We start from the raw sequence: 115,005 nt of genomic DNA on the forward strand, positions 1-115,005 counted from the left end.
TGATTGTTGATGACCGTATAGGCATATTTCGGATTGTCAGGTACCGGTGTCACGACGACATCCGCCGGAAGCGGCTTGCCGACGACAATCGGTTCCTGAACGACCACGGAAGCGGTCGGGGCCGGCTGCTGCTGGACATAGGTGACGACCTCGCGCGGCGGCGGATCCACAACGGCACCGGCGACACCGCCGGCCACGCCGCCAATGGCAGCACCCACGGGGCCGCCGACGATTGCGCCGGTGATGGCGCCACCGGCTGCACCGGTCACGGCTCCATCAGCGAGCGCATTGGTTGCAAGTGACGACAGCGCAAGGGCGCTGGAGACAAGTAGGACCTTGTACATTTTGCTTCTCCTCTGCTGGGGTTGCGTTTGGGTAACGACCACGCCAATCCGAGGTTCCAGCAGGAGAGAGTCACGCTTTGGAAGGCCGGTTCACATTATGTGAGGCGGCTGAAGCCTGAGTCGGGAGGCATTATTCCAGCCGCCGGCGGAAGAGCCAGGCGGCGGCGCTGAGCGTAACAGTGGCGATCAGCGCCAGCGGGATCGTCTGGTTCACCACCTCGCTCAGCGGAATATCCTTCAGGAAGACGCCTTTGACGATCACCAGGAAATAGCGCAGCGGATTGATCAGGGTCACCGGCTGCAACCATCCCGGCATGTTCTCGATCGGCGTCGCAAAGCCTGAGAGCAGCATGGCCGGAACCATGAAAAGGAAGGCGCCGAGGATCGCCTGCTGTTGTGTCATCGACAGCGCCGAGATGAAGAGGCCAAGGCCGGCGACCGAGCCGAGATAGAAGATCGCGCTGCCGTAAAGCAGGAAGAGCGAGCCGCGCAGCGGCACCTCGAAGAGGAAGACGGCGGCCAGGATATAGACGGTAATGTGGAAGAGGCCGATCATCATCGGCGGGATCAGTTTGCCGATCAGGATCTCGTGGATGCGCAGCGGCGAGACCATCAACTGGTCGAAGGTGCCGAGTTCGCGCTCGCGGGCGATCGACAGCGCCGTGACGATGAGACCGATCAGCAGCGCGATGCTGGCGATCAGGTTCGGCACCATGAACCATTGATAGGTCAGGTTCGGGTTGAACCAGTTGCGCGGCACTGTCGAGACGATGTCGGCGCCGGCACGTTTGCCGGCCGGCGTCTCGGCGGCAAGCGCCGCCCCGATCTGCGAGAGATAGCCCGCGACGATCTGCGAGGCGTTGGAGCGGCGGCCGTCGAGCACCACCTGCAGGTCGGCCGGCGCTCCCGCCTCAATATTGCGGGAAAAGTCCGGGCCGATCTCAACGGCCGCAATGGCCGTCTGGTTGTCGATCGCCACCCGGACCTCCGCCTGGCTTCCTGCAATCTCGATTTTCCGGAAGGTTGGCGAGCCATCGATGCGCTCGATCAGTTCCTGGCCCCAGTGACCGTTGTCGCGGTTGAGGATCATCACGTCGACATTGTGGACTTCGAGCGTCGCCGCATAGGAGAAGACGAGAAGCTGGACGATCGGCGGGCCGATCAGGATGGCGCGGCCCTTGGGATCACGCAGGACGGCGAGCAGTTCCTTGACGATCAGGGCGTAGAGCCTTGTCCACATCTCAACCGATCCTCTTTCTGGTGCTGCGGGCTGCAAGCACGAACATGATGGCGCCGATCGTCAGCATCACGCCGATCGCCTGCAGAAACATCGGCCAGATATCGCCGGCCAGGAACACCGTCTGCAGGCTGGGGATCAGGTAGCGCGCCGGCACGATGAAGGTGATCCACTGGATCACGGTCGGCATGGAATTGATCTCGAAGAGGAAGCCAGACAGCAGGAAAGCAGGGAGAAAGGCCGAGATCAGCGCCAGCTGCGAGGCAAGGAACTGGTTCTTCGTGGCCGTCGATATCAACAGGCCCTGGCCAAGCGCCGGGATCAGGAAAGCGGCCGACAGCGCATAAAGAGCAGCGACGGAGCCGCGGAACGGCACGCCGAAGAGAAAGACCGCAAGCAGCACGCAGAGCGTCATCGAGGTGAGGCCGAGCAGAAAATAGGGCAGGATCTTGCCGGCGAGCAGTTCGACCGCTGTCACCGGTGTCGCCATCATCGCTTCCATCGTACCCCGCTCCCATTCGCGGGCGACGACGAGCGAGGTCAAAAGCGTGCCGACCAGCGTCATGACGATGGCGATCGAGCCGGGCACGAGGAAATTGCGGCTGGTCAGTTCAGGATTGAACCAGAAGCGCTGTTCGACCGAAATGGCGGGACTGTGGGAGGCGACGTCCGCCTGCCTCTGCCGCTCCCAGTTGGCAACGGTGCCTTGGGCATAGTTCTGCACGAAATTCGCCGTGTTCGGTTCGGAGCCATCGACGATCACCTGGATATCGGGGCGGTTGCCGGCGGTGTAGCGCGTGGTGAAGTCGGCGGGGATGACGACGATGCCGCGCAGCTTGCCGAGCACGAGGTCTTCCTCGAACAGACGCCGGTCGCGGCCGATGGCCACATCGAAATAGCGCGAGGCCTGGAAACTGGCCGAGAGATCCTGCGTCAGCGGCGTCATCTCCTCGGTCACGAGGCCGATGCGGGTGCGGGTGGTATCGAGCGAGACGCCGTAGCCGAAGAGAAAGAGCAGGATCAGCGGCAGCACGAAGGCGATGAGGATGCTGCTCGGATCGCGGATCGCCTGGAAGCTTTCCTTGCGCACGAGGGCCAAGAGACGTCGCATCCGGCCGGAAGAGGTGCTCATGCTGCATCCTCCTTCTCGGATTGCTGCACCAGGGCGATGAAGGCATCCTCCATTGTCGGGTCAGGCAGCTCCTTGGTCGCGACGCGGGCCTTCAATTCATCGGGCGAACCAAGCGCGATCGAGCGGCCGCGATAGATCAGCGAGATGCGGTCGCAATATTCCGCCTCGTCCATGAAATGGGTGGTGACGAGCACGGTAACGCCCTTTTCGACCAGCGCGTTGATATGCGTCCAGAATTCGCGCCGGGTGATCGGATCGACGCCGGAGGTCGGTTCGTCGAGGAAGAGGGCGCGTGGCTCGTGCATGACGGCGCAGGCAAGCGCCAGGCGCTGCTTCAGGCCAAGCGGCAGGTCCTTGGCCGGCTGGCTGATATGGCGGCCGAAATCGAAGATGCCGGCCATCAGGTCAATGCGCTCGCGCCGGTGTCTTCCGCGAAGGCCATAGACGCCGGAGAAGAATTCGAGGTTCTGCATGACGGTCAGATCGCCATAGAGCGAGAATTTCTGCGCCATATAGCCAAGCTGGTTGCGGGCTTCGGCGGCATCGCGACGAAGGTCGAAACCGGCGACGCGGCCTTCGCCACCGGTCGGCTTCAGCAGGCCGCAGAGCATCTTGAAGGTGGTGGATTTGCCGGCGCCGTTCGGGCCGAGCAGGCCGAAGATTTCGCCGCGACGGATATCGAAGCTGATATTGTCGGCAGCGGTGAAATCGCCGAAGCGCTTGGTCAGCCCCTTGGCCTCGATCACCGGCCTGATGTCGTCGCCTTTCGTCGGCCCTTGCGCCTCGGCCAGTCTCGATCGGCCGCCAGGACCACCACCCAGCATGTCGATAAAGGCATCCTCGAAGCGCGGCGGGGCAGGGGTGAGCGTCGCGCCATCGCCGGCCGCGCCGATATCCGGTTTCTTGTCCCTGGCGGCGACGAGGCGGATCGCTTCGCCCTGGATCACGCCGTCGATGACGCCATCGGCCTGCAGAAGCCCGGCGAGCACCTGCCGGCGGCGCCCTGTCATGCCCGAGACGCGGAAAACCCGGTCGCTAACACGGCCGGTCATGTCATCAGGTTTTCCCGAAAACAGCAGCTTTCCCTGGTTCAAGAGCAGCACATGGTCGCAGGCTTCAGCCTCGTCGAGATAGGCGGTCGACCAAAGCACGCCGATGCCTTCCTTCGTCAGGTTCTCGACCATCTTCCAGAGGTCGCGGCGCGAGATCGGATCGACGCCGACGCCCGGCTCGTCGAGCAGCAGCAGGCGCGGCTTCTTCAGAAGCGCGCAGGCAAGACCAAGCTTTTGCTTCATGCCGCCGGAGAGCTTTCCGGCGAGCCTGCCGGTGAAACGCTTGAGGTCGGTAAAAGTGAGCAGTTCGTCGAAGGCGCTTGCGCGTTCGCTTTTCGGCAGGCCCCGCAGATCGGCATAGAGATCGAGGTTTTCCTGCACCGAAAGGTCCTCATAGAGACCGAAGCGCTGCGGCATGTAGCCGATCGCCGCCTGGATGCCGGCGGGGTTCTTGCGCGTGTCGAAGCCGAGAACCTCCATCGTTCCCGTGTCGGGCAGCATCAGGCCGGTCATCAGGCGGATCAGCGTCGTCTTGCCGGCGCCGTCAGGGCCGACGAGACCGGTGATTGCGCCGCTGCCAATCGTGCCGGAGACGGCGTCAAGGGCGGCTGGCGCATCGCCGAAGCGCTTGGTGACACCGTCGATCCGGACGAGCGGCTTGTCGCCCCGGCCGGTCTCGGCGGCGGTCATTGTCCGCCCGCCGTCGGCGTGGGAAAACGCACGGTAACCGGCATGCCCTGGCGCAGATCCGGGCCGGGCTTGTCGATGACGATCCTGAGGCGATAGACGAGGTCTGTCCTCAGTTCCGGCGTTTCCACCGATTTCGGAGTGAATTCGGCAACCGGCGAGATGAAGCCGATCGTGCCTTCATAGGGTTTGTCGGGCGCCGTATCGGAGGTGACCGCAACCTTCATGCCGGGATGGATGCGGCCGAGATCGGGTTCGGCAACATAAGTGCGCACCCAGACGGGTTCCGTCAGCGACAACACGAAGACGGTGTCGGCGGGGGAAACGATAGCGCCGTTCTCCCGCACACGGGAGAGCATGACGCCGTCGTTTGGCGCGCGCAGTTCGGTATCATCAAGCGAGGTGCGGGCCGAAGCGAGCGTTGCCTCCGCCGCCTTCAGCTGGGCGTCGGCAGCGGCGATATCCTCGACGCGGGAGCCTTCCAGCAGTAGTTTCAACGCCTCGTTGGCGGAGTCGGAGCGTGCGGCGGCCATCGCCCTTGCAGCGGTCGCCTGATCAAGGCTCGCCTCGGAAATCGTGCCCTGCGGGCGCAACTGGCGGGCGCGGTCATAGGCGAGGTTGGCATTGCGGAGATCGGCAATACTTTCGTCATAGGCGGCGCGCGCCTGGGCGATCTCGGTCGGCCGCGGACCGGCCTTCAGCTTGTCGAGCGTTGCCTGAAGGGCTGCGACATTGGCTTCGCCCGAGCGGACCGCGAATTCATAGGGTGCTGCATCGAGCTTTGCCAGAACCGTTCCAGTTTTGACGAGGTCGCCTTCGTCGGCATGGAGTTCGGCGAGGCGGCCGCTGACGCGGAAGCCGAGCGAGACCTGGCGGATATCGACATTGCCGTAAAGGACGAATTCGCGGCTGGCCTCAGGCAACCAGCCGAGCTTTTGGGGCAGCGCGTACCACCAGGCGGCGGCACCCGCAGCAACGAGAAGAAGGATGACGAGGGGAAGGACGCGTTTCATGCTGCACTTCCTTTCGGCGGGCCGATGGCATCGACCAGCTCTGCGGCAAGGCCCCGCACGGTTTCCACCTGTTCCGGGCCGACGCCGTCCCATTCCATCTGGGCGAGCACGGCTGCATGGGCGACACGAAAGACGAGGATGCTGCCGAGAAGGGTAAAGGTGCGCAGGCGCACATGTTCCGAGGCGGGATCCTCATGAAGGATGGCGCCGATCAGCCGCCGGCCCATCTCGATCATCGGCCGCATGAGGCCCTGATAGACCCGTGTGAAGGCTTCGGTCGGTTCCATCTGCTCGCGGATCAGGAAGCGCGCCCAGGATTCGGATTCCTTGCCGACGAACAGCGTCACCATGGTCTGCAAAATCTCGGTCAGGAAATGGCGAGCCTCCGCTTCACCGAGCGATTTTCCCGCCGCGTCGAGCGCCAGCAAATGCGCGCCGACGCGCGCCCTCATGTCACCGACATGCGTATTGATCCGCATCATCAGATATTCGGCGGTGGCGATGTAGAGACCTTCCTTGCTGCCGAAATAATAAGGGATTGCCTGCAGGTTGACGCCGGCCGTTTCTGTGAGCTGGCGTGTCGAGGCGCCGTCGAAACCATAGCGGCCGAAGACGTCGAGGGCGGCGGACAGCATCTTCTGGCGCGCGATATCGGCACGGGCGGACGCCGGTGACTGGCTGTCGTGTTCTTTGATCATGACAGTTTTATAACATTGACGACAAAGTAAGTCAATCGATTGATATATTTCGAGAGCAAGTGTTGTCGACCGATGCCTTTGCTGATGCGAAGGTGACATCGCTCATGGCTGGATGCTTTGCCTGATTGGGGATCGAGATGTGCCGTTCAGCGGTTCAGCGTCAATTCGGACCAGGCGGTCTCAGCTGTTCTGCAATGTCCGGAAAGAAGGCAAAGAGGCCCGTGGGAACGGGCCTCTCAGGGTTCTAGGGGTAGGGAAGATGAACCAAGCCTCGGGGTCGGCTGCTAAACAGGTAGCGATACAGTATCGCTAATTTTCACGACACTAATGTGTCTGGCGCCAACCGACTGCGAAACAAAAAGCCCGCCACTTTTTCGTGATTCCTGTGACCATGTTTTGACACAAAACTGCCTTGCTCGTTCCGTATCGCCGGTTCGATGCGTATTCAGATTTATATCATCGCGCTACTGCTCAGCGCCATCATGTGGTCGATCTCGTTCGATGCGGCCCGCGAATCCTATCATGCCGCGCAAAGCGCGGGAGTGATGCCGAACCTTCATATAAACAAGAAGCTGGATCGCATTTTGTAGACTGCGATACAGCGTCCAGGTCATTGCCGATGTTGCATTCCCGGCTCGCGGCCGGGATCTATTTCCTTATGCGTTCCGAGCCCTTCCGGACAGAAAATCAAATTTCGTAAAATTTGACCGATCCGCTTAAAAGCCCTGAAAATACTGATGTGTAGAGTGGTCTCATGAAAGCGACCGAAGCGTGGACAGACGCGTCGATCGTTTGGAGCCGGGCAAACCGAACGCCCGCCGATCCGCAAACGGGGACTTCGACATGCACAGAACTTTTGCCGCCATCGCCTTGAGCCTGACCATCACTGCCGCTGCCGAGCCGGCATTCGCCATCGGCCCAGCCAGCCTTGCCCGCGACCTGATGTACACCTCCGCCATCGGCCATTCGCCCGAGGTTCCGTTGACGACCCGCGCCGGTTTCGTGCGCCCCGGCGTTCCGTTCGTCCTGCGCAGCCCGGCCGAGATCGAAGGCGAGGGTTACCGGCTCAAGACCTATTCGCAGAGCCTGACCGTTGTTGTCGACTACGTGTTTTCGACGGCGGTCGAGGCCGTACAAGCGGTTGCGTTTCTGCGCTGACACCTGACTAGATTCTAGGTCGATCCGGCCTAGAATCATCCTGATCTAGGCGTCGAGTTCGCTGCGTACGTCGAGATACCAGTCGACGAAGGCCTTGACGCCGACATCCAAGGTCGTATCCGGCTTGTATCCGGTCAGCGCGACCAGCAGATCCGGGGCTGCGAAGGTGCGCGGCACGTCACCCTTCTGCATTGCCAGCATCTTGCGAATGGCAGGACGGCCGAGCGCCTTTTCCACCGTTTCGACGAAATCCATCAGGCTGACCGGCTGGCCTCCGCCAATATTGACGACACGGAAGGGCGCCTGGCGCGAGAGCGTTTCGACAGCCGTGTTTTCGAGGCGATTTTCCTCGGACGGGACGACCGCCGATAGCCTGACGATCGCCTCGATGAGATCGTCTATATAGGTGAAGTCACGGCTCATGTTGCCTTCGCCGTAGATCTCGATCGGCTGGCCTTCAAGCATGTTCTTGGTGAATTTGAACAGCGCCATGTCGGGCCGGCCCCATGGGCCATAAACGGTGAAAAAGCGAAAAGCCGTGGTCGGAATCTTGTGAAGATGGGCATAACTGTGCGCCATCAGTTCCATCGATTTCTTCGTCGCCGCATAGATGGTCAGCGGCTCGTCGGCGCGATCGGTCTCGTGAAAGGGGACGGTCGCATTGGCGCCATAGATCGATGATGTCGAGGCCAGCATCAGATGGCGGATTTCGACGCGCCGCGCAATTTCCATGATGTTCCACGAGCCTTCGACATTCGAGCGAAGATAGGCCTCTGGATTTTCCAGGCTGTAGCGCACGCCGGCCTGCGCGGCGAGATGAATCAGGATATCGGGCTTGGCCGCCAGAACCGCCGCTTCCAGCGCTGGCCGGTCCTCAAGCATTGATATGACGGGTCTGAAGGCCGGAAACTGGGAGAGTGCGGCATGGCGCATCTCCTTGAGCTTGACGTTGTAATAGGGAGTGAGTCCATCAAAGCCTGTGACGTCATGCCCTTCCTGCAGCAGGCGCCTGGCCAGATGAAAACCGATAAAGCCGGCAGTCCCTGTAATGAAGTAGCGCATTCCCACCTTTTCTCGGCTCCCTGCCGACGGCAAAGAGCCGATTCCGTATCAAGTGACCCCACTTACAAGATAAAAAGAGGCCGAGTCGATAGGCCTTTGAAAGAGAAGGCCACAGCACTGTCCCTACTGCCGGCCGCCTGTCCGCCGCTGCCTTGCCGGATGAGGACGAGACTATCGATATCGTCTGCCGGTCAGCCGCAACTCTCTGCCGTTATGCTGCGTTGCAACATGATTGCTGGCATGTTATGGCCGGCCGGTCGTCTGCAAGCAGGTCAGGATCGATGAGAGATATAGTTTATTGGATTCTCTGCGCCTTTCTGACCGTTGCCATCGCCATCGTGTCGTTACGCTATGTCACGAACTTCTGGCTTCTGTCCTTCGTCTACAGCTTTCAGGTTCACCTCGGCGTCGTGTTCGTCGCCGCCAGCCTCGTCATTCTGGCCATCAAGAGACAGATTTACGGCTTCATCCTTCTGCTTGCCTCGCTTCTTCTCGTCGCTCACGGCGTCATCATGCTGCGCGAGTTCTCGGAGGGCGACAGAGGCACCGACAGGCCGCCGCTTTTTCGTCTGATGTCGTTCAACATCGCGATCGACAACTGGAAAAACTCGACTGAAATCACCGATATGGTGATCGCGTCGAATGCCGACGTCGTCAATCTGCTCGAAGCCAAGCCGCTGACGTTCCACCTGCAGCAATTGTTCAAGGCCTACCCCTACCATATCGGTTGCGATGCCGGGAAGGATACATGCGATACGCTGGTGCTCTCCAAACGCCCGTTCGTCAGCCGTCAGGTCGCAAGTATGGGTAGTCTTCGAAAAAGCAGGCTTGTTATAGCAAGCGTCGACTTCGGCGGCGAAACTATCAATCTGGTTTCGGCGCACCTGACCAAACCATATTTCGACGATTTCCAGATGGCTGAATTGGAAGATCTCGGCAAAGCGCTTGGCTCGATCGACGGCCCTCTGGTGCTGTCAGGTGATTTCAACTCCTCGGCGATCGCCCCGAGCATCCAGGTTTTCCTGCGCGAGCAAAAGCTGAAAACGATCACGCCAGAACCAGCAACATGGCCGATCGGCGCCGGCGCGCTCGGGATCGCCATCGACCACATATTTGCGCGCGCGCCGCTTCAGCTGACATCGCTGAAACGTCTCGATGATAATCTCGGCTCGAACCATTCGGGCCTGGTCGCCGACTTCGTTCTCGACAAGGACCGCGAAACTTCACCGGCAAAATGATTTTGCCTGGGCACGGAAATCTTGCCGGGGCCACAAATCAGAATCTGGTTCGGCCGCCTTTTTTGTCGATCATCTGAAACCTCTTGCCGTCGGTCTTCACGTTGACGCAATCGGTCTTCTTGCTGGGGAACAGGACGCACACCTGGCCATTGGTTATCTTGTAGCCATTCTTATTGCCGTCGCGATATTCGTAGCCGTTCTTGGCTTCTTTCAGTTCGGACGTACCGGGCAGGTGCTGGCGAATTTCCGACTCGTTTGCGGTTCGCATGCTTGCCATTTCGGCAAACGCCATTCCCGGCACCATGATTGCAAGGAATCCGGCGAGGACGGGCAAGGTACGCATCAGGGGGATATCTCCGGTCATGTCTGTCGGTACATCCATTCTACGAGAACCCCAAGAGGAAATTCAACAGTGAGGAAGGTCGCGCCGGAAAAGGCCCGACCATCGCTCCGGCTGCGATTTACGTTCTTCCAAACTCATCGACGATACGGATGATGTCGTCCTCGCCGAGATAGGAGCCCGTCTGAACCTCGATGAGCTCGAGAAGAATCTTGCCGGGGTTGGCGAGGCGGTGGACTTCGCCGAGCGGGATGTAGACGCTTTCGTTCTCGCGCAGCATCCGCACGTTCTCGCCGACCGTCACCTCAGCCGTTCCCTTGACGACGATCCAGTGTTCGGAACGATGGTGGTGTTTTTGCAGCGAGAGCTTCTTGCCCGGCGTGACGAAGATACGCTTCACCTGGAAGCGGTCGCCGTTGAAGATCGAGGTATAGCCGCCCCAGGGTCGATAGGATGTCGGATGGGTTTCGGTGAATTTCGCGGTAATGGAAGAAGACGCCAGCATCTTGACCAATTGTCCGACATTCTGGCTGTCTTTGAGCGGTCCGACATAGACGGCGTCCTCGCTGGCGATAACGGCGACATCCTCCATGCCCTGGACGGCAAGATGCACACCACGGGTCATGACGAGCGAATTGCGGGTATTGACGACGGTGGTGTTTGCGGCGGCGACATTGCCGTTGTCGTCGCGGGCGCCTGATTTCCAGACAGAATCCCAGCTGCCCATGTCCGACCATTTGAACGGCGAGGGGACGACGGCTGCCTTGGAGGTCTTTTCCATGATCGCATAATCGATGGAGATATCGGGGCTCTTGGCGAAATGGTCGGCGTCGAGACGGGTGAAATCAAGGTCGCGGCTCGCCTTCGAAACGGCCTTGCTGGCCGCCTTCAGCACATCGGGTGCATATTCCTGCAGTTCGGCGATAAGTTCCGTCACCGGGAACATGAAGATGCCCGAGTTCCAGTAGAAGCCGCCGTCGGCGAGCATCTGCTCGGCCTTCTCAAGTGCCGGCTTTTCGACAAAGCGCTTGACCTTGTGCGCACCGTTTTTGAGGGCATCGCCGATCTCGATATAGCCGTAGCCTGTCGCCGGCTCAGTCGGGTTGATGCCGAAAGTGACGAGGCTGCCGTCGGCAGCGGCATCGCGGGCGATGCGGATGCAATCGAAATAGCTCTTGTCGGCGAGAATTTCGTGATCAGAGGCGAGCATCTGGATGATGGTGCCCTTGCCGAACAGCTCGCCAGCGAGCGTTGCAGCGGCGGCCACTGCTGCGGCTGTGTTGCGGGCGACCGGTTCGAGCAGTACGGCAGCGAGCGGGATGGCAAGCTCGCGTGCCTGCTCGGCGACCAGGAAGCGGAATTCCTCATTGGTGACGACGATCGGGGCTTCATAGAGTTCGGGATCGGAAACGCGTTCAAGAGTTTCCTGAAACAACGTCTTGTCGCCGACGAACTGGATGAATTGTTTCGGTGCGGTGGCACGGGAAAGCGGCCAGAGCCGCGTGCCTTTGCCGCCGGCCATGATCACGGGAACGATTTTCTGCGTCATAGGCGGGTTCCTTGAAGTAAACGGCTTGTTGGTCGCATGTTACCGGGCGCCTGCCCAGTCTGTTATTCGATTGAGCCCTGTATTCAGCAGCTCCAGGGCTGCAGCTTCGCTGCCGGCCTCCGTGTAGCAGCGCATTTCCGGGGCATTGCCGGACGGGCGGAAATGAATGATGCCGCCATCTCTCAGCGTCACCCGAAGTCCGTCGATGTCGGATTTCGTCGCTACCTCGCCGATCGGCTGCAGGAAAGCCGAGAGATTTTCGTCCGAAGCACGCAGATGTTCCATCAGTGCGGCACTCGTCTCCAGCGGAAAATTCTCCAGGCGGTCGGCGGCGGCAAAGGGCAGCTGATAGGAGGCGGCAACGGCCGAAAGCGGCTGCTTGCGGATGGCTGCGAGCGACAGGATCGCGAGCATCGGGATAAAACAATCGCGTGTCGGCAAGGCACGCACGTTCCGGCCGTTGATATCAAAGGCGGTTGCGGTCAGCAGCCCGCCATTGGCTTCAAAGCCCATGACATGATCCTTGCCAGCCGCCACGGCCTCTTCCATGCCTGAAATGACGAAGGGTGAGCCGACGCGGGTGCGCCGCACGGCGAAAGAGCCCGCGGCCTCGATGCCGGAATTGGAGGTAACCGGTGTCACCACCGTGCCGGCGTCGAGGAAATTGGCTGCCACAAGGCCGAGAAGGTCACCGCGCAACGGCGTGCCGGTTTCGTCTGCGACCAGCGGACGGTCGCCGTCGCCATCGGTCGAGACGATCGCATCGAACTTGTGCTCGGACACCCAGCGCTTCATCAGCGTGATCGTCTCGTCTGAAACGGCTTCGGTGTCGACGGGAATGAAACTCTCCGAACGTCCAAGAGCGGTGATCTCGGCGCCGTAATGGGCGAGAACATCAACCAGCAGGTCGCGGGCGACGCTGCTGTGCTGGTAGACACCGATCTTCATGTCGGACAGCGCGCCCTGCGGAAGCAGGGCTGCATTGCGTTCGAAAAAGAGCTGCCGGCAGATCGCTTCATGCTCCTCCGTCTCGGCTGGCGCCTGCGCCACCGTTTCACCGGTTCGCTCGATCTCGGCCGCCAATGCGGTGATAGCAGCCTCGTCCGATTTGTCGATCTCACCATCCGGGCGATAAAACTTGATGCCGTTGCGGTCCGCCGGAATATGCGAGCCCGTCACCATCAGGCATGCGGCCTTGCTCTCGAGACCATAGAGGGCAAGGGCGGGTGTGGGGACGGTGCCACAGTCGAAGATCCGGAAGCCGAGGGCGGCAAGCGCACCGGCACAATTTCCCGAGATTTCAGGGCTTGAATCGCGAAAATCGCGGCCGATCAGAATGACGTCGCCGGCCCGCGCCTTGCCGGTCTGCAGCAGATATTTGCCGAACGCGGTGGCGTAGAGGGCAGAGGCGCGTCCCTTGAGGTCGACGGAAAGTCCGCGAAGGCCGCTCGTGCCGAATTTCATGGGAAGACATGGCTCCGATTTCACCATCAAAGTTCTACTCAGGCCGCCTGCCGGCGTAAATACCAAAGCCATCATATAGTTAAATACGGACGACGATGCCTCGGACAGCCGCGCAATCTTCTCTCACCGAATTCTGAGGGTGTAGACCATTGCCGAGCCGGCAGGCATTGCAGCGTAGATCGATTTTGTTAGAACCGTGTGTCCGTTGTTTCGTCATATGCGAAGGATTTTCCTAGATGAGCGATACATCCATCAGTCTCGAGGGGAGCTGGAAGGCCGCGCTGGAGGGGGAGTTTTCGAGCCCCTACATGCAACAGCTCAAATCCTTCCTCGTCACGCAGAAAGAGGTCGGCAAGCGGATTTTCCCCAAGGGCAGCGAATATTTCCGCGCCCTCGATCTGACGCCGATCTCCAACGTCAAGGCCGTCATCCTCGGCCAGGATCCCTATCATGGACTTGGGCAGGCCCATGGGCTGTGTTTCAGTGTCCGGCCGGGCGTGCGCATACCGCCCTCCCTGGTCAATATCTACAAGGAGATGGAGACGGATCTTGGCATAGCGCCGGCACGTCACGGTTTTCTCGAACATTGGGCAAAGCAGGGCGTACTCCTGCTGAACAGCGTGCTGACCGTCGAGGAAGGGCAGGCGGCTGCTCATCAGGGCAAGGGGTGGGAACGCTTCACCGACGCCGTCATCCGCAAGGTCAACGATGAATGCGAATCCGTCGTCTTCATGCTCTGGGGTTCCTATGCCCAACGCAAGGCCGCCTTCGTCGACACGACGCGGCATCTCGTGCTCAGAGCGCCGCATCCCTCGCCACTTTCGGCCCATAACGGGTTTTTCGGCTGTGGGCATTTTTCGAAGGCGAATGCCTTCCTGCAGTCGCGCGGCCGTGCGCCGATCGACTGGCAATTGCCGGCCGATCCCCATGGGGCCTAAGCGGGACGCAATCTTTCAGATTCGCTGCTGCACACTTTTGCGCGACATGCTTTAGTGTGAACACAAGTCGATGTTCGTTCACTAAAAGAAGACAATGCGTTTTGCTCTGCGGGTCTGTTATACGGGCGCTTCAGCGCGCATCTTAGCCTCATCGAAAGCCCGCAACGGCGGGCATGAAAGGGGTTTGACATGCTCGATCAGATCAAGGGTCTGCACCACGTCACGTCGATGGCGCAGGACGCCCGCACCAACAACCAGTTTTTCACCCATGCGCTCGGCCTGCGCCGCGTCAAGAAGACTGTCAATTTCGACGCGCCTGATGTCTATCACCTCTATTATGGTGACGAGACCGGTGCGCCCGGCACGGTCATGACCTATTTCCCGTTCCCGAAGATGGCGCAGGGCCGTCCCGGCACCGGAGAGGTCGGCACGACGGTGTTTTCCGTTCCCAAGGGTTCGCTCGGCTTCTGGAGCGATCGCCTTGCCGCGCTTGGTGTCGGCGGCCTGAAGGCCGAGGAAAGTTTCGGCGAAATGCGGCTGAATTTTTCCGGCCCCGATGGCGATGGCTTCGCCCTCGTCGAGGTCGAGGATGATACCCGCCAGTCCTGGACACATGGCGGCATCAGCGAGGACCATGCCATTCGTGGCTTCCACTCCGTCGCCATGCGGCTGAGGGACGAGGGCGCAACGGCCGAACTCCTGAAGTTCATGGGCTATGAGGTCGCCGAGGAAAGGGACGGCGTCAGGCGGCTGATCATGCCCTCCGGCAATGGCGCGCATCTCATCGATCTCGAGACCATGCCGAACATTGCCCGCGCGCTTCCCGGCGCCGGCTCCGTCCACCATGTCGCCTTCGCCGTCGAAAACCGCGAGAAGCAGCTCGAAGTGCGCAAGGCACTGATGGACACCGGCTATCAGGTCACGCCGGTGATCGACCGCGATTATTTCTGGGCGATCTATTTCCGCACGCCGGGCGGCGTGCTGTTCGAGGTCGCGACCAATGAACCTGGCTTCGACCGCGACGAGGATACGGCTCATCTCGGCGAAGCCCTGAAACTGCCGCAGCAGCACGCCCATCTTCGCGCGCTGCTCGAGCAGCACCTGCAGCCGCTCGAAGCGTAAGGAGAGGCGATATGACCGAAACCGGATATGTGCACCGGCTGCATGCCGGTGCACCTGATAAACCCATCCTGCTGGTGCTGCACGGCACGGGTGGCGACGAGAACCAGTTTTTCGACTTCGCTCGGCACCTGCTGCCCGAAGCGACGATTCTCTCGCCGCGCGGCGATGTTTCCGAACACGGCGCGGCGCGGTTCTTTCGCCGCACCGGGGAGGGGGTCTACGACATGCCCGACCTTTCCCGGGCGACGGAGAAGATGGCCGCCTACGTCAAGGCATTCGCGGACGAGTACCAGGCTTCCAATATTCTCGGCCTGGGTTTTTCGAATGGCGCAAATATTCTTGCCAATGTCCTGATCGAGAAGGGTATCTTCGATGCCGCGGTTCTGATGCACCCGCTCATTCCGTTTCAACCCGAAGCCCAGTCGCCGCTGGCGGGAAGAAAGGTGCTGATGACGGCCGGGCAGCGAGACCCGATTGCGCCTGTCTCCATGACCGAGGCGCTGTCCGAACATCTGAAAAACCGAGGGGCGGAGGTCAGGACGGTCTGGCATCCCGGCGGTCACGAGATTGCGCCGCTCGAGATCGATGCGGTCCGCGATTTTCTCGGCCTTTATTGACGTGTGCACCGCCGCTCGGCGGGAAAATGATTGCGGGACCGGGAATGCCGGTCCCGCATCTTTGCTGGAACAATGATCCTATCGTCGTGATCGATAGGACATTAGGGGCGAGGAGGATATTTGCCCCTGATTGCCTTCATGTAGAAATTTCCCGGTGATTCCGCCATCGTCAACCCGACGACGACGCCCTTGGGAACGCCTTCATATTCTCGCCTCTGACCGTTGGTCAGATAGACCCGTAGATGCCGGCTGTCTTCGTCGTAGGTGATCGCCTCGATAAGTTTCGAATCAACCGCAGTTTCCACTTTGCACCCCGCAGTTTTGGATCTGAGATTCCTGATCAAGAAATGTCATTCACACTCGCAACGCGCCATCATCATGCTGCGCCGCGGGGGCGTCAAGCATCATCTTCTTTAACGTTTATTTTTTCCTGATGGCTCTCGTTATGGTTGATTTTTGCAGCTTTTCCGAAGGTCTCGCCTGTGGATATCCGATACCCGTGGCTCCTCCATTTGGCGAATATTAGCCGATAACGTCGCGAGAAACGCAATAATCGCCGGTTTAACGTCGGATTAACCATCATATAGCAAACTATAGCGTAATATTAACCGCAGCACCCTCCCAAGTATGAATGATTACATCCGCAAGACCTCGCCGCTGCAACGACCAATATCGGTGTTGCCGAGTCGCAGGCGCTGCGCGCTCAGATGAAGACCACGCAGGAGACTCTTGCGCTTTCAATCGGGAGCCACAAGGATGGACGATCATCCTTGCTTGATGTGCTGGATGCGCAGCGTTCGGCCGCGACCAGTCAGACCAACCTGGCGCAGGCGGTGCAGCAAATGGCGAAGGACTATGTCACTCTGAATGTGGCAATTGGTTCCGGTTACAACTTCGGTGGGCCGCGATCAGGCCAAATTCTTATGAACACTGAGCCTCATGCCGTTGCAGCGATGGATAAGAGATGGATTATTTCCGACAACCCGCCATTCGGTCGGGTCTCATAAATGGGTTCCATGTTTAACTATCTAGGGCCATGGCGACAACAGATACAGATACTGGCTGGCAACCGTAAAAAACGCGCTCGGCTGACGTTTGCCGAAGGCGAATTCGCTGCGGTCTACGCGATGAGCGATGTTCACGGCTGTTATAATGAACTCGTTGAGGCACATCGCCGCATCGAGCAGGATGCCGCGCGCATTCCGGGACCGAAACTCATCGTCATGCTCGGCGATTATGTCGATCGCGGGCCCGATTCGAGCGCGGTGCTGGAGTTCCTGAGCAAGACCTCGCCGCCGGGGTTTCAACGTCTCGTCCTGTGCGGCAATCATGACGCGGAGCTGGTGAAGCTCTATCGCAAACCGGCGAGCATTCTCGAATGGCTCGGCTTTGCCGGAACGGAGACGCTGCACTCATACGGTATCGATATCGAGCATCTGCTGCAGTCGGCGGCTGGAAGCGAAACAATCGCCCGCGTCATTCGCAACATGATACCCGAACGGCATATCCAATTCCTTGAATCATTGCCGATCATGGTGCGGATGGGAAGGGTCGTCTTTGTTCATGCGGGCATCAAGCCGGGCATCGACCTCAAGAAGCAGAAGGACAGTGACCTCATGTGGATCCGTCAGCCCTTCCTGAATGAAGGGCCGCAGCTTCCGGTCCTGGTGATCCATGGGCACACCCCGGCGCGAATCCCGACATTCGGCCCGCAACGCATCGGCATCGACACTGCGGTTTCGGCGACGGGCCGGCTGACCGTGCTGACGATAAAGGGAACGCGGGTCGGAATTCTTTAAGTCGGCGAGCATGGTGTCGTCCGAAACGCTTGCACTTTCGGCATCATGCTCAAAACCAAACGCCGCGGTTTATGCTCCGCGGCGTCAGGACGATCAGATATTCAGCAGGCTATCTCAGGCGCCGGTCACGTCCTGATAAAGGTTGGTGCCGATGCCGGTATAGGTAAAGCCGTGTTTGCGGACCTCGTCGCTGCGGTAGATATTGCGCAGATCGACCAGGATCGGAGCGCGCATCGACTGCTTCAAGCGATTGAAATCGAGCGCGCGGAACTGGTTCCATTCGGTGACGATGACAAGCGCATCCGCACCAGCGGCTGCTTCATAAGGGCCGCTCGCATATTCGATGTTCTCGATCACCTTACGGGCGTTTTCCATGCCCTCGGGATCGTAGCCAACCACTTCGGCTCCGTTGTCCTGCAGGGTCTGGATGACTGCGATCGCCGGGCTGTCGCGCATATCGTCGGTGTTCGGCTTGAAGGTCAGGCCGAGGATCGCGATCTTCTTGCCGCGAATGTCTCCGCCGACGGCCGAAATGACTTTGCGTCCCATTGCCCGCTTGCGGTTGTCATTGATCGAGATCGTCGTCTCGATGAGACGCATCGGCGCGTCGTAATCCTGCGCCGTCTTGGCAAGGGCAAGCGTATCCTTGGGGAAGCACGAACCGCCGTAACCCGGGCCGGCATGCAGGAACTTGGAGCCGATACGGCCGTCGAGACCGATTCCGCGCGAAACGTCCTGGACGTTTGCGTCGACCCGTTCGCAGAGATCGGCGATCTCGTTGATGAAGGTGATCTTCATTGCGAGGAAGGCATTGGCCGCATATTTGATCAGTTCCGAGGTGCGGCGGGTGGTGAAGACCAAGGGGGCCTGGTTGAGATAGAGCGGGCGGTAGACCTCGGTCATGGTTTCGCGCGCCCGGTCGTCGTTCAGCCCGATGACGATACGGTCGGGCCGCTTGAAGTCTTCGATCGCCGCACCTTCACGCAGGAATTCCGGATTGGAAACGACGGCGACATCCGCCGCAGGATTGGTTTCGCGCATGATGCGCTCGACCTCGTCTCCCGTGCCGACCGGCACCGTCGACTTGGTGACGATGACCGTGAAGCCTTCCACATAGGTGGCAATCTCGCGTGCAGCGGCATAGACATAGGAAAGGTCTGCGTGGCCGTCGCCGCGCCGGGACGGCGTGCCGACTGCGATGAACACGACATCGGCGCTGCGGACACTTTCGCCGACATCCGTCGAAAACGACAGTCGGCCGGTGCTGGTATTTTCGGCGACCAATTGTTCCAGACCCGGCTCGTAGATCGGAATGCGGCCTTCGCGAAGGGCTTCGATCTTACTCAGATCCTTGTCGACGCAGATGACGTCGTGGCCGAAATCCGCAAAGCAAACGCCTGAAACGAGGCCGACATAGCCTGATCCAATCATCGTGATGCGCATATTTCCCTCAAATCATTAGAGTAGAACGTCATGCTGCGTCGCAGCATGAGTTCGTCATAGTTAATCTGGACGAAAAGACAATACCGAAGATCGCCTGGTACCCATATCGGAAATCGAACTCCGGGCACCGCAGCTTACCGCGCGCTGCCCCGTCGATAGCCAAAACATAGGTTTGTGTGGGCGATATGACAAGTCGAGCGGCTCGTCAGAGCAGGCTCGACTTCAATCCGGAAACTGGATCAATCAGTCTATGTCGCTGCCTCGGCTGTTATAGCCGATACCAGACGTAGGGGTCTGTTCCCGATTGAATCTTGTCCCAGCGCAGATCGGTATCGCGCCAGTTCTTGATGCTACTTTTCCGGTTGTCGAGGACGAGATCGCCCCTGTCGGTTCTGACGACGAGGACCGCATGTCCTTCACCGGAGGGCGTATATGCCGTCGCGATCCGCAAAGCGCGCGACGACCAGCCCATCGCGATTAGCCGGCTGCGCTTGGTCAACGCGAAATCTTCGCAGTCGCCGCTGCGTACATTTACCTTCCAGACGTCGCCATTCAGTTCGTTGCGGGAGTCGTTCCGGCCGACCATCGTGCGATTGACGGCGGTGTTGACGTCATTCAGTTGCAGCATTTGCTTGTCGGTCATCGCAACGACCGCCAAACCGTTGTTGTCGCGGCATTCGGTCGGGTTCTGGGCGCAGAACAGCACCTGGGCGAAAGGCGGAATGATCTTGCCTTTTTCAGAGATATAACTGACCGCCGAATTACCGGTCAGACCGCGGGCAAAACCTGCGGGACCGGCGGCAAATGCCGAGCACGCATTGCCTGCTGTAAGGGCCAGTGCCAGAAGTGTAACGAATGTTTTCTTCATCTCTTAAATCCCTGTCAGGACAACCGATTGAGATCAGGCTTGCCTTTTTTCTCGGTCAATGGCATGGCGATCTGATGATCTGCCAAGTATTGGGCGCAGAATATCTGTCCCGTTTCTGCTGCTTGGAAGGAGCATAGCCGGGCCTTGTCTCGATTGGCTTAAACCTTTCGCGACAATTTTAAACGATGTGGAATTCTGTTACACTTTAGCACGCAAGTGCTTGATGTTCAACTTATGTTAGTACGAGTAAATTAATCTCTTTGGTTGCAATGGCTTTGGTCGCTGCCTACTCTGGTAAACGAATTCACATGTTCTCCAACCTCATCAATAAGCGGGTCTTGCGAGAGGTTTTGCTTTTTGCCTTCATCGGCCTCGTTATATTGACGCTCATACCGTTCGGGAGCGTTACACCCTTTCCCTTCGCCTTCGCCGCGATCGGGATGTTTGTCCTCGCCATCATTTCGGGATTGCTGTTTAGAGAGCCGAGACAAAGCAGATGGGTTTTCAGTATCGCTTTGTTTCTACTCGTCGTCCTGGCGGGCTGGGCGTTCATCCAAACCACCGAACTGCCCGCCAATTGGTTGGCGAATCCCGCCTGGAATGCTGCGCGTGACCTTGCAGGTGCCCAGTCCGCGGCGATCTCGGTCGAACCGGCCGACACGCTCGCGTCGATCCTCTGGGTCGCGCTGCCTTTCGTCACGTTCCTGACCGGGCTTCTCTTATGCGATACCGATCAGCGCGCGAGGAAAGTGCTCACCGGGCTCGGGCTTACGGCGGGTATCATCGCTGTTTTCGGCCTGATGCAGTTTTTGCTGTTTCCCAAAATTTTGATCGTCGTCGAAAAACACGCCTACCTCGACAGCCTGACTGCGGTCTTCGTCAACCGTAATACTGCTGCGACCTTCCTCGGGCTTGGAACGCTGCTGATGCTGACCTTGGTCAGGGATATTACCCGAGCCTATTCGAAGTATCCGCCCGGCGAGCCGGGCCGAAACGCTCTCCTCTTGAGATCGTGGATCTATATCCTGTTCTTATGCGCATGCTTCACCGCGCTGATGCTGAGCCGCTCGCGCGCCGGGATATTTGCGACCTTTGTTGCCGCTCTCGTCTATTTTCCATGGCTTGTCATTAATTGGAACGGCTCGAGGCGTCATCTGAGACCGGCGCCAAGATGGCGTTCGCTGCTGAAGCTCCTCTCGGCGATTGCTTTCGTCGTACTGTTGCTGACCGTGTTTGCGGGCCAGGCGATTTTGCGTGCGCAAGAGCGGCGACTCGAGGATGACGATCGGTTTTGCATTCTGCCGGGCATATGGCGTGCCGTCTCGGATCATTGGTTGACGGGAACGGGGCTCGGAACCTTCCGGACCGTGTTTTCCGCCTACCGCGATCCGGCTTGCGGTATTTTTGGAGTCTTCGACCGTGCGCATAATTTCTATCTCGAAGGATTTCTGGGCCTCGGAATATTGTTCCCGATTGCGACAGTCCTTGCCTTGTCGGTGCTTGCCAGAGTGTTCTGGCACGGGCTCGCCCAAAGACGGCGTCTCAGGCACTATGTTCTTCTTGGCCTAGCGGCGACCGTTTTGGTCGCCCTTCATGCGGCGGTCGATTTTTCGCTGCAGATACCGGGTTTTGCTGTGTTTTACTCCGCCTTCCTGAGTGCGGTTGTCGCGATATGTCTCGGGCGTAGCAACGGAGAGGCGGACATGGCATATGAGCGGCCGTTAACCACGTAAAGTTTAAATGGATGGATTTTAATAAGATTTTCGGAAAAGATCGATTGTGCAGGTGCGAACGGTTGACTCTGAAACCCAAGAAATTTTATAGCGGGTGCAGCCTTCGGATTGTTGCGACGCAAGAAAAGTCGGGCCGAAGTCGTTTTTCGCTTCCTAAGGGGCTCGGCGTTGCCAGCCTGCCACAGTTAGGGGATTGTTAATCGGCTTTCAGTGTTATTGATCGGGGATTGTCTTGTATTTTGTCAGATCGCGGGGCAGTAGCTTCAAGGGCGTCAACACAGGGTATTCTATGGGTTGTTCTCGTATCGGTAGTACACGCGTCGCCATTGTTGTAGCGCTGACGACTATATTGGCAAGCTGCACGTCGTTACCAAGATCCGGTCCCGATCACAAAGACGTTGATCGAGATGCAGCGGTGAAAGTGACGACGAAGGAACGTCGTGTCGGTATCGACTACGCCCTGGTTGATCTCAGCAAGAACGTTCTGTCGTATTTTACCGCTCCCCAGCCGACCTCGTTCAAAGGGTTTGGTGGTGGCCGAGGCGGGGCGCCCGAAATTCCACTCGGTTACGGCGATGTCGTTTCGGTTGCCATCTTCGAAGCTCAGTCCGGCGGTCTCTTCATTCCGTCCGATGCAGGTAGCCGACCCGGCAATTACATCTCGCTGCCAGAGCAGACCATCGATAGAAACGGAACGATCACAATTCCCTATGCGGGTCGGGTTCCGGCTGCCGGTCGCCTGAAGGAGACCGTAGAGCAGGACGTCGAGGATCGCCTGGCGAGCCGCGCGATCGAACCGCAGGTAGTTATTACGACAACGACAAGCCGCTCCAGTCAGGTTGCCATCCTCGGCGATGTCAACAATCCGCAGCGCGTTGAGATCAGCCCGGCGGGTGAGCGTGTTCTCGATGTCATTTCCGCCGCGGGCGGTTTGACGACCAACAATATCGAAACGAATGTGACGCTGCAGCGCCGCGGCAAGACGGCAACCGTCGCCTACACCACGCTGTTGAAGAACCCGGCCGAAAATATCTATGTCGCACCGGATGATACGATCTCGATCGATCATGAGCGCCGTACCTTTCTTATGCTCGGCGCCGCAGGCACCAGTGGCCGCTTCGATTTCGAAGAGTCTAACCTGACCCTTGGAGAGGCAATCGCCAAGGCGGGCGGCCTGCGCGACGACCGCGCCGATCCGGCTCAGGTCTTGCTCTATCGTCTTGTCCCGAAGAAAACGGTTCAAGCGATGCACGTGGACACGACGAGATTTGCGAGTGAAATGGTTCCAGTGATCATCCGTGCGAACATGCGTGACCCGGCAACCTTGTTTGCTGTTCAGCAGTTCAAGATGGAAGACAAGGATATTATCTATATTTCCAATTCGGACTCTGTTGAACTGGTCAAGTTCCTTGACATCGTGAACTCGGTATCATCCACTGTTTCCGGAGTGACCGACGATGCGAATGATACCCGTAACGCGGTACAGGATCTTGGAAATTGATTGAAATAGGTCGCCGGCATCGGTCTGAATGATCGATGCCGGAGGCTTATAGCGGATTTGATGAAGGAAATTGTGGTTATGGCAAGATCGGCTGTTTATCGTAAGCTTGCATATAGCGGAATTGCCGTCGCGATGTATGTCGGCATGAATTCAAGCGCCTTTGCGGCAGCCTGCCTAGGACCGGCAAATCTGACATCCGTCGATATAAGCGGGTTTACGGCTAGCCCCGCCGTCCTGCTCGACATGTCCGATCCGTTGGTTCTGTCCTCGCGTGTTCGCGCGCTGGTCGGAAGCAGTAATGATGCGCTGTCGCCGGTGATCGAGCAGGCCAAGAAGGCTAACGCCGTACAGATGGCGGCGATCGGCTCCGGTCTCGGGCGGGCTGCAAACAGCTGCCAGGTGACGGATCCGCAATTCAAGCTAGCGATCGAAAAGGCTGTTGCCGACGCGGCGAGCGCTGATCCGAACCTGGCGCCGCTGCTTGCAGCCTTTGCAAAGGTCCTTGCCGAAGGCGGGACCGCGGCGCTCGGTCCGGGTGCAAGTGCCGCCGCCGCATCCGGCATCGGCAATGACGGGCAAGTTGGACAAACCGGGCCTGGAGCGGACGATGGTACGCCGTTCGACGGCGCTGCGACGACTGCGGGTACGCTGAAGGTTTCGAATGCCGGCTCGGATGATTCATCGTCGACTTCAACGACGACGATCGTCAGCACCGGAGCGGGAGGCCAGTCGTCTACCGACCCGACGGAGTCGACGAGTCAGAGTGTCCCGGTCATACAATAGCTGGAATTGCCCTTAGATCTTAGCGCTTGACGCCTTTGTTGGAGATCGAAATTGCTATCGCCAGATAAACTTACGCCGCGTATCGACCCCTCCCGCGATACCGGAAATGATGCTGATTTCATCGATTTCGACAAGCTCATCGCAATCGCCCGCCGACAGTGGCGGATGGTTGCGGCGTGCGGTTTCGCCTTTGCCATTCTCGGCATTGTGTATGTCTTGACTTCGGTGCCTGTCTACACCGCCGACACCAGCGTGCTGATCGACCGCAGCGATAGTCAGGTGATCAACCAGCTGGCGGCGTTCGGCCAGATGGACGATGACGAAGGTACTGTCCTCAGTCAGGTCGAGCTGTTGAAGTCCGACACCATCGCCTATGCTGTTGTCGACAAGCTGAAACTCGTCGACAATCCGGAGTTCATGGGACCGAAAAGCTCGCTTTTTTCTGTTTCAACGTTGAAATCCTTTATGAATTTTCGGTCGTGGTTTGCCGATGACGCAGCCGTCGCACCTGATCCGGAAATGAGGCGGCGAGGCGCTGCCGAGACTGTCGCAGGCAATATCGATGTCGAACGCGTCGGCCGCTCCTACGTCCTCGATGTCAGTTATACAGCGCAGTCGCCGGACCTAGCGCGTGATATCGCGGCTGGGATCGCCGACGTCTATCTGGTCGACAAGCTCAATTCGAAATACGAGGCGACGCGCCGGGCCGGCCAATGGCTGCAGGAGCGCATCGAAGAACTCCGGCAGCAGGCGCTGGACACCGACCTTGCGGTTCAGAAATTCCGCGGCGAGCATGGGCTTGTCGAGGCCGGATCCGGTACGCTGATCAGCGAGCAGCAGCTTTCCGAGATCAATACGCAATTGATCAATGCGCAGGCCGAGACGGCAAAGGCCGAGGCACGGTATGCGCGCGTCAAGTCGATCATCGACGCCAAGCAGACCGATGCGATCGTCACGGATGTGCTCGACAGCTCCATTTCCAACGACCTGCGCAAGAAATATCTGGAGGCTTCCAAGCTTGAGACCGAAATTGAGGCGCGGCTCGGTCCCGATCACGTCCAGGCGGTTCGGCTTCGTGCGGAAATGGAAGAATATAAAAGGCTCATGTTCGATGAGTTGAACCGCATCGCCGAGAGCTACCAAAGCGAGCTGCAGGTCGCGAAATCGCGGGAAAACTCTTTGCGCGACAGTGTTACACAGGCGACGGGCGTAGCCGCAACGGCTGGCGAAACGCAGGTACAGCTTCGCGAGCTCGAGCGCACGCGCGATACCTACAAGAATCTCTATCAGAGCTTCTTGACGCGCTACCAGGAAGCAATTCAGCAGCAGAGCTTTCCGATTACCGCTGCGCGAATCATCACGACGGCGGAGACGCCGACGAAGCCGAGCGCTCCGAAGAGAGCTCTCGTTGTTGCTTTCGCGATGTTCGTAGGATGTGCATTTGGCAGTGGTATAGCGGCCTTCCGCGAATTCCGAGATCGGTTCTTCCGCACCGGCGATGATGTCCGGGACGTGCTTGATGTCGAGTCTCTCGGGGTCATGCCGCTGATTGAAAATAACGTCGACGATCCGACGCTCGTTGATCCCAGCAATCCGCGAAGCATCGCCAGGGGCGGAAAGACGACGACCTATGTCGAGGAGCATCCACTCTCGGCATTTGCCGAGACGCTTCGAAGCGCCAAGATTGCGATCGACCTCAGTGCTGCCGATCAGCGCTGCAAGGTCATCGGCGTCGTGTCGAGCTTGCCTGGCGAGGGGAAGTCGACGACATCCATCAATTTCGCCAAGCTCCTGGCAATGCAGGGTGCGCGTTGCCTGCTTATCGATGGCGATATGCGCAATCCCGGTGCCACCCGGGCGATCGGCCGCCATGCCGAGGCAGGCTTGCTCGAGGCGATCGTCGACAGCCGTCCGCTCAAGGACCTGATCCTTCTCGATCCCAAGACAAAGCTGGCATTTTTGCCGACGGTGGCAAGGTATCGTGTTCCGCATTCGTCGGAACTGCTTGCCTCACGCGGCATGGATCAGCTTCTTGAAACGGCGCGTCAAAGCTTCGACTATATTATCGTCGACCTACCGCCCTTGGCGCCGGTCGTGGATGCGCGCGCTATCAATTCGAAACTCGATGCGGTGGTTTTCGTTATCGAGTGGGGAAAGACATCGCGCAAGGTCGTGCAGTCGACCCTGCTGTCCGAGCCGGAACTCTATGCGAAGTGCGTCGGTACTATCTTGACCAAGGTCGACCCGTCGCAGATGAAACTCTACCGGACATTCGGTTCGAGCGAATACTATTATAAGCGTTATTCGCGATACTATACCGAAAGCTGATGTTCCGCAGTCAGTCCGTTTCGATTACCAGGATCGCCTTCGTTATCGTCAGCGTCGTCTTGGTGGTGCTGGCCGGTCGAGAGCTCTACGCTTCGATAAGAACGGCCAGCATCTCGATCGTCGCCGAAAGGATCGAGCGTGGCGAGACCGTTGCGGATGATGTCGTGACCAAATATGCGTCGCGCAGTGTCGACGTCGTTGACGGACACTATTGCCGATCCGACATCGTGGCTGCTGGCGTAACCCTCGTTCTGGCGCAACTCGATCGGCAGAATGTCAATGTCAATTACGACGGCTGGGCCGCTGCGGCCTCGAGTGCGCGCCAATATCTGCGGCATGCGCTTTCGTGTATGCCGACGAACAGCAATTTTTGGCTTCGTCTTGCGGCGGTGCAGTCGACAATTGCGGAAGAGCCGGCCTCGATCGCGGGAATGATGAAGCGTTCGGTTGCGCTTGCGCCGTACGACCAGGTGATGATCCTGACGCGATTTTATTTCTGGAACGATTTCACCAATGCAACACTCGCCGCGGCAGCGCGCGCGCTCGATAGCGATCTCGTGACCATGCTGAAACGGGGCGATCGTTGCAGGGTCAATGCCACGATAAGAGAGATCAGCCCACAGCTTCGCCCGATCTTCGATCGAAGCTGGACGAGCGTTGGAGAGGCCGCGACGGCGCGGTTCCGACAGCGCTGCAGCACGTAAATCATCGAGACAGGTTTTTAAAGACTGTTCCGAGTTCGTTGCCAACAGGCTGAGCACCCATGGCTCTTTCTCTTGACGCGACTCAACTTGCACAAAACAACGCCCGCCGTCTTCGCGGCGGGCGTTGTTTTTGATTGGCTATTGACGATCAGACTTCTGCGTCCGCGCCATTGATGTTGAGCGTCAGAACACCGGCGTCGGTGTGGCCTTCGCCGTCGGAGATTTTGTAGAACTGGATGGTTTCCGTGACGTGATCGCCCGGAGCAACATCTACTGCCAGATCATAGGTGAATGATCCATCCGCTTTTACATGGAACGTGCCATAGGTGCCGGCGACGTCGGTCGTTGCGCTCGGGTCGCCGTTTACGGTCGTGGTGCCGAACTGACGGAGGAAGAGATGACCATTGTCGCCGGCAATGTCGTTGTCCAGAGCGTTGCCGCCGATGGCGTCGCCTTCGGTGAAGCTGTAGTGGTCGTCGACCGCGATCGGCTTTACCTGGGTTACGCCCTGAATGTTCAGGGTGAACAGGCCGACATCGGTATGACCGCTGCCGTCGGAGATCTTGTACGCGACCTTCTCCTGGAGCAACTCACCATTGGTGAAGTTGACCTTGGCAGCATCGCTTAGCACATAGGTGTAGCTGCCATCGGGCTTAACGAAGAAGGTGCCGTAGTCGCCCTGGATCTCGGTGACCTGGCTGTTGCCGCTCTTGGCGCCTACGCTCGCGCCGTCGAAGGCGCGCAGGAACAAGTGTCCGTTATCGGATGAATCGTTGGAAAGCAGATTTCCTGAAATGGCGTCGGTTTCCAGGAATGTTGCACTATCGTCGGTTGCGTGAACAGCCATCAGTTCTCTCCTTGAATTATTCTTTGCTAAGTCAATTCTGACCTTTAGCGAGCTGGTCGATTAAGGATATCTTAATACAGAGAGTCAAGGGTGCAGTTAACAGCAAGTGAACATATTCGGGTGTATAGTACAATAATGACACACCTGTAACACGCATGAGGCGATGAAACGCGTGGTAATTATTGCGTTAATAATAAGTGAAAGTGCCAAATGGCAGATGCGGACCTCTGTTTCTTCAGAGGAGAAGAATGTTTATTCAGGGGCAATTTATAAGAATACGTTGCGGTTCTGATGCGCAGATGAGATGTTGATATAATCACTATGGGTTACAGCGTGAAAACTCAATCTTGCTTCGGCTCCCGCACCGGCGCCTGCTTTTCGACGAAGTAACTGGTGCCATGATTTTGTAACATTTGTTTATCAAGTAATGCTTCTCTCGATGCGCAATTGGCGTAAACTAATACGCGATGCGTGGAGAGTAATTTTATTTACACTAGAGATATTTGGTAACATCGCACCTAACTGTGCGACGCAATTTTATTGCAATGCAAAATAATCAAGAAATGAAGATGTTTTGTGGTCAGCTTAAGAATTATCGCGAGATAGAACGCATTTTAGTGTTCCATTTTAGCAGGCAGAGAGAGGTCCGCGGTTAAAAGATTTTCCAGTATCTTTGGGAGATCACGGCGTGACCGTCTACTATGTAAATTCGGCAACAGGATCCAATCAGAACAGTGGAGTGAGCGAGCAGTCGGCTTTCGCGACGCTTTCCGCTGTCGAATCCCTGAGGCTAAAGCCGGGAGACAGCGTGCTGCTTGCCGCCGGAAGCGTGTTTAACGAGCAATTCGACCTGAAATACTCCGGCACTGTCAGTTCTCCGATTACAATTGGCAGTTACGGCGTTGGCGATGCGCCGGTTATTCACAGCAGCAATGACGGTATCCACGGCTCGAAGGCTTCAAACATCATCGTGGAGAACATCAAGATTGCTGATACCGGGGGTGCGGCGATATATGCGGGAAATGTCTCCAACTGGACCGTCCGCAACGTCGAGGTCGAAAATACCGGACTTGCCGGCAAGCCCGGTTCCGTCAATTTCCAGAGCAGCCAGAACATTACCATCGAGAACAGCAAGATTTCCGGGGTAAATGGAGACGGCATCTGGATGGATAAAGTGATTGGCGTTACCATCGTTAATAATCTGGTCATCAACAGCCAGGGCGCTGCGGCAGACGCCGTTCAGTTGAACGACAGCAGCAATATCCTGATCAAGGGTAACCACCTAGAGCAGACGGAGACCAATAGCGCAAAGGGCGTCCTGGTGCTTGTTCGGGCTGTGGATGCAGCGGTCGAGGACAACACCGTGATCGGCGGCGGTTTCGGGATAGGTGCCAACGCGGGCACGAATATCGCCATCCACGACAACGACATCTCGGGATACGGCGGCTATAGTTGGTCCTACGGTATCGGCCTTGGCGATCAGGGCAATGCGACAAATTACGATATCAGTGGAAACTATATTCATGACGGCGTCTGGGGCGTGTCGATCAGCGCTGCAGGTTACCCAAGTTATACACGCACCGATATCGATATTTATGGTAATGTCTTTGACGACCTGTCGTCCTCGGCGCTGAAGGTCGACAGGCCTGCATCCGGCTCTTTCTATGATAATATCATCGACAGCGCGGTGTCGACGCTGACGATGCCGGTCGCAATTGTCCTCCAGAGCACCTTCTCGATCAACGACAATAAGACGCTGGAGCAAGCGCAGGCCGAAGTCGACGCTGCGACTGGCAACACCCAGTCCAACAATGAGCAGACGCCTACCACGCCGGTTGTGGAGCCGTATGTCGAACCGTCAACACCGACGCAGACAAGCACTCCGGCGCCCGCGGCCGAAGCGCAGGTTCCGACCGCACCCACCGTCGCCGTTCCCAGGATTGTCGCAGCCCATGACAGCCTGAAAATCTCCACGGACACGGGCAGCGCCTATCATGGCAACCTTCTCGAAAACGATAGCGCAATCAATGGAACCGTGCTGCTTCGTCGCTTCGGTGACAGTGCAGTGGATAAGCATGGCCTGACGCTGACCGGGAAATACGGCGTCATCCACGTGGAGAGCGATGGTGATTACACCTATACCGTCGATGCGGTAAAAATCGCCGGTCTCAGCGGAAAGGTCAGTGAATCCTTCCAATACAAGATTTCTGACGGCGCTTCTCACATCGATACCGACTCGCTCGGCGTGTATATCAATGTGGACGCGTTCCATAGCAGCCAAGCGTCGCACCTGCTGGTTTGAATCACGCCAAATTTAGAGAGCGCCGGCCCCGCTGTTCAACACTTGAAAGCTTGATGATGAAGGGGTGTCGGCGGTCGAAGGCCGGGGAGATGCGGATAAAAAAATATTTCCGCCGTTCATAGGAAAAATGAACTATAGATTGAATTTATAGTTAATGCCTCAGTAAACGTCGCCCATATGCGCGCGACGCGTTCATTCCTCTGCGCCGTTGTTGGGCAATTTGCGATTTTCACTTGCTTAGGTTGGTATATTTAGCGTAGCGTCAAGTCAGAATCCCTGAAACCGCTCGTTATAAATTGGAATTTTTGGTCACTTTTTGGTTGGATTCATGTAATAGGTCGTGGGCTTGCAAGCGGGTCCGGCGCCGTGTCGGGGTCCAAGGCAGTCGTGTCATTGATCGGGCTTGATGGACCCGGAGCTAGAGTGTGCGCGGGCATATTTGCTTTCGTGCGATGCGGTAAGAGAGGGATTACTTCGTGTTTCAGAGTTCAGCAGCTGATGTCAGCGAGCCATCCAAAGCATTGAGGAAATGCAAGGGGGGACTTGTCTTCATTGGAATAGCAAGCGCGCTTATCAATATCCTCTATCTTACAAGTTCATTTTTTATGCTTGAGGTGTATGACCGGGTCATCCCCAGCAAAAGCATACCCTCGCTGGCGGTCCTGGCAATACTTGCATTAATGCTTTACGTCTTCCAAGGAGCGTTCGAGGTTCTGCGAAGCAGGATGCTCGTGCGTGTTGCCGGCGCGCTTGACGAGATGGTAAACGGACGTGTGTTCCGGGCGCTGATCAAGGCTCCGTTGAAGGTCAAGATCGGCGGCGACGGGCTTCAGCCGCTGCGCGACTTCGACCAGATCAGAACCTTCCTGTCCGGCATGGGCCCGACGGCGATGTTCGATCTGCCCTGGTTGCCGTTTTATATCGTGATCTGCTTCCTCTTTCATCCGGCGATCGGATATATCGCGATCGGTGGATCGCTGGTTCTCGCCATTCTGACGTTCCTGACCAATCAGGGAACGCGTACGCTCTCAAAAAAGCAGTCTGACTCCGCCAATATGCGAAATGCCTTTGCGCAGACCTCGATCCGCAATTCCGAGGTCATTCACGCCATGGGCATGGCGGGTACGATGGCCGAGATCTGGGACCGCAAGAACAGTGAATACCGGACGATCACCCGGCAGGCATCGGATGTCGGCAATGGGTATGCCACCTTGTCGAAGATTTTCCGTATTGCTTTGCAATCGGGAACGCTCGCGACCGGCGCAATTCTGGTCATCCAAGGACAGGCTTCTTCGGGAATTATCATCGCCGGCTCGATATTGACCTCTCGCGCCCTGGCGCCTGTCGAAGCGGCGATCGGAAATTGGCGTGGTTTCGTTTCTGCCCAGCAGAGTTGGGCGCGGCTTTCGAGCCTGCTGAAAACCATTCCTGAGATTCCAGCCCCCCTTGCGCTCGCGGCTCCCACCAAGCAAGTCACCGTCGAGGGCTTGGCAAGCGGACCGCCAGCGGGCCAGCGCCTGGTCATCTCCGATGTCAGCTTCGGCTTACGGGCAGGGAGCGCGCTTGGGGTCATTGGTTACAGTGCCTCGGGTAAGTCGTCGCTGGCGCGGGCGATGATGGGCATCTGGCCGACAGTCAGAGGATCCATTCGCCTCGATGGCGCGGCACTCGACCAGTGGGACGGTGACGCACTTGGCCGGCATATTGGTTATCTCCCGCAGGATGTGGAGCTTTTCTCGGGGACCGTCGCGCAGAATATCTGCCGTTTCGCGAAGGAAATGTCGCCAGAGACGGTGGTTGCCGCAGCGAGGGCGGCGCGTGTTCACGATCTCATTCTTCGTCTGCCGAACGGTTATGAAACCGAAATCGGCGAAGGTGGTGCCGCGCTTTCAGCCGGCCAGAGGCAGCGTATCGCGCTTGCAAGAGCGCTTTACGGCGAACCATTCCTCGTCGTGCTCGACGAACCGAACTCCAATCTCGACGAGGAAGGCGAGCGGGCGCTGAGTGCCGCGATCATGAGCGTGCGTGCACGCGGCGGCATTGTCGTTGTCATCGCACATCGGTCCGGCGTTCTGGCGGTCTGCGACTTCGTGCTGATGATGCAGGATGGCCGCATGATCGCGTTCGGTCCCAAAGAGGAAGTTCTCGCAAGGGTCAGCCGGCCGGAAGCGGCGCGCACGCCGATTGCCGAGCGCGTGGCTCAGCTTAAAGTCGTGGTCGACGGCATGAATGCGGCCGAATAGGCCAGAGGGAAGATTGTGAATAAAGTTATCAGTGAATCGAAACGCTCCCTCAATCGGCATGTTGCCGTTGTCGGTGTGTTGTCGATAGCCCTCGTTTGCGGCATTGGCGGTTGGGCGGCGACGACAGAGCTTTCGAGCGCAGTCATCGGCGAGGGCGTGATCGTCGTCGACGGTGATGTCAAGAAGGTCCAGCACCTGACAGGCGGTATCGTGTCGGAATTGCTAGTCTCCGAAAACGACCATGTGACGGCAGGGCAGGTGCTGATACGGCTCGATGGGACGACGACAAGAGCGAACCTCTCGATTGTCGAAAGCACGCTCGCTCAGCTTTATGCACGCCGCGCCCGTCTGAAGGCGGAACGAATCGGCGCCGATTCGTTCGAGGTCGAGGAAAACATCAGCGATCTGACTTCCAGCACCTCCGCGGCGAAGCTTCTCGATGGCGAGCAGAAGTTGTTCGACAGTCGCAGGACGGCGCTTATCGGAATGAAGAGCCAGTTGGCATCGCGCAAGGACCAACTGGGCGAGCAGGTAAAGGGGTTGGTCGTTCAGATCAATGCCACCAACGATGCCTTGGGCTTGATCGAACAGGAGCTCGAGGGCATTGATACGCTCTACAAGAAGGGGCTCGTCACGCTTCAGCGTTTGAATACGCTCAAGCGCGCCCGCGCCGATCTCCAGGGCAATAGCGGCCAGGAAATCGCAGCTAAGGCGGAGGCCGAAGGTAAGGCAATCGAGATCGATCGCCAATCGATCCAGCTGGATGAGGATCGTCGTTCGGAGATCGCAAAGGACCTGACCGACGTCGAGGCGCAGATCGCCGAATATGAAGAGCGCCGCGGAACGGCGCTCGATCAGCTGCACCGTCTCGACATTACCGCACCGTTGACGGGGCGAGTTCACGAACTTTCGGTTCACACCGTCAATGGTGTCATTGATCCCGGTCAGACGTTGATGCTCGTCGTTCCCGAAAATAACGAACTTATGGTCGAGGCGAAAGTCGCCACCCGCGATATTGACCAGGTTCACGTCGGCCAGTCCGTCGATGTGCGTTTCAGCGCTTTCGATCAACGCACGACGCCTGATGTGAGCGGTGAGATTACCTCGATCGCGCCCGATATCGTCAAGGATGAGCGCACAGGCATCAGTTACTATCCGCTGCGCGTCAAGCCGAAGGCTGAAAGCATTGCCAGGATGAAGACGATAAAGCTCTATCCGGGCATGCCGGCCGAGGTCTTTATCAAGATCGGCGACCGGACCGTAATATCCTATCTGACGAAGCCGCTGACCGATCAGATGCAGCACGTATTTCGCCAGGAGTGATTGGCGGCTGTTTCACGTCGTTAATATCCTCGGCGTCCCAAAGCAGCCATCCGCCAAGGTGAGGTTGGATAGTTTCGCCTTGCTCGAAGGGGCATGATCGGCCATTTCACGAAATTGTCACAAGCCTGCTGCAAGGTCTCCCCATGATGTGTTTGCTGCCTTGGCGAGCCGGGCCGACTGCGAGGCGACCGGTTTATGGATTGGTTCTGTTTCTGGCGTGTCTGGTGATGTTTTCAGCGGTCAAAAGCGGCCATGCCGATAGTCCACAACCGCTGAAAATAGTGGCTTTCGGAACATCCTTGACGGCCCGCGGGGGATGGCAGTCCGCTCTCGAGACAGGGCTTTCAGCCTGCCTGCAAAGGCCCGTGAAAGTCGAGAGCGTTGCAAAGAGCGGCGAGACGTCACTATGGGCCCTTGCCCAAGTTGATCGCGTCATTGCCACGCAGCCGGATATCATCCTGATTGAACTCTATGCCAACGATGCGACATTGCATCGGTTCGTGTCGCTTGCGCAAAGCCGAAAGAATATCGGCGATATCCTCGACCAGCTCCGGCAGCGCCTGCCGCAAGCGCGGATCATTGTCATGGCCATGAATCCATTTTCAGGATTGCGTGGGCTGATCCGTCCCTTTGTCGACACTTATGTCTCAGCCCATCAGGCAGAGGCGGAAAAACGTGGTCTGGAGTTTATCGACCACCGGCCCAACTGGGAGCGTCTGACGCCGGATGATCTGGCCACGGCGATTCCTGATGGCGGGCATCCTCAGCCCGACATGGCCTCCAAAATCATCGCGCCTGAACTCATCAAACGTATCGCCGGCAAAAATTGCGGAGAATGAAAATATTCGCTCGTCAGCGTCAAAGTCTGTGACGGCTCTTGGGGGTCAGACTGTCGTAATATAGTTTTTCAGGTAGGTGACCAGTGAAGCCCGACCGGCTTCCGACGAATCTTCGTGAGATGGGCTATCCAGCTCTTCGAGCAGATAGTTTCGGAGATCGTCATCGGTGTTTGCGACATAGATGCCCGGCCGGCCCACGAGCTGGCTCACCGTGGCGAGCTGATGATCGTTTCGGTGTTCGCCGAGAGCCGCCTGGCGAGGAACGAGAATGATCGGCTTCCCAAAACGCTTGGCCGTAAGCACAGTGCCAATTCCCGCATGAGAGACGATGACACTTGCATCGCGAAAGACGTTATCAAAGTCTTTGGGCTCGATATTCTTGATCCATTTCATATTCTGTGGCGTGTAGGTGCCCTTGCCGATCTGCGCCAGAACCGGTTTCGACAGTTCGTTTGCGAACGTGTCGACAGCCTTGACGAGGCGATCAAACGGCAGCTGCGTTCCAACGGTGACAAGGATCAAAGGACAGCTCCTGCGTAATGGGGGCCATCCGGCCTCGACAGATGTTGCCATTGCGTGAGCCAGAGCGTCGCAATATGGCCGGCCAATTTACCCGATAGGGACAGCTTCTCGACATTGGCGACGCTATCGATCCAGATCGTCCGCTTGCCCGTCAATTTGCCGGCCAGCAGGCAAAAAAGGCCGGGTGCGGCACCGGTCGAGATGATGACGTCGGGCCTCTGCTTGATGACGATGGAGAAGGCGGTGAAAAAGCACCGGATCGACATGGTAATCGAGTCGCGGCTGCAATCGGGAAGGACTAGTCCGCCCCGAATGTCGTATTTTGCAAGCAGTCCGGGGATGGTCGTTGCGAAGACGATATCGCAGCCCTCGAATGCGCCGCGCATGGCCATCAGCTGTTCCCAGTGACCGCCTCCCGACGAGGCAGCGAGAACCTTCAATTTTTTCTCAGTCATAGACAGGCATCTCCTATATTTGACCGATGGATAAGAGCGAAAGCCGTTCTGTTCGAACAGCGATTGTGTCACGATAGTTCAATAGAAGTGTACCATTTTTGGCCCGGTTGATTGAAGCCTTGAAGTTCATGGACAGCCAATCACTTGTGATGTTTCAGCTGGAAGATAATAAGGGTCAGAACTCTTCCAAGGGCGCGTGCGCAAACAATATCAGAGAGCGGCATTGGGCTTGTATTCCTGGTATGCATGTCCGAGAATCCCATTAACCATGCCCGCGCCGCGTAAAACGTGGGTGAGGGCTCGCATGCCCCAATAGGGTGAAATCAAGATCGAGGGTAGCATGAAGAGCCCAAGCATAACTCTCGAGGCGCCATAGGCGCCGCGATAGATCCGGCGCTTGAGGTTGCCATGCAGGACCTCGCTGACTGCGAAGGTATTGCCGAGCCGGTATTGTCTTTGCAATACCCATTTCCAGGTCATCCGGCTAGCCGGAACGATATCATGGACAAGCGCCTTGTCAGCCCAGAAGACCTGCATGCCACGGCGGATGGCTTGGTTGAAGAAAAGGTAATCCGTGCCCCCGGTGAAGCGCATCTTCTCTTCAAAACGCAGATTCCATGAGCGGATCAGAGGATAGTCGAACATGACGTTGTTCGATGCCGCATAAGAAATGGATTGACCGTCCTTGTTCTTCTTGCGCTCGAACACCCGTGCCTTGATGAAATATTCCGGCGGGTTTTCGGGATAGACCGGTTGGACTGGGCCATAGACGCAATCGGCGCGGGTTTTCTCCCGTGTCTCCAGCATCGCATCCAGCCAGCCGTCGACCGGCCATTCGTCATCGTCGAGAAAGCAGAAGAGGTCGGTGCCTGGAGGTGCCGAATCCAGTGCGCGATTGCGTGCAAAGGGTATGCCCTGGTTTTGTTCGATGACGTAGATCAGGTCGTAGGCACCTGTCTGGCCAAAGCTCTCTACCGTAGCTCTTGCGCTGCCGGCCGCATCATTATCCACGATCACCATGGTGAGATCATAGGGGCGGGCCGGGTGCCTGACCTGGCGCGTCATGACGTCAAGCAACTTGGCGATCCCGTCGAGGCGCCGATAGGTCAGCACACCGACGGCGATCTTCAACGGTACGGCGCTTGCTTCCGTGCCCACGGATGAATGCGGAAAAGTCTCCTGCTGATTCATGACTGTCCTTTCCGCAGCATATTTCCCAAACGCTTACGCGCCGCCATCAAGGCCACTTCGGTCGCGGCAGCATCGCCGAACGGACCGCCGGCCACCGTATTGCGAGCTTCGCCCCGCAGCTTCAGCAACGATGTCGTTTCGGCAATTCCGCCGGCCACCAGGCTCTTGCCGAGTGCCTGCAGCCCCTCATAGCGGCGTGCCAGTTCCAGCCCAGTCGCGATCATGATCCGCGGGCGCAGTGTCTTTGCCCTGCTTGTGCCGGTGTAGCGGTTCGACTCATGAATGCGCTGAAACGTCAGCGGTGTTTCGACGATCGCGCCGCGGCCGAGAAAGGCAGCGGCAAACTTGATATAATTGTCGCTGAGCACGACGTCTGTCGCGACGGACATCGGCAGTATCTGGGACAGCAGATTGCGGCGGAAGCTCAGGCCCGATGTCGGAACCGGAAGCGAGGGAAAGCCACCCCTGCGAAGCGTGTCCCGCTTGTCGAACTGTGTCACTTGCAGCTCTGCAGGAGGCTGGTCGCTTTCCTCGGTCGTCACCCGGTCGAAGCACCAGTCGATCTCGTTGCGATCGTAGATCTCGGCGATACGAGCGAGCTTGCCCGGCAAAAATGCATCATCGGCATCGAGGAGAAAGAGGATATCGCCGCTTGCGGCCGCAAAACCCGCATTGAAGCTCGAGGCCTGGCCACCATTTTCCTTCAATACCGTCAGGATCTGTTCCCCGTAGGAGGCAAGGATCTCACGGGAATCGTCCGTCGATCCGTCGTCGACCACCACCACTTCGAAGTCGGGATAGGCCTGCGACAAAACGCTGTCGATGCATGGACGCAAAAAGCGACCATAATTGAAATTGTTGACGAGCACCGAGAGTTTCAAATTACTGCCTCCTGGGCCAATCGATCACCGCGCGAGCGTCTGGGGCGCATATCGGCGAATTCCAGCACGATATCCACGCATGTAGTAATATTTCCAGATAGCCCAGAAACGCTTCTTCGATTGCGGCAAGAGATAGAGCATGGCTGCCCGAAATGCCCACTGCGCGCTTTCGATCCAGATCGGTAGCGGAACTCCGCTCAGCCTCACCCCTGCAGGCACCTCGTCGGGAAAAAGCGCCGGCATGCCATAGCCAAGCCGTTCGCCTCGTTTCTGCACCCAATCCTCGGTGACACTTGATGCCGGTATCCAGTGATGAACCACGGCCTCTGCGCATCGATAGGATTTGGCGCCATTTGCGGCCAGACGAATGATGATTTCCGCATCTTCGCCCATGGCAAATATCTTTCCTGGAAGAGGGCCGATATCTTCCCGGTAGCGGACGCTTGTTCCGAGCAACTCTCGCCGAATGATCGTGTTGGGACCCCAGACTTTCGTCGGGTCACACGGTCCGCTTTGCGTTTCATCGACGATCGCAAACGTGGATCCCATGGGAATCCAATCGATAAAGCGGCCCTTCGGCTCCTTTTCCCAATCGGGGACGATTCTGCCTCCGAACACACCATAACCCGGATGGGCGATGGCGCAGTCGACGATCGCCTGCAGCCAGTTGGGTTCCGCGCGGATGTCGTCGTCCGTAAAGACAATGAGATCGCCCTTGACCCGATCCAAAGCAAAATTCAGCGCGCCGGATTTTCCGGGCTTGCGCTGCTGCAGGATGGTGATGGGAAGCTTCTCGCTGTACGATTTCAAAAGATCAAACGTATCGTCATTGCTATTGTTGTCGACAGCAATCAATTCCCATCGATCATGGGGAAGCTCCTGGCGCATCAAGGAATCCAAAGTATGGCGCAGCCGGCGGCTGGCGCCATTGTAGGATGAAAAGAGCACGCTGACCAATAGATCCGACATCAGTTACCAACCCTCTTGGTGAAGTCGAAAGAGAAAAGCTTCATATTTTGACTGCCTGTGCGATGTTCGAACGAGATCGGCTGTTACGCGGGGTTCGACCGTGTCTTGCCGAAAAACTCGCGCCTGTGACCCTCGCCGACTACCCTCAGCTTACGAAGATTGCGCAACCACCGCCGCGGTTTGGTGAGTACGCCGCGGTTGAGGAAATACTGCCGCAGCAGGCTCGGTGCCTGACTATGCGATCCGCCATGGGCGACCCGATAGACCGCCCCGCGAAAGGGAAGCTGCGTGAGCGGTGCTCCCCGTTGCGCAAGAATATCCGCTATGCGGACGTGGCTGCCCAGCATCGACTTGATCCAGTCGAGCGAAGCATCTTCAAACCGGGTCGGCAGTTGGTAGAGATCGGCGCGAATAATCAACGAGGTACCGCAAAGATGACTGAAGTCGTCGTGGCCAAACAGGAAACTACCGCCATCGTCCCAGATATAACCATGGTCGATCGTCCATCCGTTGGCGTTTCGATTCTCGGACACGTGTTGAACGATCCGAGAGCTGACAAAATCGTCGTCATCGACAATCATGAAGAAGCGACTGTCGGTGGCGGTCAACATGCCACTTAGAACGCGACGGCCTTTGTCTGCCCGGAAGGCATCAAGGAAGTCTTCCTTGCTGCCCTTTCCAAGCTCATGCAGGTCGTTCGGCGGAAAGGTGACACGCACGGCAGAGAATTTCTCCGGCAGGTCTGGCAGATCGGCGCCTTCGTTGGCCACGATGATGCCACGCCAGTCCCCATTGGTCTGGTTGGAAATTGAGGCCACGGTCTGGGTCAGATTTGCCTTCAGCCTGCTCCAGTCGCGGGCATTGTCCTGATGTCTAACCGGGATAATGAAGGTGACAAGGGTCATCGGATTACCTCCTGATCCTGCAAGCGCGCAGCGTCTCCGTCATCCGCGAGCTCCTTGCCCGGCCTGGTGACGCGCCCATTCGATTCCATCTTCAAGCGACGTTGCCTTGTAAGAAAGGTCCGTCCCGCCGGAGAAGGCATTCATGAAGCGGCGGATCTTTCCGTAGCTGTTGTCCAATACGGCATGCGGCCGACCAAGCAGCAGCGAGCAGATATGAACGTGCAGGCGATCGGTGACGATGGCGCGGGCGCGTGAAATCTGGCTGATGCCGCGCTCGAAGCGGTTGTGCGCCGCCGCGTCCAGCTTGCGCAATGCCACTTCGCTCGGCTTCAGTGCCAGGAAAGCCGAAGCTGCCCCCAATTTCTTGGCGATATCAACCTTGCGTTTCGACTCGGTGATCCAGTCCTCCACAGGAATATCAGAAGGGATCTTGCGATCGGTGCCGCCAACCCGTTCCGCATCCTCTCGCAGCATGGCGAGGACGGAAATCTGCGTTGCCCTGTCCGGCAGCGGCCCGATGGCGAAGGCCATGTCGGGGCATAGCCGTACGGTGCAGTCGAAGTGCTTCTCGGAAAATTCCTTCGATTCTTCGTCGCGCACGAGCAGCACGAAATTCTTATGACGCGCGATTGCGCGTGCAGATTGCTCGATGCGCTCAGGTGAACTGTAGTGAATAGACTGCGGAAACTGGACGATCTGCCGATCCGGGAAACGCTCCATGATGGCTTCGCGGAAATCCTGGTGGGAAACCCAGATGTCGCCGAAATTGCCTCCTCCATGAATGAAAATCGGACCGGTCGGCACGCGCTTTTTCAGCTCATCTGCAGAAAAGTCCGCCGTTCTCGAAACATAGTCCGGGCGTTTGCCGAAGCGATCCTTCAGATAGGCCATTTCGCCCAGCCAGATTGCGGAGTCGCCGCAATTGCGGATGTCGGGAAAATCGAGGATTGCAAGCGGTTCATCGCGTGAGACATAGTCTTTCAGGCAATCGTGGATGATACCATTAAGTTTTGCGATCAGCTCCGTTCTGGATTGGCTGGTCATTCTGCCTCGCTTGTTGATGTTCGTTTAGCTTTTAGGCCGACTTGGGTACGGCCATACGTTTGGCTTTTGACAGGAACTTGACAAAGATACGCTGAACTTCGGTTTCCGGGCCATTTGGCTTCTTCATCGCGAGCCAAAGGACAAAGCTGGAACCGAGATAGAGAATGCCGCCGGTGACGACGAGGATGGCCAGGTGGAGTGCCAGCGCCAGCTTGTCGGTAGGGGTGTTCAGAAGATGCGACAATCCCCAGACGCCGGCAGCCATCAAGGCAACGCTGGCAAGCGCGCGGAAGTTTGCCGCGAGCTGCTGGAAGAATGGCAGATTGATCAAGCGCTTGACGAGAAGCATGTTGACTACGGTGGAAATCAGACCCGTCAACACGCGGGCATAAACGACGCCCGGAAGCCCGGCCATCATCAGACCGGCGATGATGATGGGCACGCGGACCACCAGCATCTGCGTGTCGCGGATGAACAGCATCTTGGTATGGCCCTTTGCCATGCCCAGCGGCTGGACGAGCGAACCGAGGGTCTGCAGAGCGAAGACCGATGCGAGTGCCTGTACGATGAAGATGGCGGGAACCCACTTTTCCCCCAAGGCAAGCCGCATCATCGGATCAGCTACGACTGCCATCCCGATTCCGGCCGGAAGCGCCACCGCCGCCAGAAGCGCCTGTGCACGCTGATAGGCGGCGACAAGCCGGACCGGGTCGTTGCGGACTTTCGAAAAGCCCGGGTAAATCGTCTGGTTCAACGGCGCCGTCGCCTCGCGCGTCGGCAGAGTCGAAAGGGTGTTGCCGACGGTATAATGGCCGAGCTGCGTGGCGCCCAGCATCTTGCCAATTAACAGATACTCGACCCGCCAGTTCAGGGTGTTGACGATCTGTCCGGCCGTCAGCCAGAGCGAGAACGAAAACAATTCTCGCGCATGCCGGAAGGTCACCCGTGGCCAGAATGGCAAGACGGTGTAGGAAACGATGATATTGGTAATCTGATAGGCGAGGGTACCAAGAACGAGAGCCCAGTAGCTCTGGTAGATGGCAGCGATTGCCACCGTCACGACAAAGCCAACCAGCTTTTGCGATACGTTGAGAACGAATTCTTGCCAGAAGATCAGATCACGCTGGAGCATGACGCGACGCGGATTGGCGAGACCACTCAGGAGCAAGCTGAAACTCAAAGCAAGCATGACGCTTGTCAGCCGGGGCTCGTTATAAAATTCGGCTATTGGATAGGCACTGGCGGCAAACAGCAACGCCAAGATCGCACTTCTTGTGACGCTCAACGTCCAAACCGCACTGAAATGAACCTCGCTCGGCGCCTCGTGACGAATGAGCGCCTGGTTGAGTGAGAGTTCGGTGACGGAGCTCAAGATGACCTGGATCGTCGTTGCAATGGCAACGAGACCGAAGTCGGCCGGTGCGAGGTACCAGGCGAGAACGAAGGTGCTGAGCGCCGAGAGCCCGTTGACGATGGCGCGGGATAGGCTCAGCCACATGCTGCCTTGAATCAGTCGATCGGTAACACTGCTCATGGTCGAACGGCTCCGCACGTCAAGGATACTGACCGTCTAAGCGGGCCGAGCGCCCATCCAAAGTGCTTGCCCCCCTTGCGGGAGGAGGGAGTGTTGGTGGAGTTTGAAAGGATCATGCCTTATCGCCTCGTCATGAATCCGGTTTGCATCATCACAGGACGCTTGCCGTTTTCTTGGAAAAATCCTGCTTCAGCCGATCCAGCTCCAGCAGCATTCTGTTGTGCGCATTTATCATGGACTCGTCGGAACTCAGCTGTCCTGGTTTCTCCGCCACCCGCTGCAGCGTCTTGACCGTCGACCCGAAGACATAATTGCCAGTGAGCTGACGGATGCGGCGGTGGCGGAACGTTATGTTCTTCAAAAGGTAGGTGTTTTTCCGGACCAGTGACGCTCCTGCTTCGACGAGGTTTGACGGGCCAATCGCGTCGAAGTCGATCTCGAGATCAAGCGCACTTGCCCAATCGTACCATTTGGCTCGATTCCCCGGCGCGATCGGCCGGATAGCCCGCCAGGGAACGCGCAGCGCGTCTGAGATGATGCAGCCATGCATCGCCTCGGACACCACTTTATGCGATGCGCTGATTTCGGTCAGAACCTTTTCCACCGGCCAGCGCGGATCGATATAGTGAATGCCTGCGAGTTCGCAGGCCTTATCCCAGCTGCCGTACATGGCGCTTTCGTAATGCGGCATGAAGGAGACCGGATAACGCTTCTCGATGCTTTTCGCATCCCAGCAGCTGCGCGTGAGGATGCCCGAATCGCCGATGGCGTAGCTCGGATCGATGCCGAGGATTTCGGCTGTCTTCTTTCCGCGCACGAAATAAAACGTCCAGTTGCGATCGACTTTCGGCGGGTTGGTGTAGCCGCCATAACCCGAGCCAAAGACAATCTTTTGCATGTTCGGGTCGAAATTGTCGTAGAGGATCGAGCCGATGCCGAGAAAGAGCTGACCTTCGTCGTCATCGAAGAAGCCGGGCAGCAGACGCTCCCAGAGCCAATGGTTCAGTTCGTCGCCAAAATTCTCGTGTTTCCCCCGGTAGGCAAACATCTTCATCGTGCTTCTCCAGTCGGCAAGTGCGTCACGATCTGCGAGACCGTCTCGTCTTCGCGTGCCATGCGTCCGTAACGCGAAATGATCTTGATGTCGCTGCGGATTATCTTTGCCGGATTGCCCGCGACGAGCGAGCGCGGCGGCACGCTCTTGGTCACCACCGAGCCCGAGCCGATGACGCATTCGTCGCCGATCTCGACGCCGGGCAGAATGATGCTGCGGGCGCCGATAAAGCAGCGCTTGCCGATCCTCGTGTGAAGATAGAGCCCGCGCGTGAGATCGTGGGTCAGAATCGCCGCCTCAAAGGCGACGTAAGTTTCCGCGCCGATATGCAATCCCTTCGGGTTGGTCTTGTCGAAACGCACGCTCAAGGAAAAGCTGGCCGTCGGATCGATGTCCATTCCCCAGAATTTCGTATAGTAGAGCCACTTGGCCTTCACAAATCCGTTCCGCAGTGGCCGAAATACATTCAGTCCCCACTTCGGCTTTTTTCCTGTCTGCACCATCAAGTCCGACCCCGGCTGGAAAATTCGTCTAGCACGGAACTGTAATAGTCCTCGAGCGTCCCCGTCTGACGACGTAAGTCGAAGCGTTCGGCCACCAGAAGCGGTGCCCGCGCGCTAAAGGCTGTCCACAGAGCCTGGTCGTTGAGCAGTCTTCCGACCGCCTCCGCCATTCCTGCGACATCCCGCTCCTCCACGAGATAACCAGTTTTCCCCTCTTCGATCGCTTCGCCGACGCCTCCCGAGCGAAATGCGACGACCGGAGTACCGACGGCTTCCGCCTCGAGATTTGCGAGGCCGAAAGCTTCGGCGTGACCATTGTCGAGGGTCACGCTTCCATGGAGATAAAGCTCCGCACTGGCGAGCAGATCTCTTATCTCAGTCTGCGACAGATTTTCATGGATCGTGACGCTTGGCAAGGAACGACGCGCCAGTGCTTCGATTTCCTCCTTCAAGGGACCCTGGCCGACCATGACGAATTCGACCGGAGTGCCGGCGGCGGCCACACGTGAAAGCGCATCGATCATGAAACGATGGCCCTTATAGTCGACGAAGCGGGCAATTGAAACCACGCGCCCTTTTTTTCGTGGACGAGGCTCCATTTTGAAGAGATCGAGATCGATGCCGATATGATGGCGATAGACGCGTTCGGCCGGAAAGCCGAGTGCCAGCAGCCGATCTCGGATGAAATCGGAAACGGCGATGTTCCAACTGTTCCAGCCGGCCATCTCGTTCCGGCCCTTGGCGAAGAAGCGCACCTGATTGAAGCCGCCCGGCTTTTTCGGGTCGCCGCGATAGGTGGCGTCGAAGCCGTGGAAGGTCGTGATCAGCGGCTTGCCGGCGGCCCGGGCCAACGGGCCGATGACATACCCGTTCTTGCCAAAATGGGCGTGAACGAGATCGGCTTTGCCGATCGCAGGAAAGAGGAAGGGAAGGCCGATCTGCGGGATTTTCAGTAGCAGTTCACCGGTCCGCGCAATGGGAGACCGACGGATGTCATGAACCGGAACAGTGGATTTTTTTGTATGCGCCGAAGAAATTCGCGAGCCGGCAAGAATTTCAGCTTCGAAAGAACGAAACGCTACCGCCTGGTTGAGAACAAATGCCTGGCTGGCAGGCAAAAATTTTTCCACATAAATAACGGCTTTTTTCATGAATCTGTTTGCGTCTCCGTTGTCTTGTGCATCACATCGCCTCTATTGCCCGCCGGATACCGTCGATCGCACTTCTTGGCGCATTATTTTCGTCGTAAAGATTAACGCGCTTCGTGCAAGCCGCAGCGGGATCGGCCGCTTTCTCATCGCGCTCGCCGTATTTTTCCGACATGCCCCATACTGTCACGCCTTTCAAGTCGCCATGTTCGGCCGCCACGGTGATCACGTCACTGAAAATATCGGCGTAGGATGCCGGCGTGAAGGCTTTGTCGCGGTTCAGGAAGTGGCAGGACGCGTCCAGTTCGGTGATGAAAACGCCGACACCCATGTCCTTCAGCGCCGCGCAGAAGCGCCCCATTCCTTCCGGATCGATCCGGTCGAGTCCGGGGCGGAAATGCGCCTGCAGACCCACCGCATTGATCGGCGTTTTTTTGGCGACGAGATCCTCGACGATTTTCAGGATACGCGCGCGCTTCTGTTCGAACACGTCGGATTTTTTCTCCAGATGCGTTTCGTTGAGCACCAGCGTCGCGCCGGGATTGGCCTGGTGCGCCATGTCGAAACTCATACGGATATAATCGTCGCCAAGAAGGCGTCGGAAAACACAATCCCGCAGATCCGGTGCATCATACTCCAACGGTTCGTTTACCACATCCCATGCATCGATTGAGTTCTTATAGCGAGTGACAACCTGTTTTATATGACGGTTCATGGCCGCCTGAATGGTCTTTGCGTCGTTGATGTCAGACACCCAGCCCGGGACGCGATACCAGATCAGCGTATGGCCATAAACCCTCATGTTGTTTTTGCGCGCAAATGCAACCATGCGGTCGGCGCTGCCGAAGCTGAAAACACCCGGTCTCTTTTCCGTCGAATTCCACTTCAACTCGTTTCGCGGCGTTATTGAATTGACGTTGTCGATGTAGATCTCGGCAGCGGTTGGATCGTTGATGTTTTGCAGGTCGATTGCCGATCCGAATCGGAACGACTTCCTGTCGGCAAGGACGCGCAGCCCTGCGGAGGCAGGCACCTGCGCGAGGGCCTGGCCCGCACGGACATACAACAGGGCGAGCGGAACCGAGGCGAGGAAACGTCTTCTATTCATTCTATCTCTCACTGTTAGCTTTTTTCATGTCCGCGGTGGAATTTGAAAGGCCGGGCTCGTCGGCACCGATCCATCACGGGGCCTCGCGTTCAATTCAGCAGAGTAATACAACCTCAAATATACTTTCCCGGCAGGGGATATTGTTCGCGTCTGCTAGACTTTTCAGCATATTCCAAGATATAAACCGCTCGGGGAGGGCGCTCGTGATGGAAGATTGGTCCAGCTATCTGATGAGCTATTTTCACATGGCATTTCAAAATGCCGTTTTTTTATGGCGGCCGTTCGAAACGGTCTGTCTGTTCTCGATGACTGGCAGTTCGCAGTCCTTGTTCTCGGCATCATCGGCATCATTTTCCTCCCGTTCGCAGCGCTGGTCAGAATGTCGTGGCGGTTGCGCCGATCGGAGGTCGTCATTCGCTCGCTGAACGAAGACCTTGCGCAAGTCACGCAGGACCTCAATGTCGAGCGTGTCTGGCGTCTGGCGGGTGGGGACTGTACCGAACGGCCGAGTGCGGACAGTTTGAAAGAGCTCTACAAGATAATGGCCAGACATCACGACGATGCCAGTTACATGGCGTGATCAGTCCGTGCGTGGCATGAAGCCGAAGAACCTAATGCCGATGTTCCTGACTTTCAGCCGGCGCTTCGGTATGGGGAGGCTTGGAGACTGATTCCGGTTGTGGGCTGTCGGTCTCGACTGCGGGATCCGGCAACGGCAGCCATCTTCTGCCGGAAAAATAATTTCTGGTTCTTTTCTGAGGTCCTGAAGTTGCATCCAGCGAGAGCGTGAAGTTGTAATTCCCGGGATTGAGAACCTCGCGGCTGAAGCTGATACCGGCTCCGAAGCCGTCTTCCTTGATGTCCTTCAGATTCGTGATCGCGTTCAGGGTTTCGTGAAAATCGAGCCATTGCGGCTGGCGCAGCATGATTTCGAAAATTCGCAGAATGCCGGAATCGAGCTGGCCATTTTCATCGGTCTCGGGATTGATGATTTTCACGCGCATATTGTTGATCGTGCCGGCGGCGTCGCCGCGAACGATGACGAAGATAGAGCTCGAGAGCTGATCCTTCTCGCGCTTGCCGCTCCGCTCGAAAAAGCATTCGAACGTATCGGCGTTGAAGCTCGCCGCCGCCCAATCGCTGGTTTCGATGCCGGCATTGCGCAACGCCGCACACATTGCGGCGCCGGATATCCGCCATGTCCGCAGGAAAGTCGACGCGGTCTCTACCACGGGCGGTTCGATGACATGCAATGGAAGCGTGAAGGTGGCCGGTGGTGTCGGGCGGGGAAGGGCTTTGGGGGGAGGCGGTGTGACCTCCTGGGGGAAGAGATCGAAGCCAAAATAATGGCTGACCGTCTTTAAGTGTTTCATGTTGTTGGAAAGCAGCACCGTTCCCATGATCAGCGAGAGGGAAATCGTCAGCAGCAACCAGAAGACCACGGGAATCCGCGGTTTTCCCACAGGCTGTTTCGCATTTGCGGACGACGAATTATCGGGCAAGCTTGTCTTCTCCGGCGCGAGAAGGGTTTCGATCGGGCTGTCTAAATCCAGCAGTATACATTTATCCGTTAAATATCTTTGGCTTCTTGTCGGCAATTGGGCACCTTTGTGCCTCGCCATCAGGCAGGGGCTACAGATCTCGGCGCCGCCGCCGTAACACCATTTCAATCGGCAATCTCCAATGTAACTGCGGGAAATCGCAATGGCAGATAGCGGATGATCTTGCCATTCGGCCTATGAATCGTCCGCTTTTGCATATATTTTGTTCGCTCTCATTATGGATTCCGTTGAATTTTCTAGGGTATTCCTTGGTATTATTAGGTAAAATGCCAAACTATATTATTACGTATCATGTTTATAAATAATATTCACGCAAAAGTTTTATTTTGCACTATAAAACTATAGATTATATTCTGACTATCCTTGTGATTTGGCGGATTTCAATCAAATTTTCGACGTATTCTTCGATAGGGTTGCCGCGCAATCGCCGAGGGGAGGAACATGTCCGTCGAGCTAAACGCAACCACCTATGTTCACGCCAAACCAACAACCGCGCACGCCTATATCTTGCCCGCGGTGGTCGACTTGCTGGAGAGCCATTTCGACGGTTCTCTCGAGAACGACGTCTTTGATTTGGGATGCGGTACCGGCGGGGCGGCGGCGGCTCTTGCGGGAAAAGGATATTATGTCGTCGGCGTCGATCCTTCCAGCGATGGCATCGCCAAGGCCAATGTCAATTATCCCGAATTGCCGTTGAATGTCGGCTCGGCCTATGACGACCTTTCCAGGGAATACGGCACCTTCAATGCTGTCATCAGCCTGGAAGTCGTCGAACATGTCTACGATCCGCAGGCTTTCACCTCGACGATGTACGATCTCGTCAAGCCGGGCGGCATCGCCGTGATGTCGACGCCTTATCACGGTTATCTGAAGAACCTGGCCCTGGCTGCGATGGGGAAAATGGACGATCATTTCATGCCGTTGAAGGATCATGGGCATATCAAGTTTTGGTCAAAAGACACGCTGAGCACGCTGCTGCTGGATGCCGGCTTCGACAATGTTCATTTTGAATATGTCGGAAGGATTCCCGTTTTCGCCAAGTCGATGATTGCCGTTGCGCGAAAGCCTCTTAGAGATGGCGTCGGAGCGACACTGATTTCGGAGGGCATTCGTGCGCTGCGACGGGTGCGATAGAGCACGATGCGCATCCGCGCCAGATGGTGCTGGCTACGATAATCCACAGGTTGTTTTTACTGTGTGTGCTGCTGAAAAAATTCCTTACGAAATATTTACTTTTAGTTGCATTCTTGCTTAAACTCTCCATTATATAGCCGGGCGTGCTGATAAAGCGGGAGACTTATTCACATGAAGGCTAAATCGCCGAATTCGATTGACGTTTATGTTGGCAACCGCGTGCGCGTTCGGCGAAAGACGCTCGGGATGACCCAGAACGGCTTGGCCGAACTTCTGGGCATTACCTTCCAGCAGATCCAGAAATACGAAAAGGGAACGAATAGAATAGGCGCCAGCCGTCTTCAGCGCATATCCGAGATTCTTCGCGTGCCCATCGGCTTTTTCTTCGAGAACGGCGGAGCCGGACCGATCGACGGCGCGACGAATGAATTGAACAGCTTTTTGTCCTCGAAGGAGGGGTTGGCGCTCAACAAAGCATTCATCGCCATCGAAGACCCGAATATCAGGCAAAAGCTGGTGGCGTTGGCCAAAAGCCTGGCAGTCACGGGATTGTCTGACAGCGACAATGAGTTGCAAGATTCGGTTGTGAACAGCTGAGGATGGATCGTGCTTCATCTGCAGACATTTGGCGATCTGCGGTTGATCGAGACGAATGGCGACCAGGTTCGCTATCCGATCAAGGGCCTGTTGATGATGGCCCATCTCTATGCCGGCGCGAGCCATGAGCTCAGCCGGTACGAATTGGCCCAGTTTCTGTGGAATGATGTCGAACCAGAGCTGGCGCGGCTCAATCTGCGCAAACTGCTTTCCCGCATCCGTGAGACAGACGGCGGGCGCGCCGAATTGCCCTTCGATTTCACCGCCACCACGGTTCGTCTCAACACGCAGGCAGTTTCCAGCGATCTGGATATTTTTCGCGCCGGCGGTTCGCCGCTGGAGCGGCTGAACGCAATCGCCGAATTAACTCAGCGCGGGTTCATCGGAAATATCAAACCAGCGACAAAGCTGATAGACGCCTGGATCAGGGCCCAACGGGACGCTCAGGCGCTGCAGTTGCGGCAGGCACTGCTGGACGCGTTGCCGGATGCGCAAAAGCCCGGCGCTACGCGCTCCATTTCCGGCGCCGCTCTGCAGATCCTCGAACGGGATCCGAATGACGAGCAGGTCAGAGCCTTACTGCACCGGCTATCCGGCGGTTCGTCCCTCAGCGAAAGATTGCCGAACGATGACGGCCATGCCAGGGTACAGGTGAAGCGTTCCGAGGCCGGCGGTGAGGCAACTGCCGACATCGAACGCATGTCGCCAGCGCCGCTGATCCTGCCTCGACTGGTGCTGCTTCCCCCGACATCGAAACATGCCGATGCCGGGCTTGCGCTTGCCAATGCCCTGATCGAAGACGTCACGATCGAACTCTGCGCGCTCAGAAACATTTCCATCGTAGCGCCCCATACGGCCGGCCAGATCCGCCGCGATTCCGAGAAGGCTGCTGTGGTCGCCCGTCACTCGATCGCCTATCTTCTGGATACACGGCTTTCCGAAGAGGGATTGTTCGCCCAGCTGGTTTATTTTCCCACGGACGAGATCATCTGGGCCAATCGCTTTACGATGACGCCCGATATATTGCCGCGTCAGAGACGGCTGATTGCGCAGCAGTTGACTATGTCGGTGGCCCGCGAGCTGGCTGAAAACGAGGAAGAGCGCTTACGCTTCGAAGCCAATCCTGAGGCCTATCACGCCTATCTGGTCGGCTCGAGCCTGATGAGCAAATTGACATTGCCGCATATCCGCCGGGCACGAAAAGCTTTCAAGCAGTCGCTGTCGCACAAGGCGGATTTCTCTCCGTCATTTACCGGGCTGGCGAGAACCTTCACCAGCGAGTGGCTCGTGACGGCGCAGGGTAACAATGAGCTGCTGCATCTGGCGGAGCAGAACGCGCTTCGGGCCATCGAGCGGGATCCGGCCTCGGCGGCGGGCCATCGCGAGCTTGGCGTCACCAAACTCTATCTCGGCGATGTCGATGCCAGTGTCGCCGCACTTGATCTGGCGGAACAACTCAGCCCGCATTTTGCCGATGTCATCTACAGCCATGCCGACACGCTCGTGCATGCATCCCGCCCTGGCGACGCGCTCGCCAAGATCAGAAGAGCGATTTCGCTCAATCCGATCGCGCCTGACGCCTACCTCTGGTGCGCTGCGGGAGCGAGCTTCTTCCTGGAACAGTACGAGGAGGCCATCGCCTATGTCGAGGCGATGAAAGACAAGGCGCCGGCCCATCGCATCGCCGCGGCCAGTTGCGCAATGATCGGCGATCGAAAACGGGCGCTGTTCCATCGGCAACGAGCCGAAAGCATCAACCCGGTCTTCGACGTCGAGAAGTGGCTCACCATCGTTCCCTTCAAGGAAGATTGGCAAAAAGAGCTTTATCGGGAGGGCCTGCTGAAGGCCGGTTTTTAACAATAGCTGAGGGGCGTTACATGGCAAAAGCTGTTATTATAGGAATACCTGGTGAGGCGGGTCTCTGGCTTGCCGATCTCGACGCGGGTACGGTCAAGCCTCTCAATCCGACGGGGGAATTGGCGACTGCAAACGGCCTGCGCAAGGCCGGCGGCACTTTCGTCAAGGGCGTCGACCTCGCCGTTGCGGTTTCGTCGGCGCAGGTTGCCCTTTCCGGTCACGTCGACGGCTGAGCCGGCATTCTGACGCGCCGGTCCATATATTCCGACAGGATCATGTCGCCGCGGGAAACCCTTTCCCGCGTCGAACCTCTTTTGGCCGGGTTCGGCATTACCAGGGTTGCGCGACATACCGGACTGGACGACATCGGCATCCCCGTCTGGTGCGCATACGCTCCGAATTCCCGCTCGATCGTGATTGCCCAGGGAAAGGGCCTGACCGATCTCGATGCCAAAGTCTCCACTGTCATGGAAGCCCTCGAACGGGCGGTTGCCGGCGAACCCTCCGTCGATCTCGTCCGCGGCACCTCTTCCCGTCTGCAGGAAATGGGGCACAAGACCGACACGCTGAACTGCCTCACCGCTCTTCATAAACCCGATCTCGGACCGGACGAGGAGACGGAATGGGTTGCCGGCGTCGATATCCTCACCGGCGGCGAGGTCTATATCCCCTTTGAAGCGGTGGTGCTCGACCGCACACGTGACGCGCGATACTGGATGTCGTCGGACGGCCTGGCATCGGGAAACAATGTCGAGGAGGCGATCTTCCACGGCGTCCTGGAGCGTATCGAACGTGACGCCCATGTGCTGTGGCAGGTGGGCGCGGAACCGGATCGTTATGCCGGCTGCGTCGATCCCCGCGGCTTTAAGGACGGCGCCCTGGACGGGCTGATCGACAAGATCGAAACATCGGGATTGGCGCTCAGGCTCTTCGATATCACCAGCGACATCGCGATCCCCTGTTTCACCGCCATGCTGGGCCCTGGAGATCCGATTCTGGGCCACCGGGATATTCGCCTCGTCGAGGTAACCGGCGGAACCGGCGCTCATCCGTCTCCCGTGCGCGCGGCCATTCGGGCGGTGACGGAAGCCGTGCAATCCCGGCTGACCTATATCAGTGGAGCCAGGGACGATATTTCTCCCGCAACTTTCTCACGATCGTTGCCGCCGCTGATGCGGCGGGCCTTCGATGCGGTTGCCGCACCGCCCGCTGCCGCCATCGGCAATGCCGGGGCGGCAGGACTTCGGCAACAAAATCTGGCGCACTTGCTGCAGCATGTGCTCGATGCGCTCAGAAACAGGCGGATCGCTTCGGTGATCGCCGTGCGCCTCAGCGAGGACACGCTTCCCTTCAGCGTCGTCAAGATTGTCATCCCCGAGCTCGAAAATCCGGAGGGGGAGCGCGCCCGGCGGTTTGGAACGAGGGCGCTTGCCAGGGCAATAGGGTTTTGAAGATCATTTTCGCAGGTCCCAGTCTTCCCGATGCGGCGTCGCTTGCCGGCGAGGGGATACGCATCCTGCCGCCTGCCACGCAAGGCGATGTCCTGGCTGCTGTGGAACAGGGCGCCAATGTCATCGGCCTGATTGACGGCGGCTTCGAATATGCCGCACCGGTCTGGCACAAGGAAATTCTCTATGCTCTTTCGCTGGGCGTCGCGGTTTTCGGGGCGGCAAGCATGGGCGCGTTGCGCGCTGCGGAATGCCATCCGTTCGGCATGATCGGGATCGGCCGCATTTTCGAAGATTATCGCACCGGCCGGCTGGTCGACGATGCCGCCGTCGCACTCACGCACGCGCCGAGCGCGCTGGGCAGCAAAGCGCTGACGGTACCGCTCGTCAATGTCAGCGCAACGCTCGATGTGATGGTGGATCGCGGGCTGCTGCCAAGTGGGGTGCGCCAGGAGCTCGAAGATGCCGCAAGCGCGATCTTCTTCAAGAAGCGGTCATGGCGATCGATCGTCGAGCAATGTGGAGGGCTGGCCGAGCGCGATCGTACGGATCTGCTCGCGGTACTACTGTCGAATGCCATCGATCAAAAACGCATCGATGCCTTGGCGTTGCTGAAAGCCGTGCAGGACGCCCGTGACATTCGCTCGAGTGCCGATCTGCCCTGGAAACTGCACGAAACCTCATTCCTGACGCGCCCTGCATTGTGAACCGAAGCCGGCAATAGTCACCGAGGGTTGTGTCACGCTTTTTTCACGGGCTGGATCACCTCCACACGCGTATCATTTCTTCAATTCATTGGAGAAATGGGGCATGGGCGTGACATCGGTTTTCAAGATAGATGCAGACCAAGGGGCGGAAGACGGTCTGGAAGAGCTCGTCGCGTTGGCGCGAATGATCGCCTATGCGCGACAGGTCGCTCAGGATGTCAAACTGCCGTTCGCGACGAATTGCCTCGACCTTGCGCTCGAGGCCGTGAAGCAGGAGGTGGGGGAGGGGTTGACCAGGGAACTGGCTGAATTGAGCTCTCCAGTTCCGCAAGTGAGTGTGAGAAGTCATTAGTACGGCGCGTCCGATCGGACACGCCGAGAACGCTCCACCACTTCAAACCCGCGATAACCCCGAAAATCAGCTTCGATTTTCGGGGTTATGCGTGTGGTTGCGCGCAGCCAAGCAGTCGTCAATCGAACGGAGCCGTTTATTTCAATCGCCGTGAGACAACGCGCTGAAACGGACGCCCGGTAAGGGCCTATGGTTCGGCGTTTCGTGTCAATTGTAGGTTAGGGAAGCCCGGCTCGTTTCCGGCCGCTGGCGCTTTATTCAGAAGCTGTTCGACATCCATCTCACGGATGGTTTCGAGCGAGGGGCAAGCGGCTTCACTGACGTTGCCTCCGGGCAGGGAGGCGGCGCGATTTCGCACTCAATGTCTTCTGCACGACCAGCCTTTCGACGACCGACCCTTCATCTTAATGGGTCAGGTTGCGCTTCTGTGCCAGCAGCAGAATGTAGTCGTCGGCGATGTCTGCGATGGCCATTGCGACTTCCGCCGGATCGCATCCCTCGACCTTCGTATTTGCAATGAACTGATAGACCGCCTTCTCGATCTGCTTCCGGCAGATCATCACGCGCTCATCGTAACCAAATTCCGGAATCTGCGATGCTATATCACTCATCAGGTCGGCTCCCTCACTACTTACAGTGACCATGACACAAATTATAAGTTGAGCAAGCAAATGCTTTATGAAGGGTTAATTCGTTGGCGAGGTGCGACCATTTCGACACAGGTCGGGGTGTGAAACAGGCTATTGGCGTGTTGAATCAGGACTGACCAACTTCGCCCAAGCGTATCGGTTGTTTCGTATCGGGAGGCTCGCCAAAGGGGATAGGTATGTCCTGCGCCGCGGGTTGTGGGTCATATTTCCATTGGCGAGTGCAGGCTTATATGCCGACCTTTGAAATGACAGACCGAATGCTGTTGGCTGAATCGATCGGTACAGGTCGCGTGGAGTTGGAAAATATCTTTATTTATCAATATATTACCTTTTTGTTCGGCAGTCTTGAATTGCATCGGCAGCTTTTTCCCGCGCAATCATCCCGAGATTGTTGGGCTATCGGCTGGGACAACCTCACCAATGATGAAGGCAGTTGCCGGGTCGTTGAGAGCCCCGGGGCGGGAAGTGGCTGTCGGTAGATCTTCTGTTCCGGCGTCGAAGGTAATGTCGATGCTTTTGAAACTTTAGGCACAATAAGTTTGTATCTGTAACTGACTTTAGAAAGTAAAATTTTATCAAAAGGTAAAATTATTAATTACAGATAATGGTTGTATTTAAAAATCAATTATAAGATGACTAAGGAGTTTCATCCCGATAATCATAAGAGGTATTATGCTTCCGTGTGGCATCGATACTTATGATGTTTTACCGGATGATAATCTCGGCTTTATGACAATCTTTCTGTCTCTGCAATTCATTGCGGATCCGAAAACACCCCCGAGATGAATTGAAGCGCCGGTCGAAATATTGACAAAAAAGAACCCGAGCTTTGACCTTCACTTGCCGATGATGGGGGATTTTCTGATCAAGCCGATCTCAACAGCATGATACCACTATCCAAGTAAGATCTAATTATGCTGATGCAGCGAGAACGGCGACCGCATTATGGCAACCAGCCGGGAAGCAAAGTTGAGGACCCGCCGGGGTGGTTGGCGGGTCCTCCAGTAGGAATGCTTGCACAGTGCGTACGTATGATTGCAGTTAAAATCGACATTGTCGAAGTTCATTATTGGGGTAATTCGTTTTTATGTAGATTACTCCATTTTTTAGCAATTACTATTCTGTTTTAATATAAAATTTTGTAGTACAAAATAGTGGAGATAGTCGTCAGGCCTCCTGCGAAATCGCCGCAGAGCATTCGCCAGACCGATCGATCTCAGACAAGCGGCTGAGCAATGCCTCCGTTCTAAAGCGAGACCAACCGCCAACCAACGGGAGAAGCGGGTCTATCTCGTCGAATTTCCTGAGATTCTTTTGCTTTTGTTCCCTCGCTGGCCAGACTTTCGATAACGCCCTGCGTGAGGCTCTGTTGGCTTTTGTAAAGATCAATCTGGTGAGGATGCCGGAGGCGAGCATTGGGCCATGATGATAAATGTGTCTGAGCGAGGTCGCAGCGCTGGACCAGTCTTTCAAAGCGGCAAATTTTGAAAATGCATAAAGATGCGCCGACGCGCGGGCGCAGCAGACGACAAAAGCTGGTAGAGTTTCATTATCGATGGCTTACAGGGTTGTTTTCGGCACGAAGGTCGCGAGGATCGGGCCAGCAGTGCGATCGTACGGATAGAGGTTCGCCGGGCGAAGTCATTCAGGTTGCAGAATGGACGTTGGACCGGGCGTTTTGCATCGGCATGGGGCCGGCGTTGATGATCATCGATGGCGGGGCAGTTGTGCTCGACGAGGAGGGGCGGCCGGATTTCGGGCTGCTGCAGCGATCGCTGGAAGCACCCGGCAAGAAAGCTGGCAATCACAGCTGTGCACCGATGGATACGGACCAGCTTCCTCACAGGTAGATGACAACCGTCTTTTTGGCGGCGCGCGTCACTTTTGCACCGGCAATCTATCGACTACGAACAGCTGCTGGCTAGAAATATCTTTGTCGAATAACCATTGCTCCATTTATTGAAACTCAAACGTCCATCTTGGTGTAACTTCCTTGCGATCGTGTGGACTTCGGAGTTGAGAGCTTGAAGAAATCGGCAAGAAGTGAAGTAACTGTTGCTGTTGTAATCCCGGCCTACAACGCGGAACGAACTCTGGCTGAAACAATCAGCAGCGTTCGCAATCAAACGCATCATGCGCTCGATATCGTCGTGGTGGACGACGGTTCTAAGGACGATACCCTGGCTGTTGCGCAAGAAATCGTTAAAATTGATCCGCGCGTGCGAATATTGAAACAAAGAAATTCAGGCGTAGCTGCTGCTCGAAATGCGGGTTGGCGCTCCACCCCTGCCGACCTAGTGGCATTCCTAGATGCTGATGACCTTTGGTCACCTGATAAAATTGAGCGACAATTGGTGGCATTGGAGACAGGCGGCCCACAAGTTGGGCTAGTCTACACGTGGTATGCGATGATCGACCACAAGAATTACGTCATTTACCGGAGCAATGAGATTTCTGTCGAGGGAGATGTGCTCGACGAAGTACTTGCCAAAAACTTCATCGGAAATGGAAGCTCGCCACTCGTACGACGGAATGTCCTCGACGCGACGGGAGGATTTGACTCCTCACTCCAACAGCGCGAGGCGCAGGGATGTGAAGATTATCTCTTCTACTGCCTTGCCGCTGAACTCTCGCATTTTGTAGTGGTGCCGGATCATCTTGTCGGCTATCGCCAAACCCCCGACAACATGTCAGCCAACCTCACGCGAATGCTTCGGTCCTGGATTCTGGTCGCGGATGAAATGCTAAAAAGACACCCGGAAAGGGGCTTTGCAATCCGGGCCGGCCTACGCGGCTGCGGCCGGTGGCTCGCCCAGAGGGCGGTTGAACAAGGCCGATACCGCGCGCTCATCGGACTTGTGGCTACCATGTCGCGACATGATAAGCCAATTGCCGCCAAGATGCTTGTGGTTGACGCGAGATCAAAGGCAATGAAGAGCCTCAAGAAAAAGGCCCGGTCATGGCTGAAGCAGGAACCTTATTTCTCTCCAAATCCCAATCATCGCTTTGCTCTAGGAACAAAGTACGATGCGGGTTGGACGGTGGCCCCCCCCATTCTTGTCTCAGCCAAATAGCAGATTTGCAAACTCTGACTGGCTGATCCCGCGAAAGACCTCCTGTCTTTTCAATGCGAGCTTATCGGCATCCGCCCGCACCGTGCCACCGACGCAGCTTAACCCGATCCGGTAACCACATTGTTCGGCTATGTCCCGGATAGCGGGGTCGAAGTCGCCGTACGGATAAGCGACCGCCAGCACTTCTCGACCTAGACGTTTTTCAAGCATTGCTTTGGAGCCAGCAAGCTCTCGCAATAGGCTCTCCGGTGCCAGGGCAGATAAACGCACGTGCCGGACACCGTGGGCGCCCAGCGTCACGTCGCTGTTCGCGACTGCCGCAAGTTCCTCCCAAGTTAGCAGTGGAGCTGGCGATCCATAGGCCGAATCCCATATTGCCGAGCCGCCGACCCGATCGGTTGGGACAAAGAGTGAGGATGGGAAGCCGTATCGATGGAGCAGTGGGAGGGCATGCGTCATGAAATCGCGTGTAGCGTCGTCAAAGGTCAGAACTAATGTCTTTTCGGGCGGTTTGGCACCTTCATCGAAACAAGCAAGCAGCCGATCCAAAGTCATCCCGCGCCATCCGGCGTCGCGCAGGAAGGCCAGTTGAGTTTCGAAAGCCTCCGGAGACTGGCGGTATCGAGCAAGCTGTTCAGCACCGTCGTCCGAAACCTGATGATACATCAAGATCGGGACATCGTTCCAGTCGGCGGCCGCTTCCACAACTTGCCCCCCTCTCCAGCGTACTTGGCTGGCGACCTGAAGAGGCAAGGGCTGCGCCGTGTTTACTTCCACGCGTGTGGGCTCAAGGAAGCCCCCGTGCTCCACCTTCTCGAACCTTTGGATTCTATAGAGCGGACTCTTGGCTTCGACCGAGAGAGTTAAATCCGGATGCTGGTCAAACATCTCACCTATGCCAACCGCACCGAATTCATGCGGCCACCCAAATCCTGTCTCATGCGGCATATCAATCAGGAGGTTGGCGTGGGCAGTAACGAACCAACCACCCGTGCGAAGACTGCCCGCAATCTTATCGACTATCTGCTGGAGTTTTTCTCTGTTCTCGAAATAGTACAGAACTTCACTGCAGACGATGAGATCGTAAGGCCCTTCTAGCGCGTCGCTCAAAAGATCCAACTGCCGATAGGCTACCGCGGAACCATGGTCCTGAAGCGAGGCCGCTCGAGCGACTGCCGACGCCGAAATGTCGGTCGCCAGCAGGTTGTCGACGCGGGGGGCCAACATCCGTGTAAAGGTTCCTTCCGCGCAGGCCAGCTCAAGGCCGTTTGAAAAGCGCCGATCGTCCAACAACGAGAGTGTTTGAAGATATTTCACAGTCTCATAGTTGTTTCGGTAGTCCCAAGGGTCTACCTGGGAAAACAGCTCCTCCCAGTACGCCTCCGTATCGTATCTCGGCACCTCATCGCCCACTGGGCCGGTTTTTTTCGACGGCATCTCCATGGACATCTGCGTTGAGGCTGCAACCGCCCGCTGGCTTTCCTCTTCAACGATTCGATCGAATTCGGCGCGCCCGGCGTGCGCCATGCCTGATATCGAGTCGACACGTGTTGGTGTCGGCTCTTTCTTGCTCCACCAACCCGTTACTGTCTTTGCTTCGGCCCAATATGATACTTTCGCCATGAGCTTCAGCACCTGTTGAGCTACTCCGCTGTAGCTTGGCGCTGCCATGCTGGCGGCGGCGCGCCCGTCATCCTGATCAGAAAGATTGACGAAGCCATCTTCTGCCAACAAAGCTGCTGCTGGGTGGTTCAGATCGTCGAACTCCGGGCCGAACTCCCTCCTAAGTCGATTTCGTATAGCATCCGCTTCGATTGCTCCGAAGACAACAAACTCCAGTTGCCCCAGCAGCGTCGAACCTCGCCAGATGCAACAGCGCAACCGCTCAATGCCGGGCAAGATAAGGTCGACGATAGGTTGATCCAAATCAATTGGCTGTATCCTTGTTCTCCCGATCGTGGTGGGCACGTTGGTCGGCAGCTGGTCAGCGACCTTTCGCTCCAGTGAACGAACCAACAGGGAACCAAAAGCTTCTTGGGGAGCATGCCGATCAAGCCAAGCCTCTAGGTCCGGAAGCTTGTCCTGGATCTTCGACCAGAGTCCGGGCCAGATCGGCTCGTCGGGGAAGGCGCCGACCACAATCCCGTCTATCATTATTGCGCAGAACGCGTAGACATCGGCGTCAGGTGGGATAGGCTCTGCCACCCGGTCAAGCAGTTCGACAGGATTGTCGCCCTGACCTATTGAGGCGCCGACAAGCCAGATCGCGAGATACCAGCACGCCATTCCCAAAGCAGCTTTTGTTATTCCCTGGGCGAGCGCCGGCACCGGATAGGCAATGCGCGGATCGGAATTGTGGCCGCGCCGGATCACCTGAAGACCAAAATCGAGATGCTTAACCCTGTTTGACGACAGCGAACCGGCCGCTACGCTAACGTCAGCCATCAGGCCTTCGACCGGCGCGAATTCGGCGCCAGCTCGAGCGAGACGCTGCCACAGGTCCCAATCCTCGCACATTTTCATCTCTGGATCGAAGCCGCCGACTTCTGCAAGCCGGGACCGGCGAAGCAAGGCGGCGTGGATCGCGAAGGGGCAATAGCGCGCTGTTTCGGCAAACGGATTGTCCATTTTTACTGCGGGGTGAGACTGCCACCAGGGAGCACCATTTTTCAGACGGCGCCAACCGCAATGCAGAATGTCGGCCTGCGGCAAAGTTCGTGTGTGATTCAGCATGGTTTCGAGATGGAAGGGTGCCAGCGCGTCGTCTGAGTCGAGAAAGACGACCCAGTCGCCTTTCGCCTGTGCCAGGCCCGCATTGCGAGCAGCCGAAACGCCGCTCTGCTCCTGCCGTAGCACACGGAAGCGCGTATCCCGAGCCGCGAAACGGTCCGCGATCTCAGCGGTCTGATCGGTTGAACCATCATCAATGATGAAGCATTCCCAGTCGGGATGACTTTGCGCTATCAGGCTCTCCAAAGTCGAAGAAATCGTTGTTTCCGCTCCATGCGCCGGTGTGATGATGGAAACCATCGGCATAATTGTTGCTTCCTACGATAACGATCACGCTAGTGTACCGTGTCAGTTCGCGAGTATGATGATCTTTACTACTTTGAGGCAAGGTGTATTTAACCGGTGGCAAAAGTGAGCCGAAATGCCTGAACAACTCAAGGATGATGCGCTTGATCGCGCGAAGCGACGGGACCAATACTGGCGCCGTGATCAGTGGAAGTCCTTGATCCACATCTGTCTGCAATGGAACGATTTGCTGTTAGAACTTCTGGCACGCGATCTGAAGATGAGATATCAACGGTCCGCAATTGGCCTCGGCTGGTCCTTGATGCGGCCATTGAGCCAACTGCTGGTTTTTTCGCTGATCTTTCGTCACGTTCTGCCCCTAGATATTCCCCATTACACCACTTTCGTCTTTTCCGGCGTGTTGGCCTGGGGTTGGCTCAGCACTGCGGTACCCGCAGCGACGACTTCCATAACCGGCAGCAGCGAACTGGTGCGCCGGCCGGGCTTTCCGGTCGGCATACTTCCTGTTGTCGCAGTCATCACACAAGCAGTGCACCTTCTGCTCGCTCTGCCACTCCTCTTCATCATCTCGTTTATCGAGACCGGGGGCCTGACTTTGAGCGTCGTCGCACTTCCACTCGTCTTCCTTGCGCAGGCGCTATTCACGATGGGCCTGTCCTATCTTGTTGCGATTGCGCATGTCCACTTCCGGGATACTCAACATTTGGTAGGCGTAGTTTTGATGCTGGGTTTTTACCTGACACCCGTGTTCTACAGCCCACTTAAGGCGAGTGAGCCGATGGCGTTAATTCACACCTTGAACCCGATGGCCTGGATTCTCGAGGGCTACCGCGCCATTTTCGTCGAACACGCGTGGCCTCCCGTTGATATCTATTGGAAGACTGCGCTGATTTCTTTGCCGATGCTATTTGCTGGAATTTGGCTGGTCGAGCGTGGCAGCGCAAGCCTAGTGGACGAACTATGAGACAAGGCGCCATCATCGTCCACGACGTCGGCAAGCGCTACCGTGCGCAAGAGGGTGCACGCTCCACCACGTTGAAGGGTTACCTTTTGTCCGGACGGTCCGTGGTGCCGTCGAAAAGCTTTTGGGGCCTGCGCCACATCAGCTTCGCGGTTGCGCCAGGGCAAGCTGTCGGCGTGGTCGGGCTAAACGGGGCCGGGAAGTCCACTTTGCTGCGTCTGATCGGCGGCGTCGGTCGTCCCGACGAAGGGCAGATCAAGGTGATGGGTCGAATTGGCGCCTTGCTCGACATCGGGGCGGGCTTGACCGACGATTTGACGGGGCGCGAGAACATCTTCCTGCTGGGTGTTATCGCGGGAATGCGGCGGACCGAGGTTGCCGAGCGGTTTGACGAGATTGTAGCCTTCGCCGAGCTGGAGGCGGCCGTTGAGAACCCGGTTCGCAGTTATAGCACCGGGATGCGCATGCGCCTGGCATTCGCCGTGGCAGTCCATGTGCGCCCGGACATCTTGCTTATCGATGAGGCCCTCGCCGTAGGCGACCAAGCCTTCCAGCAGAAGTGCATTGCAAGAGTGAAGGAGATACTGAACGACGGCGCCACTATCTTCTTCGTGTCACACGACGTCTCGCAGGTAAGAGAAATCTGCGACTACGTGCTGTTCCTGAGAGGCGGACGCGTCGTGGGCTACGGACCAATCGACGAAATGCTCCCACTTTATACCTCGGCTGTCGAGGCGAAGGTCGCCAGTGTCCAGCACGAACCGTTCGGCGTTACAAAATTGCCCGTCGAGCTTGTGCCGCAAGTCAGCCGGTTCGGCAATGGCGAACTCCAGATCACAGCCGTAGCATTGCTGAACGAGCAAGGCATGTCGACAAGTACCATCGTTGCGGGCGACCGGCTGTCGATTTCACTGACCTATGTGGGCGCCACCAGAGATCGCAACGCCGTTATCGTCATCGGCATCTATGCGGCGGACGATACGTGCTGCTTCGAGACCGACAGCAAGTTGGCCGAATTCGCCCCTCTCGTAGATACGGACACGGTGCGCATCGAAACAACACTCAATCGTATCGACCTGGCGCCAGGCGACTATCGCGTTACGGTGGGCCTTTTTTCGGCAGACTGGCAGCAGGTTTACGATTATCATGCTGAAGTCTATCCTCTCGCCGTGACCGGCCCCGGCCCAAGAAAGGGTATGCTGAATCCCCCGACACAGTGGCAGCAGGTGCAGTCGCGCCCCACCGCGACCTCGCCGGACCACGGCTCATTGGGGCAGCACAGCTTGGATCCGAACTCCTGATGCGCCTTGCGGTCCGAGACATCGACATTCTTGACCTTCCGCCAGATTTTGGGCCGACTGGTGACTATCAGGGTGCACTTGTGCTGATCCGGGTCGCCGGTCGTCCGTGCGGCCAAGCTGTGATCGCCTTCGACACCGATGGCGGCAAGACGCCAATTAAGGATCGGATTCTGTCTGCGGCCAGTTCGTCGGTGTTCGAGGCTTGGCTGAGGCATCGGCTGGCCCTCCCTGACCCGTCGCCGACTCCAAATCAGCTGCCGAAAGCTTCCGTCGTGATCTGCACGCGCGATCGTACCGAAGATCTGGAGCGCTGCCTCACCGGGCTTTTGGCTATGCCCGATAAGGCCGATATTCTAGTCGTCGACAATGCCCCATCGAACGAGGCCACGCGAGATTTAGTCGGGCGCTTCGATACTGTGAGATATCTGCGCGAGCCGCGTCCTGGTCTTGACGTCGCGCGCAATACTGCCCTTCGCAACACAGAAGCAGACGTCGTCGCCTTCATCGACGACGATGCGGTCCCCGACCCGCTATGGCTTAGAACCTTGCTTCGCAATTTCGAGGACCCCCTGGTGCTGGCCGTAACCGGCCTTACTATGGCGTCCGAGCTGGAAACGGACTCGCAGATCGCCTTTCAACATTTTGGCGGTTTTTGCCGTGGTTTCAGGCGTCAGGTCTATGACGCCCACAACCTGGACCCTTTCACCGGATGGCATGCGGGTGCCGGTGTCAACATGGCATTGCGCCGAACGATGGTTGACGTGGTGGGGTGGTTCGACGAGGCCCTCGACGCTGGAACACTAAGTCTGGCTGGTGGCGACACAGACATGTTCCGGCGCGTGCTCGAAGCCGGGTATCGGATCATCTACGATCCCGAAGCTCTGAACTGGCACCGCCATCGTCGCTCAAGCAAGGAACTGCAGCAGCAGATGTATGGCTACGAGGCTGCATCGCTCGCCATCTTGACGAAGGCCCTCGTGTTCGAGGGAAACCCGCGTGCGCTCCCTCGCATGGTTCGTTCGTACATCAGGCTTTTTCGGCGATTGTTTCAACCTCGACGGACACACCAATTCAGCCTGCCTTACAACGACGCCTTAACCCAGTTCAGAGGGGCTGCGAGCGGCCCGGTTCGTTATCTGAGGGCGCGGGCGCGAGCAGTGAAGGCAGGGCATAAGCGTGGTTGACATCAGCGTTATCATACCAACCCATAATCGTGCTGCCATGCTGAGATCGCTTCTGGGCAAGCTCGACGCCCAGCGAGATGGGACCCCAGCGTTCGAAGTCCTGGTTGTGGCTGACGGGTGTGAGGACGACACGTCGACAATGCTCGCGTCGCTTCGTACCCGCGTTCCGCTTCGTACCCTGTCGTTGCCGGGCGTCGGTCCGGCACTCGCCCGCAATGCGGGGTCGCAGGTCGCGAGCGGCCGTTTATTGATCTTCCTTGATGACGACATTGAGCCCGGGGAAAACTTCGTTGGGGCGCACGTCGTTGAACATCAGCGCCACCCTGGGGGCGTAGTGATGGGCCCCTATCCGCCACTTCCGCACATTGCAAGGGACCGCTTCCGCCTCAGCGCGCGCGCATGGTGGACGAGGCACTTCGAGCGCGTGTCCCTCCCTGGACATCAGTTCGCCTTTACCGATGTGCTGACAGGAAACCTTTCGCTGGATGCGGAACTATTTCACGCAATGGGCGGCCTCGATCCTCAATTCGCCCGTGCACGAGAAGACTTCGAATTTGGTTTGCGTCTGATCAAAAAGGGAGTTCCAATTCGTTTTGCTCCTGACGCATTGGGCTATCATCTCGAACATCAGACGGCGACACTGACCGGAAAGATGGTGCGCAGGCATCAAGAGGGACGCTCCGATGCCTTGATGGCTCGCAAGCACCCCGACATACAGCGGCGGCTCGAGATCCATCGGTTTGCCGGAAAAAAGGGGCGGAAAAAACGTCTGCAAAGGATCATCGCTACCCGCGCCGGTTCTGTCCTTGACCCCCTCGTCAAGGCTGGCCCCCGCGTCCTCCAAATGTTGGAAAAGGCTGGCCTTCGCAGGCTCTATGAGAAGGTAGAGCGACAGCTCAATGGATATCATTATCTTCGCGGCGCCGCGGAAGTTTTGGGTGAGGATTGGCGGCTTCCGACGGATCCGACAGCTTCCGCTGACGAAATCGAGGTGCTCGAGATCAATCTGGACCAAGGCCTTGAGGCAGCCGAAGCTATGCTGGCGGAACGCCGACCCCTCGCTGCTCGTATCGTGAATGGGACGGTACCCGTCGGCGACATGGGTCACCAGATCGGCGCCGAACCGTGGGACGCACGGCATCTCCGTCCGTGGCTGAACGGCCAGGCAATACGCGGATATCTTCCTGTGGCGCTTGCCGAATGGCAGATTCAGCCGAACAACGTCCCCCCGCATTTGTCCGACTTCACATTGAACACCCTCAATAACCCCGGTTTCCGCGCGCATATAATCGAACAGCACGTCCAATGGATGCAGGCGAAACTGAGTTCAGCACTCTATGACAATACGACCAAATCGTAGCGGCCGACGCTGCTGCGGCCGAGTGCCAGGTTCAGACGCCCTACCGCGCTCATGCCGATGCGCCTGCCGTGGGGCAGTTCCGGCTGTCGAGTACGGCACGCTCGGCGAGTGCCGCCGCCGTCTCAGGCCTTTCGATTAGGCTTGTCCTACGGGAAGACCATCCGACAGGAAGACCACGAGCCCATCGGAGACCAGGAGCGAAACGGCATCACGGTGAGAGGTGGCGAGATCAAGATAGTGAATCGATATGAGAAAACTTATATCCTTCAGATCGGACGGAAGTGGTTCCCGCATCATCACTCTCTCAATCACGTCGTGAACATACGCCATCTGCACCTGGGACGAGAATCTCGAAAGTCATAGTTTATTCCGCGGCGTGCCTCATTTGGTCCCTGAACCAGTCGAGAGTCATCGCCACGCCCTGTTCGTAGGTGATGTTGCACGACCATTCGGGCATGACATAGTGCGCATTGGTCAAATCAGGCCGTCTGTTCGTGGGGTCCTGCGGTGGTGACGGCTCGAAGACGATCGGCACGCCGCCAACGAGCCTGGAGACATATTGCGCGACCTCGAGAACCGAAATCTCGCGATCATTGCCGACGTTCAGAGGCCCCTTATAGTCGGTTTCATTTATCCAGAAATATCGCGCGAAACCATCGACAACGTCATCGACATAGCCCCAACTGCGTGACTGAAGACCGTCACCGAACACGGTAATCGGGCGACCCGAAAGCGCCTGGGTGATGAAGTTGGAGACCGCGCGCCCATCGTCGGAGCGTGTCCGGGGACCATAGATATTGAAGGGGCGAACGATCTTGACGTCGAGCCCTTGGGTACGCTGCATCTCGAACAGCAGCGACTCAGTGCACCTTTTGCTTTCGTCGTAGGACGAGCGCGGTCCGGTGCAGTCGACCTGACCCTTGTAGGATTCCGGCTGCGGCGACACCAGAGGATCGCCATAGACTTCGGAAGAGGAGGTGAAACCGAAACGTCCGCCCTTCTTCAGCAAGTCGAGCAACCGGAATGCCCCGAGAAGATTGGCGGAGATCGTTCTCTTCGGCTCCTTCATGTACCACGGCGGCGATGCGGGGGATGCAAGGTGATAGATTTCGTCGAACTTATCCGAGGTCTGCAGCGTCTCGACATCAGATTTCACGAAGTGGAAACGGGGGTCCCGGATGTGCGCGATATTTTCGAAAAGCCCGGTCCAGAGGTTGTCAACAACGACTAGCTTCTGGACGTCCTTCCTCAGCAAAAGTCGATCGCACAAGTGGGATCCGATGAAGCCAGCCCCGCCAGAAATCAATACGCTTTTCATTGCTTCGTGCCTCGTGACTTGAGATTAAGCTGTTTGCTTATTAGCATCACCTGTAATGCATGACAATTATTTAGAAGAGTTCTAAGAATTACTCACTTATTGATGTCAATTGTTAAAAGTAACCACTTTAAGGTGTTTCTGACGAGCTGCGCTCGACAACGAGCAGCCGGGCCGGACCGGATGCTACAGATGTTCGTCGCGCGATCATCGTGACCTGCCCAATCTCGACCATCCGTTCCATGAGACGGCCGCGACCATTTGCGGTTCGATCGGAGGAATCGGCATGGTATCGAGAACCTCTCCAACGAGTTCCGGATCCAGGGAGCTGAGGTTGCCTGTGGAAAGGAGGGTTCCGAATGTGTGTTATATTTTCGAAAGGTCCGGTGCAAAGATTGTCAACAACAGCCAGTTTCTGGGTATCATTTTCGAAGTAGAAATCGTCGCATAAATGCGATCCAATGAAGCTGACCCCGTTTCTCACATCGTTTCGCCTCGTTACTTGAGAATATATTATTGTTATTACAGCGATCGACAGTTTAGTATGGGCACGAAGTCCGGGGGTGGATCGGACTTTGGTCTGAATTTCGCGCGCGCGGAAACGTCGTCATAGAAGTCGACAGCGCTTCTGGTTCGGGACGCTTATCTCGGCTTCCCGCCATTCGTGGTGACGCTGGGCTTGCTGTCGATTGCCCGAGCCCGGCAGGCGTTACATCGAACAACCGTCGTCTGGCGCTGGGCAAGGGGCGCTTGGTTTTTCGAGATCGCAAAGCCGGTTCTCACCGGGTCGTTCTGGCGCGGCTGACCGGCTTCGTCCGGCGTATCAAGCCTTGATGATTGAGGTCAGCCCTCCGGGGGCGACGCAAACCGGCTCGCATCGAACAGGTCTGTCGCGGCGACCGGAATGATATCCTCACCTGACGTCGCGACATTGACCTCACGATGAACCGTGCGGGGGGAAACGCGAGGCGCGTTCAATCCCATTACTTCGCCGGGAGAATGCAGCGCCCATTTCATCAGCGCCGCGTCGGACGTCGATTCAAAGAAACTTGCTTCTTCCCAGGAAGCGGTCATGGGCAGAGAGGCGATCATATCAGCGCCCTGCTTGGAGGCCTGGTGTGCAACACGGAGGGGTTCGAAGCGGGCGTAGGCCGGCAATGCAGGCGCCGGCCTGTCCGGAAGGACATCAATTGGGCCGATCGACGCAGTCTCCAGTTTGTCATCTGCGCCCGCGTCGTGCTTGAGGGCGGGCGGGCGCATCGCCGGTATCGGAATCGGCAAAGATGAAACATCCCCCGCGGACCGTTTGTCGTCCCGCTCGACCGCGCCGGTTTGCAGCGCGAGCGCATTCAATGCTCGGCTTCTGGGCGCGGGCAGAAGCGCCGTCACGAGCTTATTGTCTATGGTGTCGCCGTTCGGCCTGGCCGACGCGCTCACGTCTTCGTCTTCTCCCGCGCTGCTGGCGATCTGGATCGAGGTGGGGCCGCCGCGCTTCTTGTAGTTTGCAACCGCCTGATTGTATCCCGGCAGCGGCCTGCCATCGGCCGGGAGATGGATCGTCTGCCCATTCGGGAATATTCGAGCGAGTTCCTGCCGGGACATGCGGGGCCAGGCCCTGACATTGCCGACATCGAGATGCACGAAGGGCGATCCCGAGGTAGGGTAATATCCGACACCGCCGACCTGCATCTGCATTGCAAGCGCACGCAGCGTCGAAAGCTTCACGCCGGGAACGTAGAAGTCCATCGCCTTGCCCAGCATGTGCTGGCTCTTCTTGGCGACGCCCGTGATGCGCGAGCGGTTGCGGAGCATGTTGTTGGTGGTGGGCGAACGATAGGCGGAGACGATGTGGATGTAGTCCTTGCCGCCGCTGCGCTTGTATACTTCCCAGACCAGGTCGAGCAGCCGGGGATCCATCCGGGTCGGCTCGTTCCTTCGCCAGTCGCGCAGAAACCGATTGATCTGGGAAAGACCCTTTGGATCGAACTTTCCGTCCCGCTTATAGGTAATCGTCGCCCTCTCGCCCGTATGGGTAAAGAACAGCTTCAGGGCCCGATCTTCCGCTGAGGCAAATGATGCAGAACCGACAAGTGCCGGCAGCGCAAACAGAGCCGGCAGAATGGTCTGCGCTGCGAAGCGTTCCGCACGCGACAGGAGCGTGGCAATTCCGCCCAGGGCTGCGCCCGATAATCCTTGCAGTGGATACTTCAACACGAACAATCCCGCCCACACCAAACACTCGACGAGGTGCGGGAACCTCCGCATCCATCACGCTCAGTAAAGCCAGCTTATGGTCAACAAATTGCTAACGAGCGGATGCGTATACTCGGCGAAGTGAGGATGCGCGTCATCACAAGCGCAATCGGACCCTACGCCCGCGAGAGGAGCGCATCGAGCGCATTCTGTGCTGCTCTGAAATCCCCGCCGCTCTGAAACGGTTACAACCGCTCCCAACCTTCAGTCTCCCGGAACACGCGACCTCAACTCCCGCCTAGCGGCTGACCAGAACATGCATCGACCTTAAACCCGGATCAATCAATAGGGCGGGCCAGTTGGGAATGAGGCATCCGATGCGCTGCTAACCGCCAGCCTCGTCGATCGGTGGAGACGCGACGCCTTGCCCAGAAATGCGTACCTCGGTCGGAACTGGAAAAGTTCGCTGAACAAACTCTGGCTATGTCCTTAGAAGTTTGGACTATCCTCATGGCCCTCCAACTCAGGACACCCCCTGATGTTGCCGAAACCGATCGTTCGCCGGTCGCCCGATTCATCCAGACCACTGAGCACGATGACATTGTCATCCTGCTGTATAATCTCGCTACGATAGATGCCGGCCCGAAGCGCCCGGTTTTTCGCCTGGCTTATGTTGCATTGCCCGGGCGGCGGAGTGACGTGCCAGTATCTCGTCCCTTGCCCATCCGAGTGCCATCCGCCCGAAGCTGCGAATGCTGACAGGCTGGATAGCAGTATCCCAGACGCCAATATTGCGCTGCCTAGAACCAGTTTCATGTAACCTCCGTAAGCTGCGGCAGGGCTGGTCTTCATTCTGCTTGTCCTGTTTTCAACCGACAGCCGGGTTTCCCATGGCGTCACCACATTAGGTGGCTCGCGCTAACACTGTGCTAACGCCCGCTTCGGCGGCAATTTCCGGATACTAAAAACAAAGGTTTTTTTCGACGCGGTTCGCCTTGTGCTACCGATGTCACCGCTCGGAGGAAGAGCAAGTAATAGTAGATCCGCGTAGGTTTGCACCTAAGAATGGTTCGCATCTTTAAAAATGAAGTATTTTCAATATTTTAGCGTTGTAGGTTTTGACTGATTTCGCTAACTTATCGTGTGTTCGCGGTAGGTATGCGCCTAAGTGTTCGCGATAGCTGTGAGCCTACAGCGCGGAAGCAAAAAAAAGCCCGCGCAAGCGGGCTTCGAGCGATGACGGTAGGGCGGATACTGCTAGCTGCGAGGTCTGAAGACTTCGATCGGAGCATCTATGATTTCGGATTTCCGATAGAAGCGGGTTCCTTTCGTGCCATCATAGATCGGCATGATCTCAACATCGGCAAGCTTATCGGCGACGGTTTGCGGGCTCGTTTCAAAGAACTCCGCCACCTCGCCAAGCCGCATGTGCTCGGCCATGAATGCATCCATCGAGGCGATCGTGACTACCGTCTGGCGTCGACCGTTGACCTGGTTGTTTACGGCAGTGGTTTCCAGGTATCCTCGCTTGATCAGGCACGGCATCGTCTCAGGTTTCACGCGCATATACCCGCACCCCTCGCGCTGGGTCATGACGGGTACGCCCACGACTTCACTCAAGCTCTTCCGGGTCTTCACGAAGAAGTCGATGCCCTTTCGGGCGTCGATCCGCAGGGCATCAATCCGCCCCCAGCCACCGGCAGCAGCCTCAGCTCCCTCAAACTCACCACTGATGATCGCTGATAGCATGTCTTCCGTGTTGCAGCCGGCAAGACGGCACACGGTCGTGATTGATTTAAGGGCGCTCACTCGCGGGGTCATAGTGACATTCGCGAACAGGCGCTTTTGGAACGCTTCAAGATCCTCACGGAGGATACGGGAGTACACGCGGATTCCATTTCGATTTTCGACACGCGGAAGCAATCCCTTGTCTAGGATCCTCGCCATCACTTCCTCGGTAACGCCAAGCATCTCCCTGGCCTCTCTGCTGTTCAGGGTGCGGCTCGCGGTCGTCAGGATCTCATGAGCCTTCGCTGCATCGAAGTAGATGCGCGCGTAGGGAAGTTCCGTCTCGTCGATCAACTTTGCGTCACGGAGGAGCTGGACCACACGATCCTCGAAGAGACCGTATTCGACGCTAGCCGACTTCACCGTGTGAAGGTATCTGTGACGGATTTTGAGAAAGCATGGTTCTCCGACAGCGTACGCTAGGGTTCGCTCGGCCACATCCTGGAAGAGCTCCACGATCTCGGCCATGTCCGCCCGCTCGACATTGCGCCGAACCCATGCGCCGAGTGATCCCAGCACCAGCTTGATCTGCGCCTTGTGCCGCTCGGCTTCAAGGATCCGGGTGGCGACCTCCCGGATACGTTGCTCTCCCTGGCGCGCAACGTAATACCCGATCTCTCTGGCGGGAGCAGCGCGCAAGTGACGCGGGACCTCGGCAAGCGCGTATTTGTGGCGCTTAACGAAGCTACCGAAGTATGTGCAGAGATCGATCGTCAAATGGGTTTCAAAGCGATCGAGATATGGTTCGTTCGACTGCCCATTAATGCGGTCTGCAACATACAGGTCGAGACCCATGTGAGGCTGCCCAACTTCCTCTGCCGCCTGCAGCTCGATGATCTTCCTGTGGTGCATCGCAAATCGGCAGAAACTGTCGCCCACTTCGGGCGCGTCGGCAACCTCCACCAACGGCCTCTGGTGGAGCGTACAACTGCGGATCGAGCGGGTTGCCCATGTGGCCCGCACATATGGACGTGCGACAGGCCGGCCGCGCCCGCTTTCCCAGTCAGCCACGACACACTTTGGGCAATACCGGAAGCGATTGCCCTCGCGAGCTTCTCGTTTGAAAACAGCCGCTCCCATTGACCAATGGAGCTTCCGCGGCCGTGGTGCGCTGAACCGGCTCAAGCAGTCTGGATCCTCTCCGGACCAGTATGCCAGACGGGAAACAGGTTCGGATTCCCCTCGCTCCAGTGCCTTCTGCTCGATGGCGGTCATCGTGAAAAACATGCGGTTCGTGGGAAAGCCGTTTGCCGCGCTGAGACGGTCGGCGTAACTCCCGGGAATTTCGTCGGAGTGAAATGCGACAGGAACAGGCAACGTCATTGAGTTATTCCTCCTCCATGGCCCCGAGCGATTTCCTGGGCTCGATGTCGCGGAAATTCGGGGCGATGAAGATGTTGTCTTGTCGAGAGCACCCACTCGATGCCTCGTACTGCTGCCCGAAGTGGGAGATGGTGAGCACGGCCTTCCCGCGCGCACGAGCGCGAAAGCTTGCTTCCTGGGTAGTCTCGATCATCGTGCCCCAGGCGCCCTTGGTTGCATGGCAAAGTCGCTCCAGGAATTCACCATCTTTCAGCTCAGATGCGAGATCGAGACCGCAGCCTTCGACCGCTACTGCCCGGATTACCCTTTCGATCCATTCGGCATCTTCGGAGAAGTTCATCCGATGGAAGGGGATGACCTTCGTTCGTCGTCCAACCTGATCATCATCGCGCAATCGCTCGATGCGGGGCATCCCGCTGCAGATGACATGAAGTGGCCAGTCCTCCGTATCGAGCAACTGCTTGAGGAGATCCTGCGCGGCCTCGAACGCCGCGGTCGTGTTGGACCGAACGGTATGCTGGAGTTCATCCAGATAAATGATCTTGATCTGCCGCTGCTTGATCTGGTCCAGAAAAAACCTTGTCAGCTCTCCCTCGTTCTTGCCTTCAAAGGGAAGCTTCATGGCTTTTAGGAGCTCAACGATGATGTCGCGCGTCAGGGATTTTTTCGGCAGCTTGGCGCCGATGACGGGCTGGATAAGTTCGCCGTATTCATCAACCCTCGGCTGGAGTTCCGGAACCTTCGAAAGCGCGTGCCTGAATCCGGTCGTCTTGCCGGTGCCGGCCGGCCCAGTGATGAAGTAGCCGCGACGGGGCGAGGCAGCCCCGGCCTCGAAGTCCGAGATGTTCTCCAGGATGTAGGCTAACGCGTCATCGATATCCTGGTCGAGTGGGTTCTCGATATGGGTTTTGCGGACGCGCACCCGCAGGTCGCGCAGGAGATTGTTGCTGGCAGCAATCATGGTCATCAGTCGTCCCATTTGTTGCGGTTGAATTTCGAATTCTTTTCGGCCGGCATCGGCGCGGGCTCGAGATGCGCGGGCCGCGTCCGGGCAACCGTTCCGCCACGCATGTCGTCCGGCGGCGGCAGCACAGGCACATCCGGCTTAATGGGTGCGCCGGAAACAGGAGGGACAGCGAAGTTGCGGTAGAGCATGCGACGCTGCTTCTCGAGCTTTGCGGCCGTAGGAGCGATCGGATCGAGACCGGCGCGCAGTGTCGCGGCCTTGCCGTTCTCGCGGTTCTTGAGGATGTAGTCCCGGATGGCGACGTAGTTCTCGGCAGTCTCGGCGCGGTTCTGCGCGAGGTCTTCCTTGCGGGCCTCCGCCCACTCGCGCTCGGTCATGTCCGCCGGAAGGTCGATCTTGTTCTCCACCTCCACCCAGCCGCCGTCGTTGCCCTTTACGAGGATACTGTTGAGGTAGCTCAGGTCCGAGATGATCTCGAACGGCTTCTGCCCACGTTCCATGTGCTGCTCGACGAGCCAATCGCTGTTGTACGGGATTCCGTACTTCACGATCCCGTAGTTGCCGATCGTGGCCGTGTCCGGCTTGCCGAAGGCCCTGATCAATTCCTCCCGGTGTGGCGGCGCATCCAGCCGTAGCCTTCCATTGCCTCCACCAGCACATTGTGAGGACTACGTCCCCCGAGGGAGCTGTGTTCCTTGATGTTGTAGTAGTCGCAGATGCCGTGAATGATGATTTCGGCGAACTCCTCCGCCGCCAGCGAGGCGTGAAGCTTCGGATCGTAATCTCCCTTCTCGGCGATGCTGCGGAAGGTGCGTCCATGGTAGAACTGCGTGAACATCGGCCCGATCGTATGAAACAGGCTCTCGATGTGGGGGCGCTTTTTCGGGTTTCCCGTTTCCGGCCGCGTCGGTTCGACGCCAAGCGCGCGGAAGGCGTCGACCGTCTCCTCGGCGAGGAAAGCGGAGCCGTGGTCCATGTAGGCTGTGCCGTGCGGCTTGACCTTCCCGAGCCATGGGATCTGAGCGCCAAGATAATCGGAAATGTGCGTCTTGTCGGTCATGACCAGCCGCAGCGTGTCCAGTGCCGCCTGCGCATTGGGGGACGGCGCCACCTTGGCGGCCAAGACATAGCGGGTGGCGACATCGACGACCACGACAACCCAAAGCCTGATTTTCTTCAGGATCTTGAGTTGCTCTTCGGTGGCCGTGGAAAGCATCCCGGCTGACGCCCAGATCGTCATCAGGTCAGTCTTGACCTCGTCGATTTCGATCCGCTGTCCGAGCAGGGTCTCATCGTGCATTCTGAGGTTCGGCGCAAAGTGCTTGCGGGCGGCTTCTGGACCCTCGCGCTGCGCCATCACGTCGAAAGCCGCGAAGGATTCGATGATCTCGTAGAATTTCGTCTTCCCGAACGTGTGGAACTGAAGCTTGCCCGCGGCCTTGCGGGCCTCATTTTCCTTGTGCACAGCAGCCTTGTAGCCCTCGTAGACGTCGGTCTTCCGAGGCTTGAGTGGCGACATGAAGTTCCGCGCTTCGAGTACCGCAAAGTCGAGTGACTCCGCGGTGAACGTCAGGGTCTTTCGTCCGGGGCCCGTGTGTCTTGGGAGGATGGCGAGGATGTTGCGATTATATTTCACCCACTCCTTGTAGAGGCGGTTGAACGTCGAAACGCTGGGAGCACTGATCCCCTTCAGCGTGTCTGAACGAACTGGCCCGAGCAGCTTTCTCCAGTGAGGGTCGATCCAGGACTGAAAGTCCTGGCTTGAACGGCTGACGTGGCCGGAAAGTAAGCACTCTTCATCGTATTTCTTGAACAGGCGCTCGCGAAGCCGGGCGATGCGCTGCACCTTTTCCTCAAACTCGTTGAACTTCCGTCCGCTGAAAAGAAGCTCGAGGAATTGTAGCTCGCGCGTGTTGCCTCCATATTCAATCCGCGCTGTTTCCGCGTCGACGCGCTCGTTGATGTCCGAGTGCGTCAGGAAGATCGTCCGGTCAGGATGCTCTTCAAGATAGAATTCATAGCCGTCGAGGCGACGCCCTGCAGGCACAAAGGCCTCGGTTCCGATGCGAAGAATATCCTCGCTGCCAAGCATGGGCACGGGATGTCGCAAGACCTTGGGAAGAGGGTAGTAGTCCAAGAGAGAATCCTGACAAACGGGATAGAATAAATGAGTCGTGGGACGCGCCTCAGCGATCGCCTACGGGGGCGGGTATTCCGCCCGGAGGGTTCCGTTGGCCAATCCCTCGGTGATCTGCTCGTTGGTCAGGAAGAGAGCCCGTGAGGGCTGCTCCTGGTGCTGGAGGCGGATGCCACTGGGAGACATCGCGAGGAGGTAGTACCGCTCCTTTTCGAACGTAAACTGTTGGTCAGGATGGAACGCCATCGCAGGTTTCGTCCGGCTCATGAGTATCTCCTCCCTCAGCCGCAGAGACCGGTAGCGCCGCCAGCAGGCGCGTGACCGAGCCAGGTAAGTTCCGTGATCTTCTCGCCCGTGATCGAGAACAGAAAACCGGTGTCAATCAGCCGCCAGATCGCGACGCGCCGCCGTTCGACCGACGGGCAATTCTTCAGCAGGGAGCCGAACCGGAACCAGCCGTGGAGGGTGCCGACAACGCCCATCAACTCGTCGACGTCGTCCTCATCGTGGTATTCGCGCGACCACCGGATCATGTGCGCGTTCTCCGCGGCTTCGATGGTGCCATACAGTTCCGTGCGCAGCACGATGTCATCTACCTGCTGCGAGGACGAGTGCGCCTCGATGCGCTTGATCAAGGCCTCCATCTCCTCGCGCTTATGCTCATGCTTGATGATGATCGCCTGCCGTGACCCGTCGTCGTAGATGACGAACAGGTCTGCCGTGTGCTGGCGCAGTTTTCCGTCGTCGTCGAGGTATTGAAAGACGGGGAACTGCGAGTGCAGTGCGGCGACGTCGTTGCGGACCTGGAGCCGGAGTGACACTCGATGTTCGAGTTCGCTTTCATGGTAGACGATGACGTCGCGATGGTACGTCCAGCCGCGTGCCGTCTTCATGTTCTTCAGCGGCGGAACTCGGGTCGCCAGGCCGTGCGTCCGGTCGTGGATGACGCGGCGGAGCCCCGGCGCCAGCGAAGGACGGTTCTCGGGGGCGAGGACAAGACGCCCCTCGGGAAGGCGCACGGTGCTGCGGAGCGCAGGATCCTGCATTCCGGTCACACGCTGTTCGCGGCTGCGGCGGCGACGATCCAGGAAGCCGAGACCTGCGCGGCGTCGTGCGATCTTGCGTGCGACTGAACGTGAATGGATGACTGACATGGCATTTCCTTTCATGCATGGCGACGGCTGCGGTCGCGTTGAGCTGTATCGATGGAGGTTTTCGCCGGGGCCGAGGTCCCGGCGGTTTTCGTCAGGGCGTTTCACCTTCCGGTTTGGAGAGGTCGACAGTGACGAGTGCGGGCGCCAGACTCCGGATGTTGGTTCGCTGTCCCTTGGGAAGCGATTTCCAGAGACCAGCAGCGCGGAGCGCTCGAGGCATGTCCCATCGAACCTGCTCCAATCCGTCTGGCAGGACTTGAAGCAGGCTGGATTCGATCAGGCCCGGTCGCGAGGTCTTCAGGGAAAGGGCCGAGCGGCCATTCGCGCGTGACGCGATGTGCTTTTTCATGGGATCACCACTCCCGCAGGATGTTCGCGGAGCCTGTAATCTCGCGCATCACATCGTCTGCCGTGCTGCCTCGGAGACGAAGCGCGGAGGGCCGTTGCGGTCCGCCGACATTGTCATGAGGCAGCACGAACTTGCGACGGCTGAGACGGACAGCATTGCGGAATTCGGTGAAGCTGCAGTGGCGCAACCCAAGGCGCTGGCACTCGTCCTTCATCGCAAGATAGCGGGACGAGAGCTCCTCGAAGCGATTTGCACGAATGCAGCGACGCGCGAACGTCCGGTGGAGGCAGGCCTCTTCCGAGCTGTAGGGGCGCTGCGCCGTGGGGCTCTGATGGGTCGGAACGGAACTGGTGGTCTTCATGGCAGGCTCCTTTGGATGAGTTCGGGACGTGCGGAGCCACTCCCCGATGCGATCGGGGTTGCGGCAGTCTTAGAACGGGGTTCGTCCGGCGGGGTCGACGCGGGTTGAGTGCTACGACGTTGGAAGTTGGAAGCTGTTAGGGAAGCGTCTGGCCTTCGAAGCCCTCCGGCGAAATGTCACCTGCGCCGAGCGTCTCCAGGAAGAGGCTGTAGGGCACAAGCTTCAGCTTCGGCGCGGCGATCGAAGTGAGTTGCGCGTTCATGTTTTCGACTGCCTCTGCCATGACGCTCCAGACCTGCCACTCCTCGCCGGGGAAGTCTTCGGCGGTGCGAACTGCCTCATCGAGTATCGCGAATTCGAGCTCGATATATTCCTTGGGGCGGCCCGCCTCGGAGACGTCAATCGACGGCGAACACTTGGTGGGGAGCGCAGCCTGGCTCAGCAGGAAGGCGAGTTTCTTGAGGTTCATGATGGCAGTCCTTTTCTTCGGTGTCGAGTTAGATGCAGGTCGATTGGTCGGTGAAGCGCTCCGCACCTTTCAGCATCTGGAAGCGGGTGAGGCCGCTCCCGTAGCGCATGTGGTCGACGACGACGCTTGGCAGGCTGAGCACGAGATGGCGGAACATCGACGCGGAAGGTCGCCGGGACACGAGGCCGCTGCGGCGTTCGTCCTCGTCGAGCATCGCGCATAGAGTTTGATAGAGTTTGCGGATGCTCGGACGCGTGGGATGCGCATAGGCAAGCGCCACGGCGCGAAAAAGCGCCAACTCGTTGTCAGAGAACTCGCTGCGATTGGGTTGGGACAACCAGATGCTGATCTTGACGCTCATGAATTCCGGCATCAGGTTGCCTGAATTTGGGCACGGCTTTTCGTTCTGCGGCATGGCGCAGTTCCTTTCCTTGGTGGGGATGTGGCAGAAGGGGAGGAGTGGACCTACCTGGGGCGGGCCGAAGCGATATCGCTTTCGTTCGTCGACCAGGCATACGCGCAAGGGGATGCTATGCCCTTAGCGGGAAGCACGCATGGGAGCTGATCCCTGGCCACTTTCGAGGCGCGGGGCTGCAGATGCGTCCGGGGCGAAGGGGCATCGAGAACGTTCGGCACTGGCAGCGGCATCGGTCATCTCCAATTCACTTCCGCTCGTATAAAGGGCATACGAAAACGGGTCAGCATCGATGTTCGAGCGGATTCTTGCGGAAGGTTTTTTGCAGATTAGCGCTTGCTAACGGATGGAGTATCCGGGGACGATGCCGCGCAAAAATCGCCGCAGCCGCAGGATGGTTCCTGTGGAGACGAAGCTTAGAGTATTCGAATAATGAGAACTCTTAAGTTAAGCATCGCGGCTTCCAATACTGATGCGGACGTACCTGCAATTTAGCTAGCTTCATGATCGCTATTTGTCTAATTATTTATTTAAGGGTGCCGCGATTGATATTGTATACATCGTGTGTATAATTCCGCGCGCGCGAACTATTCATCTATAACCTCGATGTAGTGCGCGATTATTGTCAACTATTACTATAGATCGCCGCCCTTCCGATTGTCCATCGGCAAGGACTGGACGTTTGTCGCTTGCAACGCGGCGTCCGAATCCTTGGTGACAGCACAACGGAGGACATCATGGCGAACGCCGGCAGAAATTTGGAAACTGAAATCGCAGAACACCTTGCGCCAGTCCTCGCCGACATGGATCTGGAGATTGCATTCACAAGGGAGAGCAAAACTCGCGCGGTCATAGATTTCGCACCGCTCGAAAAGGATGGGTGGCTCTCACCTGTCAAGATCATCTTCGATGAGGTCCAGGGCAGGGAGCTGGCATGGGATCAAGCGCATCTCAGAATCAACAACTGGGGATGCCGAAAACTTGGCGAGACCGGGTGGGTGTCCTGGAAGTGTTTCCACACCGCCCGCCACGAGATCAAGGGCGAGGGCCAGCAGGCGTTGGACTGGCTCAAATTCGTGATCGAGTACAACGGGCTCGTTCCCGGCAAATCGCTCGGGCCGAAGTGCGTCGTGAATTCAAACTTCGGCGATTTGTATTTCCGTGCGGCCATGCTGTTCCCGGAACTGGAGATCAAGCAGTCCAATGTCACAAAGTCGCCCCATCCGTTCGAGTACTTCGTCTTGAAGGACAGTCGCGACCGGGAGATCCAGATCGGGATGCGAAAAGGTGAGCAGAGGGCGACCGTCTATATCAACGGAGCGTTCCAGACAGAATTCTGCCAGTGGGAGCACGACCGCTTCAACGAGATCGTCAGAGACTTGAGCAAGGTCCAGCCCAGGGGACAGGCGCCTCTCAGGGGTCGGGCATTTGGCCAGTGGCCTTGAGCGCGTCCCATCGGTTGGCCTCCACGGATTCTTCCCGCTCTTCCCGTTCGAGCTGCATGAGATAGGCCCATTTTTCGTAGACGCGGGGTATCTCCTTCCTGATAGCCCCGCGCTTCTTGTGATTGCGTTCCACATCGGCCAGTTTTGCGCCGAGTATGACCCGCGTAGCCTGATCGTGAATCCACGCTGAAGGCGTGTCGCGATCTCCCGGCCAGCGGCGGCGCGGTCCGTTTAGCCTGGGCCGGAGCTCCCCGAGGCCGATGCGCGACAATTCGATGATCGGCTCAACGACCGCTTGGTCGAGATTCACGGTTTCACCGCTGAGCACCGCACGGATTGACAGAGCCACAACCTTCGCCATCACGGGCGGAAGCGCATCCGCAATCATATCGATAATCCCCGTTTTTTCCGCGAGGAATTTCCATCCGGGCGGGAATCCCTGTGCTGCCGCCAGGATTTCCAAAGTGATGAACGGCTTGAACTCCGTGTTGCGAAGATCATCGGAGCCAACCTTCGGTGGTTCACGGATATCGGAAGGATTGAAACCGGCATCGAGCCAAGGCTGCATCCAATCTTTCCTCTTTTCTATTCCTCGGAAAATGCTTGGCAGCATCTTACCCCTGTGTACCTGGGCCCAGTTGCGCGCCCACATATCGTAGACACGCTGAGGGGTTCCCAGCTCAACCTGCATGCTGAGCGGTGGAGGTGTCTGATGCGGCGCGATCGAAGATTGCAACGCTTTGACCACGTCCCGGACAACTGGGGTCACCATTCGCGGATCCGGAAGCACCCCTGCGACGTCGTTGCGGATCCCGACGATGAATCCATGTTCGCGCGAATGAGGAATGCCGAAGTTGATGGTATCCAATGCGAATTCGTGTACTCGGTAGCCCGCTTCCTTGACCTCTGTAAGAAGTGCCGCGATGGCCTCCTCGCCGCCTGTTTGCCTTTGGCCTAGGTCGAACTGGACCATGACGCCGCGTGGGAGAATCCCCTTCAACGCGCGAAGCACCTGAGGAACCGAAGCATCCTTCGGAACGCTTTCCTCCCCCGGTGGGAACGGAAGGCCGGCGACAAGCAGATCAATCTCGGCGCGCTCTTGCGGATTCACATATGAGATCTTGGCAATGTCTTTGTTCACGACATTCCACGTCGGCCAGTTGCGCTTGAGTGTCTGGGCGCGGATCGGGCTCTTCTCGATCAGCGCCGCATGCTCGAATCCTGCGCTCATGAGACCTATCGAGGTTCCACCGGCGCCCGCGAACAGCTCGAGAACCTTGAGACGCCGCGTGGGCTTGATCGAACCTGGCTCGGGCGCCGCGCCGGGGACGAGAAAGTCCAGGGCATCCCGAAGTTCCGTCGACCAGACAGGTATCGGCACGGCATCAAAGCCGAATCCGCCGTTGTGGGAGAAGGCCCCGTCGGCAAGGCGGCGTACAGCCAGCGCGGCATTGGCCAGATCCGTACTATCAGGTGAGCCGCCGTCGAAAGGCAGCTCGCCAAAAAGGCCGTCGATGATCGGAAGGATTCGACCAGCAAGATCGACGATAGAATTGAAAGCTTCGCCGTATCCATCGCTCTCCGGGCGCAGTAACGCATCTTCGTCCTCGGGGTGGGGACAATAGCGTAGCACGAAGCGGTCAAGACGCGCCTGAAGATCGCCCGCCAGTCCCTCGAGGTGAGAAAGACGGTCTGCCATCAAGGACTCGAGGTATCTCGACCGGGCCTTTTCGGAGCGCTCCCATTCCGTCTCTGACTCTTGCGACATGCGCTGCGAGATCTGCTCGAGATCGAATGCATCGAGTCGCTTGTTGTGCTTGAGAACATGGAGCGCTCGCTCCTGCACTTCCTCAGAAGCCCGCGACAGGATGGTCAATGCGGCGGGCGAGATCGTTGCGTCGTTGAGGACGTCGGGAATTTCCTGCATCAGACCCGCCACGAATCCCAATGTCTGGAGATCCTTTGGTGACATCGTAGCCCTTGAGCCCACCAAGGATTCAATCTCGTCGGCTGAACCCATTTCGCGTATCTCACGCATGACATTTGCGGCAGCGAAATAATGCCCCGAAATCTGTTTCATCAGATCCTTAAGCTGCAATGCTGCGTGGGTTAGGTGGTGATCGGCCCGGCTCATGAAGGGTGGTTGTCCTGTTGGTGTCTATCGCAATGCGTGCAACGAGCCCTACCAGCCAGGCGTTGCACTTTCTAAAACGAAGACGGTAAACGGTCGGGAAACCAGGGCATCCTGAGCCGGGATTCGACTCGCTGAAACTTCGCGGTACCAACCGCGACGCCTAGCTTTACGGCGCGCCGCAAAGGCTCGGAGGTCCTCGTCAGATGCCTGGGAATACGAGCCGCAATGTCTCCGGAGAAGCTCCATTATCCAGCAGTTCGCTATCGAGCTGGAGCAGTTCGCCGAGCGCATTGAGAAAGCGCGTATCGTTGAGAGTGACGGGAAACGTCCCAGGAATGGCCTGGCGTTCCTTAGTAGCCCGTGGGTGCTGGCACTCAAAGCGTCGGCAGCTTCAGCTCCATCGGGTCCAGTGATGTGCGGTCGAACGGCGGGAGTGGTACCTCGAACGGCGGCCCGACGCACCACCGCTCCGAGAAGGGATCATAGACACCGGGAAGTGGAAACCGCTCCGTGATCTTAAGAAAGTCCTCAACGTTGTTGGTAATGATCGGCACCCGGTAGAAGATGGACACCGCGGAGATCATCAGGTCGTGTCCGAGCCTGTTGTGCTTTTCCTTGCGCTGTACAGTCCACATGTGCCGAAGCGCGGGCACCGTTGTCATCCGGGCATAGATCGAGGCGATCTCCGGGGTCATTGCCATCAAGGGAAAACTCGTGTTCAGAATCTGATCAACCCAATTGACGATGGCCTGGGCTTTTTCAGGATTTTCGGGCTCTTTGAGATGGGCTCCCCTCAGTAGCTCTGTTATGACAGGGAAGCAGATTCCTAGGCGCTCGATTCCTATCTGAAGCAGCCAGGGACGCAGTCCAGCGGGCGATCGCTGCTTGCCCATGAGGCTGACGATGTTTGTATCTAGTAAAAGTACAGTTTTCTCCACGGCATTTCCTGTGGGCTGCTGCGGTTGTACGAATATTATCAACACATTGCCCCCCTTCGGTTGTATGGTGGGAGGCTAGGCCTTAGCTGACCCATGGAGGATCGTTTATGAAGCAACAAACTGCATGGCTCAGAAACGACGCCGAAGCACGTGTCCGAGAGCTTTTCGACGCCGCGAAGGCCGCGGGGCCACAAGAGGTGAGGGATACGGACGGAACCTTCAGCCTTACTTTCATCCCGGTAAAGGGAACACTCGAAGATCTCTTCTCCAAGCCAGGCCCCATTCCCGATGATGAGTGAACGCAACGTTAGCCGGTGACCGGGTTTTTGTACAAGTGCGAGTTGGGTGCCGGTGGCCTTAAAAATCCAGATCCTATGGCCGCAATATGTGGCGGCGCAGAGCCAGCGGCTGATGCCCGTTTAAAAGTGGTTGACGTCCGAAATTTCGTTCTCTAATTGTTCGCTTATGAGCAACTTCACCGCCCTCACTTTCCGAATACGAATAGGTTGACCGGACCGGGACGGATCCCGGTGCCGCCACCACATCATATTCATCGGAGGGTAGGTCATGACGACCTCAACTGCTCATGTCGCAGGCGATGACGCTTGCGATCTCCGCAATGCTTACAAACCTCGTTTCCCGCTCAACGCCGTCAAATGTATCGGTCGCGCACTGTTTAGATCGCAGCAGGCGAGCGACTATGCCTGCCTACTCGATCTCGATCCAGAAGTGGTCTCCTGGCGTTGCGTAACAACGCCAGTCACCAACGAGTCCACTGCTCGCAAGCCCCGCCATCACTTCATCGACTTCGCAGTCGAGACGGCGCAAGAGGCGTTGCTCGTGGATGTATGGCGCGGAAAGCCAGACATCATCACCTGGCTTCCCAGCGTCGCCTCCCGGAAGGGCTATCGCTACCAAGCGATTGCCATGTGTGACGTGGATCCCATCCGCCTTCAGAACGCGCGTGACCTCGTCAGATACGCGGATCGTGAGGTCACTCTCGGCGACCGCATCCGAATTCTGGCCGGCCTCGACGAGATGGGATCGCTCTCACTCGCCGAATGCCTCTCCGCGGTCCGGGAGGGAACAGCAATGGGGTCTGTCGCCAGCATGATCCTGCGTGGCCTGATCGAGGTCGACCTGGACGAGAAACTGCTTGGTCCGGACACGATCGTCCGCCGCGCTCGTTCGTAGGAGTTCAGTGATGAAATCGGCAAAACCTGATGAGCGGAAGATTTCGCTCGAACTGACTACCTATGCCAATTCTCTGCGCATCGCGTTGAGGCGGTGCGGAATTTTTCTGAAGGGCGATAAGGCCGTAGGCTTGCTACTGCCGCCTGAAGCGGACCTCGAGACTTACCAGCGGGCTGTCAAATCGATCCTGGTTGGCGGCGGGATCTTCCACTACGCCGTCCCACTGGTGCGCGTCAGCGCTTACAAGCGGGAGACGGACGCGGACGACGCAGTCAAGACCGTCTCGCTGAGCAACGCAGTTATTGTCGTGATCGCGCACGGTGCCGATCTGCCCCCAGAACTCTCGGTCTCACTGGATCGTCTCGAGCAGGTGACCGCGGTCAAGCCGTATCATCTGATCGCTGCGGCAAGAACGGTGCTCGATGCGGTAATCACGCGGGAGCAGGCCACTGCGCTGTTCGCGTATCCTCTGCCATTGATGTTCGCCGCTTTGAGGCGATCACGCCCGATCGAGGTCACCCTGGAGAAGCTGGCAGCTTCGAGGGATCTAGCGGTGGTGCCGGAGGTGAAGCGTGCGGTTGCGTGGGAGCCGCGGATCGAACAGCTTGCAGGCTATGGGAAGGCCACGGATTGGGCGCTAGACCTCGTCGAGGATATCGCCGCATGGAGACAGGGAGGCGTCGAGTGGCGCGACGTGGACGCGGGATTGCTGCTGAGCGGTCCGCCAGGCTGTGGCAAGACCCTGTTCGCGAGCGCGGTAGCCAGATCGTGTGAAGCTTCTTTCTTCGCGGCATCGAGCGCGGTCTGGCAATCCCACGGTCACCTCGGCGATATGTTGCTGGCGATGCGGAAGTCATTCAAGGATGCGATTGCTGCCGCGCCAGCGATTCTACTCATCGACGAATTCGATTCCTTTGGTTCTCGCAAGAACCTTCGAGGAGACAGTGCGGCTTATGGCCTTCAAGTCATCAATGCACTTCTCGAACAACTTGACGGTGCTGCGGGGCGCGAAGGCGTCGTCGTGATCGCGGCCACCAACAGGCCGGACGATATCGACGAAGCGCTCCGCAGGCCGGGTCGTCTGGATCGCCACATTGCGGTGGAGATGCCCGATCAGGAAGCACGTGAGCAGATCCTGTCGGCGCATGTCGGCGTGGCGTTGCCGCAGGACGAACTGAAAACGATCGCGGTGGCAACCAGTGGCTATTCCGGGGCTGCTCTGCGGCAGCTTACCCGTGATGCGCGACGGATCGCTAGAAAAGCCAGGAGGCCAGTGTGCGGTTCCGACTTCATGTCGATCGTGCCACCCGTTGCCGCTCTCACCCAGAAGGAGCGATGGGCGGTGTGCGTGCATGAAGCTGGACACGCGCTCGTTGGGCTCGCGCTCGGTATCGGTGATATCGAGGCTATCGTCGTCGCCCGTCAGGCCGGACATCGGGACGACAGCGTCGGCCACGTCGAATGGCGCAGACCGGTCGTGCTCAATCGGGCGCTTCGGGTCTATAGGGACGAGATTGCGATGCTGCTCGGTGGCAAAGCTGCGGAGAAGGCAGTCCTGAACGAAATGTACGTTGGCTCCGGGGGCGTTGAGGGATCCGACCTTCATCGGGCAGTGGACATTGCGACAATTTTAATTGCCGGCCACGGTGTTCAGGGGCTTGGATACACCGACGTCTCCCGTTCACGAGACCTCGACCAGCTTCGACGAGCTGACCCTATCCTGCGAAGGCGGGTGGAGCGTCTGCTCGCGGAGGAGCTGGCGCGGGCGGAGGAGATCGTCAAGGAGCGCGGGGCGGATGTCATGCGCATCGCGGAAGCGCTCATGGAACACGAGGTGTTGCCGGGCGAGGTGGTCAACAAGGTAATCCTAGGGCGAAATGCTCCGCCCTAGAACTAGCACCTGCACTTGGCTCTAGTCGCGAAAGGCGTGGTCACACACTCGCGAGCGACGATTTCGCCACAGTATGAGCCAAGGCGGACTGGGAACGTCGCGGGCTTAGCTCAATCAGCTACTCAACTCGGTTTCGCGCGATATGATTTCTTCGGGCTCCAATGGAGGCGCTGCAACGAACTTCCGTTTCGTGGGAGTTTCCGGCCAGAGCATCGCCTCCCAATCCCAAGTCACGTCCTTGAGGGCCCTGTGGATAGCAAGGCCAAGCGCCTGCGCCATGCGCGGCGGCACCGCATTGCCAATCTGATCTACGGTCGCTTGCTTGCCCCCGACGAATTCCCAGTCGTCCTGAAAGTCTTGTAGCCGGGCACGCATTCTTGCCGTCAATGCGGGCATGAAGCCCGGCTTCGATGCCTGCGCCATGGTAGGAGCCTCGTCTGGGAGGCCAGCGATATCGACACGCTTGGAGCCCCAGCGGGCAGCCTCCTTGGCACGCGGCTTGCCGCGGCGCGTGACAACGGTAGACGCTACGTCGTTGGCCTCCCGCCGCTCTCTGGCCCATTCGTTGGCTCCTTCCCAACCGTTTGCCACCATCAGATCAACGAGGACGTCGCCGATGTTGGCACTCCGCTGTGGGAATTTCGGCGGCATTCGGAATCCTCGTGCGAGATCCTTGCGGATCCCGATGAACAGGACACGGCTTCGTTCCTGAGCCAGCCCATAGTCTCTTGCCTGGATGCGATGAATATCGACCTCGTAGCCGGCACGCTTGAAGCCACGGAGGATGTCGGCGACATGGTCCGAGTGGCGCGCCTGTAGCAGGCCATCGACATTCTCGAACAGAAACGCCTTCGGTTTGATCTCATCAACGATGCGAACGCATTCCGGGAGCAGGTCGCGCGGGTCTTCCTTACCGAGACCGTACCCGTCGGACGAATACGGCTGGCAGGGAGGGCCCCCGCTCACGAGGTCGATTTCAAGCTGGCGGTAAAGCCTGAAATCCATTGTCCGCACGTCCTCTCGGATGACCGTCCAATCACGGCGGTTGCGGCGGAGCGTGGCGGCAGCATGATTGTCGTATTCGACGAGGGCAACGTGCTCGAAGCCAGCGCGTTCAAGACCTAGCGACATCCCGCCGGCTCCCGCGCAGATCTCGACGACCGTCAGGCGCTCGGCACCTGCAGGTAGTCCTCGAAGGTTCGCCCTATCGTCCTTGTGCCCGGGCAACGCTCGCCCCGTCAGGGCATTGAGTGACTGCAGCCACGGATGCGCCCTGTCGGGATCGAGCTCGCCGACGCCGCCTGCAAAGGGCAGGGTGCCTTCCTCGAGATGCATCAGGGCGCGGTACGCCACCGATAGCTCGTATGCCGCTGAATGAGGTTTAAGATCCTCAGGAGCACGATGATCCGGGCCGAACAGATCTTCGAACCCAGTCCGCAGCTCACCGGCCTCGTGGCGGACGTCGTCGGCCGCGAGTTCAGCAGCGTCTCGCTGATCGATGATGCTTGATACGAAGTGATGGAGCCGATCGAGGAAGGTGGTCGAGGAATCCTGGACTCGCTTGCGCGCTGCCGCCGACGCGATCTTCCGCCCCTGGCCGGCCATCACTGCCTCAGGTGTCAGCTTCGCCTCGCGCAAACGCCTCCGAATGGTCGAAATACCTTTGAGATCGATCCTCGCGCCGATTTCCATTCTCTCGAGCACTTCTGACCTAGTCTCTTCGTCCGCACCAACCAGCGCCTTCAACACTGGGAACGAAACCCGGTGCTTCTCGAGCAGCTCCTCTCGGCCACGCAATGTGCTGCTGAAGCGCACATAGGTAGATAACTCGGATGCCGGCATGTTGCAGGTGACGCGCAAGAATTCGCGAGCTTCGCGTTCCGTCGTCTCCTTGGTGAGCTTCTCGACCTCCGCGGCCATTTCGAGGATTCGTGCCGCCATCTGCTTTTGGAGCGCGATGATCCGCTGCTTTGCAGCCGATAGTGCCTCTGCCTTCGAATTCATGGTACCCCGCAACGCTTACCTCGACCTGCAGATGTCTCGTACCGGCACAGATGTCAAAGGCGCGGGAAGGCATTCGTTCAAATGCGTTTGATTCGCGGATTCGGTCTCTGTCCGAGATTCCGCGGCTGCTCAATTTCGTCTATGCGAGAGGAGGGGCTGGTTGGATCGCCTAGCCGAGATTGACATATCGCAGATCGATGGAGCCCATTCCGTCGGCGAGCAGCCCATCCGGGCGACCTACGTGCCAGCCACCTTGCTCGAGGACGGTGAATGTCAACTGGTCGTTGTTGCGTAGGACGCGATATCTTCCAGCCTCAATGGGAATGACCACGCCGGAATCTTCGTCGACTAGATAAATGCAATCCATCATTTGCATGGAGATCCCCTCTCTGACTGATCAAGCGTGACCTGGGATCGGGACGGACGCAAGCACTTCAAACCCCGGGGTGCTTGCATCAACTCCCGGACCTGCGAGCGCAGCGTTCAACAGATTTGCCAATCGAGTGGCTGCTAGAGACACCTACTGCTCGGACACGCTTCTCGCATTTGTCTCGTAGTCTCTGGTTAGCTCCGGCTTGGCGGTTGCCATCGACGTCGTCCGATTTGCCCTTGTGTTCGGCAGGTAGTAGAACGATCTGAAGATCGGGAGGCTGGCATGTCAGACAATGGATCGAACGATTCGCCCAAGGTCGACGCCGTCGGCTCAAGCGGCGAAACCCGGCCAACGAGTGAAACGGTGGGCGAAGCGCTCTTGAAGGTCGGGTTCAAACCGTCGAAGAGTGGGCGCAAAATCGTGGGACAAGGAAAACGCCGGGAAACCTTGAGAAAATTTTCGAAGGATTCGCACAAGTAGGTGCGGTCTCGGATGTCCGGGTCGGCGTTTCGTCCACCCTTGTCATTGGACCTGATTGAAACAGTGGAACGGCAGCTCAGCCACGAGATGTCTCTCGGAGTCCGTCCCTGCGCGGGCACGGCATCGCTCATCGGCTCCTCCGCGAAGCCCAGCATGTCCTTGGTCGGCCGGGACTGCTCGTCATGGTGAAGGCACACCCCGACGATTTCGGCGAAGGTGCCAATGAGAAGGTCGGCGCCTACTATCAATCAGACAAGCAATTGCGACTCCGCCAGGTCTCGCAGAAACATGAGGGTGGCTGGTCGCTGCGTGGCAGGACGCTGTCGTCAACGAGAAGGACGAGCGCTTTCTGGAGCTGGACGTCAAGGAAACGCCTGCAGTCGATGAGAGCGACTAGGGGCTTCGCGTTCTTATCGACCGAACAACCAACCGAGCAGGCCGCGACGCTTCGGAGGCAAGGGCTGCGGGTCTGGCCGGCTCTCGACTCTGGTTTTTGAGCTGAGTTCTCCGAACAGCAAATCCATGCGTTCGGCATCCTCCCGCTCCTTGTCGGCGTCGATCCGCTTGAGATCGGCGGCAAGCATGTCCGCATACAGTACAGGCGCCGTGCTATGCGCCGACGGCTCGCCCCACAACTCCCGCATCCATTTTCCATCGGTGGCTCCAAGGAGAAGGAGCTGGTCGAAACCGACGCGGTCATACGAGAGGTCGAGACCGGCGACGCGGGCATTTGGAACACGCTGGATGATGCCGTATCCGGCATAGCTCGCCATCGCCGCCAGGTGTGCAGCTCTCGGAGTAGATCCTCGTATCCCACCTTCTCCTTGCGCGCCGTCCGGATCTTCGTACGAAGAGCGATCGCCATCTCGCGCCATGCTGCGCGCGGGGGCAGGTGTCGACGAGCCATGGCATAACGCTGATCGGGATGGTCCTCGATGCGGTCGAGGGCGTGCGACCAGAACTCGCCGTTCTCGGGCGCCGGGCCTGGAGCCTGCGTTATGATGGTGCCGTCAGGTTCTTCCCGGGTTGAGAAATCCCAAATGGCGCGGTCGAGCGCGCGAGCCTCTTCGTTGGTTGTCGTATCGATCCACAGGATCTGTACTGTCACAGCAAGCTTGCCTGAATGGGATCGCCTTCTTTCGAGATGATGCTGGATCCGTAGGGCTCTCGCGACGTGATCATGATTGCATCGTCCGGCGCCGGGCGCGCGAGATGCTGGGCTTCTTCCCAGGGCGCGTTCAGCCAGACATCCAGACGACCCACCCGAACAATGTCGCTAAGCCGATCCACGAGAAAGGAATGCCCGTTCTGCTCATGAACAAGGAGGAGACGAGCGCAACGTAGCCGGTCGGTTCGAAGGTGCCAACACCGCCGATCTGGAAAGTGGATGCAGCCGCTCCTATGTCATCTTCTATCTTCGGCCAGCCATCTGTCTCGCATGCGCGTTTCAGACGTGATCCTTGTCCACCTCCCTGTCGAGATTCCAGATGCCAGCTCGCTTCCAGTCGATCGGGCGATGCAATCTGGCGCATCGTGTTGCCTGCCCTTCGGTGGTTTGATAGTTTGGCGGCCTGCAAGGCAAGGTACATCTCAGACATCGCCCTGATCCTCGAGTGCCGATCATAGCGACGATCAAAATTCTTGGGGGCAGATTGCAAGTAGTTCAAGAACCGCTGCTGACCGGATTCGGGTCCGCCGTGTCGGCTATGGAGGTAGTGCGCGACGCGGACCTAACGGGACGGGTTGCGGTAGTGACTGGCGGTTCGTCCGGTCTCGGGCTTGAGACGGTCCGCGCACTGGCATCGTCCGGGGCGCGCGTACATGTTCCCGCTCTCGACCCTGTCGCCGCCCGCGCGGCGTTGAGCGGGATCGATAGGGTTGATGTGTGGCCCCTTGATCTTGCGGATGAGGCATCAGTTAAAGCCTTCGCTGACGCTTTCCTCGACCGTCAGGGTCGGCTCGACATTCTCGTTCTCAACGCGGGCATAATGGCGCAGCCGCTTTTCCGTGATCCGCGTGGCCGTGAGGGCCATTTCTCAACCAATTTCCTGGGACATTATCAGCTCACAGCGCTGCTGTGGCCAGCGTTGGTGGCAGCCGGAACATCGCGAGTAGTCGTCATGTCCTCTCGGGGACACCAGATATCCGATGTCGATTTCGAGGATATCGATTTCGTTCGCCGTCCCTACGATAAGTGGATGGCTTACGGCCAATCCAAGACCGCGAACGCCCTCTTCGCGGTGGCGCTTGACAGGCGCGGCCGCGCAAATGGAGTTCGTGCATTTTCTGTTCATCCGGGGATGATCGTCACATCCGGAGTCCGTCATCTATCCCGATCCGAGTTCGACGCTGTCGGCGCGCTCGAGCCAGACGGGACTCCTGTGATCAATCCGGCTGGGGACAAGAAAACTCCCGAGCAAGGGGCGGCTACGACGGTCTGGTGCGCAACTTCCCCGGCATTGAATTCATTAGGAGGGGTATATTGCGAGAACTGCGACATCGCTTCCGTCGAGACCGAAAGGCCCGTCGGGGTGCGCCCTTATGCGATTGACCCGGAGAGGGCCGAATGTTTGTGGCGCACGAGCGCGATGTTGACGGGTTTGGATATTGCAGTAATCTGAAGCACCAATGTTGTCTCTTACGGTGCCTTTCGGCGCTTAACGACAGTTCGGCATGTACTGATCGCACTAGAAGAAGATATGACGGCCCGCTAATTAGTTGCCATACTTTCTCGATTCAGGATTTTATTGCGTTGTCATTCTCCGACCCGACAGGATCGATTATGATGCGCCGCGTTACTCCCTCCGAGCTCACACCGCTTAGCTAACAGGGCCGATCAGGATGGAAGGGCAGGCATTACCTAATGCAACCGCGGCGCCGGATGTTGCGACATCGTTCGGCGAATTCCGGCTGTACCCGGGGCGATACCTCCTTTTCAAAGACCAAGAGCCGGTCGCAATCGGCTCGCGGGCCCTCGACATCCTCATCGCGCTGACGGAGCGGCCCGGCGAGCTCCTGACGAAGGACGAACTGATCGCGCGCGCCTGGCCAAACACGATAGTCGAGGAATCGAATCTCAGAGCGCAGATCGCCGTGCTTCGGAAGGCGCTCAGCGAAGACCGATCCGCCGCGCGCTACATTGCGGCCGTCCCTTCGCGGGGCTATCGGTTCATCGCGCCGCTTTCCCGTTTGGAACTCGCGAACGGGCCTGCCGAGGATGCAGCGCCGAACAATCTTCCAAGGCAACTGACACGACCGATCGGCAGGGAGGAGGCGATCGAGATCCTTGAAGGACGCATTCAACGGTCTCGTCTGGTCTCCGTTGTCGGTCCGGGTGGCATCGGAAAGACAACGGTCGGCATCCGCGTGGCGGAAAAACTATCTTCATCGTACGAACATGGCGTGTGCTTTATGGATCTGGCACCGCTCCCGCATCCTTCGTCGCTTCCGTCCGTGCTGGCGTCACAGCTTCGGCTCCCGGAGATCACGGGCGATACCGTTTCCCTGTTGACCGCGCACCTCCGTGGCAAGCGTATGCTTCTGGTATTCGACAGTTGCGAACTCGTTCTCGACGCCGCCGCGGGACTGGCGGAGACCCTGCTCCGTGAGGCGCCGGGCATCAGCATTTTGGCTACCAGCCGAGAAGCCTTGCGGGTGGAGGGGGAGAGCGTCTACAGGCTTCCGGCGCTCGATATGCCCCCGCTTGGCTCGGGGCTCACGGCGGCCGATGCTTTGGCATTTCCGGCTATCCGCCTTTTTGTGGACCGGGCAACATCATCCGGAAGCGAGTATACGTTCGATGACGACGAAGCTCCGATCGTCACCCACATATGCCGTCAGCTCGACGGGATCGCCCTCGCAATTGAGCTCGCTGCGGGTCGGGTCGAGGCATTCGGCACCCGAGGGATAGCGGAGCTTTTGAATGATCGGCTACGATTGCTGACGGGTGGTAGGCGCACCGCTCTTCCACGTCACCAGACGCTGGCTGCCATGATCGACTGGAGCTACGGTGCGCTTTCGCGCGAGGAGCAAGCGGTGTTGCGAGGACTCGCCGTGTTCGCCGGTGAATTCCGCCGCGAGGCAGCCGCAGCCGTCGCTTTCGACCCGCTCGCAAACGAACGCGATGTACCGGGGCAACTCGCGCAGCTCGTGGCGAAGTCCCTTTTAGCTGTTGATACGCACGGCAAGGCGGCACGATACCGATTGCTCGATACGACACGTGCATTCGCTGCAAGCAAATTGCAGGAAGAAGGGGAGGTAAGCCTCGTCGTCCAGCGCCTCGCGAGATACCTGTGCGAGACCCTCGAGCATTCTGCAGAAGAAGTGGAAACCCTGTTAAGCGAGGATTGGCTGCAAAAGTACGGGTCCCAAATCAACAACGTCCGCTACGTCCTCGACTGGGCCTACTCTGACAACGGCGACGCCGATGTAGGCATCGCCGTAACTGTTTCGGCCATTCCCCTCTGGTATCAATTGTCGTTGGTTGATGAGTGCCTGACGTGTGTGCAACGCGCACTGCTTGGCATCGATCCAGGGGAAAGGCGGGACGGGCGCGCCCGTCAGGTCATGCAGCTCTATAGGGCGCTCGGTCTCTCGCAGGCCTTCAAGGTAGGGTTCGCGCCACAGGCTCCTGCAGCGTTTGCAAAGGCCCTGGAGATAGCCGAAGAGCTGGGGGACATCGATGAACAGGCAGAAGCCCTGTGGGGCTTGTGGGTCGCGCAGGTGGGTATGGGCGAGTATCGGGCATCGCGCGATACTGCGGATCGGTTCGTGATGCTTGCTCGAAACGGCCTCGACAGGTTCATCGGCGACCGCATGCAGAGCATGACGCTCTTCTGCATGGGAGATTTCCGGGGTGCCCGTCGCCACGCCGATTTTATGCTGGAGCACGATGTCCCGACCGACATTCCCCCTGGTGGGTCTGTCAGGTTCAGATTCGGACAGTCCGTTTCGGCGCGAATACAGCCCGCTCAACTCCTGTGGATGCAAGGCTTTCCGGATCAGGCCGTGCGCGCCGCCGATGCCGCCGTGGAGGCGGCGCGCACCTCCGGCCACGCAATTTCGCTATGCGAAGCGTTGGCCCGGTGGTCATGTCCGATCCTCGTTCATGTCGGGGACCTCGCGGCGGCTGATTGCGCGATCACGGAACTACTCGATTTGGCCAAACTAAACGGCCTTGGTCCGTGGGAGGTGTTCGGCCGCTGCTGGAAAGCGGCCCTGCTGATCCAGCGGGGACATGCAGAAAGAGGCGTTGCGCTTCTCCGCAGCGGCCTGACGGAACTGCGCCAGGTCAAGCTGTTCAACCTCTACAACGTCAGATTTGTCTGCTTCATGGCCGAGGGCCTCGCCTCGCTCGGCGAGCACGCCCAAGCGCGCGCGCTGTTGGAGGCGGCCATCGCCGCAAGCGAGGACAAGGACGAGCTCTGGTACATTGCGGAGCTCTATCGTCTGAAAGGTGACATCCTTGCGCAATGCGGGCATGGCGACGCAGCCGCGCAGTGCTATCTCCGCTCCATGGAACTGGCACGACATCAGGACGCACTTTCCTTGGAACTGAGAGCGGCCATGAGCCTGTCTCAAGCGTTCATAGCGCGCGGAGACAGAACTGGAGCGCGCGAGTTTCTCACCCCTATCTTTGAACGTTTCAGCGAAGGTCACGATACCGCAGACCTGCGCGCGGCGAAGGCGGTACTGGCCGAGCTGTCCTGACAGAGCCTAGCCGTTCCGCGGGCACCTCCTTGACCGTCACACAAGAATTCACCGCGATTCACTGGCTGGTGACCGTCGTGTTCTGCCATCTTGTGCCCGTCGCCGGATTGTCGGCAACGCAGCATAAAGGGCAGACCTATGAAGACCACCACGCCTACAGAAATGGACGCACTCGTCCTCACCGAAACGAACTCGGACCTCGTCCGCACGCGCATGGTCTGCCCGGCTCCCGCGGCGGGGGAGGTTCTCGTCCGCGTCAAGGCTAGCAGCGTCAACCCGCTAGATCTCAAGATCAAGAGCGGACAGGCCCCGCACGCCCGCCACCCGTTGCCCGCCATCCTCGGAATGGACGTAGCCGGGGTCGTCGAGGCAGTCGGCCCCGGGGTCACGTCCTTCAAACCGCAGGACGAGGTTTTCGGCCTGACCGGCGGCGTTGGGGGTCTGCAGGGTTCATTGGCGACTTTCGTCGCGGTCGATGCCGATCTTCTGGCTCCCAAGCCAACCAACCTCACCATGCGCGAGGCCGCGGCACTGCCCCTGGTATTCATAACCGCCTGGGAAGGGTTGGTTGATCGCGCCGCGGTGCAAGCACGGCAAAAGGTGCTCGTAATCGGTGCGGGCGGCGTCGGTCATATAGCAATCCAGATCGCACGTGCCTTCGGAGCCGAGGTCTTCGCCGTAGACAAGGCCTCGAAGCAGAGGCAGATCGAAGAGCTGTGCGCGACCGCGATCGACCGCCATCAGACTACCGTCGAGGAGTACGTGAAGGACCACACCGGCGGACGCGGCTTCGATGTCGTCTATGATACCGTCGGCGGGGCAGGGATCGATGCCGCGTTCAACGCCGTGAGCAGGTTCGGCCACGTCGTCAGTTGCCTCGGATGGGGCACCCATTCGCTCGGACCGCTCTCCTTCCGGGCTGCAAGCTACTCGGGCGTGTTCACGCTCCTGCCGATCCTGACCGGAGAAGGCCGCGCCCACCACGGCTCGATCCTGCGCGAGGCAAAACACCTCACCGAAGCCGGAAAGATCACGCCTCTCCTCGACCCACGCCGCTTCAGCTTCGAGACCGTTTCGGCAGCCTATGCCGAAGTCGAAAATCGCACCGCGAGCGGAAAGATCGTCATCGACGTCGCGGACTAGGTAGGCGTTTCACCCCAGCCAAGGAGAAAACTATGCCATTCGTAAACGTAAAGCTCGTCGACGGCGTCTTCACGCCAGAGGAAAAACACGCCATGGCCAAGGCGCTGACCGATGTCATGGTCAAGTTCGAAGGATCGGAGGCCTTCCGCGAGGTCGTCTGGGTACTGATCGAGGAACTGCACACGGATGGCTGGCACATCGGCGGAAGGCCGTTCGAGGGGCCGAAGTCCTTGATGACCACGCTTTCGAAATCCAAAGACATCGTCGAGACGATCGACGGTAATCCGACCACGCGCACAGAGTGGGCCGCGGCAGCGCCAGTCGTTGGCTGACCGCCCCGCAATCAGAGCCGGGGCGGACACCGTAGGCGGGCCGCAGGACCTCCGCCCGCGCGGAGCCATCCGGCCGAAAAAGGGACAGGACTATGACTTCCAGAGAGAGTTTTCCGATACCTGCCGCGACAAGACGGGAGGTTTTAATAGGGACCGCCGCTACGGCACTCGCCGCCCTGCCGCTGCAGGGACTTGCGGCCACGGTGTCACCAAGTCCATCCAATGCAAACATCGAAACCGGGAGTGAGATCATGAGCAGCATCACGACGAAAGACGGTGCGCAGATTTTCTACAAGGACTGGGGTTCCGGTCAGCCGATCGTATTCCACCACGGCTGGCCTCTCAGTGCCGACGACTGGGACAACCAGATGCTGTTTTTCCTAAGCAAGGGGTTCCGTGTCATTGCGCATGACCGTAGGGGCCATGGCCGCTCGAGCCAGACGTCCGGTGGCAACGACATGGATACGTACGCGGCCGACGTCGCGGCCCTGGCCGAGGCTCTCGACCTCCGCGACGCCGTTCACATCGGCCATTCGACCGGCGGCGGTGAAGTCACCAGGTATGTGGCCAAACATGGCAAGGGCCGGGTCGCAAAAGCGGTTCTCATTTCCGCAATCCCCCCGGTCATGGTCAAGTCGGACAAGAATCCGGGCGGACTCCCGGTCGAGGTGTTCGACGGTTATCGCGCGGCGTTGGCCGCCAACCGCGCGCAGCTCTACCTCGATATCGCCAGCGGGCCGTTCTATGGCTTCAACCGCCCCGGCGCGACCGTCTCCGAAGGCACGATCCGCAACTGGTGGCGTCAGGGCATGATGGGCGGCGCGAATGCACACTACGAATGCATCAAGGTCTTCTCGGAGACCGACTTCACGCAGGACCTCAAGGTCATCGACGTCCCCGTGCTCGTAATGCACGGCAGCGACGACCAGGTGGTTCCCATCGCCGACTCCGCGGAGCTGTCGGTGAAGTTGCTCAAGAACGGGAAGCTCAAGGTCTACAATGGCTACCCGCATGGGATGTTCACGACGCACGCCGACGTGATCAACGCCGATCTCTTGTCCTTCATCACGGCTTGACGGCAGGGCAGGCCGCAAGGCCCGCCTCGACCTCTCCAACTCCAGTTCGAAAGCCGTCGGCTCGTTCGAGTCCGGCTGCGGAAAGGTATGTCATGAACTCCGAACACATGCTCTCGCGTCGTGGATTTTGCCTCTGCTGCATCGGTGCGGCGGGATTTGCCGCCACGGGAGGATGGTTGAGCCCCCGCGCGGCCTATGCAGAGGCGCGCGGCCTGGTGAGCCTCATAAAGGACAGCGCCGCCAAGTCCGCCATCTCCACCCACAAGCTGAGGAATGGCATCACCATCCTCGAAGGGTCGGGTGGCAACATCGCGGTGTTGGGCGGCAAGGACGGCCTCGTCATGGTGGACGCGGGCATCAGTGTCTCGCAGAAGCAGATGACCAAGGTGCTATCCGACATCTCGCCGGACCCCGTGTCCCACTTGATCAACACCCATTGGCATTTCGACCACGCGGATGGAAACCCCTGGATCGGCTCCGATGGTGCAAAGATCATCGCGCACGAGAACACTCGCAAGTACCTTTCGCAGGTCCAACGCGTAGAGGACTGGGATTACAATTTTCTACCGCTGGCGCGGAGCGGCGTTCCCCAGCATGTCTTCTCCAAGGAGCATACGCTCAAGCTCAATGGCGAGACACTCGATCTGAAATATTACGGCCCGGCCCACACGGACGGCGACATCTCCGTGATGTTCGGCGAGGCGGATGTCCTGCATGTGGGCGATACATACTGGAATGGCATCTATCCGTTCATCGACCACTCGACAGGCGGAAGCATCGACGGAATGATCGCGGCCTCTGAAGCAAACCTCGCCGTGTCCACAGACGAGACCATCATCATTCCGGGACATGGAAATCCGGTGAGCAACCGCGCCGAGTTGCGTGATTTCCGCGACATGCTGGTCGCCATCCGCGAGAACGTGGCCAAACTCAAGCGCCAGGGACGTTCCCTCGATGAAGTGGTCGAGGCAAAGCCCACGGTGGCGTTCGACGAGAAGTGGGGTCAGTTCGTGATTGATCCCGCCTTCTTCACGAGGCTCGTCTACGCCGGCGTCTAGGTTGGTCCGATCTCACAAAACCCTTTTGGCGCGCTCCTCCCACCGCCTCCCTTGCGCGCCTCCGGGACGCCGCGCATTGGCGTCCCGGATCTATCGCAAACAGCAATCTCGAAGGAACGAACATGTCAGATACGAAAAGCGCGCTGTTCATCGATATCCCGGTCGAACTGCGAGAAGTGAAGTCAGTCCACAGCATCGGAGGACTGGAGTTCGAGGGCGACTTGCCCGCGGCTCTATTCCATCTTCAGTTGATCACGACGGACATCGCGAATTGGAAAGCGGCTTCTGAAGTGATCGTGGTGTTCCACACCAACGCCGGCCACGTCACGCTTGGCGATGAGGCCTACAATGCGTCGCGGAACATCGCCACTGGCAACCCCTACAAGAAGCTGGTCGCGGACCTCATCGACATCGGCGTCAAGGTCGAGCTTTGCGGAGCGACTGCGAAGGTGAACGGATGGGGCAACGCCGATCTTCTGCCCCGCATCAAGATCAATCTCGACGCCATGGCGCGGACGATCCAGCTCGTCCAGCAAGGATTCGTCAAGATCACCGAGTGACCTTCTGGTTCCCTGTCCTGCCAAGAATCGAACGCCCAAGGAGAGTGCCATGCTTCAACTGCCATTTGGTTTCCATTCAACGGCCTCGGATGTCTTGAAGGGCATTGATCTCCATGGAAAGACAATGATCGTGACCGGAGGCGCAAGCGGGATCGGCACCGAGACGACGGCAGCTCTTGCCGCCGCCGGTGCGTCCGTTGTTATCGCTGCGCGTCGTCCGGAGGCGGCCGAAGTCGTCGCCCGAGACCTCAGGTTAAGGTCCGCGAACTCCGATATCACGGTGCGGCCGCTGGATCTGTCCGATCTCCGTTCCGTAAGTCAGTTCGTCGACGGCTGGGAAGGTCCGATTGACGCGCTCATCAACAACGCGGGTATCATGGCGTTGCCGGAGCTTCAACGGACGGCTGAAGGATTCGAGATGCAGTTCGCTACGAACTTCCTCGGGCACTTCGCCCTGACGCTCGGCCTCCGCCGATCGCTCGCCATGGCCAAAAGCGCGCGGGTCGTGTCCGTGAGTTCCAGCGGCAGCTTGTTCGGCCCGGTCTTCTGGGGGGACCCGCACTTCCGCTTCATCCCTTACGATCCACTGCTAGCCTACGCTCAATCGAAAACCGCCTGCACTCTCCTGTCCGTTGGCATCGCCCATCAATGGGCCGACGACGGGATAGGTTCGAACGCGCTTAACCCTGGAGCTATCGCGACCAATCTACAACGTCATACTGGCGGACTCCGAACACCCGAACATCTCCGGAAAACGCTCGAGGAAGGCGCGGCGACTACCGTGCTTCTGGCAGCTTCACCTTTGGTGGAGGGAACGAGCGGGCGATATTTCGAGGACTGCGCCGAGGCTCCCGTGGTTGAAAGTCGGCCGGAGCGGCGGCTGGAGGGCGTCGCTGGATATGCGCTCGACGCGGCCAACGCTCAAAGGCTGTGGGACATGTCGCTTCGTCTTCTCGATCAAGGACGCTAGTCAGCGCGCCTCGCGGGTTCATTCACCCGCTTGAACATGCCCGGCGTGTATCCGGTTACTCGCTTGAACACCTTATTGAATGCGGCATCGGATGCATATCCGGTCTTGTGGGCGATCTCCGATATCGGCGCTGGGGATGTGAGGAGAAGCGCCGAAGCGCAGTAGACACGCCAGGAGGTCATGTACTCCAGCGGAGTTTGGCCAAGAACGTTTTTGAAACGCGCCGCGAAAGCGGACCGCGACATGCCCGCTGTTCTGGCAAGGGCATCGACGGTCCAGTCCTTTGCGGGATCGGCATGGATCGCCTCGATAGCGGATTTTAGCCGACCATCCGATGCAGCGGCCAACCAACCGCGCTTCTGGTGCCTATCATCGCCCACGTAGGCGCGCAGCGCATGGATAAACAGCAGCTCGAATAGCCGGGCCACCGCTACGTCCGCGCCCAGACCAGGAACGGAGGTTTCAAGTGCAAGCATGTTCAGGATGGCCGCGAAACCCTCCGTCCGTCCAACGCCTTTGGTCAGATGCAGAAAAGGCGGAAGCACGTCGAGGACGTAATTGCGCCCGAGCGGCTCCATCTCGAAGGACCCGCTGATGAATGTCGTCGTGGCTCCGCCGCCGCCGAACTTAATACCGTCGCCCACGCGGGCTCGCTCGACGTCGACGCAGTCGATGATCACCGAACGTTCGTCGTCGAAAATCTGGTACGCGGCATCGGCCAGCAGGATGAAGACGTCACCGCTTTCCAACCGTCTGGGCAGGGCCTGGTCGGGCGTAGTCAATACAGCCGATCCGCTCACGACATGTACGAACTTCACCACAGGCTCGCCGGGGGAAATTATCCCCCACGGTGCGCTGGCTTCCAGGCGGGTGAACTTCGCCTCTCTGATGCGGGGGGCAGTGAAGATTTTCGAAAGCGCGTCCATGTCGCCTCGTCAGAGTTGGACGATCCGACAACAATCCGAGACTAACCGATCTCAAACGTCCGGAGCGGGCGACTTATGTAGACAACCTAACGGAGATTGCAAATGCAGAGCGACATAGAGGCATTCGAAGCGATCGGGTTTCAGAAGGCCCGGTACTGCCGATACATCGACACTAAACGCTGGGATGAGTTCGGGAAGCTGTTCTCGACCGAGCCAGAAGTCCGGTTCATGGACCCTGAAGGAAACACAGTCGGCGCGTTCAATTCTGTCGCCGATTTCGTCGCGGTAACCGCGCGCTACCTTGAGGGCGCCCGTACGATCCACCAAGTCCACAACGCCGAACTGGAACGAGTGTCCGCCCACCAGGTCACGGCGATCTGGTCCATGGAGGATTACCTCGTTTTCCCTATGGACGACGAAACGCGTCCGGCCAGCATGCACGGTTACGGACACTACCACGAAACGTGGGAGCTGGCGGATGGACAGTGGCGCATTGCGAAGCTCGCCCTCCGTCGCACCATTCTTGAAATAAAGCCCAAGGAGCGCGTCCAATGACCCAAGCACCAATCAGAGTTGGCATCATCGGGGTACACCCCGATCGTGGCTGGGCATCTACCGCCCATGTTCCCGCACTTCAGGAACTGCCGCAGTTCCGGCTGTCGGTGCTAAGCCACAGCCGGATTGAAATCGCACAGGCAGCGGCCCAGAAGTTCGGGTTCGACCACGCTGTCTCGTCAACCGAGGAGCTCGTGAACCATCCCGATGTGGACCTCGTCGTCGTTACAGTCAGGGTCCCGGAGCACCTCCAGCTAGTGACCGCCGCCCTCGAGGCCGGGAAATCGGTGTTTTCCGAATGGCCTCTTGGCATGAACCTCCGGGATGCGGAAGCCATGAACGAGCTTGCCGCCGCCAGGGGCGTCTCGACGATGATCGGCCTCCAGACCCGGGCCAACCCGGCCATCAGGCACATCCGGAAGCTCGTTGGCGACGGGTATGTCGGCGAGGTTCTCTCCGCCTCCGTGATCGGCTCCGGGATTACCTGGGGGGAGGAAATCGAGGGAGCCTTCCGGTACACCCTGGACCCATCCAAGGGAGCGAGCATGCTGCACGTGCCGTTCGCGCATACGATGGACGCTCTCGTGTTCGCGCTGGGCTCTGGGTTCCTCAGGGTTTCTGGGACGCTCGCAACCCGGCGTCCCACTATCAGGATCGTGGAGAGCCGCGAGGCCGTTCCGCTCACTGTCGCAGACCAGATCGCCTTTACCGGTAGACTTGAATCAGGCGCTCTTGTGACAAGCCATTTCCGAGGCGGCCTGTCGCGCGCGACGAATTTCCATATGGAGATCAACGGAAGCAAGGGAGACTTGCTCCTGACCAGCCCGGTTGGCTACGTGGGCATTGGCGGGTTTAACCTTTCGGGTGCGCAAGCTGTCGAGAACCTGCATCCAATCCCCATTCCAGGCGACTTCGGGCCGGATGAGAATGTCCTGATTGGCAACGTTAAGAAACTTTACGAACTCTTTGCCTCCGACAAACTGTCCGGCACGCGCCAAAGCCCGACGTTCGAAAGCGCCGTCAACCTGCATCGGCTGATCAATGCGGTCGAACAGAGCGGAGGAGGTTGGCGCGATGTTTGAGAAGATGCGCGCGTTGGTTCTGGACGCCCCCGGCGGACCTGAAGCCTTGCAGGTGCGAGACATAGCCAAGCCGAAAATCGAGAGTCCTCGGGATGTTCTCATCAAAGTGGTCGCGGCCGGGATCAATCCGGCTGATTGGCAGAATAGAAAGAGTGGGCAGCGGCACGATCCAGATGCAGACGCCGAATCGCCGACAATCCTCGGCATCGACGGCGTTGGCGTTGTTGAGGCTCTCGGCGACGCTGTCGACAGCGTCGCGATTGGAGACGAAGTTTGGTACATCGATGGCGGCTATCCTGGCAACCCGGGCAGCTACGCGGAGTACAAGGTGATACATGGGGCGTATGTTTCGCGAAAGCCGAAGAACCTCGATTTCGTGCAGGCCGCCGCACTCCCCGTGGTCGGCCTGACCGCGTGGGAAGCCGTCTTCGCCAAGGGAAGGGTCAAGCCAGGCGATCACGTCCTGGTGCACGGTGGAGCGGGCGGCCTTGGCCACATCGCCATACAGTACCTTTCGGCCATCGGGGCGCGGACGGCTACTACGGTTTCAAGTGAAGCAAAAGCCGCCCTCGCGCTGAAGCTGGGTGCCGAATTAGCGATCCATTATCGGACGCAAGACGTTGGCTCGGCATTGAAGTCCTGGAGTGGCAAGGATGGAGCCGATGTGGTGTTCGATTTTGTCGGAAATGACAACTTCGCGCGAAGCTTCGGCCACGTTGCGCCGTATGGCCGCCTCGTGAACACGGTGGTCTCAAATTGGCCGAGCGGAGGAAATGGGTTCGCGGAATGGCGAAACCTGGACATCTCGTTCGTCAATATCGGCCTGCCGCAGATCGCGCGCGACCATCAGCGTAGACTGAGACAAGTCCGCGTTCTCGACGAGATATCTGAGAGGGCCGACCAGGGCACGCTGCGTGCCCATATCGACCGAGTTGTCCCGTTCGAGGAGGTGGGCGAAGCCCAGAGGGCACTGGAGGCCGGGGAGACTTTAGGGCGGGTGGTGTTGAAAATATAATGCCCTCATTCGGAGGAGGTTGGCTCGCCACGGCAGACCGGAGGCTGCGTGACGATCCACCGAGCAGTTTCGAGCTGAGCACAGAGGTAGCACTTCGGTAATGCCCTGCGCTTGCCCGAATACGCGGAGCGCCCATTCGCGCGCCCGTTTAATTCTAAACTCTTAAAATCGTGAGGATATGCGATGTCTATGATGGATTGGAATAGCTATCACCAGCAGGTGCTTGCGGGAGTAGGCGAAATAGCCGCACTGAGTCCGGATGTGATCAGGGGGTATCAAGCGATCGGCGGAGCGTCGCGTAAAACCAATCTGCTGGGTACCAAGGTCAACGAATTGATCGCTCTAGCGGCTGCGGTCTCGTTGCGCTGCGATGGCTGCATCGTTGTGCACACTGAGGCAGCGCTTAAAGCGGGCGCCACGCGGGAGGAGATCGCCGAGGCGCTCGGGACGGCGATTGGTGTCAACGCTGGGGCAGGACTCGTTTATTCCACGCGGGTGATGGATGCTGTCAAATCAAAGGTGTCTTGAACGCTGGCGGTACATTGAGGGTCAGGCTTTGCCCGGCACTTGTTGAGATCGCCGACGCCGCGGACGAACTGGGCGAATTCACTTCGAAGCCCTCCGGGACGTTGCGGATCAACGCGGATGCGAACGGCTGCGGAGCAGGTGCTGGCACCATTGGTGCTCGAATTCATGGCGGCGTTTCCTGACGTGCGCGTCGAAATCGTCAGCGAGCGCCGACTCGTGGACATCGCCGAAAACGGGTTCGATTGCGGCATCCGTTCCAGCGAGAATATCTCGGAGGACATGGTGGCAATTCCGGTCGGGCCGATGCAGCAGCATATCGTCGTCGCCGCACCGTCGTATGTTGCAGGCCGTCCCCCGTTGCGATCGCCGGCCGAACTGAGGGGCCATCGTTGCATCCAGCTTCGTATGCCGGGAGGCGGCCTGTACGCCTGGGAGTTCGAAAGGCGAGGAGAGGCACTCGTCGTCGAGACGACTGGCGGCCTCGTCCTAGACAATTCAAGGCTCACTCTGGCGGCGGCAGTCCACGGCTACGGCCTGGCTTACGTGACGAAGTGGATGGCCTCCGCCGCTCTTGAAGCTGGCGTCTTGGTCGAACTGCTGGGAGAATGGACGCCGCCTTATCCAGGCCTCCATCTCTATTACCCGAGACACCGGCATCTCAGTGCCTCCATGCGAGCCTTTGTTTCATTCCTGCGGGATCGAAACCAGCGACGATGACCCGCTTCTTCCCGTTGATTGGACTCTCGGACGCAGGATCTCCACCATCGACCCTCCGGCAAGACGAACTCTATCGGGACCCGCCGGGATAGATCGCGCGCATTCGGACGGCTCGTGCGAGCAGGGGCGGTCACGTGGCCAGGGTGGGGCGCTGCCGTTATCCGGAAATCTCTGCGAGAAGCGCTTCGATATCATCGACAAGGTCTTGATGATCTTCAAGGCCAACGCTTATGCGCAAGACGAGATCGTCTGCATCCCACCTCCGCACCGTCCGGTAGGCCTTGACGGGCATGGGTGCGACGAGACTGCGTGTTCCGCCCCAAGATGCTCCTATCGCAAATGTTTTGAGCACATTGAGAGCAGGCGAGACCCGATCGGACACGCCTCGTTTGAAAACGACGCCAAAGACACCTGATGCCCCATGAAAGTCCCTCTTCCAAATGGAGTGTCCGGGATCGGTCGGCAACGCTGGATGGATAACGCGTTCCACGATATCCGCTGCCTGTATTCTCTCGATCAACTGAAGCGCGCCTTGACTTGCATGTTTCATGCGGACGCCCAGCGTTTCGAATCCTCTCAGGACCAGCGAGGCGTCGTCCGGAGACACGGAGATACCCATCCGCCCGAGCGCTGAGCGTATTGGAGCGGTTAGTTTCTCATCACGGACCGTCAACGATCCCAGCAGTACGTCGGAATGCCCCGAGATGTATTTGGTAAGGCCCTCCGTAACGATGTCGGCTCCAAGCGTCAGGGGCCTGTAGTTGAGAGGTGTCGCCCAGGTGTTGTCGCAGCCAACCAGTGCCCCATGCCGATGCGCTAAGTCCGCTACAAGGGGAAGGTCCTGGACTTCCATTGTCGTCGACCCTGGAGATTCGCACCAGACAACCTTGGTTCTGGCGTTGATTTTGGCCTCGAGATCAGATGGTTCGACGGGATCGTAGTAGTCAACCTCGATGCCGAAGCGCACCAGTTCCATATTGGCGAAATCGCGCACCGGAGGATACACCGAATCCGCTATGAGGACCTTGTCACCCGCCTTGAGAAATGAAAGCATCGCGATCGCGTTGGCCGCTTGCCCCGAGGGCACCAGGAATGTTCTGGCGCCCTTCTCGAGAGCTGTCAGTTTTGCCTCGAGTGTTCTGGTGGTCGGCGTCCCGTAAAGACCGTAGCTGTAGCCGTCAGGTCCCCGTTTTCCTCGGTCGGCGTAGTCCTCGGCGGACTCGAAGACGATCGTTGACGCACGGTGCACTCCAACCCCGAGTGGTGCGAAGCCTTCGGTTTTTACGTTGGGTGTCACGACGCAGTGCGTGAGGTCCTTCATCGTATTTTCCTTTTCACCGAGGAGTGCGTGCGCTGGTGCGAGCCTTAGTCGACCGAAAATTCCAGACCGCTTATATCAACGGAAATCATCAAGCGCGACAAATCGGGTGTCAGTTCTGCACGCCGACATCCTCGCGTCGGTTGGGAGGCGCAACGTGGCCGACGGATTTGAAGCTGCCAACAACCGCGGTCTGGAAAGCGCCAATGACCGCTCCTATCTCATGCGCATAGGATTCAGCGAGGTTGCCATGCCAGAATCTGCCAATTGCGCAGGTGAAAGTCCTGTTATTGAGATACTGCCTCCGGGGAGGTCTTTCTGCCGCGGAACCGTCGTCTGCGACTGTTGCCATCAACGTAAGAGCAGGGACGAGTTCGACGAGGATACATTCGGCATCTGCGCTCAATGTATCGGTTCCGATGTAGTGGCCATGGACATTGTGGCGCGGTTTCAGGATGACGACTAGCGAGAGGCTTCCTGACTGGGCACCGTGGGCCTCAGGCAGGGGAACCCTGTCCCGCACCGATCACCCCTGGCATCCACCAGCCGTTCCCATCCGAGCGCCGACATCCGCCGCAGCCGAGCGAACGTCACGCTCGCCCATGCTTCTTGATGAGTTCGGTGCGGACGTAGCTCCCTGTCCTGCCGCAGGCCCGGCACTCCGCTTCGATGATCGGATCGCGAACCTGACGAAGGGTCGAAGAGAGATCGAGAGGCTTTCTTGGCTTTCCCGGCAATGGTGGCTCCATGACGAACGTGAAGGCAAGGAAAAGATCGAATACCCGACACCGGAACTGGAAGCCGTTCTCGGGAAGACCTTGGGAGTGCCGCTTTTTCAAGAGTCGGCGATGCGCGTCGCCATGGTCTGCGCCGGGTTCACCGGCGGTGAGGCCGACCAGCTCCGGAAGAGCATGGCCACCTTCAAATTCACAGGCGGCTTCTCGCGGTTCAAGGACAAGCTGGTGTCCGGCATGATCAGGAATGGCTACACCCCGGAGTTTGCCGAGAAGACGTTCGGCCAGCTCGAAAGGGTTCAATTCTACCGTTGCGCGATATCGTTTTCACACTGCCATTCAAGTCGAGAAGGTGATCGCAGACGGGCAACTCGCCAAAGCGGGCGTCAGGCTGGCGGATGCGCTCAATAACGCGTTTGCATCGTATCCTTGATGCGGTCGCCGTCGCGACAGAATATGAACATAGCGAGCCACGGAGTCGGTGCAAAGGAAGTCGCTCCCCACGACATCGCGGCTCTTAACATGACCCTAACATGCGCCCTCTGATCCAGTTGCAGGAGCTGCAGACGACTCCTTGGCGTGTACGCCGATGATGCATACATTCCTGTCCCACTCACCACCGGAGCCGCTGCGAATGAACGAGCATGCCGTCAAAGTCCTGGATGCATATCTCGATGCCGATACGCTGTCTGTTCCGCATGCAGTACTGATAGAGGGCCGCTGGGGCAGCGGCAAAACGTTTTTCCTGCAAAACGTCTACGAGCCCGCGCGGATGCGAGAGATGAATACCAAGCGTCTCCATCATACTCCGTTTCTGTTCGTGAGCCTGTTCGGCGCGACCTCGGCCGCCGACGTCGAAATGCGCATCTACAAGGCGGCCTGCCCCGGGGAGGCGATCGCGGCCGGGATCGCTGGCACCATAGCACTGGGGGTCGGCGAGTTCTTTCGTGTCAAGGATGCGACCAAGGGTGCGATGGACAAGCTCGGAAAGAAGGCGATCAAGCGTCTCAACGACTTTGTCTTCGTCTTCGACGATCTTGAGCGGATGGAAAAGACCGCTTTCGGGGAAGTGATGGGACTGGTCAACTCCCTCGTTGCAGAACACGGACGACGAGTCCTGCTCGTCACCGACGAGACCAAGCTGGAGGAACTTGTTGGAGGCGACATGTGGAAGGACCAGAACGAGAAGATCGTCGGCCGACGTGCGCATATCGAAGCGGACTACGAGAGTGTGATCCACAGCACAATAGGGAACATGCCGAACGGTTCTGCCAAGTCGTTCATGGGCGACCGTATCGACGACCTCCTCGAAATCGCGATGGCCTCGGAGATCCAGAACCTCCGCAATCTGACATGGGCCATGCACAACGCCTCCGCTTTCGTGGACTGCCTCATCGGAGACGGCGAGATACCGGAGCGACACATCGCCTCGACGATGGGCGTTGTACTCGCGACGACTCTGGGGATGCGCGGCGGCCTTCTCAATGCGGAAACGCTCGAGCGTCTTCCCGGGCTGGCGACGACGCTTGCCTTCCGGTCAGTTGGGAACAACCACGCGCCGTTGGATCCTCAGCTTCTGCAGGCCAAGACGTTTTCGGATAAGTTCGGCTCGCTCTCCCTCGACACGCCACCGATCGATTACGGTTTCATCAATGGCTTCGAACGCAGTGGGGTTATGGACCCACTGCAAGTCAATTCTTGGATAAAGACCCAGTTCGGCTTTGGCAAAGAGCACGCCGAGCCGTCATGGCGGAGATTGTGGCTCAGCCACGAGCGACGGATGAAGGACACAGACGAGGCTGTTGCCATACTTGCCGATGAACTGGCCAAGCGGGTTCACACGGATAACGGGCCAATCCTTCATTCCGCGGGGCTTGCGATCCGGCAATGGGGAATGAACGACCAACGCCTGACCGCAGGAGAGGATGTCGTTGCCTACTTCGAAAAGTACATCGACGAGGTTGCCGCGGCAGGACTTTTGGAGGCGATGAAGTTCGATCATTTTCCCGCAGGATTCGATAGCCATGGGGGACTCGGCTTCAGCTCCACTGAGACTGGGGAATTTCAGCACATAGCTACCTACTTGCGCGCAAAGTCCTTGGAAAAAGCTGCGGCGAAACGCCATGAGCGAGCAGTTTCGATCTTCGCCGAAGCGGAAGCAGGTGATTTCGAGGCGCTGTTCAAGTTCATCCGAACCGACGACCCAGAGCTTTCCCAGGCCCCGGTACTGTTGGACATTCCGGTCGATCATGTCGCGGAATTCATGGGCCGGGACGTCCCGGAGCTATCCGCAGGTTCGAAGCTGCTTGCGTATCGATATCACCGAACGATGCCAGGGGATCCTGTGCTTGAGGAACTGCAATGGGCCCGCGATGTTTATGCTGCCGTTGTCGGAAAGCTTGCCCAGTGGCCGGAACCTCACCGGGCGATGGCGCTGCATTCGATGAACAGCCTCATTCGATACTACGAGCGGGACAAGCAACCCGAAGACAGGATCATCCCGCCACCGAAAGAGGCCGAGGCGGAAACGGAAATGCAGGACGCATAGTCGCCTCCCGTGCACAGAACTCGTGCCTCAAAATCTCGCCCATCAAACGTGCTAGGTACAATCGGGGACCTACGAGAACAACCTGCCTTAATGGTCGCGTAATGGTTGAGCGGTTTGAGCGTGTTCTATTAGAGAATATGGGATGCTGGGGGCGAGTATGAAAGCTGATTTTGTTTTCGCGATTTTGGCGATTTTGGCCTTTGCTTTCGTCTCGCCCGAACCAGGCATTCGGGACTTTCCCTCCCGGCTCCTGACTGTCGGGATCGGGCTCAGCGAAAGTTGTCACCGGAACGATGCATCTATGCTCGACGCCAAACCATTGCCTCCAATGCCTGAGATTGAGCTTCCGGACATTCGTCACGCCGCGGTCAGGCTCCATCCGCAGGAGGTCGTCCATATCGAAAGGCCTTCCCTTGGCCGCGAGTTTCGCGGCACGGCCTTCGGCAGCTTCCTCCTGGACGCGCGTCGGAGATGGCAGACCCCAGCGGGCATGGACGAGCTGCTTCCGGCCGTCGGCGGTATTTCTGACGATCGGCCCCATCTGGTCAGGGCTCATCTGATAGGCCGGCATCAGGTTGATCATGCTCTCGGCATCGATCGCCCATTTCCGAACCCAGTCTTTGTCATCCATGCGGTACAAGTTGCACATCTCGCCCGAGCCTCCTCCGGCACGTCAGTTGCGAGCGCCAGAATCCTTGCCGTCGGCGACGTTTGTCAACCCAGGTCACATTGCAGTCTGCCCGCGGGCTCCCAGTTCACGCTGAAAGGTAGTCAATGGATCTGTCCGCTTGCCTCATCCAGACATCCGTCTCCTCCTTCGTCTGCAGCAGGACGGGATTCGCCGATGAATCCCGCCAACTTACAAGGGCCGTTGCGCGCCAGCGGAAGTCGTTGGCCGGCATCCTGGAGCGACCGATTTGGGGCCGATAGCGGGCAGGCAGTTTTCGGGATGCGAAGATAAGAAAGCTGCCATGTTGCAGAACGGAGATATCGGCTGACCATCACCCTTCTCAGTTGATCGCACGCTACCCTCGGCTTCATCCGATGCGGCTGGGGACCTATTGCCTACGCTCTTGCCCGCGCGCCACGGTACTGCTCAAATTCGCACGCGCAACGGGGGAAGCGGAAGCAATGCTAAATCTCAAAACCAAGTCGTTCAAAGAGGTGCTTGCAGAGACGCCTGAACTTAAGGTCACTGGTGAGTGGCTGTGTCTCAACATCGACGCCCGAAATGCTTGGCCGACGAAGCCGCAGGCGTTCACTTTCGAAGGCCATCAGGTTTGGGTGATGCCACTTACCACGGACAACTATCCGGGACTGGCGGCCAACAAGCCACCTGATATGGACCGTGTTGAATGCTTCGCGCTTCTCCACCGTGCGCTGAGCGTCCTGGCCTGGCTTCAGGACACCGGCGCGGTGGTCGTCCAAATGAGTGGAGACACCCTGCCGAGCATGATGGGGATACGCCAACCGTTCGGATACGCGATCCGTGATGATTTCGACTTGTCGGATCTGCCTGTGATCGGAACCGCGTCTGGCAAGCTTGCGTTGGCGCTCATGCGTGAAGGCCGCGGACTAAATCACCCCGGCTACTCGTTCCTGTCCTTCTTCCGGGCGCTTGAAACAGCCATCCCTGATGGCAAGGTCCGGGGTGCTTGGGTCACCGAAAACATTGATAGGCTCGATGGCCGCCGCGCTAAGGACGCTCTCGACGAGTTGAAAGCGACAGTTCAAGGCGACATCGGACAGCATCTTAGGGAATCGGGGCGTCACGCAATTGCGCACGCCAAGCATGACCCGATTATCAATCCTGACGATCCCCGCGATACACGACGACTAGAAGCGGAACTGCCGATAATTGAGGCGCTGGCCGTGTTGGCGATCGAAAGCCATCTTGGCATCCAGACGAGCCATAAAGCCTGGAAAGAGCATTTGTACGAGCTAGGCGGCTGGAAAAGCATTCTTCCCGCCGCCGTCATCGAAGCCAGTCTTGCCGCGGAACCCGACGACATCCAAGCGAACATCGAGCTACCGCTGATTAATTTCCGACTCCGGCGCAGTGAGCCGTTTCCATTGCTTGAGGGGATGATGCCGGTGCACGTGGGTCTGAATAATCAGCGAGTCGAACTCGTTTATCGAAGTGGTGACGGCCTAGCTGAGCTGATATTCTGGCTGAACTTCGCGGAAGAGCGGCTGGAATTCGACCTAAACCGCAGCTTCAATCTAAACGATGACGGCAGCGCCGCGGTCGCGCGGAATGGCAAAGAACGATGTCGCTTCATCTGGGATTATTTCGGCAACGGCGAAATTCAAATCTGGCATGCCGATACAGGCAAGCTCATCTCTCGGGTGGATGCATTCATTCCCTTAAATATGATGGCAGACCTTGATGGTCATATTGCCGAGCTCGCGGCGTGGGACAAGTTGATTGCGAACCGAGAACAAGCAGAGGGTTCAGCCGAGTAGTGTAATTGTTAGCTTTAGCGTCGTTCGCGAGCCGGGTATCACCCACTGGCAATTTTCGACGGACTGTCGTGACTATGACCGCTTTTGCGTTCGGACGGAGCGTGATCGATTGACCGCCATGGGGGCGCAAAGCGGTCAAGACCGCCGTCGGCCCTTTTTGGGGAATTTTGGTTCGATGGCTTCCATAGAGCTGGAGTGTTCGTTTCTCACACTGTCGCGTAGTATCCCTTCCAGCCATTCCTCGGCGTCTAAAGCGCCAGCCGCAACTGCGGCATTGCTTCAGATTTCCGCCGTTCCAGCGAAGACAGCGACACGCCAAGCAGGCGTATGCCTTTTCGCGGCGGGAAGATTGGCGCGAGAAGTATATCGACCACGTCTTCAAGTTCGGCGATCGCCGGCAGAGGTGCGGTAACGGTCTTGCTGCGGGTGATCTGGCTGAAGTCGGCATATTTGACCTTGAGCGTCACCGTCTTGGCGCCGATCTCATTGGCCTCGCAGTATCCCCAGACTTTCGCTATTAATGGCTGAAGCCCTTCGCGCGCGGGTTCATAGGAATGGATGTCCTCCGCGAATGTGTCTTCTGCGCCGACTGATTTCCGCACCCGGTCCGGCTTGACTTGGCGATTGTCGATGCCGCGGGCGATCCCATAGAAATACGGTCCAGACTTCCCGAAATGTTCAACGAGGAAGTCGAGCGTTTTCTCCTTCAGGTCCGCGCCCGTTTCGATCCCGAGCCGATGCATCTTCTCGGCCGTTGCCGGTCCCACGCCATGGAATTTCTTGACGGGAAGCTGTTCGACGAAGGCGGGGCCGTTCTTCGGGGTGATGACGGCCTGGCCGTTCGGCTTGTTGAGGTCGCTGGCCATCTTGGCCAGGAACTTATTGTACGAGATACCCGCCGACGCGTTGAGCCCCGTCGCCGCCTTGATCCTCGCGCGGATTTCCGCGGCGATCTCCGTCGCGATCTCCATTCCTTTGAGATTTTCAGTGACGTCGAGATAGGCCTCGTCGAGTGACAACGGCTCGATCATCGGCGTGTATTCGGCGAAGATCGCTCGGATCTGCAACGACACGGCTTTGTAAACATCAAAGCGCGGCTTGACGAAGATGAGGTCCGGGCATTTCCGCTGGGCGGTCACCGAAGGCATGGCGGAATGGACGCCGAATTTGCGTGCCTCGTAGCTGGCGGCCGCCACCACCCCTCGGGCAGCAGGACTGCCGACGGCAACCGGCACGCCTCGCAGCTCCGGATTGTCGCGCTGCTCGACCGATGCGTAGAAGGCGTCCATGTCGACATGCACGATCTTGCGCGGCCGCTCGCGGTTGTCTTCGTCTGTCATCATCTAGCTTCCGTCAGCGAGGCCATTACCCAAACATGGGAAGTGTGCCCCACACTTGTCACCCTTGGGCGTCTGCATCCGCTCGCAGCCCATAGCCATGCGCCGGCGGATTTCCGCGAAGCTGACGCTTGCGCCAAACGCTTTCACCAACAGCCTGCGCTCATGCGCGCAATGGCGATCGCAGACACGGCAGATGAGTTCGACCACCGGGACCTTGTGATCCTTCAGTCTCGGAACCCCATCGTCCAAAGGCCGCGTTCGGCGCATCTGAAAATATTCCTTCCTCGCCATCCGATTGAATCCGCTGCCGATTTTTCTGCGTTGCACTCGTGCTCAACTTCAGCGGGTCATGTGCGCATTGACTCATTTACGCCTTAAGAACAAATACAGAACATATTGCTGTTACTCAAGCTGAAAACGGGTTGCCGTCGAAGGAGATCATGAACCCAGCCGTTGCCCCAAACGCCGTCCTCGACGGCCTGCGCGAGCAGATCGCGCACCTCGAAAGCGCCAGTCAGCGCAAGCGAGGCGTTTTGCCTTTCGGCGTGGCGCAGATCGACGAGCGGCTTCCGGGCGGCGGGTTGGCCTATGGGGCGCTGCACGAGTGCGCTGGCGGCGGGGCGGGTACCGTGGATGGGGCGGCGGCCGCCCTGTTCGTGGCCGGGATAGCCGCTCGCACTCAAGGCAAGGTCGTGTGGTGCCTGACACGTCCCGACCTGTTCTTCCCCGCCCTGGCGCAGGCGGGTCTGCATCCGAACCGGGTCGTCTTCGTCGAGTCCGACAAGGAGGAGGACGTCCTTGCGAACATGGAGGAGGGCCTCTCATACGGCGGTCTCGGCGCGGTGATTGGCGAGATCGTCCGCCTGCCGATGGCGGCCTCCCGGCGACTGCAGCTTGCTGCCGAGAAGACCGGCACGATGGCGCTCGTAGTACGGCGGTGGCGACGGCAGACCGAGGCCAGCGACTTTGGCCAGCCGACTGCCGCGACCACGCGATGGAGAGTGAGCGTCATTCCAAGCGAGGAACTGCCCGTTCCAGGCGTCGGGCGGGCGAGGTGGTTTCTTGAACTGATGAGGGTGAAAGCGGGTGAGTGCGCCGAGTTCGAAGTAGGAGCCTGCGATGCCGAGGGTCGTATCGATATATTTTCCCGATCTGCCGACGGACAGGATCAGGCGGGCCGATCCCGCCATTCCTGTTGAGGAGGCGATCGCCGTCATTTCGAAGAGCGGTTCCAAACGCTGGGTGTCGGCCGTCGATCCCGCGGCCAGAAAGGCTGGCGTTCATGTGGGCATGCCGGCCGCCAAGGCGCAGGCGCTCTTCCAGGGTCTCCGGATGATCGACGCCGATGCCGCCGCTGATGAAGCGGCGCTCGATCGCATCACCATGTGGGCGCTGAGCCAGTATTCGCCGATCGTCGCTGTCGACCCGCCGGACGGCATCGTCATGGACACGGAGGGTGCGGACCATCTGCAGGGCGGCGAGGAGCGGATGTTGACGAGCATCGCCAACCGCTTCCGCGCCAAGGGCCTGACGGCGCGGGTTGCGATCGCCGAGACATGGGGCGCCGCCAACGCGTGCGCCAGAGCAATCAACCGCGAGACCGTCATTGTTCCGAGAGGCGAGACCGTTCGGGCGGTCGAGAAGCTGCCGCTCTCCCTTCTGCGCCTTCCAGAGAAGATCGTCGGCGATCTGCGGACGCTCGGCTTCAAGACCATCGGCGAACTCGCCAAAACGCCACGCGCCCCGCTGACGCTCCGCTTCGGGCCGGAAGTCGGCCGCCGCCTCGACCAGATGTTCGGCCGCACACCGGAGCCTATCGATCCCATCCGCACAGCCGAGCTTGTCGAAGTCAGCAGGGCGTTCGCCGAGCCCATCGGCGCCGCGGAGACCATCAACAAGTATGTCGCCCGACTGGTCGTCCAGCTTGTCGATGAGCTGCAGAGAAGGGGTCTCGGCGTCCGTCGCGCCGACCTTATTGTCGAGACGGTCGACGGCACCCGGCAAGCGATCCGCGCCGGGACCGCCAAACCCGCGCGCGATGTCGCCTGGCTGACGAAGCTATTCAAAGACAGAACCGAGAAGATCGAACACGGCTTCGGTATCGAGAAGATGACGTTAGTGGCGGTCATGGCGGAGCCGCTGGAGGAAGCCCAGAAGTCGTCGTCGCTGGTCGAAGACGAGGTCGTGGACCTCACGCCGCTAATCGACATCTACGGCAACCGTGGCCAACGCGTCTATCGCGTCGCGCCCGTTGCTTCCGACGTTCCCGAGCGTTCGGTCCAGAGGATCGGTGCCGCATCTGATCCGATAGAGGCTGCCTGGGTCAATCACTGGCGTCGGCCCGTCCGCCTGCTTGCGCGGCCAGAGCAGGTCGAAGTGATGGCGCTGCTGCCAGACCATCCGCCCGTCTGGATCATGTGGCGGGGCAAGCGCCGGAAGGTGAAGAACGCCGATGGGCCAGAGCGGATTTTCGGCGAATGGTGGGAACGCAACTCCGAGATGGCGGCGGTCCGCGACTATTTCGTGATCGAGGACGAGGGCGGTGAGCGGCTCTGGATCTTCCGGTCCGGCGACGGCGTGGATACGGAAACAGGCAGCCATAAATGGTTCGTGCACGGGGTCTTCGCATGAGATACGCGGAGCTGCAGGTCACGACACATTTTTCGTTCCTGCGGGGTGCGAGTTCGGCGCAGGAACTGTTCGAGACCGCCAAGATGCTGGGGATCGAAGCCATCGGCGTCGTCGACAGAAATTCGCTCGCAGGGATTGTTCGGGCGCTGGAAGCCTCGCGGTCGACCGGGATCCGGCTTGTCGTCGGCTGTCGCCTCGATTTGCAGGACGGGATGTCGATCCTCGTCTACCCCACCGACCGCGCGGCTTACTCCCGGCTGACACGCCTCATCACGCTGGGTAAGTCCCGAGGCGGCAAGAACAACTGCATCCTTCACCTGAATGATGTCGTTGCGTATTCCGACGGCATGATTGGCATCCTTGCACCGGATCTGCCCGACGAGAGATGTGCGGTCCAGCTCAGGAAGATGGCGGCGATATTCGGCGACCGGGCATATCTCTCGCTCTGTCTCCGACGGCGCCCGAA

The 115,005-nt window shown here is 58.4% G+C and carries 104 protein-coding genes and 8 pseudogenes (2 of these 112 only partly in view); 56 read left to right on the plus strand and 56 right to left on the minus strand.

Going from position 1 to position 115,005, the window contains the following annotated elements; genetic code table 11:
• From ACM5SV_RS22005 to ACM5SV_RS22030, 6 genes are all read right to left on the minus strand, one after another.
• On the minus strand, positions 1–344 hold the 5' portion of the coding sequence (locus ACM5SV_RS22005; RefSeq protein ID WP_113546088.1) for a DUF1236 domain-containing protein. The gene continues 52 nt to the left of window position 1, outside the view; only the first 344 of its 396 coding nucleotides appear in the window; its start codon is at positions 342–344; its stop codon lies off the left edge, out of view.
• A gap of 130 nt (positions 345–474) precedes the next feature.
• Complete coding sequence (locus ACM5SV_RS22010; RefSeq protein WP_222015886.1) at positions 475–1,584, minus strand: ABC transporter permease; 1,110 nt, start codon at positions 1,582–1,584, stop codon at positions 475–477.
• 1 nt (position 1,585) lies between these two features.
• Complete coding sequence (locus ACM5SV_RS22015; RefSeq protein ID WP_012758638.1) at positions 1,586–2,713, minus strand: ABC transporter permease; 1,128 nt, start codon at positions 2,711–2,713, stop codon at positions 1,586–1,588.
• Complete coding sequence (locus ACM5SV_RS22020) at positions 2,710–4,455, minus strand: ATP-binding cassette domain-containing protein (protein WP_222015887.1); 1,746 nt, start codon at positions 4,453–4,455, stop codon at positions 2,710–2,712. Before ACM5SV_RS22020 ends, ACM5SV_RS22015 begins: the two co-directional genes overlap by 4 nt.
• A complete protein-coding gene (gene hlyD / locus ACM5SV_RS22025; protein WP_222015888.1) occupies positions 4,452–5,465 on the minus strand; it encodes a secretion protein HlyD in 1,014 nt (337 codons plus the stop codon). The genes ACM5SV_RS22020 and hlyD overlap by 4 nt, the downstream gene beginning before the upstream one ends.
• A complete protein-coding gene (locus ACM5SV_RS22030; RefSeq protein WP_017994935.1) occupies positions 5,462–6,163 on the minus strand; it encodes a CerR family C-terminal domain-containing protein in 702 nt (233 codons plus the stop codon). The genes hlyD and ACM5SV_RS22030 overlap by 4 nt, the downstream gene beginning before the upstream one ends.
• Positions 6,164–7,006: 843 nt before the next feature.
• On the opposite strand from ACM5SV_RS22030, the gene ACM5SV_RS22035 reads away from it, so the two are divergent.
• Positions 7,007–7,321, plus strand: a complete 315-nt coding sequence (locus tag ACM5SV_RS22035; RefSeq protein WP_012758634.1) for a hypothetical protein — start codon at positions 7,007–7,009, stop codon at positions 7,319–7,321.
• A 45-nt stretch (positions 7,322–7,366) separates the two neighbouring features.
• Here the strand turns inward: ACM5SV_RS22035 and ACM5SV_RS22040 are convergent, their stop codons facing one another.
• On the minus strand, positions 7,367–8,383 hold the full coding sequence (locus ACM5SV_RS22040; protein ID WP_012758633.1) for an NAD-dependent epimerase/dehydratase family protein: 1,017 nt from the start codon (positions 8,381–8,383) through the stop codon (positions 7,367–7,369).
• 281 nt (positions 8,384–8,664) lie between these two features.
• On the opposite strand from ACM5SV_RS22040, the gene ACM5SV_RS22045 reads away from it, so the two are divergent.
• Entirely contained in the window at positions 8,665–9,621 is a 957-nt protein-coding gene (locus ACM5SV_RS22045; protein ID WP_222015889.1) for an endonuclease/exonuclease/phosphatase family protein, read from the plus strand.
• A gap of 37 nt (positions 9,622–9,658) precedes the next feature.
• Here the strand turns inward: ACM5SV_RS22045 and ACM5SV_RS22050 are convergent, their stop codons facing one another.
• From ACM5SV_RS22050 to ACM5SV_RS22060, 3 genes are all read right to left on the minus strand, one after another.
• Positions 9,659–9,964 carry a hypothetical protein gene (locus tag ACM5SV_RS22050; RefSeq protein ID WP_222015915.1) on the minus strand — a complete coding sequence of 102 codons (306 nt, stop codon included), beginning with the start codon at positions 9,962–9,964 and terminating at the stop codon, positions 9,659–9,661.
• A 118-nt stretch (positions 9,965–10,082) separates the two neighbouring features.
• Entirely contained in the window at positions 10,083–11,510 is a 1,428-nt protein-coding gene (locus ACM5SV_RS22055; RefSeq protein WP_012758630.1) for a mannose-1-phosphate guanylyltransferase/mannose-6-phosphate isomerase, read from the minus strand.
• Between the two features lie 39 nt (positions 11,511–11,549).
• Positions 11,550–12,974: a phosphomannomutase gene (locus tag ACM5SV_RS22060; RefSeq protein WP_128406835.1), complete on the minus strand. Its 1,425-nt coding sequence runs from the start codon at positions 12,972–12,974 to the stop codon at positions 11,550–11,552.
• A gap of 236 nt (positions 12,975–13,210) precedes the next feature.
• Between ACM5SV_RS22060 and ung the strand changes: the two genes are divergently transcribed.
• The 3 genes from ung (at position 13,211) to ACM5SV_RS22075 (ending at position 15,651) form a co-directional block, all read left to right on the plus strand.
• Entirely contained in the window at positions 13,211–13,912 is a 702-nt protein-coding gene (gene ung, locus ACM5SV_RS22065; RefSeq protein WP_012758628.1) for a uracil-DNA glycosylase, read from the plus strand.
• A gap of 189 nt (positions 13,913–14,101) precedes the next feature.
• On the plus strand, positions 14,102–15,034 hold the full coding sequence (locus ACM5SV_RS22070; protein ID WP_012758627.1) for a VOC family protein: 933 nt from the start codon (positions 14,102–14,104) through the stop codon (positions 15,032–15,034).
• Positions 15,035–15,045: 11 nt separating this feature from the next.
• Entirely contained in the window at positions 15,046–15,651 is a 606-nt protein-coding gene (locus tag ACM5SV_RS22075; protein WP_222015890.1) for an alpha/beta hydrolase, read from the plus strand.
• Between the two features lie 101 nt (positions 15,652–15,752).
• On the opposite strand, the gene ACM5SV_RS22080 is transcribed toward ACM5SV_RS22075, so the two are convergent.
• Positions 15,753–15,995, minus strand: coding sequence for a KTSC domain-containing protein (locus tag ACM5SV_RS22080; protein WP_012758625.1), 243 nt, complete (start codon positions 15,993–15,995; stop codon positions 15,753–15,755).
• Positions 15,996–16,343: 348 nt separating this feature from the next.
• Here ACM5SV_RS22080 and ACM5SV_RS22085 point away from each other — a divergent pair.
• Together ACM5SV_RS22085 and ACM5SV_RS22090 are read left to right on the plus strand one after the other, a co-directional pair.
• A pseudogene (locus tag ACM5SV_RS22085) lies at positions 16,344–16,658 on the plus strand (TolC family protein); the annotation flags it as partial.
• Entirely contained in the window at positions 16,659–17,450 is a 792-nt protein-coding gene (locus ACM5SV_RS22090; protein WP_222015891.1) for a metallophosphoesterase, read from the plus strand.
• 114 nt (positions 17,451–17,564) lie between these two features.
• Here the strand turns inward: ACM5SV_RS22090 and ACM5SV_RS22095 are convergent, their stop codons facing one another.
• Both ACM5SV_RS22095 and ACM5SV_RS22100 read right to left on the minus strand, forming a co-directional pair.
• On the minus strand, positions 17,565–18,893 hold the full coding sequence (locus tag ACM5SV_RS22095) for a UDP-glucose dehydrogenase family protein (RefSeq protein ID WP_012758623.1): 1,329 nt from the start codon (positions 18,891–18,893) through the stop codon (positions 17,565–17,567).
• Between the two features lie 268 nt (positions 18,894–19,161).
• Positions 19,162–19,761, minus strand: coding sequence for a transglutaminase-like cysteine peptidase (locus ACM5SV_RS22100; protein ID WP_012758622.1), 600 nt, complete (start codon positions 19,759–19,761; stop codon positions 19,162–19,164).
• Positions 19,762–20,069: 308 nt separating this feature from the next.
• Here ACM5SV_RS22100 and ACM5SV_RS22105 point away from each other — a divergent pair, with 308 nt between their 5' ends.
• From ACM5SV_RS22105 to ACM5SV_RS22125, 5 genes are all read left to right on the plus strand, one after another.
• Positions 20,070–21,494, plus strand: coding sequence for an O-antigen ligase family protein (locus tag ACM5SV_RS22105; RefSeq protein WP_012758621.1), 1,425 nt, complete (start codon positions 20,070–20,072; stop codon positions 21,492–21,494).
• Between the two features lie 289 nt (positions 21,495–21,783).
• The gene (locus tag ACM5SV_RS22110) at positions 21,784–22,995 is read left to right on the plus strand and encodes a polysaccharide biosynthesis/export family protein (protein WP_050563528.1); all 1,212 of its coding nucleotides are present in this window, start codon (positions 21,784–21,786) and stop codon (positions 22,993–22,995) included.
• A gap of 78 nt (positions 22,996–23,073) precedes the next feature.
• Complete coding sequence (locus ACM5SV_RS22115) at positions 23,074–23,778, plus strand: hypothetical protein (protein WP_012758619.1); 705 nt, start codon at positions 23,074–23,076, stop codon at positions 23,776–23,778.
• Between the two features lie 51 nt (positions 23,779–23,829).
• Positions 23,830–26,106: a polysaccharide biosynthesis tyrosine autokinase gene (locus tag ACM5SV_RS22120; protein ID WP_003561870.1), complete on the plus strand. Its 2,277-nt coding sequence runs from the start codon at positions 23,830–23,832 to the stop codon at positions 26,104–26,106.
• Positions 26,106–26,810 carry a hypothetical protein gene (locus ACM5SV_RS22125; protein WP_222015892.1) on the plus strand — a complete coding sequence of 235 codons (705 nt, stop codon included), beginning with the start codon at positions 26,106–26,108 and terminating at the stop codon, positions 26,808–26,810. The genes ACM5SV_RS22120 and ACM5SV_RS22125 overlap by 1 nt, the downstream gene beginning before the upstream one ends.
• Positions 26,811–26,958: 148 nt before the next feature.
• Here ACM5SV_RS22125 and ACM5SV_RS22130 read toward each other — a convergent pair whose 3' ends face one another.
• The gene (locus ACM5SV_RS22130; RefSeq protein WP_012758617.1) at positions 26,959–27,657 is read right to left on the minus strand and encodes an Ig-like domain-containing protein; all 699 of its coding nucleotides are present in this window, start codon (positions 27,655–27,657) and stop codon (positions 26,959–26,961) included.
• Positions 27,658–28,345: 688 nt separating this feature from the next.
• Here ACM5SV_RS22130 and ACM5SV_RS22135 point away from each other — a divergent pair.
• From ACM5SV_RS22135 to ACM5SV_RS22150, 4 genes are all read left to right on the plus strand, one after another.
• Positions 28,346–29,959 (plus strand): right-handed parallel beta-helix repeat-containing protein, encoded by a 1,614-nt coding sequence (locus ACM5SV_RS22135; protein WP_012758616.1) that lies wholly within the window; start codon positions 28,346–28,348, stop codon positions 29,957–29,959.
• Positions 29,960–30,435: 476 nt separating this feature from the next.
• On the plus strand, positions 30,436–32,202 hold the full coding sequence (locus ACM5SV_RS22140) for a type I secretion system permease/ATPase (protein WP_012758615.1): 1,767 nt from the start codon (positions 30,436–30,438) through the stop codon (positions 32,200–32,202).
• Positions 32,203–32,217: 15 nt separating this feature from the next.
• Positions 32,218–33,525 (plus strand): HlyD family type I secretion periplasmic adaptor subunit, encoded by a 1,308-nt coding sequence (locus tag ACM5SV_RS22145; protein WP_012758614.1) that lies wholly within the window; start codon positions 32,218–32,220, stop codon positions 33,523–33,525.
• 143 nt (positions 33,526–33,668) lie between these two features.
• Entirely contained in the window at positions 33,669–34,364 is a 696-nt protein-coding gene (locus tag ACM5SV_RS22150; protein ID WP_222015893.1) for an SGNH/GDSL hydrolase family protein, read from the plus strand.
• A 45-nt stretch (positions 34,365–34,409) separates the two neighbouring features.
• Here ACM5SV_RS22150 and ACM5SV_RS22155 read toward each other — a convergent pair whose 3' ends face one another.
• The 12 genes from ACM5SV_RS22155 to ACM5SV_RS22210 all read right to left on the minus strand — a co-directional run bounded on the left by ACM5SV_RS22155 (position 34,410) and on the right by ACM5SV_RS22210 (position 45,678).
• A complete protein-coding gene (locus ACM5SV_RS22155) occupies positions 34,410–34,886 on the minus strand; it encodes a glycosyltransferase (protein WP_003561862.1) in 477 nt (158 codons plus the stop codon).
• Positions 34,883–35,341 (minus strand): glucuronosyltransferase, encoded by a 459-nt coding sequence (locus ACM5SV_RS22160; RefSeq protein WP_033180050.1) that lies wholly within the window; start codon positions 35,339–35,341, stop codon positions 34,883–34,885. Before ACM5SV_RS22160 ends, ACM5SV_RS22155 begins: the two co-directional genes overlap by 4 nt.
• 210 nt (positions 35,342–35,551) lie before the next feature.
• Positions 35,552–36,532: a glycosyltransferase family A protein gene (locus tag ACM5SV_RS22165; protein ID WP_113546078.1), complete on the minus strand. Its 981-nt coding sequence runs from the start codon at positions 36,530–36,532 to the stop codon at positions 35,552–35,554.
• Positions 36,529–37,413 carry a glycosyltransferase family 2 protein gene (locus ACM5SV_RS22170; RefSeq protein ID WP_113546077.1) on the minus strand — a complete coding sequence of 295 codons (885 nt, stop codon included), beginning with the start codon at positions 37,411–37,413 and terminating at the stop codon, positions 36,529–36,531. Before ACM5SV_RS22170 ends, ACM5SV_RS22165 begins: the two co-directional genes overlap by 4 nt.
• A 24-nt stretch (positions 37,414–37,437) precedes the next feature.
• Complete coding sequence (locus tag ACM5SV_RS22175; protein WP_222015896.1) at positions 37,438–38,382, minus strand: glycosyltransferase; 945 nt, start codon at positions 38,380–38,382, stop codon at positions 37,438–37,440.
• A gap of 83 nt (positions 38,383–38,465) precedes the next feature.
• Positions 38,466–39,287 (minus strand): hypothetical protein, encoded by an 822-nt coding sequence (locus ACM5SV_RS22180; protein WP_012758608.1) that lies wholly within the window; start codon positions 39,285–39,287, stop codon positions 38,466–38,468.
• A 39-nt stretch (positions 39,288–39,326) separates the two neighbouring features.
• Entirely contained in the window at positions 39,327–40,331 is a 1,005-nt protein-coding gene (locus tag ACM5SV_RS22185; protein WP_419425396.1) for a polysaccharide pyruvyl transferase family protein, read from the minus strand.
• A gap of 31 nt (positions 40,332–40,362) precedes the next feature.
• Entirely contained in the window at positions 40,363–41,865 is a 1,503-nt protein-coding gene (locus tag ACM5SV_RS22190) for a lipopolysaccharide biosynthesis protein (protein WP_003561854.1), read from the minus strand.
• 151 nt (positions 41,866–42,016) lie between these two features.
• Positions 42,017–42,919 carry an exopolysaccharide glucosyl ketal-pyruvate-transferase gene (gene pssM / locus ACM5SV_RS22195; protein WP_012758606.1) on the minus strand — a complete coding sequence of 301 codons (903 nt, stop codon included), beginning with the start codon at positions 42,917–42,919 and terminating at the stop codon, positions 42,017–42,019.
• On the minus strand, positions 42,916–43,422 hold the full coding sequence (locus ACM5SV_RS22200; protein ID WP_003561851.1) for an acyltransferase: 507 nt from the start codon (positions 43,420–43,422) through the stop codon (positions 42,916–42,918). The genes pssM and ACM5SV_RS22200 overlap by 4 nt, the downstream gene beginning before the upstream one ends.
• Entirely contained in the window at positions 43,422–44,573 is a 1,152-nt protein-coding gene (locus ACM5SV_RS22205; protein ID WP_222015898.1) for a glycosyltransferase, read from the minus strand. Before ACM5SV_RS22205 ends, ACM5SV_RS22200 begins: the two co-directional genes overlap by 1 nt.
• A 31-nt stretch (positions 44,574–44,604) precedes the next feature.
• On the minus strand, positions 44,605–45,678 hold the full coding sequence (locus tag ACM5SV_RS22210; protein WP_026157451.1) for an endo-1,4-beta-xylanase: 1,074 nt from the start codon (positions 45,676–45,678) through the stop codon (positions 44,605–44,607).
• Positions 45,679–45,818: 140 nt separating this feature from the next.
• Here ACM5SV_RS22210 and ACM5SV_RS22215 point away from each other — a divergent pair.
• Positions 45,819–46,258, plus strand: a pseudogene (locus ACM5SV_RS22215) (hypothetical protein).
• 31 nt (positions 46,259–46,289) lie between these two features.
• On the opposite strand, the gene ACM5SV_RS22220 reads toward ACM5SV_RS22215, so the two are convergent.
• The gene (locus ACM5SV_RS22220; RefSeq protein ID WP_222015916.1) at positions 46,290–47,180 is read right to left on the minus strand and encodes a DUF6030 family protein; all 891 of its coding nucleotides are present in this window, start codon (positions 47,178–47,180) and stop codon (positions 46,290–46,292) included.
• A 501-nt stretch (positions 47,181–47,681) separates the two neighbouring features.
• On the opposite strand from ACM5SV_RS22220, the gene ACM5SV_RS22225 reads away from it, so the two are divergent.
• The 7 genes from ACM5SV_RS22225 (at position 47,682) to ACM5SV_RS22255 (ending at position 53,335) form a co-directional block, all read left to right on the plus strand.
• Positions 47,682–48,374 carry a class I SAM-dependent methyltransferase gene (locus ACM5SV_RS22225; protein WP_222015900.1) on the plus strand — a complete coding sequence of 231 codons (693 nt, stop codon included), beginning with the start codon at positions 47,682–47,684 and terminating at the stop codon, positions 48,372–48,374.
• 171 nt (positions 48,375–48,545) lie between these two features.
• Entirely contained in the window at positions 48,546–48,971 is a 426-nt protein-coding gene (locus ACM5SV_RS22230; protein WP_012758600.1) for a helix-turn-helix domain-containing protein, read from the plus strand.
• Positions 48,972–48,980: 9 nt separating this feature from the next.
• Complete coding sequence (locus ACM5SV_RS22235) at positions 48,981–50,828, plus strand: SARP family transcriptional regulator (RefSeq protein ID WP_012758599.1); 1,848 nt, start codon at positions 48,981–48,983, stop codon at positions 50,826–50,828.
• 20 nt (positions 50,829–50,848) lie between these two features.
• The gene (locus ACM5SV_RS22240) at positions 50,849–51,061 is read left to right on the plus strand and encodes a hypothetical protein (protein WP_003561841.1); all 213 of its coding nucleotides are present in this window, start codon (positions 50,849–50,851) and stop codon (positions 51,059–51,061) included.
• Between the two features lie 42 nt (positions 51,062–51,103).
• On the plus strand, positions 51,104–52,279 hold the full coding sequence (locus tag ACM5SV_RS22245) for a YcaO-like family protein (RefSeq protein WP_017994915.1): 1,176 nt from the start codon (positions 51,104–51,106) through the stop codon (positions 52,277–52,279).
• Entirely contained in the window at positions 52,276–52,983 is a 708-nt protein-coding gene (locus ACM5SV_RS22250; protein ID WP_017994914.1) for a TfuA-like protein, read from the plus strand. The genes ACM5SV_RS22245 and ACM5SV_RS22250 overlap by 4 nt, the downstream gene beginning before the upstream one ends.
• Before the next feature lie 103 nt (positions 52,984–53,086).
• Positions 53,087–53,335 (plus strand): hypothetical protein, encoded by a 249-nt coding sequence (locus tag ACM5SV_RS22255; RefSeq protein WP_017994913.1) that lies wholly within the window; start codon positions 53,087–53,089, stop codon positions 53,333–53,335.
• Positions 53,336–53,739: 404 nt separating this feature from the next.
• Here ACM5SV_RS22255 and ACM5SV_RS22260 read toward each other — a convergent pair whose 3' ends face one another.
• Positions 53,740–53,946 carry a hypothetical protein gene (locus ACM5SV_RS22260; RefSeq protein WP_003542083.1) on the minus strand — a complete coding sequence of 69 codons (207 nt, stop codon included), beginning with the start codon at positions 53,944–53,946 and terminating at the stop codon, positions 53,740–53,742.
• 269 nt (positions 53,947–54,215) lie between these two features.
• Between ACM5SV_RS22260 and ACM5SV_RS22265 the strand changes: the two genes are divergently transcribed.
• Positions 54,216–54,464, plus strand: a complete 249-nt coding sequence (locus tag ACM5SV_RS22265) for a hypothetical protein (RefSeq protein WP_128438247.1) — start codon at positions 54,216–54,218, stop codon at positions 54,462–54,464.
• Positions 54,465–55,152: 688 nt separating this feature from the next.
• On the opposite strand, the pseudogene ACM5SV_RS22270 reads toward ACM5SV_RS22265, so the two are convergent.
• Positions 55,153–55,536, minus strand: a pseudogene (locus ACM5SV_RS22270) (glycosyltransferase family 2 protein); the annotation flags it as partial.
• A 137-nt stretch (positions 55,537–55,673) separates the two neighbouring features.
• Here ACM5SV_RS22270 and ACM5SV_RS22275 point away from each other — a divergent pair.
• Together ACM5SV_RS22275 and ACM5SV_RS22280 are read left to right on the plus strand one after the other, a co-directional pair.
• Positions 55,674–55,796 (plus strand): annotated as a pseudogene (locus ACM5SV_RS22275) (ATP-dependent DNA ligase); the annotation flags it as partial.
• Between the two features lie 213 nt (positions 55,797–56,009).
• Complete coding sequence (locus ACM5SV_RS22280) at positions 56,010–57,059, plus strand: glycosyltransferase family 2 protein (protein ID WP_221967338.1); 1,050 nt, start codon at positions 56,010–56,012, stop codon at positions 57,057–57,059.
• Here the strand turns inward: ACM5SV_RS22280 and ACM5SV_RS22285 are convergent.
• Positions 57,048–60,095 carry a trifunctional glycosyltransferase/class I SAM-dependent methyltransferase/polysaccharide deacetylase gene (locus ACM5SV_RS22285; protein ID WP_222015903.1) on the minus strand — a complete coding sequence of 1,016 codons (3,048 nt, stop codon included), beginning with the start codon at positions 60,093–60,095 and terminating at the stop codon, positions 57,048–57,050. The two genes, ACM5SV_RS22280 and ACM5SV_RS22285, sit on opposite strands and share 12 nt — an antisense overlap.
• 115 nt (positions 60,096–60,210) lie before the next feature.
• On the opposite strand from ACM5SV_RS22285, the gene ACM5SV_RS22290 reads away from it, so the two are divergent.
• Genes ACM5SV_RS22290 through ACM5SV_RS22305 form a run of 4 tightly spaced genes read left to right on the plus strand, consistent with a single transcriptional unit; the run spans position 60,211 to position 64,901 of the window.
• The gene (locus ACM5SV_RS22290) at positions 60,211–61,059 is read left to right on the plus strand and encodes an ABC transporter permease (RefSeq protein WP_012758593.1); all 849 of its coding nucleotides are present in this window, start codon (positions 60,211–60,213) and stop codon (positions 61,057–61,059) included.
• Entirely contained in the window at positions 61,056–62,357 is a 1,302-nt protein-coding gene (locus tag ACM5SV_RS22295; RefSeq protein WP_222015905.1) for an ABC transporter ATP-binding protein, read from the plus strand. Before ACM5SV_RS22290 ends, ACM5SV_RS22295 begins: the two co-directional genes overlap by 4 nt.
• A complete protein-coding gene (locus ACM5SV_RS22300) occupies positions 62,357–63,541 on the plus strand; it encodes a glycosyltransferase family 2 protein (protein WP_222015907.1) in 1,185 nt (394 codons plus the stop codon). The genes ACM5SV_RS22295 and ACM5SV_RS22300 overlap by 1 nt, the downstream gene beginning before the upstream one ends.
• Complete coding sequence (locus ACM5SV_RS22305) at positions 63,534–64,901, plus strand: glycosyltransferase (RefSeq protein ID WP_113546065.1); 1,368 nt, start codon at positions 63,534–63,536, stop codon at positions 64,899–64,901. Before ACM5SV_RS22300 ends, ACM5SV_RS22305 begins: the two co-directional genes overlap by 8 nt.
• Positions 64,902–64,921: 20 nt before the next feature.
• Here ACM5SV_RS22305 and ACM5SV_RS22310 read toward each other — a convergent pair.
• From ACM5SV_RS22310 to ACM5SV_RS22375, 14 genes and pseudogenes are all read right to left on the minus strand, one after another.
• A pseudogene (locus tag ACM5SV_RS22310) lies at positions 64,922–65,237 on the minus strand (glycosyl transferase); the annotation flags it as partial.
• A 28-nt stretch (positions 65,238–65,265) separates the two neighbouring features.
• On the minus strand, positions 65,266–66,219 hold the full coding sequence (locus ACM5SV_RS22315) for an NAD-dependent epimerase/dehydratase family protein (RefSeq protein WP_012758588.1): 954 nt from the start codon (positions 66,217–66,219) through the stop codon (positions 65,266–65,268).
• A gap of 840 nt (positions 66,220–67,059) precedes the next feature.
• Positions 67,060–68,436 (minus strand): DUF882 domain-containing protein, encoded by a 1,377-nt coding sequence (locus ACM5SV_RS22320; protein WP_409936793.1) that lies wholly within the window; start codon positions 68,434–68,436, stop codon positions 67,060–67,062.
• A 462-nt stretch (positions 68,437–68,898) separates the two neighbouring features.
• On the minus strand, positions 68,899–69,261 hold the full coding sequence (locus ACM5SV_RS22325; RefSeq protein ID WP_017994903.1) for a hypothetical protein: 363 nt from the start codon (positions 69,259–69,261) through the stop codon (positions 68,899–68,901).
• 405 nt (positions 69,262–69,666) lie between these two features.
• Positions 69,667–71,520, minus strand: coding sequence for a TniQ family protein (locus tag ACM5SV_RS22330; protein WP_128408354.1), 1,854 nt, complete (start codon positions 71,518–71,520; stop codon positions 69,667–69,669).
• Positions 71,521–71,524: 4 nt separating this feature from the next.
• The gene (locus ACM5SV_RS22335; RefSeq protein WP_164903061.1) at positions 71,525–72,487 is read right to left on the minus strand and encodes an ATP-binding protein; all 963 of its coding nucleotides are present in this window, start codon (positions 72,485–72,487) and stop codon (positions 71,525–71,527) included.
• Positions 72,487–73,089, minus strand: coding sequence for a hypothetical protein (locus tag ACM5SV_RS22340; protein WP_419425397.1), 603 nt, complete (start codon positions 73,087–73,089; stop codon positions 72,487–72,489). The genes ACM5SV_RS22335 and ACM5SV_RS22340 overlap by 1 nt, the downstream gene beginning before the upstream one ends.
• On the minus strand, positions 73,086–74,624 hold the full coding sequence (locus tag ACM5SV_RS22345; protein WP_419425398.1) for a hypothetical protein: 1,539 nt from the start codon (positions 74,622–74,624) through the stop codon (positions 73,086–73,088). Before ACM5SV_RS22345 ends, ACM5SV_RS22340 begins: the two co-directional genes overlap by 4 nt.
• 60 nt (positions 74,625–74,684) lie before the next feature.
• Positions 74,685–74,891: a hypothetical protein gene (locus tag ACM5SV_RS22350; RefSeq protein ID WP_128408357.1), complete on the minus strand. Its 207-nt coding sequence runs from the start codon at positions 74,889–74,891 to the stop codon at positions 74,685–74,687.
• 14 nt (positions 74,892–74,905) lie between these two features.
• On the minus strand, positions 74,906–75,778 hold the full coding sequence (locus ACM5SV_RS22355; RefSeq protein ID WP_128409351.1) for a hypothetical protein: 873 nt from the start codon (positions 75,776–75,778) through the stop codon (positions 74,906–74,908).
• 91 nt (positions 75,779–75,869) lie between these two features.
• On the minus strand, positions 75,870–76,127 hold the full coding sequence (locus ACM5SV_RS22360; protein WP_419425399.1) for a hypothetical protein: 258 nt from the start codon (positions 76,125–76,127) through the stop codon (positions 75,870–75,872).
• 4 nt (positions 76,128–76,131) lie between these two features.
• Positions 76,132–76,488 (minus strand): hypothetical protein, encoded by a 357-nt coding sequence (locus tag ACM5SV_RS22365; RefSeq protein WP_128409353.1) that lies wholly within the window; start codon positions 76,486–76,488, stop codon positions 76,132–76,134.
• Between the two features lie 136 nt (positions 76,489–76,624).
• Positions 76,625–76,957 (minus strand): hypothetical protein, encoded by a 333-nt coding sequence (locus tag ACM5SV_RS22370; RefSeq protein WP_128408358.1) that lies wholly within the window; start codon positions 76,955–76,957, stop codon positions 76,625–76,627.
• 28 nt (positions 76,958–76,985) lie between these two features.
• Positions 76,986–77,372: a hypothetical protein gene (locus tag ACM5SV_RS22375; protein WP_128408359.1), complete on the minus strand. Its 387-nt coding sequence runs from the start codon at positions 77,370–77,372 to the stop codon at positions 76,986–76,988.
• A gap of 737 nt (positions 77,373–78,109) precedes the next feature.
• On the opposite strand from ACM5SV_RS22375, the gene ACM5SV_RS22380 reads away from it, so the two are divergent.
• Positions 78,110–78,817, plus strand: coding sequence for a hypothetical protein (locus ACM5SV_RS22380; RefSeq protein WP_419425400.1), 708 nt, complete (start codon positions 78,110–78,112; stop codon positions 78,815–78,817).
• Here the strand turns inward: ACM5SV_RS22380 and ACM5SV_RS22385 are convergent.
• Together ACM5SV_RS22385 and ACM5SV_RS22390 are read right to left on the minus strand one after the other, a co-directional pair.
• A complete protein-coding gene (locus tag ACM5SV_RS22385) occupies positions 78,786–80,951 on the minus strand; it encodes a DNA cytosine methyltransferase (protein WP_419425401.1) in 2,166 nt (721 codons plus the stop codon). The genes ACM5SV_RS22380 and ACM5SV_RS22385 overlap by 32 nt on opposite strands.
• Before the next feature lie 374 nt (positions 80,952–81,325).
• Positions 81,326–81,889: a type II toxin-antitoxin system VapC family toxin gene (locus ACM5SV_RS22390; protein ID WP_245458201.1), complete on the minus strand. Its 564-nt coding sequence runs from the start codon at positions 81,887–81,889 to the stop codon at positions 81,326–81,328.
• 107 nt (positions 81,890–81,996) lie between these two features.
• Between ACM5SV_RS22390 and ACM5SV_RS22395 the strand changes: the two genes are divergently transcribed.
• From ACM5SV_RS22395 to ACM5SV_RS22405, 3 genes are all read left to right on the plus strand, one after another.
• Positions 81,997–82,188, plus strand: coding sequence for a hypothetical protein (locus ACM5SV_RS22395; RefSeq protein ID WP_128408362.1), 192 nt, complete (start codon positions 81,997–81,999; stop codon positions 82,186–82,188).
• A 268-nt stretch (positions 82,189–82,456) separates the two neighbouring features.
• On the plus strand, positions 82,457–83,083 hold the full coding sequence (locus ACM5SV_RS22400; protein WP_280817709.1) for a hypothetical protein: 627 nt from the start codon (positions 82,457–82,459) through the stop codon (positions 83,081–83,083).
• A gap of 10 nt (positions 83,084–83,093) precedes the next feature.
• Positions 83,094–84,974, plus strand: a complete 1,881-nt coding sequence (locus tag ACM5SV_RS22405; RefSeq protein WP_128408364.1) for an AAA family ATPase — start codon at positions 83,094–83,096, stop codon at positions 84,972–84,974.
• A 114-nt stretch (positions 84,975–85,088) separates the two neighbouring features.
• Here ACM5SV_RS22405 and ACM5SV_RS22410 read toward each other — a convergent pair whose 3' ends face one another.
• The 3 genes from ACM5SV_RS22410 to ACM5SV_RS22420 form a co-directional block, all read right to left on the minus strand.
• On the minus strand, positions 85,089–86,978 hold the full coding sequence (locus ACM5SV_RS22410) for a DNA cytosine methyltransferase (protein WP_419425402.1): 1,890 nt from the start codon (positions 86,976–86,978) through the stop codon (positions 85,089–85,091).
• A gap of 169 nt (positions 86,979–87,147) precedes the next feature.
• Positions 87,148–87,354: a hypothetical protein gene (locus tag ACM5SV_RS22415; protein WP_419425403.1), complete on the minus strand. Its 207-nt coding sequence runs from the start codon at positions 87,352–87,354 to the stop codon at positions 87,148–87,150.
• A gap of 887 nt (positions 87,355–88,241) precedes the next feature.
• Positions 88,242–88,604, minus strand: coding sequence for a hypothetical protein (locus tag ACM5SV_RS22420; protein ID WP_419425404.1), 363 nt, complete (start codon positions 88,602–88,604; stop codon positions 88,242–88,244).
• Between the two features lie 119 nt (positions 88,605–88,723).
• Between ACM5SV_RS22420 and ACM5SV_RS22425 the strand changes: the two genes are divergently transcribed.
• Complete coding sequence (locus tag ACM5SV_RS22425; RefSeq protein WP_245458209.1) at positions 88,724–88,861, plus strand: hypothetical protein; 138 nt, start codon at positions 88,724–88,726, stop codon at positions 88,859–88,861.
• 74 nt (positions 88,862–88,935) lie between these two features.
• Here ACM5SV_RS22425 and ACM5SV_RS22430 read toward each other — a convergent pair.
• A pseudogene (locus ACM5SV_RS22430) lies at positions 88,936–89,082 on the minus strand (SOS response-associated peptidase); the annotation flags it as partial.
• A complete protein-coding gene (locus ACM5SV_RS22435; RefSeq protein ID WP_419425405.1) occupies positions 89,070–89,429 on the minus strand; it encodes a hypothetical protein in 360 nt (119 codons plus the stop codon). The pseudogene ACM5SV_RS22430 and the gene ACM5SV_RS22435, both read right to left, overlap by 13 nt.
• A gap of 54 nt (positions 89,430–89,483) precedes the next feature.
• Here ACM5SV_RS22435 and ACM5SV_RS22440 point away from each other — a divergent pair, with 54 nt between their 5' ends.
• From ACM5SV_RS22440 to ACM5SV_RS22475, 8 genes are all read left to right on the plus strand, one after another.
• Positions 89,484–90,452, plus strand: coding sequence for an SDR family NAD(P)-dependent oxidoreductase (locus ACM5SV_RS22440; RefSeq protein ID WP_128408489.1), 969 nt, complete (start codon positions 89,484–89,486; stop codon positions 90,450–90,452).
• 220 nt (positions 90,453–90,672) lie between these two features.
• The gene (locus ACM5SV_RS22445; RefSeq protein ID WP_419425406.1) at positions 90,673–93,540 is read left to right on the plus strand and encodes an ATP-binding protein; all 2,868 of its coding nucleotides are present in this window, start codon (positions 90,673–90,675) and stop codon (positions 93,538–93,540) included.
• Between the two features lie 138 nt (positions 93,541–93,678).
• Positions 93,679–94,683 (plus strand): zinc-dependent alcohol dehydrogenase family protein, encoded by a 1,005-nt coding sequence (locus ACM5SV_RS22450; protein WP_419425407.1) that lies wholly within the window; start codon positions 93,679–93,681, stop codon positions 94,681–94,683.
• Between the two features lie 32 nt (positions 94,684–94,715).
• Positions 94,716–95,015, plus strand: coding sequence for a tautomerase family protein (locus tag ACM5SV_RS22455; protein WP_128408492.1), 300 nt, complete (start codon positions 94,716–94,718; stop codon positions 95,013–95,015).
• Between the two features lie 251 nt (positions 95,016–95,266).
• Positions 95,267–96,091: an alpha/beta fold hydrolase gene (locus ACM5SV_RS22460; RefSeq protein ID WP_419425408.1), complete on the plus strand. Its 825-nt coding sequence runs from the start codon at positions 95,267–95,269 to the stop codon at positions 96,089–96,091.
• A 92-nt stretch (positions 96,092–96,183) separates the two neighbouring features.
• Positions 96,184–97,149 carry an MBL fold metallo-hydrolase gene (locus ACM5SV_RS22465; protein ID WP_419425409.1) on the plus strand — a complete coding sequence of 322 codons (966 nt, stop codon included), beginning with the start codon at positions 96,184–96,186 and terminating at the stop codon, positions 97,147–97,149.
• A 122-nt stretch (positions 97,150–97,271) separates the two neighbouring features.
• Entirely contained in the window at positions 97,272–97,709 is a 438-nt protein-coding gene (locus tag ACM5SV_RS22470) for a DsrE family protein (RefSeq protein WP_216760182.1), read from the plus strand.
• A 124-nt stretch (positions 97,710–97,833) separates the two neighbouring features.
• A complete protein-coding gene (locus ACM5SV_RS22475) occupies positions 97,834–98,679 on the plus strand; it encodes an SDR family NAD(P)-dependent oxidoreductase (RefSeq protein WP_419425421.1) in 846 nt (281 codons plus the stop codon).
• Here ACM5SV_RS22475 and ACM5SV_RS22480 read toward each other — a convergent pair.
• Entirely contained in the window at positions 98,676–99,605 is a 930-nt protein-coding gene (locus ACM5SV_RS22480) for an AraC family transcriptional regulator (RefSeq protein WP_419425410.1), read from the minus strand. The genes ACM5SV_RS22475 and ACM5SV_RS22480 overlap by 4 nt on opposite strands.
• Positions 99,606–99,707: 102 nt before the next feature.
• Here ACM5SV_RS22480 and ACM5SV_RS22485 point away from each other — a divergent pair, with 102 nt between their 5' ends.
• The 5 genes from ACM5SV_RS22485 (at position 99,708) to ACM5SV_RS22505 (ending at position 103,502) form a co-directional block, all read left to right on the plus strand.
• A complete protein-coding gene (locus ACM5SV_RS22485; protein ID WP_419425411.1) occupies positions 99,708–100,160 on the plus strand; it encodes a nuclear transport factor 2 family protein in 453 nt (150 codons plus the stop codon).
• The gene (locus tag ACM5SV_RS22490; protein WP_419425412.1) at positions 100,157–101,242 is read left to right on the plus strand and encodes a Gfo/Idh/MocA family protein; all 1,086 of its coding nucleotides are present in this window, start codon (positions 100,157–100,159) and stop codon (positions 101,240–101,242) included. The genes ACM5SV_RS22485 and ACM5SV_RS22490 overlap by 4 nt, the downstream gene beginning before the upstream one ends.
• On the plus strand, positions 101,235–102,257 hold the full coding sequence (locus ACM5SV_RS22495; protein WP_419425413.1) for a quinone oxidoreductase family protein: 1,023 nt from the start codon (positions 101,235–101,237) through the stop codon (positions 102,255–102,257). The genes ACM5SV_RS22490 and ACM5SV_RS22495 overlap by 8 nt, the downstream gene beginning before the upstream one ends.
• Before the next feature lie 183 nt (positions 102,258–102,440).
• Entirely contained in the window at positions 102,441–102,785 is a 345-nt protein-coding gene (locus ACM5SV_RS22500; RefSeq protein ID WP_128408501.1) for a carboxymuconolactone decarboxylase family protein, read from the plus strand.
• A gap of 153 nt (positions 102,786–102,938) precedes the next feature.
• On the plus strand, positions 102,939–103,502 hold the full coding sequence (locus ACM5SV_RS22505; RefSeq protein WP_419425422.1) for a LysR substrate-binding domain-containing protein: 564 nt from the start codon (positions 102,939–102,941) through the stop codon (positions 103,500–103,502).
• 157 nt (positions 103,503–103,659) lie between these two features.
• Here ACM5SV_RS22505 and ACM5SV_RS22510 read toward each other — a convergent pair whose 3' ends face one another.
• A complete protein-coding gene (locus ACM5SV_RS22510; RefSeq protein ID WP_419425414.1) occupies positions 103,660–104,823 on the minus strand; it encodes a trans-sulfuration enzyme family protein in 1,164 nt (387 codons plus the stop codon).
• 154 nt (positions 104,824–104,977) lie between these two features.
• Here ACM5SV_RS22510 and ACM5SV_RS22515 point away from each other — a divergent pair, with 154 nt between their 5' ends.
• The 3 genes and pseudogenes from ACM5SV_RS22515 to ACM5SV_RS22525 all read left to right on the plus strand — a co-directional run bounded on the left by ACM5SV_RS22515 (position 104,978) and on the right by ACM5SV_RS22525 (position 108,102).
• The gene (locus ACM5SV_RS22515; RefSeq protein WP_128408503.1) at positions 104,978–105,286 is read left to right on the plus strand and encodes a hypothetical protein; all 309 of its coding nucleotides are present in this window, start codon (positions 104,978–104,980) and stop codon (positions 105,284–105,286) included.
• Between the two features lie 289 nt (positions 105,287–105,575).
• A pseudogene (locus tag ACM5SV_RS22520) lies at positions 105,576–105,848 on the plus strand (hypothetical protein); the annotation flags it as partial.
• Between the two features lie 340 nt (positions 105,849–106,188).
• Positions 106,189–108,102: a P-loop NTPase fold protein gene (locus ACM5SV_RS22525; RefSeq protein ID WP_128408504.1), complete on the plus strand. Its 1,914-nt coding sequence runs from the start codon at positions 106,189–106,191 to the stop codon at positions 108,100–108,102.
• 199 nt (positions 108,103–108,301) lie between these two features.
• On the opposite strand, the pseudogene ACM5SV_RS22530 reads toward ACM5SV_RS22525, so the two are convergent.
• A pseudogene (locus tag ACM5SV_RS22530) lies at positions 108,302–108,751 on the minus strand (SOS response-associated peptidase); the annotation flags it as partial.
• 482 nt (positions 108,752–109,233) lie between these two features.
• Between ACM5SV_RS22530 and mauJ the strand changes: the two are divergent.
• A complete protein-coding gene (gene mauJ, locus ACM5SV_RS22535; protein WP_128408695.1) occupies positions 109,234–110,568 on the plus strand; it encodes a methylamine utilization protein MauJ in 1,335 nt (444 codons plus the stop codon).
• 248 nt (positions 110,569–110,816) lie between these two features.
• Here the strand turns inward: mauJ and dinB are convergent, their stop codons facing one another.
• The gene (gene dinB / locus ACM5SV_RS22540; RefSeq protein ID WP_419425415.1) at positions 110,817–111,908 is read right to left on the minus strand and encodes a DNA polymerase IV; all 1,092 of its coding nucleotides are present in this window, start codon (positions 111,906–111,908) and stop codon (positions 110,817–110,819) included.
• A 3-nt stretch (positions 111,909–111,911) separates the two neighbouring features.
• Complete coding sequence (locus ACM5SV_RS22545; RefSeq protein ID WP_128408702.1) at positions 111,912–112,175, minus strand: hypothetical protein; 264 nt, start codon at positions 112,173–112,175, stop codon at positions 111,912–111,914.
• Between the two features lie 173 nt (positions 112,176–112,348).
• Between ACM5SV_RS22545 and ACM5SV_RS22550 the strand changes: the two genes are divergently transcribed.
• The 3 genes in view from ACM5SV_RS22550 to ACM5SV_RS22560 are tightly spaced (each overlapping or abutting the next) and all read left to right on the plus strand, a layout consistent with a single transcriptional unit that may run on beyond the window.
• On the plus strand, positions 112,349–113,107 hold the full coding sequence (locus ACM5SV_RS22550) for an ImuA family protein (RefSeq protein ID WP_128408693.1): 759 nt from the start codon (positions 112,349–112,351) through the stop codon (positions 113,105–113,107).
• Positions 113,028–114,539, plus strand: coding sequence for a Y-family DNA polymerase (locus ACM5SV_RS22555; RefSeq protein WP_128408692.1), 1,512 nt, complete (start codon positions 113,028–113,030; stop codon positions 114,537–114,539). The genes ACM5SV_RS22550 and ACM5SV_RS22555 overlap by 80 nt, the downstream gene beginning before the upstream one ends.
• Positions 114,536–115,005, plus strand: partial view of an error-prone DNA polymerase gene (locus ACM5SV_RS22560; protein ID WP_128408691.1) — the 5' end (the start) only. It continues 2,794 nt past the right edge of the window; the window shows 470 of its 3,264 coding nt (coding positions 1–470); the start codon lies at positions 114,536–114,538; its stop codon lies beyond the right edge, outside the window. Before ACM5SV_RS22555 ends, ACM5SV_RS22560 begins: the two co-directional genes overlap by 4 nt.

Source organism: Rhizobium sp. CRRU65, assembly GCF_048551595.1.
Classification (GTDB): domain Bacteria; phylum Pseudomonadota; class Alphaproteobacteria; order Rhizobiales; family Rhizobiaceae; genus Rhizobium; species Rhizobium leguminosarum_J.

Coding starts and splice junctions, on each gene's coding strand:
- ACM5SV_RS22450 (WP_419425407.1), top strand. CDS start 93,679: ATGAAGACCACCACGCCTACAGAAATGGACGCACTCGTCCTCACCGAA.
- ACM5SV_RS22415 (WP_419425403.1), bottom strand. CDS start 87,354: ATGCAAATGATGGATTGCATTTATCTAGTCGACGAAGATTCCGGCGTG.
- ACM5SV_RS22555 (WP_128408692.1), top strand. CDS start 113,028: ATGCCGAGGGTCGTATCGATATATTTTCCCGATCTGCCGACGGACAGG.
- ACM5SV_RS22465 (WP_419425409.1), top strand. CDS start 96,184: ATGAACTCCGAACACATGCTCTCGCGTCGTGGATTTTGCCTCTGCTGC.
- ACM5SV_RS22105 (WP_012758621.1), top strand. CDS start 20,070: ATGTTCTCCAACCTCATCAATAAGCGGGTCTTGCGAGAGGTTTTGCTT.
- ACM5SV_RS22115 (WP_012758619.1), top strand. CDS start 23,074: ATGGCAAGATCGGCTGTTTATCGTAAGCTTGCATATAGCGGAATTGCC.
- ACM5SV_RS22060 (WP_128406835.1), bottom strand. CDS start 12,974: ATGAAATTCGGCACGAGCGGCCTTCGCGGACTTTCCGTCGACCTCAAG.
- ACM5SV_RS22050 (WP_222015915.1), bottom strand. CDS start 9,964: ATGCGTACCTTGCCCGTCCTCGCCGGATTCCTTGCAATCATGGTGCCG.
- ACM5SV_RS22205 (WP_222015898.1), bottom strand. CDS start 44,573: ATGAAAAAAGCCGTTATTTATGTGGAAAAATTTTTGCCTGCCAGCCAG.
- ACM5SV_RS22480 (WP_419425410.1), bottom strand. CDS start 99,605: ATGGACGCGCTTTCGAAAATCTTCACTGCCCCCCGCATCAGAGAGGCG.
- ACM5SV_RS22010 (WP_222015886.1), bottom strand. CDS start 1,584: ATGTGGACAAGGCTCTACGCCCTGATCGTCAAGGAACTGCTCGCCGTC.
- ACM5SV_RS22265 (WP_128438247.1), top strand. CDS start 54,216: ATGCCGACCTTTGAAATGACAGACCGAATGCTGTTGGCTGAATCGATC.
- ACM5SV_RS22180 (WP_012758608.1), bottom strand. CDS start 39,287: ATGACCCTTGTCACCTTCATTATCCCGGTTAGACATCAGGACAATGCC.
- ACM5SV_RS22500 (WP_128408501.1), top strand. CDS start 102,441: ATGTCTATGATGGATTGGAATAGCTATCACCAGCAGGTGCTTGCGGGA.
- ACM5SV_RS22040 (WP_012758633.1), bottom strand. CDS start 8,383: ATGCGCTACTTCATTACAGGGACTGCCGGCTTTATCGGTTTTCATCTG.
- ACM5SV_RS22230 (WP_012758600.1), top strand. CDS start 48,546: ATGAAGGCTAAATCGCCGAATTCGATTGACGTTTATGTTGGCAACCGC.
- ACM5SV_RS22545 (WP_128408702.1), bottom strand. CDS start 112,175: ATGCGCCGAACGCGGCCTTTGGACGATGGGGTTCCGAGACTGAAGGAT.
- pssM (WP_012758606.1), bottom strand. CDS start 42,919: ATGAAGATGTTTGCCTACCGGGGGAAACACGAGAATTTTGGCGACGAA.
- ACM5SV_RS22045 (WP_222015889.1), top strand. CDS start 8,665: ATGAGAGATATAGTTTATTGGATTCTCTGCGCCTTTCTGACCGTTGCC.
- ACM5SV_RS22125 (WP_222015892.1), top strand. CDS start 26,106: ATGTTCCGCAGTCAGTCCGTTTCGATTACCAGGATCGCCTTCGTTATC.
- ACM5SV_RS22055 (WP_012758630.1), bottom strand. CDS start 11,510: ATGACGCAGAAAATCGTTCCCGTGATCATGGCCGGCGGCAAAGGCACG.
- ACM5SV_RS22395 (WP_128408362.1), top strand. CDS start 81,997: ATGAAGCAACAAACTGCATGGCTCAGAAACGACGCCGAAGCACGTGTC.
- ACM5SV_RS22260 (WP_003542083.1), bottom strand. CDS start 53,946: ATGAGTGATATAGCATCGCAGATTCCGGAATTTGGTTACGATGAGCGC.
- ACM5SV_RS22150 (WP_222015893.1), top strand. CDS start 33,669: ATGATGTGTTTGCTGCCTTGGCGAGCCGGGCCGACTGCGAGGCGACCG.
- ACM5SV_RS22330 (WP_128408354.1), bottom strand. CDS start 71,520: ATGACGTTGCCTGTTCCTGTCGCATTTCACTCCGACGAAATTCCCGGG.
- ACM5SV_RS22355 (WP_128409351.1), bottom strand. CDS start 75,778: ATGTCAGTCATCCATTCACGTTCAGTCGCACGCAAGATCGCACGACGC.
- ACM5SV_RS22335 (WP_164903061.1), bottom strand. CDS start 72,487: ATGACCATGATTGCTGCCAGCAACAATCTCCTGCGCGACCTGCGGGTG.
- ACM5SV_RS22210 (WP_026157451.1), bottom strand. CDS start 45,678: ATGAATAGAAGACGTTTCCTCGCCTCGGTTCCGCTCGCCCTGTTGTAT.
- ACM5SV_RS22255 (WP_017994913.1), top strand. CDS start 53,087: ATGGGCGTGACATCGGTTTTCAAGATAGATGCAGACCAAGGGGCGGAA.
- ACM5SV_RS22385 (WP_419425401.1), bottom strand. CDS start 80,951: ATGAGCCGGGCCGATCACCACCTAACCCACGCAGCATTGCAGCTTAAG.
- ACM5SV_RS22375 (WP_128408359.1), bottom strand. CDS start 77,372: ATGCCGCAGAACGAAAAGCCGTGCCCAAATTCAGGCAACCTGATGCCG.
- ACM5SV_RS22245 (WP_017994915.1), top strand. CDS start 51,104: ATGTCGCCGCGGGAAACCCTTTCCCGCGTCGAACCTCTTTTGGCCGGG.
- ACM5SV_RS22095 (WP_012758623.1), bottom strand. CDS start 18,893: ATGCGCATCACGATGATTGGATCAGGCTATGTCGGCCTCGTTTCAGGC.
- ACM5SV_RS22325 (WP_017994903.1), bottom strand. CDS start 69,261: ATGAAGACCAGCCCTGCCGCAGCTTACGGAGGTTACATGAAACTGGTT.
- ACM5SV_RS22405 (WP_128408364.1), top strand. CDS start 83,094: ATGAAATCGGCAAAACCTGATGAGCGGAAGATTTCGCTCGAACTGACT.
- ACM5SV_RS22110 (WP_050563528.1), top strand. CDS start 21,784: ATGGGTTGTTCTCGTATCGGTAGTACACGCGTCGCCATTGTTGTAGCG.
- mauJ (WP_128408695.1), top strand. CDS start 109,234: ATGCTAAATCTCAAAACCAAGTCGTTCAAAGAGGTGCTTGCAGAGACG.
- ACM5SV_RS22090 (WP_222015891.1), top strand. CDS start 16,659: ATGGGTTCCATGTTTAACTATCTAGGGCCATGGCGACAACAGATACAG.
- dinB (WP_419425415.1), bottom strand. CDS start 111,908: ATGACAGACGAAGACAACCGCGAGCGGCCGCGCAAGATCGTGCATGTC.
- ACM5SV_RS22200 (WP_003561851.1), bottom strand. CDS start 43,422: ATGGTGCAGACAGGAAAAAAGCCGAAGTGGGGACTGAATGTATTTCGG.
- ACM5SV_RS22490 (WP_419425412.1), top strand. CDS start 100,157: ATGACCCAAGCACCAATCAGAGTTGGCATCATCGGGGTACACCCCGAT.
- ACM5SV_RS22470 (WP_216760182.1), top strand. CDS start 97,272: ATGTCAGATACGAAAAGCGCGCTGTTCATCGATATCCCGGTCGAACTG.
- ACM5SV_RS22035 (WP_012758634.1), top strand. CDS start 7,007: ATGCACAGAACTTTTGCCGCCATCGCCTTGAGCCTGACCATCACTGCC.
- ACM5SV_RS22075 (WP_222015890.1), top strand. CDS start 15,046: ATGACCGAAACCGGATATGTGCACCGGCTGCATGCCGGTGCACCTGAT.
- ACM5SV_RS22295 (WP_222015905.1), top strand. CDS start 61,056: ATGAGACAAGGCGCCATCATCGTCCACGACGTCGGCAAGCGCTACCGT.
- ACM5SV_RS22495 (WP_419425413.1), top strand. CDS start 101,235: ATGTTTGAGAAGATGCGCGCGTTGGTTCTGGACGCCCCCGGCGGACCT.
- ACM5SV_RS22455 (WP_128408492.1), top strand. CDS start 94,716: ATGCCATTCGTAAACGTAAAGCTCGTCGACGGCGTCTTCACGCCAGAG.
- ACM5SV_RS22420 (WP_419425404.1), bottom strand. CDS start 88,604: ATGGCGAGCTATGCCGGATACGGCATCATCCAGCGTGTTCCAAATGCC.
- ACM5SV_RS22130 (WP_012758617.1), bottom strand. CDS start 27,657: ATGGCTGTTCACGCAACCGACGATAGTGCAACATTCCTGGAAACCGAC.
- ACM5SV_RS22240 (WP_003561841.1), top strand. CDS start 50,849: ATGGCAAAAGCTGTTATTATAGGAATACCTGGTGAGGCGGGTCTCTGG.
- ACM5SV_RS22185 (WP_419425396.1), bottom strand. CDS start 40,331: ATGACCAGCCAATCCAGAACGGAGCTGATCGCAAAACTTAATGGTATC.
- ACM5SV_RS22380 (WP_419425400.1), top strand. CDS start 78,110: ATGGCGAACGCCGGCAGAAATTTGGAAACTGAAATCGCAGAACACCTT.
- ACM5SV_RS22510 (WP_419425414.1), bottom strand. CDS start 104,823: ATGAAGGACCTCACGCACTGCGTCGTGACACCCAACGTAAAAACCGAA.
- hlyD (WP_222015888.1), bottom strand. CDS start 5,465: ATGAAACGCGTCCTTCCCCTCGTCATCCTTCTTCTCGTTGCTGCGGGT.
- ACM5SV_RS22160 (WP_033180050.1), bottom strand. CDS start 35,341: ATGACTGAGAAAAAATTGAAGGTTCTCGCTGCCTCGTCGGGAGGCGGT.
- ACM5SV_RS22445 (WP_419425406.1), top strand. CDS start 90,673: ATGGAAGGGCAGGCATTACCTAATGCAACCGCGGCGCCGGATGTTGCG.
- ACM5SV_RS22190 (WP_003561854.1), bottom strand. CDS start 41,865: ATGAGCAGTGTTACCGATCGACTGATTCAAGGCAGCATGTGGCTGAGC.
- ACM5SV_RS22370 (WP_128408358.1), bottom strand. CDS start 76,957: ATGAACCTCAAGAAACTCGCCTTCCTGCTGAGCCAGGCTGCGCTCCCC.
- ACM5SV_RS22285 (WP_222015903.1), bottom strand. CDS start 60,095: ATGCCGATGGTTTCCATCATCACACCGGCGCATGGAGCGGAAACAACG.
- ACM5SV_RS22225 (WP_222015900.1), top strand. CDS start 47,682: ATGTCCGTCGAGCTAAACGCAACCACCTATGTTCACGCCAAACCAACA.
- ACM5SV_RS22100 (WP_012758622.1), bottom strand. CDS start 19,761: ATGAAGAAAACATTCGTTACACTTCTGGCACTGGCCCTTACAGCAGGC.
- ACM5SV_RS22360 (WP_419425399.1), bottom strand. CDS start 76,127: ATGAAAAAGCACATCGCGTCACGCGCGAATGGCCGCTCGGCCCTTTCC.
- ACM5SV_RS22315 (WP_012758588.1), bottom strand. CDS start 66,219: ATGAAAAGCGTATTGATTTCTGGCGGGGCTGGCTTCATCGGATCCCAC.
- ACM5SV_RS22475 (WP_419425421.1), top strand. CDS start 97,834: ATGATCGTGACCGGAGGCGCAAGCGGGATCGGCACCGAGACGACGGCA.
- ACM5SV_RS22350 (WP_128408357.1), bottom strand. CDS start 74,891: ATGAGCCGGACGAAACCTGCGATGGCGTTCCATCCTGACCAACAGTTT.
- ACM5SV_RS22165 (WP_113546078.1), bottom strand. CDS start 36,532: ATGAATCAGCAGGAGACTTTTCCGCATTCATCCGTGGGCACGGAAGCA.
- ACM5SV_RS22400 (WP_280817709.1), top strand. CDS start 82,457: ATGACGACCTCAACTGCTCATGTCGCAGGCGATGACGCTTGCGATCTC.
- ACM5SV_RS22030 (WP_017994935.1), bottom strand. CDS start 6,163: ATGATCAAAGAACACGACAGCCAGTCACCGGCGTCCGCCCGTGCCGAT.
- ACM5SV_RS22365 (WP_128409353.1), bottom strand. CDS start 76,488: ATGAAGACCACCAGTTCCGTTCCGACCCATCAGAGCCCCACGGCGCAG.
- ACM5SV_RS22525 (WP_128408504.1), top strand. CDS start 106,189: ATGAACGAGCATGCCGTCAAAGTCCTGGATGCATATCTCGATGCCGAT.
- ACM5SV_RS22550 (WP_128408693.1), top strand. CDS start 112,349: ATGAACCCAGCCGTTGCCCCAAACGCCGTCCTCGACGGCCTGCGCGAG.
- ACM5SV_RS22435 (WP_419425405.1), bottom strand. CDS start 89,429: ATGTCTGAGATGTACCTTGCCTTGCAGGCCGCCAAACTATCAAACCAC.
- ACM5SV_RS22290 (WP_012758593.1), top strand. CDS start 60,211: ATGCCTGAACAACTCAAGGATGATGCGCTTGATCGCGCGAAGCGACGG.
- ACM5SV_RS22070 (WP_012758627.1), top strand. CDS start 14,102: ATGCTCGATCAGATCAAGGGTCTGCACCACGTCACGTCGATGGCGCAG.
- ACM5SV_RS22460 (WP_419425408.1), top strand. CDS start 95,267: ATGAGCAGCATCACGACGAAAGACGGTGCGCAGATTTTCTACAAGGAC.
- ung (WP_012758628.1), top strand. CDS start 13,211: ATGAGCGATACATCCATCAGTCTCGAGGGGAGCTGGAAGGCCGCGCTG.
- ACM5SV_RS22410 (WP_419425402.1), bottom strand. CDS start 86,978: ATGAATTCGAAGGCAGAGGCACTATCGGCTGCAAAGCAGCGGATCATC.
- ACM5SV_RS22020 (WP_222015887.1), bottom strand. CDS start 4,455: ATGACCGCCGCCGAGACCGGCCGGGGCGACAAGCCGCTCGTCCGGATC.
- ACM5SV_RS22015 (WP_012758638.1), bottom strand. CDS start 2,713: ATGAGCACCTCTTCCGGCCGGATGCGACGTCTCTTGGCCCTCGTGCGC.
- ACM5SV_RS22485 (WP_419425411.1), top strand. CDS start 99,708: ATGCAGAGCGACATAGAGGCATTCGAAGCGATCGGGTTTCAGAAGGCC.
- ACM5SV_RS22300 (WP_222015907.1), top strand. CDS start 62,357: ATGCGCCTTGCGGTCCGAGACATCGACATTCTTGACCTTCCGCCAGAT.
- ACM5SV_RS22175 (WP_222015896.1), bottom strand. CDS start 38,382: ATGTCGGATCTATTGGTCAGCGTGCTCTTTTCATCCTACAATGGCGCC.